Raw genomic sequence first — 115343 nt, 5'->3', positions numbered from 1 at the left:
TGCTGTTGCAAGTACCTGCGCTGATGCCGCATAAGACTGCTGAAAACGAAGCAGGTTTGCCGCTTCTTCATCAAGGTTTACACCAGATAATGACTCGTACCAAGCTTCAGATTGATCAGCCAATGCGGTAAAGGCCGCACCATTGGTTTGCGCCTGACTCGTAACAACACCAATATCAGTGACAATGCCAGAGTATGCTTGGTTGAATGTTTTATGATTATCAGCGGTGCTGCTTGCTTCAACATTTTGACGCACTAAGTCGCCAGTTTGTAAGCCTGCCAGTAATAAACCATTACGATTATCATCAAAACCACCTGTGTTAAATTCAAGCGTAAAGGTATCGCCGGTAGCAGGTGTGCCTTCTATGTTAAAATCAAAACCGTAGCTGTCATATGGCGCCCCTGCTTGCGCAAGAATATTCTCTGCCGGAGGTGTGATTGTAAAGGTGCTAGTACCGTTACCATCTGTGATTTGATACTCGTTAGCATTCGCCGTTTTTACTAATGTTATATCGCTATTGGCCAAACTAGGTGGAGGCCCCACTGTAATACCCGTCGAGTTTGCTATGTCAGTAACCGTACCCGGCGAAATATTGGCGTCACCGGTATTGTTTATATCATTTTGAGTACGTATGGGCGAAGCAAGCGCTAAGTCTTCAGGGCGCTCAGTTGCAAGCTCTAACGTTGTTGCTGCTTGTGAGTTAAGCTTCACCATAAATTGGTCACCGGCATTTGCTGTGCCTGATACATTAAGCTGTAAACCAAACGCTTCACCGCCTGTGATGGTTGATGAATCAATCACCCCTGCCGTCACATTCGCTGTTGACGCAGTGCCAATTGGCTCACCTTTATTATCAATAGCTTGAATTTCGACAGTGGTAGCACTGGTATAGGTGACAATAAAATCACTTGCTGGCAATTCGCTGCCTTTACCTGGTTCAACCGTTGCCGTCATGGTTGATGAACCGGTATTGGCTTGGTAGCTAAATGCATCAACGGTTGGAATAGCGAATATATCACCACCAATTTCACCATTGGCGTCCATACCTAGGCGGTTTTGCTGATTAAATGCATCTGCCAGCGCTAACCCCATTTGACCAAGTTGATTCTGGGCAGGGACTAAAATGTCATCACGAAAAGCAAGCAGCCCACCAATTTTGCCTTTTAATTTACTTACATCAACTTCAAGCGGCACTGCTTTGCCACCATTGACGTCGAGCTTTAACTCTTTAAAGTTTGGATCGGGGTCACCACTAAATGAAAACAGGTTAAATGTACCGCTTTGCATAACAAGTGCTTGACCTGAGCCTAAATACACTTGTTTTTCGCCGTTATTACCATCAAGTGTTTCAATATCTATCAACTCTGATAAATCACGAATTGCTTTATCACGCTCATTGTATAAACCACTAGAGACTGACTCACGATCAGTACCATGTACCGCCGCAATTTTAGTATTCAAATCACTAATATTTTGGATAAGGTTATTCGCCTCATCTGAGAAGATTTCTAATTGTTCATTCACAACCGCTTTTTGATCAACCACGATGCTCGATAACCTATCCATCTGATCAATCAAGTTCTGTGCATCAGTCATTACTAGTGAACGAGCGACTCTTGACGAAGGCTGATTTAAGCTTTCTTGTACGTTGTTAAAAAACGAGTTGATACTGGTCGATAAACTGTTTGATTCTTCTGAAAACAGGCTATCTACTCGGCTTGCTTCAGTTACAAACTGATCAAAAAATGCCTTATTTGAGGTATCACGATTTAATTGCTTTTGGGCAAACTCATTTAACAAGCGATACGTTTCGCCACGACCCACTTGGTTGTCGATCATGGTTGTGAACTCAGTGCGTTCACGCACATAGCCTTCAGTATTCACATTCGCTATGTTTTTACTGGTGGTTTGTAAAAGCTCAGAATTCGCTCTTACACCGGCATTAGCAATGTCATATAAGCTAAATGACATGAGGGTTTACTCCTTAACGTACCAATGAAGCAGCGACACTTTGAAGCTCAACACGCTTCAGCACCTGCTTTATTTTATCGGCATAATTTGGATCAGTTGCATAGCCTGCTTTTTGTAACGAATCTAAAAAGGCAGCAGGTTCTGCAGTGTTTTTTAGTGCTTCTTCGTAACGCGGGTTTTCATTTAAGAAGTCAACGAAGTCATTCACACTGTCTTTAATTGATTGATATGCGCGGAAACTTGCTTGTTTTTTAACAGGCACGCCTTGTTCAAACTCAAGGGTAAGCTTACTTGCTTTATCACCTTGCCAACGCTGATCTGATTTAATATTGAATAAGTTGTTACTGCTTGTACCATCCGCTTTGCTGATGATGTGTTTACCCCAACCCGTTTCAAGTGCGGCTTGAGCAACCATAACCGCCGGATTCAGGCCAATCTTTTGTGCAGCATTTTTGGCATGTTCCCAGATAGAACTAATAAACGATTCAGCATCGTCAAAACGATTATTAGCCTGCTCATTTAGCTCAGTATCTGTAACCGATTTAGTTTGAGCATTAGCATCATCTTGCCCTCTTGCTCGTTTATCACTATCAAACTCAGTCGTCGTTCTTAGTACTGAGCCTGGGGTAAACTGTTTACCGTCTGGTGATAACTGCTGAACGATTAAATCAGCTAAGCCTAGCGAGCCATTCGACGACAACTCGACTGAAAGCTGTTGGTCATGCATTTCTTCAAAGAACTTCACGCCACTTGAATTAAATGGGCTATCTTTATCTTCGAATGCCTCATTGGCTTTACGCATACTTTTAAGCAGCATTTGGGTAAAGATAGATTCGAATTGTGCCGCCGCTTTTTTCAGCGCCTCTTTTGACGCATCGCTAGAGGCATCACTTTTCAGGGCACTTTGACGTAGTGAGTCTAAGTTACCTAAATCAAAAAAGTTTTGCTTGTCGAGATGATTAGTATCCATCAGCTTTTTGACACAATAGTTAATAATGCAAATTAAAATGCAAAAATTGCGCCAATAAAAATCTTTAGAAATGAATAGCTAATAAGTGATATTGGTTTTGACTAACTTTAAAACAATAGTTTTAGCTAATGCTTGAAGAGTGAAAGATATAAAAAGTGCTAAAAGATATGAAAACAAAAAACGCGCCCTAGAGCGCGTTTTAATTTAAATGATAACCAGTTGCCCGTTTATCGCCCCCGCTTCTTTTAAAGCTTCAAGTATTGCCATTAAGTCACCCGGTGCAGCCCCAACCTCATTGATTGCGCGTACGAGATCATCAAGATTAACACCTGGATTAAATACAAAAGCACGTGAGTCATCTTCATTCACATCAATAATGCTTTGATTGGTAACTGTGGTTTCACCCTCACTTAACGCATTTGGCTGCGATACATTTTGCTGCTCAGCGATCGTCACCGTTAATCCACCATGCGTAATAGCCGCAGGCTGTAGCTTCACGTTTTTGCCAATCACAATGGTACCGGTACGAGAGTTAACAATAATTTTCGCTGCTGTGTCTGCAGGTTTAAACTCTAAGTTTTCAAGAGTAGACAAATAAGCAACACGTTGAGACGCATCTCGCGGTGCTAACACGCGTACTGAGGCTGCATCGATTGCCTGTGCACTATCAGGGCCCACTAAATCGTTAATGGTTTGCTCTAAGCGCTTTGCTGTTGTGAAATCTGGACGATTTAAATTAAAAGTAATGTAATCGCCTTGCATAAACGGGCTTTTAATAGCACGTTCTACAATTGCACCATTTGGAATACGACCTACTGTTGGTGTGTTAATAATAACTCGGCTACCATCAGCACCTTCAGCACCTAGACCGCCCACAACTAAGCTGCCTTGTGCAATCGCATAAGTATTGCCATCAACCCCTTTTAAGAAGGTTTGTAATAAAGTACCGCCACGTAAACTGCCCGCACTACCTATAGACGAAACCGTAATATCAATAGTTTGCCCAGGCTTTCTAAACGCTGGAAGCTCGGCGTGCACAGCCACCGCTGCGACATTCTTTATTTTGGGTTTTAAGCTATCAGGTAAAGTGATACCAAAGCCATTTAGCATGGCTTTAAAACTTTGTTGTGTGAACCGGCTTTGCTCACCTGTGCCTGGCAAACCAACAACAAGGCCATAGCCTACCAACTGGTTAGAGCGTACACCCTCAACCATAGACACATCTTTAACTCGCTCAGCTTGAGCAGAAAACTGCAGGCTGATTAAGCAAAGAGCAATAATGTATTTAAACCCATTCATGACTTTGTTCCTCTAAAATGGGAAAAGCGAACTGCTAAAGAATCGAGAAAGCCAGCCAGCACTTTGTGTTTCTTGCATTTGCCCTTTACCAGAATATTGTATACGTGCATTCGCTATACGGTTTGACGTGACTGTATTACTTGCTGAGACATCTTCTGGACGAACTAACCCTTCCAAACGAATAAACTCTTCACCGGTATTTAACGTGAGCCACTTTTCACCACGGATCACTAAGTTTCCATTAGGTAAAACGCGCATCACATTGACAGAGATATCACCAAATAGACTATTCGATTGATTCGACTTTGAGTCACCTTTAAATGATGACCCTGAACCAATGCCAAATTGAATGCTGTCACCACCAATGTTAACCGGGTTTCCACCTAACCCAATTACAGGGTCTAAGTTAGCATCTGTTTCTTTATCGGTTTCGGTTTTTGCTGCTTTGGTTGCTTGCGTTGACTCTTGCAATTTAACAGTGATGATATCGCCAGCACGCAGTGCCTTTTTATCAGAGTACAAATCGTTTGATGTATAGCTATCAAACAAAGACCCTGTTGGCACCATTTGTTCTGTTGTAGGCTCTGGGTACATAGGCGCATAGTAAGGGTCATCCTGAACCACATGATGATTTTGCGTTGTTATACAACCACCCAGCATAAAAGCTGCTGATGTGACTAAGATAAGATTACGCATGCTGCCTCCTACGACTTATAACTGTTGATTGATGTAACTAAGCATTTCATCCACTGCTGAAATCACTTTTGAATTCATTTCATAAATTCGCTGCGTTTCAATCAGATTAACCAGCTCTTCTGTTACATTTACATTTGACGTTTCAAGCGAACCTTGTACCACAGTACCTAAACCATCAATCCCCGGATTACCTTGCACTGGTGCGCCACTTACAGCTGTTTCTGTGTATAAGTTTTGCCCCATTGGCTCAAGACCCGATGGATTGATGAAGTCTGTTATAGTGAGCTGACCAATTACCACATTTTCTGCCTGACCTGCTACACGAACAGATACTTCGCCATCTTGTGACACCGTAATTGATTGCGCATCATTTGGCACATTCATTTCAGGTTGCAACGGGAAACCCGCACCTGAAGTTACGATACGACCGTCTTCATCTGTCGTAAATTGACCATTACGTGAGTAAGCAATATTGCCGTCAGGTAACTGTACTTCAAAAAAACCTGGGCCTGAAATCATCCAGTCCAGTGAGTTTTCGGTCGTTAACATATTACCTTGCGAAAAGTTCTTTTGGTTTGCTACAACCTTAGCGCCAGCACCAAGCATTAAACCTGATGGCATTTCAGTATCTTGAGACGAACGACCACCTGGTTGATTAATGTTTTGATATAGTAAATCTTCAAATACGGCGCGGCTTTTTTTGTAACCGACCGTGCTGGCATTCGCGAGATTATTTGAGATCACCGAAATATCGGTTTGCTGGGCGTCAAGCCCGGTTTTACTGATCCACAATGCTGGATTCATAACTCTACCCTCTCAGTCATCTTAAACAATGCGTAACAGCTGATCTTGACGCTCATCAAGCTCTTCGGCTGTTTTCATCAATTTAACTTGTAATTCAAATTGGCGTTGGTTGCTGATCATGTCGACCATTTCATGGACTGGATTAACGTTCGACATTTCAAGCGTACCTGACAGTACTTTTACATTGGGTGAAATATCACAGAACCCACAAAGATCATTGACCAACATATCTTCTTTTGGTCTAAATAAACCGTCATTACCTTTTTCAAGCTGAGTGTTATCAGCTTCGATCACTTTTAAGCGGTCAACCACTTCTAAAAAGTTGGCAGGCGCACCTTGCGGGCGCACTTGGATCGCGCCATCTTCGCTAAACTCAACTTTCTCAATTGGCAAAGGCAAGATAATAGGCCCGCCCTCGCCAATAACTTGACGGCCATGGCTGGTGATCAATGCGCCGTCAGGTGTGATGTTTAGTGTGCCTGTTTTGGTATAAGCTTCGTTACCTGATGCATCTTGCACACTGAGCCAACCACGGTCGCTCATGGCAATATCAAGCTCTCGGCCTGTCTCAACGAATCCACCCGATTCCATATTTGAACCAGGACGCTCTTGCATCGCAAACACACGTGATGGCAAGCCTTCACCAAAAGCCTGCATGGAACGCGCTTGTGCAAAATCAGCTTTAAAGCCAGTGGTGTTAGCATTAGCAAGGTTGTTAGCCTTTAACTCAAGACCACGCAAGCTTTGCTTAGCACCAGACATGGCAATGTAGACCATTTTGTCCATAACATTGACTCACTAAAAATACGATAACTAAAGAAATGCAATAAAAGTGCCAAAGTAAAATTGACGCATAAATAGGATGGTAAAAATGAAAAAAGGCTGCCAATTGAGGGAGCAGCCTTCGTGTCGGATTAAGCTCAGAGCCGTTTAGATTAACGGATCTGTAGGATGTTTTGTTGTAGTGTTGAGTTAACTTCTAATGCACGTGAATTTGCTTGGAAATTACGTTGTGCACTGATCAAATCAACAAGTTCACTTGTTAAGTTGACGTTTGACTGCTCAAGGGCTGATGAGTTAATTGAACCTAATGTACCTGAACCTGGTTCACCGGCAATTGGCTCACCAGAGGTTAAGCTTTTCTTCCATGCCGTGTTACCCACTTGCTGTAAACCTTGTGAGTTAGAAAAGCGCACCATTGCCACTTGGCCTAAGAATGAAGTATCACCATTACTGTAAGAAGCAACGATTTTACCATCTGTACCAATATCAATACCTGATAGACGACCTACAGTCGCACCATCTTGCTCTAGCGCTTTCACTTCAAAGTTACTTGCATATTGAGTCGGTATTTTATTCGTTGTACCAGCTTCATCGCGCCAATTGATGTTTACATCATCAGGGAAACTCGCACCGTTAGATAATAAACCAGATATACCGCCTGAAGGTATTGTTAATGGATTAAACGTAGCATCTGTATTTGCAGTTCCATCAGTGCTTTGAGGTAAACCACTTGAGTCAAACTGAAAAGTTGAAATAGGCGTATATGGCGACGTAGTTTGCTCAGTACCATTAGCAGCAAACGGCTTTTCATCAAGTGTTGCAAACACTTGCCATTCATTGTCATTACCAGTCACTGCTGCGTCAGTTTTAACAAAGAAGAACTGTAAAATGTGTGGCTCACCTAAAGAATCATACACTGTTGTTGATGTTGAACTGTTATACGATGCACTTGTCTCTGGATCAAATGGTGTAACTGCTGGCGTTAATGCACGCGAATCTAAGTTAAACGACGAATAAACATTGGTCGTAGCGCGTGGAGAACCTGATGCATCAGGAATTTGTAGCGCAGAAGATGTACTTAAACTAACAGAAGTTGTATCACCCGTTGCTTCATCAACAGGGAAACCTTGTAAGTAGTTTCCGCTAGCATCCACAATAAAGTTGTCTTTATTCAGTTTGAACGCACCAGCACGAGTATATGTAAAATCTTGTGCACCTAGGTCATTTGCCATGGCAAAGTAGCCTTCACCAGTAATTGCTAAGTCCAGTGAGTTATTAGTGAAAGATAATGAACCTTGGTGGAATTGCTGTGCCACCATTGTAGTTCTTACGCCGTCACCATTTTTAGTTTTACCTGAGCTAAATACTGATGATGCGTACACATCAGCAAACTCAGCACGAGACTCTTTAAAGCCTGTGGTGTTAACGTTAGCAATATTGTTTGCTGTTACATCTAAGTCTTTTTGCGCGGCAGCAAGGCCGGTTAATGCAATATTGAAGCTCATAAGTCACCTCTAAAGTGTCAATCTGTAGCACTAGGCTAACTAGTTAATCTGTGTAATTAAGCGATTTCTGCAACATCAGTTAGCCTAACCGCGCCTTCTTTAGTATTAATAATAATGCCGCTAGATCCATTGATATTAACGCTTTCAATATTTTTGAAAGTCGCTAAAGGTAGACTGCTATAGTCACCATTTTGGAATCCTTCAGCTTTAACTTCGTATTCGCCTGGAGGCAAAAGCTCTCCATCGTCATTTTTACCATCCCACTCAAAACGAACTGCGCCAGCCGATTGAGCGCCCATGCTGATGGTACGTACAAGTTGACCTGACTCATCAGTAATGCGAAGCGTAAGATCTTCAACAGGCGTTTCTGCTATTGCCGAACCTTTAGCAACGTTACTACCATCAAAATCAATCGTATTTGATTCTAATAGTGCTTGTTTACCAACTAAGGTCGAAGCTTGTAATGCCGAGTTCGATGTCATTGACGCAGTAAGTGCATCAAATTTTGAGTTTAAATTCGAGATCCCTTCAGCCATGGTAAAGTTGGTCATCTGAGCAATCATTTGATCATTATCAGCCGGCTTGCTTGGGTCTTGAAACGACAACTGTTGTGTTAAAAGCGAGAAGAAGTCTTCTTGCGTTAAAGTGTCATCTTTCTCTTCTGGTTTGTTTTGATTGTCCTGCCAACGTAAATTATCTAAATACGTGGATGACGCACTGCTGATGTCGTTACTCATAACTTATCCTCGGTTACCGCTGCCCAAGCAACAGTGTTTTACTTAACATTTGCTTAGCTGCATCAGCAACTTGCACATTTGTTTGGTAAGAGCGAGAGGCAGAAATCATATTAGCCATTTCTTCTACGACATTAACGTTAGGTTTGTAGATATAACCGTTTTCATCCGCACTGGGGTGATTAGGGTTGTACTCTATTTGCAGAGGCTTATCGCTCTCAACAATACCCAACACTTTTACGCCAACAGAAGAGCCCTGAGGATTGCTTTGTGTTGCTGACGCTTTAGTCAACTCCGCAGCAAAAACAGGATGGCGCGCTCGGTATGTTTTGTCTTGACTAGAGCTAATCGTATTCGCATTCGAGATATTACTTGCTGTTGTATTAAGACGCACATTTTGCGCGCTCATACCAGTGCCTGAAATATCAAAAACATTATATAAACTCATGATTAAGCTCCTTGACTACCGAGGGCTTTTTTAAGGCCTTTAATTTTACTACTCATAAATTGCAGGCTTGCCTGATACTCTAATGAGTTCTGTACATACAAGTTTCGTTCCACTTGTATATCAACTGAGTTACCATCACCTGTATCTGCTTGATTTGGCGTACGAAACATTTCTGCGTTACCAACAAATCGACTGCCACCGGCAAGGTGTTTTGCGTCAGTTCGTACCATGTTATTGCCGCCTTGCTGGTTGCTTTTTGCCGCTTTTAGAGCCGCCGCAAAATCGATATCTTTTGCTTTGTAGCCCGGCGTATCAGCATTAGCGATGTTTGTCGCTAATAACTCAGCGCGTTGTGAACGGATCAACATTGCATGCGGGTGCACACCAAATGCTTTATCAAAACTGATAGCCATAACCATCTCCAAAAAATTGACTCTGCTAGTGCAGATGCAAAAGGCAAGCCAAAATTAACTAGATAGATAAAGCACGGTAAGCTTTTGAATAATAAATAATTTAGCAACCTAAGAGCTAGGTTGCTAAGAAGAGATTACTTTTTCTGGTAGATAATACCTGGGTTACAACGAACCATCTCGAAGCTATCACTTAAGCCAGCCATAGATTCAGATGCCCCTAAAAATAAATACCCTTTTGGATTAAGGGCCTGAGCAAATTGAGAGATAATCTTTGCTTTTACCTCTGGAGAGAAGTAGATCAGTACATTGCGGCAAAAAATGATATCAAACTTGCCCATTAAGGCGTAAGAATCTAATAAATTCAAATGCCTAAAGCTCACCATTTTTTTGATTGGATCAATCACCTGCGCCATGCCATTGCCGCTGTCTTTAAAAAACTTTTGCCGTCTTTCAATTGATAAACCACGGGCTAGTGCCAACGAGTCATATTCAGCATTTTTACACATATCAAGCATGGTATTAGATATATCAGTGCCGATAATCTGCGCGCCCATTTTAAGTACGCCAGGGTTTTTCGCCTGAAACTCAGCAACCGACATAGCAATTGAATACGGCTCTTGGCCTGATGAACTTGCCGCTGACCAGATTTTTAGTGGCCTACGCACATCTTTCAACTCAGGAAACAGCTTTGTTTTGAGCAATTCAAATGGGTATTGATCACGAAACCATAAGGTTTCATTCGTCGTCATCGCATCCACAACAGCAGCACGAAGCTGTCTTTCATGTGGACTGAGCGTTTTACTAACTAACTGCGATAAAGACTCAACATTAAAGCGCACCATTAATGGCGCAAGACGACTTTTCACTAGGTAAAGCTTATTGTCGCCTAACACAATGCCACACTGTTGCTCTAGAAAAGAGCGAAATTGATCGTATTCGCTTTGTTGTAAGTGCTTATTTTCCAAAGTAATACCACCTATAAATAATTAATCACAATGAACCCACTTTTTAACAGCCGTTGCTAATTCGTCAGGGTTAAATTTTGCAATAAAATCATCTGCACCTACTTTTTGGATCATTGCTTGGTTAAATACACCGCTTAAAGAAGTGTGTAAGATCACATGCAAAGGTGATAATTTTGGATCCGCTTTTATCTCTGCCGTAAGGGTATAACCATCCATTTCAGGCATTTCAACATCTGAAATTAATAACCCTACGCGTTCAGTAATATCGTTTTGGCAATCGAGTTTTGCAATCTCACGTAACCGTAATAAAGCCTCTTTACCATTTTTAGCGAGCTCAGTTTGCACACCTAATGGCTCAAGCGCTCGCTTAACTTGGTTTCGCGCAACAGCAGAGTCGTCTGCTATAAAGACAATGCGTTCGCCTAAGTCTCGCTGGATTTCACCATCACCCACTACTTCTGCACTTACTTCTGTATTCACAGGGCAAATTTCATTCAAGATTTTTTCTACGTCTAGAATTTCAACCAGCTCGTTTTCGATTTCGGTGACCGCAGTTAGGTAAGAATAACGACCCGCACCTGATGGTGGAGGCATTATTTTTTCCCAATTCATATTAACGATACGTTCAACACCGCCAACTAAAAACCCCTGCACAGAGCGGTTGTATTCGGCAATGATAATAAAGCTGTCTTTGATATTTTCGATAGCAGGACCGCCAACGGCCATTGATAAATCAATGACTGAAATAGTCTGACCGCGAATGTGAGCTACGCCTCGTATATAAGCATTAGATTTGGGCATGTTTGTGAGTGGTGGGCATTGCAAAACCTCTCTCACTTTAAACACATTGATACCAAAGCGTTGTCGCCCTCTGAGTTTGAATAATAGTAATTCAAGGCGGTTTTGCCCAACCAACTGCGTGCGCTGGTTCACTGAGTCTAAAATGCCTGCCATTTCAATCTCCTAAAGATAAACAATCAGAGCCGGAACAATAATTGCTTTCTTTGTGTTAAAGCTACATAAGGTTACAAAGCGTCTGTTTTTTGACGCAAAATATTTATACCTTGTTTTCAACCATAAGCATAGTCGAAACAATATGAGTTTGTTAAAAAAAAGCCGAAGATACAGTGTTTTTTATTTCCTTGCTAGCTTGTTGTCCATTACACAAGTGCATGCAGAAGTATATAAAAACGAGCAGCTTCAACAGATCGCTATCGATTTTGTTAGTGAGCAGCTTACTGATCTAGAAAGTACACCACAAGTGAGTGCATTGCCGCTTGATAGCCGCATACCCGACAGAGTGTGCGAATCACCTTTAAGTAAAGAAGTACCAACAACACCTCCTTTTAATCGGCAGGTAACTGTACAACTTAAGTGCGAAGATATAAATAGTTGGACCCAATACGTACACGTGCGCATCATTGAGCTTGAGCCTGTGGTTGTTGTGACAACTCATTTAAGTCGTGGTGAAGTGATCAGGGCTGAACATTTACGCCTTGAAATGAAACCAAAACAGTTTGTTAGAACGCAATATGTGCAAGATGAGTCTATACTTATTGGCAGTCGAATTAAGCGCAATTTGCGTGACGGTACACCAATTGTAATGAGTCAGGTTTGCATGGTTTGTAAAGGCGACAACGTGACTATTTACGCTTCACTACGAGGCCTTAGAATTAAAACGACAGGCATTGCCCTTGAAGATGGTACGTTAGACGAATTAGTGCGTGTAAAAAACAAAAAATCAGGTAAAGTATTAAATGCACGTGTGGATGGTGTCGAGTCTGTTCAGGTAAATATTTAATTTTTTATATTTATGCTAAAGTATCCGCTGTGCCTGCCGATATAAAGGCATATGTTGGGTAATGTATAGGTCAAATATTATGGTAAGCAATGTCAATAATGGTCAACAACAAACCTCTGTGTTGACAAATACCAAGCAAAAAAAGCTTGATTTACAAAAAGATAATGCTAACGCTGCTGAAGCTAAATCAGCTGCGCCAAAAGCAAGTGCAGATTCTGTAAGCTTAACACCTCAAGCTAAGCAGCTTAAATCTTTGCAAGAAAAAGCTGAGCAATCGTCTGGTTTTGACAGTAACAAAGTTGCCGAGCTAAAAAAAGCAATTAGTGAAGGTAAATACCAAATTGATGCTGAAAAACTAGCGAAGAACATCGCCGCATTTGAGTTTGATGTCTATGGCTAATCATAATCATTTAATTGCCAGTAAACTAACACAACAAGTTTCTTGCTTGGAGTCTATTGCTGCGCTTTTAGATGATGAACTCAATGCAATCGCATCGAAACGTGGCGAAGGGTTAAAAAGCATTGCCCAACAGAAAATCTCTTTGCTGCAACAAATTCAAACTATCGACAAAGAAGTGCAGAAACTATCAGTCAATAATGATTCTAAAGATGACGACGTTACTGCTCTTATTAAGCAAGTGAACAGCCTACTTGCTGAATGTAAAAAGAAAAACGATGTTAACGCTCATGCTGCGCATCAAGCTCAACTAAGTGTTAAACAACTTAAAGATATCTTAATCGGTTCGCCTTCATCGATGACCTACGATCAAGGCGGCAGTGTGGTTCAAGGCGACAAAACAATTGTACATAACCTAAAAGCCTAGCAACTGATATTAAATTGAATACAAAAATAAAGCGCGATAATGCCAAATTATCGCGCTTTATTTTTTAGAGCAGATTATACATTTCTGATGTTGTAACCTAGTAATAGGTTACTTTTTTCACTTCGCGTGGTTTTATTTCGCCAATATAAAGGTCATGTACGCGTTTCATATCAAGTTGTAATTCAGTTGCGTAGGTATCGCCTACTGCATAAGTTTTTATAACCTGCGCACCTTTTATGACACCTAATACTTGGCTTTGTAATTGATCGTTTTGAGCAATACTGTTTTGCACTGTTGTGCCTGCGGAAATTTTTTGCCCATACACTTGCTCAGCAAGTTCACGGTAAGCTTCAAGCTTTGACGCTTTAATTGCAAGTAAGGTGCGTTGCGACTCATTGCTACTTGGTTGAGCGCTAATTGGCGCGTAACCTATTGCTTTTAGTACTGGATAATTATCAGGCTCTACATAGCGATACTCGACATGCTTGTCGAAAATACTGCTGCAGCCTGTTAATGCTGTGCAGGCAACTAGCCCGCTTAATAAAAGTGCTCGCATAATTTGCTTCCGCTTAGAACTCATTTCTCGTAAATATGCACGTTTAATGCCACATCTGGTACAGTCCTTGCTCATTTACCTGTAATCTATGAGTATCAATGCTAGGTGTCAGCATGAAAGTTAAAATTATGGCAAATATAAAATGGCTTGGTTTAGTCAGTGCAATTGTTTTTTCAAACAATAGTTTAGCTCAATGGTTTGAGTCTACAGGACATGCTACGGTCAAAAATGGTGATACTAGTCAAGCAAAGTCAGCCGCGATAAAAGATGCGATAACGCAAGCTTTAGTATTCTCTGGCGCTCGAGTTTCCTCTGTACAAACCTTAGTTGACGGGGTTTTGACACAAGATCAACTAAAGATCAGTAGCCATGGTGAAATACAAAAAATTGAATTGATCAGCGAAAACCGCCATAACGACACCTATGCCATTACCCTGCGTTTAGATATTTTTCCACAAGCTGAAGAGTGCCCAGCAAATCAATACACTAAATTTATTGCAGTTACACAAAGCCAGTTGGCTAATCGTGAACAAGCTCGTATGGGCCAAATTTTTGACGTAAACAAAGCGATTAGTGAGCATCTGTATACCAGCTTAGAGAACACTCAAATGGCTGCTAAACCCACGGCTTATTATAATTTGCCACTAAGGGTCGATCATTTTTTTACACAGCAATATGACTACAGTAATGCATTACTTGAAGAGATCACCAGCCGCAGCAATTCGCAATATGTATTGTTAAGTCGTATTCGTGACTTATCGGTCAATCATAAAATCAATAACGACTATGCTTTTTGGCAAGACGATAGTTTTAAGCGCGCATACAAAGTTGACTATGTGTTATTTGATGGCACGACATACGAAAAACTTTGGCAAAAAAGCTATCAAACAGAAGGGATTTGGCCATACAAAAAAACCGAAATTATCGATGTTTACAGCGACCGATTTTGGGCAACCGATTATGGCAAAGCCATTACCGACATAAACCAAACATTGACCTATGACTTGCAAGCAGTTATGGCTTGCTTGCCTACTCAAGGTAAAATTCTACATATTGAAAACGATAGGCTAATCATTAATCTTGGTAAAGCGCATGGTCTTGAACAAGGGCAAATACTAAATATTGCACATCATAATTACTTAACCGATGCGCAAGGTAACAAGTTGCCCCATAAGATAACCACGTTAAACCAGTTAAAAGTTACACAGCTTTATCAGCAGTCTGCGGTTGCAATAAGCATTGACCAACAGCCACTGCCAAATATTCAGATTAACGATATTGTTGAACTAGCTGGAAAAGAGCAAATGAGCTTTTAAACCTTCATGGTGGCTTAGCCATTGCGCTAACAACTCTACTCCAGCAATGTGTGGGTAATGCTTACGCGTTGCAATAACCACATGACGTTGCTGGTTTGGTTTCATCGTAAGGTAATTTATTCCTGCACGTGCTGTACATGCTAGTTTTGGTACAAAGGTAATGCCGTCATTCATCGCCACCAGCGCAAGTAAAGTTTCGATGCTATTACCTTTGTACTGATTAGACACTTCAACTCCTGCCGAAAAACAGAACTGTTCAGCTTGCTCTTTAAAGCAATGCCCCTCGTTTAGCATTAAAATATCGCATTCGTTTAACTCACGCAGTACCACCTCTGTTCGGCTTGCAAGTGGGTGTTGTTCAGACACTGCCACTAAAAAATCTTCTTTATACAAAGACGAAATATGATAGCTCGCTAAATCTGGCACATCAGCGACAATCGCAATATCAATATCGCCGGCATCGAGTGCTGTCAGTATTTGTGCGGTTTGCATTTCAATGAATGAAAATTGTGTTTCGTTGAAGGCCTGCTTCATTGAAGTTAACAAGGTCGGCAATAAATAAGGCGCGATGGTAGGAATAATACCAACATTAACCTTCCCCTTGAGTGGATCGTGAGAGCTTGCCGCCAACTCTTTAAGCACCTTGGTTTGTTCAAGGATAAGAGAAATTTGACTAAGTAAACGCGTTCCTTGCGCTGTTAAAGTGACTTGTTTAGTAGAGCGATCAAATATTGTCACTCCAAGCTCTTGTTCAAGCTTTTTAATTTGTCCACTGAGAGTTGGCTGACTGACATAACAAGCATCTGCGGCTTTACGAAAGTGTTTAAACTGCGCCACCGCTTTTACATATTCAAAATCTTTTAAATTCATCGCAAACTCATCAATAGTTTTTAACTATCATAACGATAAAAACAAACGATTGGAACTATTAAGCTATGGGCGACATAATAGCACTCAACAAATCAAGAGGAATTAAAACAATGCTAAACAATATTGAAGGTCAAAAAGTACCAAACGTTACATTCGCAACCCGTGTAGACGAGCAATGGAAGTCAGTAACTACTGATGAAATTTTTAAAGGTAAAACGGTTGTGCTATTTGCATTACCCGGCGCATTTACACCAACTTGCTCATCAACTCACTTGCCACGTTACAATGAACTTTCAGGTGTGTTTAAGCAAAATGGTGTTGATGACATTGTGTGTATATCAGTAAATGATACCTTTGTAATGAATGCTTGGGCACAAAATCAAGAAGCGCAAAACATCACCCTATTACCAGATGGCAACGGCGAATTTACTGATGGCATGGGTATGCTAGTCGACAAAAACGACTTAGGATTTGGCAAGCGTAGCTGGCGCTACTCGATGCTAGTGAAAGATGGCGTTATTGAAAAAATGTTCATTGAGCCACAAAAGCCAGGCGACCCATTTGAGGTATCTGACGCTGATACAATGCTTGAATATATTAACCCAGCTCAAGTAAAGCCTGAGCCAGTGAGCATTATTACTAAACCTAACTGCCCATTTTGCACAAAAGCTAAGGCATTGTTAGACAGCAAAGGTTATGTTTACGAAGAAATTATTTTAGGTAAACATGCTTCATTAACGAGTTTAAAAGCCATTTCAGGCCGTGAAACGGTACCACAAGTATTTATAGGTGGTGAGCATATAGGTGGTTCTGACGATTTAGAGAAACACTTTGCATAATTTTCAAGTTAGGGCTGCACTATGCAGCCCTTTTAAATTAAAATCCCCACAACTTATTGATTAATTTATAGATTAAGCAACTGGTCTGCTCTCGCCATCATCCATATTTATATTCAAAATACTAACTTCTTAGTTACCAATTTGTTACATAACCAAAAGAATGAATCTAAAATGTCTGCAGCTACATGCACACAACCCGTAACGAAATTAAAATGAATTAATTGGAACATACAATGAAAAAACTACTACAAGGATTGATCCTGTCCTTGCTAAGTTTCGCTGGCCAAGCTCATGCTGCGTCAACCGGTACTATCGATCTACTCACCCACCCTGTTGGTATTATCTGCCTTGTCATTTTTATCTTCGCTTATGTACTGGTTATCCTTGAAGAAAAAATCCATCTACGTAAGTCAAAACCCGTTCTTGTTGCTGCTGGTATCATTTGGACATTAATTGCTTGGCAATACAGTGCTTACAATATGTCAGACTTGAGCACAGATGCATTTCGCCATGCATTGCTTGAGTTCTCTGAACTGATGCTATTTCTATTGGTCGCCATGACCTATATTAATGCCTTAGAAGAGCGCAGACTGTTTGATGGCCTACGTTGTTGGCTGGTCGCCAGAGGCTTTAGTTATAAACAATTATTTTGGATCAGTGGCGTACTGGCTTTTTGTATTTCACCCATCGCCGATAACCTCACAACAGCGCTACTATTGTGTGCAGTCGTAATGAAAGTTGCCGCAAATGATAACCGCTTTATCGCCATGTCATGCATTAATATTGTGATAGCAGCCAATGCCGGCGGTGCATTCAGCCCGTTTGGAGACATTACCACGCTAATGGTTTGGCAAGCTGACGTTGTTGAATTTACAGAGTTTTTTGTATTGTTTTTACCTGCTCTTGTGAGCTATATCATTCCAGCGGCGGTAATGTCTTTATTCATCAATAATAAACACCCTGATACTGTCGACGAAGATATTGAATTAAAACGCGGTGCGCTACGAATCTTATGCCTGTTTTTATTAACAATTTTAACCGCCGTAGTACTAAAAACAGCCTTTGGCTTACCTCCTGTTGTAGGCATGATGATGGGTTTAGGTTACTTACAATTTTTTGGTTACTTTTTACGAGTCACCCTGCCCGGCTCGCTTGCCAGAAAACGCGCGATGGCAGAGCGTGAAGGAGATAAAGAGCGCTTGTCTCGCCTAGGTAACGTTGTTCCTTTTGATGTATTTAGCCGGGTATCACGTGCTGAGTGGGATACATTATTGTTCTTCTACGGTATTGTTATTTGCGTCGGTGGTTTAGGGTTTATAGGCTATTTAGCACTGCTTTCTGATTTACTTTATACGAATTGGTCAGCAACTGGCGCAAATATTATATTAGGCTTGATGTCAGCGGTAGTAGATAACATTCCTGTGATGTTTGCTGTTCTTCAAATGATGCCAGAGATGTCTCATGGTCAATGGCTATTGATCACCCTAACAGCTGGGATTGGCGGTAGTTTACTATCGATAGGTTCAGCCGCGGGTGTTGCACTAATGGGCCAAGCAAGAGGTATTTACACATTTAATAGCCACTTAAAATGGTCGCCTGTCATTTTACTGGGTTACTTTGCTGGTGTATTTACTCATTTATACCTCAATACTGCCTATTTCGGCTAAGCCTTAAAAATGTCAAAGTTAAAACCCTGATGGTTAGTTTAGGGTTTTAACTTCAATTCTATCGACAATTAAAGGCTTACTCGTTTCAAATTCGTACCAAGAAACCAATAAATACTCATGATCTTTTTGTTTTAAAAAATCATAAATGAAGAATTTATAAACAGCATTGTCGCAATTTGTTGTATTTTTGGCGTAAAAAGTCAAGATATCACCAGTCACTTTACTTTAGTCTAGAGATCGAAACGAAGAAACTTCTTCGTGATTGATCGAGGACACACAAATGACTCAAATGAACTCTGTAGCCATGCAAAATGGTAAACTGCATGTAAAACAAATTGATATTCCAACACCAGGACCAGGCCAAGTACTCGTAAAAAGCCTTGCTTGCGGTATTTGCGGTTCAGATATTCATATCACCCGCCATACCAGTGATGTATTTGATATCTATAAAAACTTGGGCATCATGGCAAACGATGCAGGTGATGACCAAGAAGTATTACTAGGTCACGAGTATGCGGCAGAAATCGTCAGCTACGGCCCAAATACCAAAGGCGAACTTGCTAAAGGCACCCGTGTAACCTCAGTGCCAATCTTACTCTCTGCCGGCGGTGCTGGCGTAGGTGTAACCCCAGGGCTATATGGTGCCTATTCTGAATACTTTATCGTTGATGAAGCTTTGTTATTACCTATTCCTGATGCAGTCCCATCGGAAGCCGCAGCCATTACAGAACCCCTTGCTGTTGGCTTGCATGCGGTAAACCGCGCACAAATGAGTAATGACGACATAGCAATCGTGGTTGGTTGTGGCCCAATTGGCCTTGCCGCAATTGCAGCACTTAGATTGCAAGGTGTTAAACATATTATTGCCTCAGACCCACAAGAGAGCAAAAAACACGTCGCTCTTGAGTTTGGTGCGACTGAATATGTTAACCCGACCCTAGATGATGAAGCAGCCAAAGCAGCAGCCCTTGCAGACAATAATAAAGTGGTTATTTTTGAATGTGCTGGTGTAAGCCGCTTATTAAACGACTACATTTTACGTGCGCCAGCAAAAGCAAAAATCGTTGTAACAGGTGTACATACCGCGCCACTAAACGTTAACTTTGCCTATGCCACAGTGAAAGAGTTAGACCTTATTTTCTCTTATTACTACCAGCCAGAAGAGTTTGCACAATCACTTGAGAACATCGCGTCAGGCAAGATCGCATGGCAAAAAATGCGTACTGGTAAAGTCGGCATAGACGGCGTACAAGGTGCGTTTGACACCTTATTTAAACCAAATGACCATATCAAAATCATCATTGAACCATGGCGCACAGGTGAGCTTGAAAAAGTAACGGGTTAATTTAGTTTAAAAACGAGCAATAACCCGCAATTTAGAAATTAACAATCAAACGTTAATTTCTAAGCTATAAACTATAGTTCGATATCAGGGATTACAGTTGCCTGTTCAAGAAAGTGCTCACAACGTGCATTAACTATATCAAAGTAATGCTTTAAATATGACACTTGTGATTTTGAAGGGCTATCAACAAGCGATATCGCCTGTTGTAAATTATTTTTAATACTTGTCGCTATTTTAGTTAGATGGCTTTGTAGTAACTTTTTTGAAATTCCATTTTCATCTGCAAAGTCAACTAACTGATAGGCATTAATTGCATCTGGGTCAAACTCATCTCCTATACTCATAGCTAGATCCTGTTCAAACTCTGGATACATTTTAACGTTTACTAAATCATAAAATGGCGCAGGGATTAGACCTGATTTTTGCACAAAAAAGCTAAAGTTTTTACCGTGTGCATCTGAGTTGTAGATACAAAGATTAAATAACGCCCACTTTAAAATTTCAATTTTTGCCGCTATTGGGTTTTCGCAGAGTTTAGATAGCGCAAACAATTTTTCAAAGCTTGCACCATCACGAATGTGACGAACATCTCGCTGCTTACCTAAATTTCTTTCGTACTTTTTATCAACCCCTAAATTACAAGCTTGGCATGCATCAATCATATGCCTGCGCTTTACATTTTCAGGGCTAAACAATTTTCTATCGAATCTTTCTACAAGTAATGCAGGGTGGTGATCAAAATATTTAAGCTCAACCTCTGCAACACTTAGCCCAGCTAGTTTTGCAAGTTTCATTGTTACAAATTCATTTATAACAAGATGTTGCTGATTATTCTTTTCAAACTTAATAATATGGGTAGAACAAAGGTCTCCTTCACCAAAACCTAACTTGCCATCAACTGACAATACATTTAATTTTGATTGAACACCTGCTACTGACAATCTTGGTTTGCCGTCCCAGACTTCCAAATGCCAAAATTGAGGATCAGATAACTTTTTGATCAGTTCAGCATCACTAATAGCGATAAAGTTACTTTTTACTTTATCGTTTAAAGCACCTTCAGGTAAAAACATCATAGCCCCAGAGGTATCTTTACCAATTCCACCGATCTGAGCAAATACATTCGTCCGTGATACCCCTAAGTAATCTATTAAATAATCTAGCCCCTTATTTTCGGGTAGTAAGTTTTGTAAAAAACGTCTGATATTGACAGAAGGTATGTCATGTCCAAAAGGTAAATGAGGAGATATTGGAAAGCCCTCATCCACCCACTCTTGTTGATAACTCAATGATAAATTATCGCTTTCTCTAGAAAGATGTAATTTACCAACCAGCTTTTGGCTATAAATTATATCGAGCGTATATCTATCAGACCCAGACGTCATTCTCATCCTCCAGCGGTGAGTTAGCTGTGCTATCACTTTGCCATGGCTCAATTGATATCTTTACGCCTAATGCCGAGACAACTTTCATTAACGAGGCCACTTTTACATCAGCACTACCTTGTTCAATATTTATGTATGTCTGCTTTGATATACCCGAAAGTAATGCAGCGTCAGTTTGCGTGATATTGCTTTGTGTTCTCTTCGCTTTAATAACGTCACCTAGCAAAGAAGGTGTGAACGCCCTACTTAAATCTGGGGATTTACTCGCTTTAACTTTCTTTGCCATCACAATCTCAATTTGAACAATGTTTCTATTAAAGTCTAATCTATCAGACTTTAATTTCAACCTACACCATAAAATCAAATAAAGTCTACTTAAAAAGACTTTTACAGTTATAAGACTTAAAAGCCACAATAAAGTCCAATACAATAGACTTTATATGCAAATAATCACAATACCTCTATTAAAGTCTACCTTAATAGACTTTAATAATTTTCAGTATTACTTTGGTCATTAATAATTACATTTATGGTGAAATTATTGGGGGTGATATTCAAAAGGTGAGGTTTGGTAGCCCCTACAGGAATCGAACCTGTAACTGCCCCTTAGGAGGGGGCCGTTATATCCATTTAACTAAGAGGCCACTCAAAAGCTGAGGTAAAGCTTGTAGCTTGTAGCTTGTAGCTTGTAGCTTGTAGCTTGTAGCTTGTAGCTAAAATTATAACGGGCTAAGGCTTTTTGAATCAAGCATTTGTACCAATCGGTAAGGTACTTTACCGATTGGTATTAACAAGCTGCTAATTTAGTTTGGCTGTTGCGAATTGAATCGACTCATTTTTGAGTACAAAGTACGGGATCACTTTTTGCGCGCTAGCAACAACGAGTTTGGAATTTAAATTCACTACTCGGGCATTTACTTCTACACCATTGGTTCGATAAATTAGTGTGCCTGCTAACACATGGCTAGCGATACGGCGCTCAGCAAGCTCTTCTACGTCACGCGACATAACAAAATCACCGCGGGCGGTTACGTTAATCACATCCATCGCTTTAAAATCAACAACCCCATAACCAAACTTTTGTAGTTGGTACATCATAGACTCGGCGATTTGATTGCCAAGTTGCGAGCTGCTTTTTAAGCTTGTATCAAGATCGACAAACGTCGTTATTGCAATACCTAACTCACTTTCTTGCTGCATGGTATCAACTAATTCAAGTGCCATTTGCTCAACATAATTAACCAGCGTTTTGTGATGCTGATAAGGCACAAATAAGCGGTGATTTTCGTTCGTTTGTTGCGACTCTTTTTGCTCGAGCTCTTGCAACATAGCAACGTAATCAGCTTGTGATGATGTGGTGTTAGCCGTGCTTTGATTTGCCTCGCCTTGCTCAGCAAGTAATTGGCAACCTGACAGCGCTAATAATATGAATGCTAAGAAAATACCTTTCATACCTTACTCACTTGCTTGTTTTAGCATTATTCCGTCGCTACGATTGGTGCTATCTAAGGCATCGACCACAGATTGCGGAATAAACCCTTGTGCAGATCCCACCACGGCTTTACTTGCCAAACCAACGATACGAGCATTCACCAGTACCCCGCTTTGATGGTTAACTAGGGTGCCGGCTAGCACATAATTAAAGTTTTGGTCTTGGTTAAGCTCTAAATAATCTCGGCTAAATACATAATCACCACTAGGCGTTACACGCATATAATCGGTCGTTTTGAAATCGACAACAGGTACACCAAAGGTATGCAGTTCGTGAATAAAACTTTCAGCGAGCTGGTTGCCTAGCAACGTGGTTGAGTTGTAGTCAGCATCTAGATACACAAAGCTTGAAACAGCAATAGGGGTTTTATCGTTCACATATTGCAAGTTTTCAACTAAGTCTTGCATGATGCCACGTACATAATGATTGATATTTTTACGAGTTGGCGCTGCGGTAAAACTACTGTTGTTTAACACGGCTTGATTAGTTTGAAATACGCTGTCGTTACTATGCGGTGCAGCCACTTCTCGTTGAGCCATTAGCTGTGGTTCATCGTGCTGTTCAGGTGTATCACTAGCAAGCATCGAAGAGCAACCAAATCCCATAGGCAAACACATACTTAAAATTAAACGTTTCATTAATTGAATTCCTCTTAATATTCGCTTCGATACAACTGACCATTACGCTGCTGTACTTTTTCAGCTCCCCACATAACGTTTATCGGGATCTCTGTACTTGCCGCAGATACAACACGCTGATCTTTTGTATTGACGAGTCGAGCATTCACTATATAGGCATGTTGTTGCCGGGTAAGTGTGCCGGTAATAACAAAGTCAATATTCTGACGTTGGCGTAAGGTTTTTATATCGCGACTAAGTACACTATCGGCCGTTGGCTGCAAATTTAAAGTATTTTCTAATCGATATTCGATAGTATGAAAGCCTAGCTGGGTAAATTGCGTAAGTAAGCTCTCTTGAATTTGCTGACTCAAGCCACTGCCTTGGTCTTGCGCCAACTTAGTCCCCAGGCCATCTGCCATGTAAAAGCTCGTAACAGCAATGCGCGCATTACCTTTGTAAGGGCCTTGAATACGACTTAACTGACTACTTAAATCAGTAACATATTGATGCACTGTATAAGGAGCCATCGGTGATTTTGGCGTTTCTCTAGGGGGCGTTTTTTGTTGCTCTTCGATTAAGCTACAACCCACTAACACTAAAAAAACGAAATAAACTAACAGACGCATATTTGCCATCCTCTTTCAACATGACAAATACAAAGCAATAATTATGCCTAACTATTATTATTGGCGAGATTTACCTTGATAGTCTAGAAACGAGAAACTCTGATACCAATTTGGTTATTTAGCTGTTCCTGGCAGTTGCTCCTGCATTGCTCTACCCTCTGCATCCATACAATCGTCAATAAGTAATTTTTAACGCTGTTAGTTTCAGGCTTATCCCCATGGGTGGTTTCTGTATTTCGAGTTGGTATTTATCTAAGCGAATAAGCCTTTTAATGATAAGTCTGCTTGCTGGTTATAATCGCTACTCAGGCCGAGTATGCGAGGCTGTTAATTATGAAGAGCAAAGTAGCTGCGATTATTATTTTATACAAAAAGTAATAATTAAAGCATCTCGCCAACAAATGTTGCAGTTACACATGACTGACCCATTTTTTTAGCAATCTCACAAAAAGCGCTGGCCTGGCTGTAGTTTTTAAAAGGTCCTGCACGCAGCGCATACAAAGTGACTCCCTTTTGATCACGCTGTTTAAAGCGAAAACTAAGCCCTTGTAAAGCATTAGGATAATCATGTTTTAGCTTCAATACTTGATGACTCACTTTATTCACTGACAAATATAGCCCCAGCTGCACACCTGCAGCTTGATTATTGTCAGTAGCGAGCTCAGGTTGCACTTGCTGCTTAGTGTAAACAGGCTCATCTTGCTCTTGCGTCATCATACACGCTGCCAAAGTTGATAAACTTAAGATAATGAACAAATGCCTAAGAAGAGTAAAAAAAATCATGTAAACGTCAACTCTAAAAAACAGGCATAAATTCTAGCAAACAAAATGCCAACCCAGTTAAAAAGAATTACATTAAAAGTAAACGCGATTATCCGTGTACTTGCTTACGAAGCAATCGATCCCTTGACGTTTTATGGCTTCGCAGTCTGCTTGTGCGTTTTTAAAATACTTGTAACCACCATATTTAAGACGATAAAACGTGTGTTGCTCAACAGTAGCGGTTTCAATATTTAAAATAGGCTCACCTTGAAAAATATTGGGGGCACGCTTGGTCATTTTTTTAACAGAATAAGCGAGTAATGGCTTTGATTGAACCGATGCAAGCTGCACAGCAAAGGCATATTCATGTTTAAACGGTTGCTCAATTAACGTGCTATTCAATGAACCAGCAGGAACTGTTTCAAGCGCTGCGTGTTGGTTAACGAAAGAGGGAGAGCTATCTACTTTTATAATATTTTGACTCAACAATTGCACAAGGTGCAATAAGGGCCATTGTTTAGGGGAAAGAAAAGAGGTTGTCGTATTATTGCAACCTGACACAGTCAAACACGCCACTAGGCATATACTGTAACGTAAAGGCTTCACACAACATTTCATAATCAGAGTTCTTAAACATACCATAAAAAATTTCTTCTCATTCAAGAAGACTCGCTGTTAGCACTTACCTGTACACCAAGGCGAATAAGATCATTTTAGGTATCAAATAAAAATACTAACACATTGTTTTTTATTTAGCGTTTCAAAAAGCGGCCATGAAAAAACATCCACTTCAAGTCTACGTCCTAAAATGGCAAATAATGCAATGAGCTAGGTTTCAACACTTGAGTAGAATAAATTATCAACCAATATGCAATGAAACATTTTAATTACATTCAATCATAACAATGTGTTAGGACAAAGGTATATCAGAAAAGTCATTATTTGCATAATGAACAAAAAATTAGGAAGGTAAATAAACATAAAAAAAGTGCCGTATAGGCACTTTTTATATTATTTTTAATTAGATAGCTTAACTATTTAACAAGCGATTTAATAAAGTCGCTTAATTCATCTTTAAATTCTTCTCTGCGAAGCGCAAATTCAACAATTGCTTTTAAGTAGCCAATCTTGCTACCACAATCATGGCTTTTGCCTTTCATTGAATAAGCATCAACAATTTCTTTTTCCATCAACATAGCAATAGCGTCAGTTAATTGAATTTCATCGCCGGCACCTGCTGGAGTTTTTGCAAGTAGTGGCCAAATATTTTTGCTTAATACGTAACGGCCAACAACCGCAAGGTTTGAAGGAGCCTGATCAACTGGCGGTTTCTCAACCATGTTTAAAATAGCTGCACTTTCGCCTTGCTGAATTTTTGCATCGCCTAGGTCAACAACACCAAATTTGTCTACTTCGTTTTTTGGCACAGGCTCGACCATAATTTGGCTCTCACCTGTTTTTTCAAAGCGTTGGATCATCTCTGCTAAGTTGTCTTTTTTAAGATCGCTTGCTACATCATCAATGATCACATCAGGTAAAATAACCACAAATGGTTCATTACCAATAATCGGAGCTGCACAGTTGATAGCATGACCTAGCCCTTTCGCTTCACCCTGACGAACATGAATGATGGTTACATCTTTAGGGCAAATTGATTGTACCTCAGCAAGTAATTGGCGTTTAACACGCTTCTCAAGAGTCGCTTCTAACTCGAAGCTCGTGTCAAAATGGTTTTCAATTGAGTTTTTACTTGAATGGGTAACTAAAACAATTTCTTTAATACCAGCCGAAATCGCTTCATTCACTACGTATTGGATCAAAGGACGGTCGACAATAGGCAACATTTCTTTTGGAATCGCTTTCGTTGCAGGTAACATTCGCGTGCCAAGGCCAGCAACTGGGATCACAGCTTTCATTGATTTCTCCTTAAATTTTATTGTTCTTACACTGAAAACGGATACTTAATTGCATCGTGACACTGATAACCTACTACTTCAAAATCGTCTTTTGTAACCCAGGTTTCAATGTCTTCTAGTGATTTAATATTTGGGTTTATTTTTAATTCTGGCGACGCGAAAGGCTCACGCTTAAGCTGCACATCACGCATCAACTCCAGTTGATTTTCGTAAATATGCGCATTAGCAATTTTATGGTATGCCTTGCCCGGTTTGTGCCCAGTGATTTGTGCAACTAAAGCAAGTAACACAAAGCATTGTATTTGATTAAAGTTTAAGCCTAGCGGCACATCACAGCTGCGTTGATATGATGTTAAGTATAGAGTATCACCCAACAAAGAAAAGGTATGAGTGTGCATGCAAGGGCGTAAACAGCCCAGCTCAAACTCACCAGGGTTATAAAAAGTGATGATCTCACCGCGATCATCAATACCTTTTGATAAGTTATCAATAACCTTTTTTAGCTGATCAAGGTGGCTGCCATCAGGGCGTTGCCAACTGCGGCCTTGCACACCATATACACGACCCATGTCGTCTTCGCCGCGACGATGCGGGTTTTCGAGCCAAGCCTTATTCTCGTTAGCGTTTGCATTCCAAGTCATGCAGCCAATTTCACGAAACTGTGCAGCGCTATCGTAACCACGCAAGTAACCAAGTAACTCTGCGATTGCAGCCTTATAAAAGCTCTTGCGTGTAGTGATCAGTGGAAACTTATTGTTTGCCACATCATACTCAAGATCGGCATTAATAACGGTTAAACATTTGGTGCCAGTGCGCTTATTTTCAACCCACACACCTTCATCAACGATGCGTTGACATAAATCTAAATACTGTTTCATTGATTAGCTCTTGTTATGCTTTGCTTGCCACGCTGTGTTGCGGCTTTTTATAGGCCCATATTAACAAACCAAGGCCACCGATGACCATTGGCAATGATAAGATTTGTCCCATTGAAATAACGCCTGCGAATAAACCTAAATGAGCATCTGGCTCACGGAAGTATTCAACAATAAATCTAAACACACCATAACCAAGTAAGAACACCCCAGCAACACTGCCCGCTGGACGTGGCTTTTTAATAAACCATTGTAAGATTAAAAACAGCACTAAACCTTCTAAAAAGGCTTCGTATAATTGTGATGGATGACGAGGCTCTGGACCACCTGTAGGGAAGATAAACGCCCATGGCACATCAGTTACTCGGCCCCATAATTCACCATTGATAAAGTTACCTATACGCCCTGCAAGTAGGCCAAGCGGCACTAAAGGTACAACAAAGTCGCCTACTTCAAACAATGACTTTTTACGTGTCCACGCAAATATAGCTATTGCTGTAATAACACCTAGCGTACCACCATGGAAAGACATGCCGCCTTGGTCAATTCTGAATAAATAAAGTGGGTTTTCAATAAAATAACTAAACTGATAAAACAATACATAACCAATACGACCACCGAGTATTACCCCGAGCATGCCGTAAAATAGCAGGTCACTTACTTGTTCTTTTGTCCAACCTGAGTTTGGTTTTTCTGCTTGGCGATTAGCAAGCCACATAGCCAAAGCAAAACCAATTAAATACATTAAACCGTACCAACGTACGCTGAGCGGACCTACCGAAAAAATAACCGGATCGATATCTGGAAATTGAAGAGCCATATAAATAAAAACCTTTAACTGAACACCATTTTAAGCGCAATTATGACAAGTAAGAGCGCAAATACTTTTTTTATTGTTGCCACTGGCAAGTAATGCGTTGCTTTAGCACCTATTGGTGCAATCAGCGACGAGGTAACCACAATCCCCACTAAAGCAGGTAAATATACAAACCCAGCAAATCCATCACTGAATGATGTTAATTGCCATCCAGCAGAGACGTAACCCACTGAACCAAACAGCGCAATGACAATACCACATGCAGCAGCACAACCAATGGCCTTTTTTATATCAACAGAAAAATAATGCAGTAACGGCACAATTAAAGCACCACCACCAATACCAATAAGTCCTGATAAAGCCCCCATTATGGCACATAAAAAGCCTAAAATGGGGCCTGAAGGTAATGGTTTTTCACTAGCCGCTTTAGCTCGGGTTGATAACACCATTCTGAGCGCAATAAACACCACGCTGCCAGCAAATACAAAACGTAATAATTGTTCAGGAATAAAGCTTGCTGCAAAGCCACTGATCAATGCGCCAAGCCCAACCCCAGTCATCACCCAAGGGGCAATTTGCCAAGGCACATTAGCATTGCGATGATGAGCAAGGGCTGAAGAAGTTGAAGTAAAAATAATGGAAGCTAACGATGTTGCAATAGCAATGACTAAAACATGACTTGGATCAGCAACGTTAAATGACACCAGCAGCGCACTAAGAACAGGAACAATAATTAGTCCACCGCCAATCCCAAGCAACCCGGCTAAAAACCCCACTACGCTTCCTAAAATTGCGCAGTACACCATTAAAAGTATTACGTCATGCATAGCACACTCAAATATTCAGTTTGTTATATACATATACTAAACTAATATATATACCCAAACCACCTCAAGATGCGAGTTTCAGTTGGAATTAAAAGCGATTTAGGCAAGGCATTGATTGCAAGTAATAGTGGTTCTATTGTTAAAATCAATAACGCAGTATAAATCGCTTTTAAACCAACCCTTTGGGAGCTTCACAGCACAATTTGACCTCATGATTGCCCTTGGCTTGGGGTGTAAAATAATTCACCCAGTTGATGCTCTATCATGAAGTTGCGCGTTAATCTAAGTACGTGTTTTGCCGTTGGCTGCATTAAACACTCTGCAAGTAACTTTTCCATATCACTGACATTTAAACGTCTGAGCACAAACTTAATTTTACTAATTGATGAATAGTTCATACTCAAGCTTCGATAACCCATAGCAATGAGCAGTAGTGCGCCTTCTGGGTCGCCGCCTAACTCACCACATAAACTAAATGGCAGTTCATGTTGATGACACTCCTGGGCAATTTTTAACAACACCCGCAGCACACTAGGGTGATATGGGTTAAACAACTCGGCAACGCGAGCATTAGAACGGTCAACTGCGAGCATATATTGGGTTAAATCATTACTACCCACTGAGCAAAAATCGACTTTTTGTGACCACTCTTCGAGCATAAATACACTTGAAGGAACCTCAAGCATCACCCCGACTTCTGGGCGTTCAATAGCTTGCTCTGGATATTGCTCACTTAATTCAAAGTATGCTTGTTCAAGCAGCTTTAATGATTCATCAACTTCTTCTGAACCACTGATCATCGGCAGCATTATTTTTAAATTACCTAAACCAATATTCGCTTTTAACATGGCTCTAAGTTGATCTAAAAAAAGTTCAGGGTGATCAAGAGTAACGCGTATACCGCGCCAACCTAAAAACGGGTTTTCTTCTGTTATATTGAAGTAGTCTAATACTTTATCGCCACCAATATCTAAAGTACGCATCACCACAGGGTTCGGGTGATAGCTGGTTAGTACTTCGCGGTACCAAGTTTCTTGATCAGACTGGGAAGGAAACTGGCCTTTTTGCATAAACCAAGCTTCTGTACGATAAAGCCCAACACCGTCGCAGAAAGGTTTATTATCATGCTCGGTGTTTAACTCAAGGCCTGCATTAAGTAGTAAGCTAATGTGCTCACCATCACGCGTTACAGCTTCTAAACTTTGCTCTGCAAAAAAGCGATCATTTAATAGCGTTTCTTGGTATTTAAGTTGGCTATATTCTTCGTGTAACACTTGCGAAGGAGAAATATATAAACGCCCCGCATAGGCGTCTAAAATCATTGGTTTGCCTTCAAACTGCAATAACGGCACATCTTCAATACCCCAAATAGCTGGGATCCCCATCGCGCGGGTTAAAATTGAAGCATGGCTGTTCGCAGCCCCGTTCACACTCACCACCCCTGCTAAATGCCCTTTTGGCACTTCTGCAAGCATTGCTGGTGTCAGCGTACTGGCAATTAAAATAGTATCTTTAGGGTAAGGCTTTGCTGCATGTTCGGTATTCACTAAGTGATGTAAAACCCGCAAGCCGATATCCTTAACATCAACGGCACGTTCTTTGATGTATGGGTCTTGCATGGCATTAAACTGTGAAACAAGCTTTTCGATTACAATTTTAAGTGCACTTTTAGCACTCCACCCCTGTTGAAGCTGGGCTTCAACATTTTGTCCTAGACTTTTGGCATCAAGTAATTGTTGGTACACATCAAATACAGCAAGCGCTTCTTGAGGTATTGAATCGCTAAGTGTCATCGATAAAGTATTAAACTCGTTACGCGTCGCAGCAACAGCTTGAGTGAATAACTTACGCTGAGCGCTGATGTCATCATCTTTTTGTAATTCAATAGACGTAAAATCTAGCTTTGGGATCACCACGAAGGCTTCACCTATGGCAATACCTGGTGCACTTGATACCCCTTTTAGTACTGAGGTTTGGTGTGAAAACTCATCGACGCGTAATATTTCTTTTATTTCTGCATGAGCTAACTGAGAAGCTAGCTGGGCCGAGAGCGTAATTAAGAATGATTCCTCGTCAGGGCTAAAAACACGGGCTAGTTTTTGTTGAACAACAATAACGCCTAAAACCTTTTTCTGGTGCACGACTGGCACTGACAAAAATGCGTTATAGCCTTCTTCATTAACTTCAGGTGAGAGTTTAAAACGAGGGTGAGACTTAGCAAAAGCAATATTGATAGGCTCTTCACGCTGAGCAACAAGACCCACGAGGCCTTCGGTAAAACCTATACGAAACTTACCCACTGCATCTGGGTTGAGGCCTTGGGTGGCCATCAATACAAAGTTATCTTGGCTATAATCTGCAAAATAAATCGAGCAGCACTGTGTTTGCATGGCATCTTTTACCATTTGCACAAAACACCCCAGCGCACTATTCAAGTCCGCCTGTTGCGACACTGCCTCAGCAATTGATCTGAGCGTGGCTAACATGATGCTGCTCCTTTGATTTAAATAAGGTTGCCCTTATCGTTTATGTCGCCAATGATCTTTGTGTTGCTCTCGTTTATTAAACGGCATTGCAAACGGAGCAAACTCTTTCATTACTCGACGATATACATCGCGCTTAAACGAAACAACTTGCCTAACCGGATACCAATAACTCACCCATCGCCAATCATCAAACTCGGGGTGATGAGTTTTAAGTAAATCTACATCTTCATCTTTACAACGAAGTTTCAGTAAAAACCATTTTTGTTTTTGCCCAATACACACAGGACTTGAGTCTCTGCGAATTAAACGTTTGGGTAATTTATAGCGTAACCAATGTTTAGAACTTGCGACGATCTCAACGTCTTCAGGAAGCAAGCCCACTTCTTCGTGTAATTCTCTGTACATGGTTTGCTCTGCTGTTTCGCCGTCATCAACACCACCTTGGGGAAATTGCCAAGAGTGCTGACCATAGCGACGAGCCCAAAATACTTGTCCCTGATTATTGCAAATTACAATTCCGACATTGGCACGAAAACCTTCGGCATCAATCACCTTAGTGCCTCATTTGTAAGTCGATTTTTATTGATTGTTCCACATAACCTGCGATACAGCAAACACTTTACACCTAAGCCTAAATTAGATTGAAAAATTATTTTTTAACAAACATGTTTAATCAAGGTGTTACGAAGTAATTATTATAAAAATGTGCTGTTTGATTAAAATAACTATTTACAACCGTATTTTTATCACCTTACCCACAGCTTGTGCATAACTTTTATAAATCATGCCTAAATTGCAAACAAATCCACAATCCACAGTTGAAATATCCACTTTCTCCACAGAAACTGTGGATAAACATGTTTATATATCTGTATTTATACAAACAACTGTTTAATTAATGAAATAGAAACAACATAAAAAAACAGTAAAACAATTAAATATCAGTTAGTTAGACTAAAACATCGAAAAGTAAAACTGATTATTTTTAGCCCACCCTTAACGTGCGCAAAAAACACCCAAACACAAAGATATCCACTAAGGCACGCATTTGCTATCATGAACCGGATAAATAGACAATCAAATAAACGCCTTATGCGACCAATAAAACCCGCTTCTATAAACGAATTAATGCAACGTGTTGATGCTATTGCTGGCCTCACCCTAGGGCAGCTAGCCGAGCAATATCAGTTCAAAACCCCTGACGATTTACTTCGTGAAAAAGGCTGGACCGGGCAACTTATCGAATATGTGCTTGGCGCAACAGCGGGTTCAAAACCAACACCTGATTTTGAAGAGTTAGGAATTGAATTAAAAACACTGCCTATTTCGTTTAAAGGGAAACCTCTCGAAACAACCTTTGTTTCGGTAACGCCGCTATTAAATGTTACAGGAATGACTTGGCAGCAAAGCACGGTTCGTAAAAAGTTGAATCATGTTTTATGGCTACCGATTTTAGGCGAACGTGAGATACTGCCTTTTCACCGTACCATAGGCAGTGGCTTTTTATGGCAGCCAAGTGCAGAGCAAGATGCCCTTTTACAGCGTGATTGGGAAGAACAAATGGAGCTAATTGCCCTTGGTCGCGTAGATGAAATTTCGGGTCATTTAGGTGATGTAATGCAAATAAGGCCAAAAGCTGCCAATAGCAAAGTGCTGACTGATGCAATTGGCCCGAATGGCCAGATAGTACAAACTTTACCTCGCGGCTTTTATCTAAAAACCAGCTTCACTGGCGAGATCCTAAAACAACAATTTCAGCTATAAAAAAACCTCCCGAAGGAGGTTTTTTAAAGTCTTGATGAGCTAAGCCAGATTACTGACCTTTAACCTCTTTAAGACCGTTGTAAGGTGCTTTTTCACCTAATACTTCTTCAATGCGAAGTAGTTGGTTGTACTTAGCAATACGGTCAGAACGGCTTAATGAACCCGTTTTGATTTGACCAGCTGCAGTACCTACTGCTAAATCAGCAATTGTCGCATCTTCAGTTTCACCTGAACGGTGTGAGATAACAGCAGTGAAGCCAGCGTCTTTAGCCATTTTGATAGCAGCAAGCGTTTCAGTTAATGAACCGATTTGGTTGAATTTGATTAGGATTGAGTTAGCAATACCGTTATCAATACCACGCTTTAAGATCTTCGTGTTAGTTACGAACAGATCATCACCTACTAATTGTACTTTGTCGCCAATTAGTTGTGTTTGGTGTGCGAAACCATCCCAATCCGACTCATCTAAGCCGTCTTCAATTGAAACAATTGGGTATTGCTCAGTAAGGCCTTTAAGGAAGTGGTTGAATTCTTCAGAAGTGAATTTTTTACCTTCGCCTTTAAGGTCGTAGATATTAGCTTCTTTGTCGTAGAACTCAGATGCCGCACAGTCTAGAGCTAGAGTGATATCTTTACCAAGCTCATAACCTGCATTTGCAACAGCTACCTTGATTGCAGCAAGTGCCGCTTCGTTTGATTCAAGGTTAGGAGCAAAACCACCTTCATCACCTACTGATGTAGAGTGACCTTCAGCTTTAAGTACTTTTGCTAGGCTGTGGAAAACTTCAGCGCCCATACGTAATGCTTCACGGAAGTTTGTAGCACCAACTGGCTGGATCATGAACTCTTGAATATCAACAGAGTTATCAGCGTGCTCACCACCATTGATGATGTTCATCATAGGTAATGGCATTGAGTAAACACCTGGTGTGCCGTTTAGGTCTGCAATGTGCTCATAAAGCTCAACGCCTTTAGAGTTAGCAGCCGCTTTAGCCGTTGCTAAAGATACAGCTAAGATAGCGTTAGCACCTAGTTTTTCTTTGTTTTCTGTACCATCTAAGTCAAGCATTACTTGGTCAACCGCTTTTTGGTCAACTGCGTTTTGGCCTTTAAGCGCTTCAGCGATTTCGTTATTGATATAGCCTACTGCTTTTAAAACACCTTTACCTAGGTAACGTGCTTTATCACCATCACGTAATTCAAGCGCTTCGCGAGTACCTGTTGATGCACCAGATGGTGCTGCAGCACGGCCCCATGAACCATCAGCTAAATGTACATCAGCTTCAACAGTTGGGTTACCACGCGAGTCCATGATTTCGCGACCAATCACTTTTACGATTTCTGACATCTTGATTCCTCTTTTCCCGAAAATGGTGAGTTAGTGCCAATTTTATTAATTATCCTTAATGCCATTGGCTTATTAAAACAAATAAGCCGTGCATAAAGCACGGCCTATTTAAATTACGATGACGCTTTTTGGTGAGTATGTGCAGCTGCAACAAACCCTTCAAACAGCGGGTGACCATCACGTGGTGTTGACGTGAATTCCGGGTGGAATTGCGCGGCAATAAACCAAGGGTGATCTTTATTCTCAATAATTTCGACTAGTTTCTTATCTTCAGATAAACCAGTGAAACTTAAGCCTGCTTTTTCAAGCTGCTCTACGTAGTGATTATTCACTTCGTAACGGTGACGGTGACGCTCAACAATCTCGTCACTACCGTACACTTCGCTTACTTTAGAACCAGGTGTTAAATGACACTTTTGTGCACCTAAACGCATAGTACCACCTAGGTCAGATTGCTCATCACGGATTTCAACGTTACCGTCAGCATCTTGCCATTCAGTGATTAAACCAACAACTGGGTGTGCTGATTTAGCGTTAAACTCTGTTGAGTTTGCATCTTCAAGGCCTGCAACGTTACGCGCATATTCAATAAGCGCTACTTGCATACCTAAACAAATGCCTAAGTAAGGAACTTTATTTTCACGTGCATATTTAGCCGCTAAGATCTTACCTTCAACACCACGGCCGCCGAAGCCACCTGGAACTAAGATAGCATCAAGATGAGAGAGTAACTCAGTACCTTTGCTTTCTAAGTCTTGTGAATCAACGTATTCGATGTTCACAGTTAAACGGTTTTTCAAACCTGCATGCTTTAATGCTTCGTTTACTGATTTATATGCATCTGGTAGCTCGATGTACTTACCAACCATACCAATTGTCACTTCACCTGTTGGGTTAGACTCTTGATATAACACTTGCTCCCACTCAGATAAATCTGCTTCTGGGCACTCAAGATAGAAACGACGACATACGAAGTTATCTAATTCTTGTGACTTAAGTAACGCAGGGATCTTATAGATGCTTTCTACGTCTGGTAATGAAATAACAGCTTTTTCTTCAACGTTAGTGAAAAGTGCAATCTTCGCGCGCTCGTTATTTGGTAATTTACGATCAGAACGACAGATTAAGATATCTGGTTGGATACCAATCGAACGTAATTCTTTTACAGAATGTTGTGTTGGCTTAGTTTTAACTTCACCTGCAGGGCCTAAGAATGGCACTAGCGTAAGGTGGATAAACAATGCGCGCTCACGGCCAATTTCAGTGCCAAGCTGACGAATTGCTTCTAAGAAAGGTTGTGACTCGATGTCACCAACTGTACCGCCAATTTCAACGATTGCTACATCGCGACCTTCAGCACCGTCGTATACACGTTGCTTAATGTCGTTTGTGATGTGTGGAATAACCTGAATTGTTGCACCAAGGTACTCACCACGACGCTCACGTCGTAATACATCTTCATAAACACGACCTTGTGTGAAGTTGTTGCGGCTAGTCATCTTGGTACGGATGAAACGCTCATAGTGACCTAAGTCAAGGTCAGTCTCTGCACCGTCTTCAGTTACAAATACTTCACCGTGCTGAATTGGGCTCATAGTGCCTGGGTCAACGTTAATGTAAGGATCCAGCTTTAAAATAGTCACGTTAAGACCACGTGCTTCTAAAATAGCGGCTAATGACGCTGCTGCAATACCCTTACCCAACGAAGAAACAACCCCGCCAGTTACGAAGATAAATTTTGTACTCATGCGAACCCTAGAATATCAGGAATTAAAAGGAATAATATAGAATCAAGACGGGGCGATATTATAGCAAAGGGGCTGCTATCAATCCAGATAAAATTAGCAAATAAGTGCACAAAAAACGAGCTTGGTTACACTGTACCCAAGCTGTATCATGAGTGACTTAGTTTGCTTGCTTTTTAATGGCTTCCCATGCGTTGTCCATTTCTTCAAGGCTAGCCGTTTCTAAACTCTGGCCACGTTCACCTAAGTAAGCAGCCACTTTTTCAAAGCGTGACGCGAACTTAGCATTGGCACTTCGTAATAATTGCTCTGGATCGCGCTTAATATGACGGGCAACATTCACTGTTGCAAACAGTAAATCGCCAAGCTCTTCTGCACTGTGCTCTGAATAAGGGTCGTGAGCCAGCGCTTCTTTTACTTCGTCTACTTCTTCAGCAACTTTATCGAGCGCACCATGATAACTTGGCCAATCAAACCCTAAGCTTGCTACACGCTGTTGAATCTTCTTCGCTTTTGATAACCCCGGCATAGCATCAGGAATGTCTTGCCACAGGCTCATTTGTGGTGAAGCTGCTTTTTCTGCTCGCTCTTGTGCTTTAATAGCCTGCCACTGCTCAGAAAGCTCAGCGTCAGTCAGCTCACTTTGTTCTGCAAAGACATGGGGATGACGACGAACTAATTTATCATTAAGCGTATTAGCCACATCGGCAAAATCAAATAATCCCTGCTCTTTGGCAAGTTGAGCATAAAAGATGACTTGAAACAGTAAATCGCCAAGTTCACTTTTAAGCTCAGTAAGCTCACCTTTTTCAATGCAATCTGCTACTTCGTATGCCTCTTCAAGGGTATGCGGCACAATCGATTTAAAATCTTGTTTTAAATCCCACGGGCACCCAGATTCTGGGTCCCGTAGTTTGGCCATAATCGCTAGCGACTGCTCAATGGCATGTTTATCACTCATTACGAATGACCACGCTTTGCTTCATGGACACCTTCAATTTGGTGTAACTTCGACAATAAGCGGTTGGTGCTTGATAAGTCATGAACTTCAACCTGCATTGAAAACAGTGCAAGTTGCTTATCTTCAACCGTGTTAACGTTCATGTTCAGCACATTTACTTTTTCGTTTGCAAGTACTGAGCTGATATCTCGAATTAGCCCAGAACGATCGGTGGCTTCAACTTTAATGGTTAATGAGTACGAGCCGTTTACATCGTCTGACCAGCTTACTGATATCACTCGCTCTGGGTGTTTATCACGTAGTTTTTCGAACGAATCACAATCTTCACGGTGAACCGCAATCCCTCGGCCTTGGGTGATATAACCAATAATTTCATCGCCTGGCACAGGTCGGCAGCATTTTGCTACGTGGCTCATTAAACTACCTACCCCATCAACAACGATACCGTTTTTATCGCCGGTGACACTTTTCGGCTTTTTAAACTTAATTTGTGGCTCGTCATCATCACGGTCACTAATAAAGTTTAATAACTGATTTAAACGAACATCCCCAGCACCAACAGCCACCATTAAATCTTCAAGGCCACGCAAATTAAAGCGCTCAATTGCTGGCGCCAGATCTTTAGTTGTTAGGTCTAACTTTTGTAGCTCAGTCTCTAGAATTTCTTTACCCGCGCTTAAATTTTTATCTCGGTCTAGTTGCTTAAACCAATGATGTATTTTAGAGCGTGCACGCGACGACTTGATATAACCTAGTGATGGGTTTAACCAATCACGACTTGGGTTGGCCTGCTTTTGAGTTAAAATTTCAACCTGATCCCCGGTACTTAACTGGTAAGTGAAAGGCACAATTTTGCCAAACACTTTTGCACCAATACAGCGGTGACCTACATTTGAGTGAATGTAATAGGCAAAATCAAGCGGTGTCGCACCCAGTGGTAAATCATAAATATCGCCTTTTGGTGTGAACACATAAACGCGGTCTTCTACTACTTGGTTTTTAAGCTCTTCGGCTAAGTCACTGCCATCAACAACTTCTTCTTGCCATTGCAGTAGTTTGCGCAACCAGCTAATTTTTTGTTCATAGCCCGAACCTCGCCCTGGTAACGCTCCCTCTTTATACATCCAGTGCGCAGCTACACCTAACTCTGCATCTTGATGCATTTCGCTAGTACGAATTTGAATTTCGACGGTTTTACCTTCAGGGCCAAAAACCACGGTATGAATTGACTGATAGCCGTTTTGCTTCGGTGTTGCGATGTAATCATCAAATTCTTTATTCAAATGACGCCAGTTGGTATGCACAATACCTAATGCGGCATAACAATCTTGCAAGCGTTCCACCACAATGCGCATAGCACGAATATCAAAAAGCTGATCAAACTCGTAGTTTTTCTGCGCCATTTTTTTATAAATGCTGTAGATATGCTTAGGACGGCCATAGACTTCACCTTCAATGCCTGCTTCAGCTAGTTTTGACTTTACTAAAGCAACCATATTTTCCATGTAAGCTTCACGAGCAAGGCGCTTATCATCAAGCTGTTTTGCAATGTTTTTATAGGTATCTGGGTGCAAATAACGGAACGATAAGTCTTCAAGCTCCCACTTAAGTTGACCAATCCCTAAACGATTAGCCAGCGGAGCAAAAATATCACGTGTTTCTTTGGCGGCAATAACGCGCTCTTCTTCACTTGCGTCTTTAACATCACGCAAGTGACATACTTGTTCTGCGAGTTTAATCACCACGGCGCGCACATCTTCAACCATGGCTAATAGCATACGGCGGATATTATCGATTTGTACTGTACCTTTACCTTGATGGGCTAAGGTACTAATAGTGGCCATTTGGCTGACGCCGGTTAGTAATAACGCAACGTGATTACCTAACTTTTCGGTGACTGTCTCAATTGAGATTTTTTCGGCTAAAAAGTAAGGGGTCAAAAATGCGGTTGCCAGCGAATCAGCGTCTAAGTTCAGCTCGGCTAAAATTTCCACCATTTCGATTGCGGTATTTTCACGTTTTGCATCGTCACAATGCTGGCACAAATCATGAGCCTGCTTTAATAGGATTTGTTTATCTTCTGTTAGCGCTAACAGCTCGATACGGCTGGCAAAATCACTCGGCTTTGTAAGCTGATGTGACTGTCTAGTGGCTACCATAGTGCGCTTTACCTCCTGTGAAATAACGCCATCGTTTCAATATGCCCGGTATGCGGGAACATATTCATTAGCCCTATTTTCTTAATGCTAAAGCCTGCTTGTAAAATAATCGCACTGTCACGGGCTAAAGTAACAGGATCACAAGAGACGTATAAAATCGTTTTAAACTGGGTTAGTGGTAACTGCTCTAAAATGGCCATCGCCCCAGTGCGTGACGGGTCAAGGACTAACACATCAAAATCATCACTAAACCAAGCTGCTGATTTCATTGGCTGTGTTAAATCAAAACAGTAAAAATCGGTATTCGACAAAGAGTTAGTTTGCGCATTTTGTTTGGCTAATGCAACCGCAGAATCAACACCTTCAACACCAATAACATATTTAGCATACTTTGCCATTAATAATGAAAAGTTACCAATACCACAAAACAAATCCAATACCTGCTCATGACCTTGTAAATCAAGCCACTGTTTTGCTTGATGCAGCATAGCTTGGTTCACTTGCGGGTTAACTTGAATAAAGTTCTCAAGGCCAAACTCAAAACGTAAATCATAAGCTGGTATCTGGTAGTACGGCATTGGATGGTCACTGTGATCAATTTCACCACTTTGTGATTGCCACACAACACGCCAGCTATATTCATCACACGCCGCTACAACAATGGCTTTTAACTCTGCATTAATAGCTTTGGTATGCCTAATAACCACAAAGGACGCATTATCAGCTTCACATAATTGTAAGTGACTAATACTGCTCAGACCTGAATGGCTGTTGATAAGAACATCAAAAACTGAAAAAACGTCTTTAAAAGTGCCGCTTAGCACATCACAGTTTTCAATACTCACCAATTGCTTAGAACCCTGAGCTCGATACCCTACTCGCATTTTTTTGGCGGCTTTGTCATGCATTACAGCAATACGCGCAGAGCGACGATAATGGTGCTCTTCACTAAGCAGAGGTGCTTGCCAATTTAAGTCATCAGCTTTGGCAAACTTGTTAAACAGCTGGCTAACCGCAGCTTGCTTCTCAACCAATTGTTGCTCTGCATTAAGGTGTTGTAACTGACAACCACCGCATACCTGATAATGTTGGCAAAAAGGAGTAACCCTATGCTCTGAGGCTGATAGCACTTTTTTACAATCAGCACTGGCAAAACGTGCCTTATCTTCTATCAACAGTGCTTTTACTTCTTCGCCCGGCAAAGCACCATTAACAAAACAAACTTTACTCCCTTGTTTAGCTACGCCTCGACCTTGATGATCCATAGCGGTGACAGACAGGGTTAGCATTTTTTGTGAAACGGATTTCTTTTTGGCTTTGAAAATCTGTGCCATTGGGCAACACCTTAATTATTGATAAAGCGGAAGTAAGTATATACTCTTAAACAACGATAATAATGATAACAACATTCTTTATGACTAAATTTGGCTTACGTGACTCAGTCTTAACTCTCACTTTAATACCGACTGTGATCATAGGCTTGTTGCTGGGCGGTTATTTTACAATAAATCGTTACATTGAGCTCGATGAAATTTTATATCAACAAGGTGTGACAATAATTGAGCCGCTGGCTATAGCGGTTGAACAACCCTTGCTCAAACGTGATAAACCGCTATTAACACGCCTAGTTAGTCATACCCATAACAAGCACTCCCCTGCTATTCAATCAATTGCTATTTTTGATGAGAACAATGAGCTTGTCATTTTTAGTAAATATCAAAGTGAGTTCAAAGAGTTTATAACCGATAACTCAGCGTCACTAGACGGTATTATTGTCAAAAATTCAGAGCACTACTTAACGTTTAAAACTGCCATTGTTAATCATAGTCGCCAAGATTCGATTTGGAACCACCATAGTTATCAAGCTTCATTGGGGACTGTGGTTATCATGCTCAACAAACAACAGGCTATCATTGGTCAGCAACGCGCACTGCTCATAAGTGGCATTGTCATTATTTTAGCGTTAGTGCTGGCGACTATTTTGGCATTTAGACTTACCCGTATGTTTGTTCAACCACTTAATAAGTTAGTACTTGCTACCGACAGATTAATAGAAGGTAAAGTAGATACCGGTCTTGATAAAAAAATGTTTGGAGAGTTTGAGTTACTCAGAGAAGGCCTTAATACGATTTCGCAAACCATGGTCATGCAACGTGACGAAATGCAAAAACACATTGACCAAGCAACCTCTGATTACCGCGAAACACTCGAACAGTACGAAACCCAAAATATCCAGTTAAGTATCGCCAAAAAAGACGCGCAAGATGCTAACCGAGTAAAATCAGACTTCTTAGCCAAGATGAGTCATGAATTACGTACGCCTTTAAATGGTGTAATTGGTTTTACACGCCAGCTTTATAAAACCCCGCTAAATAAGCATCAAAAAGATTATCTTGATACCATTGAGCTGTCGGCTAACAGTTTATTGACCATTATTAGTGATATTTTGGACTTTTCTAAATTAGAAGCCGGTGCCATGGAGCTAGAATCAATGCAATTCCAGCTGCGTGACAATATCAATGAAGTTTTAACTTTATTGGCACCGAGCGCTCATGAAAAGCAACTTGAGCTATCAATTTTTATTCATCCACAAGTGCCTGATAACCTGACCGGTGACCCGACTCGCTTTAAACAAATCTTAATTAACCTGTTGAGTAACGCGATTAAATTCACTGAAAAAGGGTCGATTAAAGTGGATGTTGGCTACCGCTTGCTCGATGAAGAGCGCGCCTCAATTTTGGTCTCAGTGACTGATACAGGTGTAGGTATTCCTATGGATAAACAAGATGCGTTATTCACACCATTTGGCCAAGCAGACTCAAGTATTACCCGAAAATTTGGTGGTACTGGGCTTGGTTTAATCATCACTAAACATATTGTTGAAGCGATGAACGGTCGCATAACGCTTAACTCAGCTCCTGGCAATGGCACCTGCTTTACATTCAATGCGGTATTTAGAACGCCAAGTAATATAATTACCAGCGACTTACCTACTCAATCCTTAATAAATAAACGCGTGCTTTATTTAGAGCCACATGAGCACTCTCATCAAGCAACATTGTCGTTATTGAATGAATGGCAAATGCGAGTGACTGCGTGCACAGATGAAGAAAGTTTCTTAAACGAGATCAATAAAGATTTCAGCTATGACATCTGTATTATTGGCCATACTGCCACAATAGATGATATGCAGCAGCTGAAAAGCTACGTGAAAGCAGTTCGCCCTGCGACTGATTATTTATATATTATGCTCAATACTGTGTCACATAATATGCGTGAGGCATTTATTGGTAGTGGTGCTGATGCATGCCTTAGCAAGCCGCTTAACCACCGTAAACTGTGTGAAATATTGGCTGCACCTTATCGCCTTGATCACCCAGTACATAATATTGAACAGGGTGACGAAAAGCTTTTACCACTTAAAGTGTTGGTCGTTGATGACAATGACGCTAACTTAAAGCTTATTTGTACCCTTCTGGAAGAACAAATTGAGTTAATTGATACCGCCCATAATGGTTCTCAAGCCTATAGCTTAAGCAAAAGCCATAAATACGATTTAATATTTATGGATATTCAAATGCCAATCATGGATGGTATTACCGCTTGTAAGCTTATTCGCGAATCATCACTCAATGAAGATACACCTATCATTGCAGTTACAGCGCACGCTTTGGCGGGTGAAAAAGAGCAACTGCTTAAAGATGGCTTTAAAGGTTACTTAACCAAGCCTATCGATGAAGATATGCTAAAACAAATCATCAGCGATCATAGCCCGCAATCACCTATTAATCGTGAGCGAAGTAAAGCAGCTGCCGTTCATTCGGAGCCACCATTTGAAAGCGCTCGTCTTGATTGGCAATTAGCACTACAACGCGCAGGCGGTAAAGAAGAACTAGCACTTGAAATGCTTAACATGCTATTACTGAGCGTGCCGGAGACCTTGCGCCTGCTCAATGAAGCTATAGAAAAAGAAGATTGCGAACATGTACTTAGCATAGTACACAAGTTCCATGGCGCATGTTGTTATACCGGCGTACCAAAACTAAAATCACTTGCCGAAACTCTCGAAACAGCATTAAAAGGCGATTGCGATTTAAATTACATTGAGCCTGAACTGTTTGAGTTAATTGATGAGCTTAATAATTTGTTAAGCGATGCAGGTATGGAAGAGCAATAAAAGTTAGAAAGAATCTCAAGGAAGATAAATGTTTTTTATTTCATTTTTTGTTTTTGTATCGCTATCGTTCGTATGGTGCATAGTTTGTCATAAAAGGCTTAGTGGGATGGCAAACGATTACGTAAAGAACAATTACGCAGAACAATGGCAAGAATACGAGAGTAAAGCCCAATTAATGAAGGCAAAACCTAACTCGATGGTTTTTCATTCAATTAAAAAAGGTGAATTGTCGGCCGTAGATGATGATGTTTTAAAAAGCTTTAAGAAAAAACATCAATATTTAGTGGCCCTACTCTGTCTTTCGCCTTGGCTTTCTTCATTACTTGCACAATTTATTGTTTATCTGAGTAAATAAAAACGCGGTGGATATCACATCCACCGCGCTCAGTATTCAAACTTGCCAGCGCCTATAAAAGGGCGGCAGTTCAAAGCTTATACCAATTCGCTTAATTGAGTAGCCTATTTTGAGGCAATAAAACCTCGTAGATAGCGACAGGTTTAATCCCTCAAAATGATTAATATTATTGCGGATTAGTATTAAAGCCTTGCTTCAATCATTAGGCGTTTCATATCGCTAACGGCTTTTTCTAAACCATCAATCGCTGCACGGGCAATTATTGCATGACCAATGTTTAACTCATAAATTTCTGGCATTGCCGCAATTGGTTTTACATTGTGATAATGAAGACCATGGCCGGCATTAACGATTAAACCTAGGCTATCAGCATATTGTACGCCGCTACGAATACGTTCAAGCTCCGTGTGAAGCTCTTCGTCATTCTCAGCATCGGCATAAGCACCTGTGTGAATTTCAACGTAAGGAGCATTACACGCTTTTGCAGCGTCAAGCTGCGCGTTGTCGGCATCAATAAATAACGAAACCTTAATTCCTGCTGCTGTCAGCTTTTCTGTTGCAGCTTTTACTTTTTCAAAGTTACCTACAACATCAAGGCCACCTTCTGTGGTGAGTTCTTCACGTTTTTCAGGCACTAAACACACATAAGCAGGTTTCACTTCAAGGGCGATGTCGATCATTTCATCAGTGACTGCAATCTCAAGATTCATACGTGTTTGAATCGTTTTTGCCATCACATATACGTCACGATCTTGAATATGACGACGGTCTTCACGCAAATGAATGGTGATACCATCTGCACCAGCATGCTCTGCAACAGCAGCGGCATGCGCAGGATCTGGGTAACTCGTGCCACGCGCTTGGCGTAAAGTGGCAATGTGATCAACGTTTACACCAAGAAGAATATCTTTCATTTTTTTACCTGTTTAAAACAACGATTCAAGGCTGAGTATCAGCCTATTTAATAAATAACTCACGGCTTTTTAATGGCTTTTTACCAAGTAAAGGCTTGAGTAGGTATCGACTTAATTGCTTAGCCATATATAACACATCAGGGGCGCTAAAGTCATGAGCCGCTATGGCATTTAATTGCTTTCCTGAAAAGCCACTATGGGGGTCGTCATGCAACAAAAAACCGTATTCAGCAAAGTACTGATAATTTGCTGCATCGTTTATTTCATCCCCTTGCGCATCAACGCTAAAATCAACACCGTAACCTAGCATCTCTAGCAGTTGAAACTCATATGAGCGCAGCACCGCTTGCAGGCTTTTAGTGGTCGATAACTCGTGTAAATGCTGTTTATAGAGATGATAAACACTTTCCATCGGCTCGTTGATTGGTACGATACGATTGGTTAATTCGTTCAAATAAAAACCACAATATAACTGGGTGCCAGTTAACATACTTTGCCCGCCATGGGGCTCAAAACGAGTGATGTATTTTAAATCAGACTTACCGCTGTATTGTACAAGCAGAGATTGGAAAGGTTGCAGTTGAGCTTTATGTTTAGTGGCCTGGCGACCACTAATACGAGCCAACATTCTCAGTTGACCAACGCCTTCTACCAGCATATCAAGCATAACTTGCGAGTCACTAAAAGGACGTCGATGCAGCAAGTATGCTGTGTAGAATTCGCTATCCATGGCGTGTAAGCTTTACTTAGTCTTCACCATAGCCAAGGCTACGTAGCGCACGTTCATCGTCAGCCCAACCAGATTTGACTTTTACCCAAAGTTCTAAAAACACTTTGTTATCAAGCATTTCTTCAAGGTCTTTACGCGCTTCACGACCGATAACTTTTAGCTTTTCGCCCTTGTTACCGATCACCATACGTTTTTGTGTTTCGCGCTCAACCAAGATAAGGCCATTGATTTGCCAAACACCATTATCGAGCCATTTAAACTGTTCTATTTCTACCGTGACAGAATAAGGTAACTCATCACCCATAAAACGCATCAGCTTTTCACGGATAACTTCTGCCGACATGAATCGCATAGAGCGATCTGTCACGTAGTCCTCAGGGAAATAAAACTCGCAAAGAGGAAGACGCTTAGTTACTTCAGCTTTGATTAGTTCAATATTTTTACCCTGCTTAGCAGAAACAGGAATAATACCAACAAAATCAAACTTTTCGCCCAAGAACTGCATGTGTGGCAGCACAAGATCGCGATCTTTTACTTGGTCGATTTTATTCATTACCAATAACACCGGACGACCACTTTGGCGCACTTTGTTAAGTACCATCTCATCGTCTTCGTTCCAGTGTGTTCCTTCAACCACAAAAATGATCAGTTCTACATCACCAATTGAACTTGATGCTGCTCTGTTCATTAAACGGTTAATGGCACGCTTTTCTTCTACGTGTAAACCCGGAGTATCGACGTACACAGCTTGGTATTTACCTTCGGTATGAATACCCATAATACGGTGACGTGTAGTTTGCGGTTTACGCGAAGTAATCGACACCTTTTGCTCAACAATGTAGTTAAGTAAGGTTGATTTGCCCACATTTGGACGGCCTACAATGGCAATCATCCCGCAGTGTGTATCTAACTCTGCAGGTGATTTAGAGATTAAATCATCAAGATTCATTTTTAAGTATCTTTAAGGCTTTTTCAGCGGCTTTTTGCTCTGCTTTACGACGCGAGCTACCCACTGAGATAATGCTATCCATCCCTTCAACAATACATTCAACCGTGAATGTTTGATTGTGCGCTTGGCCCTTTGTATCAATAACAGTGTAGCCTGGTAACGATAGTTTGCGCGCTTGTAAGTATTCTTGAAGTAATGTTTTCGGGTCTTTTTGGTTCAAACCTGGCGAAATTGCATCAAGGCGAGACTCATACCAGCTTAAAATAAGCTCTCCACATTGTTCAATGTTTGAGTCTAAGAACACCGCGCCAATAATCGCTTCAACAGCATCGGCAAGGGTTGATTCGCGGCGAAAACCGCCACTTTTCAATTCACCTGGGCCTAAGCGTAAGTAATCGCCCAAGCCAAATTCTAGGCCAAATTCAGCCAAGGTTTGTCCACGCACTAAGGTAGAGCGCATACGGCTTAAATCACCTTCACGTGCTTTTGGAAATTTATTATAAAGCGCATTAGCAATCACAAAACTCAAAATTGAATCGCCCAAAAACTCTAAGCGTTCATTATGTTGACCTTTATGACTGCGATGCGTCATTGCCTGCTCAAGCAACGCTTGATCAGTAAATGTATAACCTATTTTATTGTATAACTCTGTTACGTTTTTTTTCATCGTTACTGAATATTACCTAGGCGTTCAAAACGAACACCAGTTGGAACCCAGCTTGGTAAAAAGTCATCTGGGCCATTTTCAAATTCAAAACTCATCCATATAAAGACGGCTTTACCAACCAAGTTTTCTTTTGGTACAAAGCCCCAAAAGCGACTGTCTTGGCTATTATCACGGTTATCACCCATCATAAAATAATGATCGGCAGGAACCACCCACTCATCTGAGCGAGTACCCGGCTGCTGATAATAGCGGCCTTTCATTTCAGGCGCTTGCGGGTTAATCAAGATATTATGATTGACTGTGCTTAGACCTTCTTCTAAACGCACCAAATTCATTGAACCTTGTTTGAACTCATCGCTATTGAGGATTTCCATATCAATTTTATTGTATTCATTACACAGCAACTCACCCTGTTGCGTAGCACCTTCTTCACATTTTGGCTGAATATAAAGGTGCTTGTTGCGATAAACAATCTTATCGCCAGGTAGACCTATTGCTCGTTTAATGTAATCAACACGCTCATCAAGTGGGTATTTAAATACAACAATATCACCACGCTCAGGCTCGTTTACATCAACTAGCTGACTGCGCCAAACTGGGTCTTTAATGCCATATGAGTACTTTTGAACAAGAATAAAGTCACCCACAAGTAAAGTTGGCATCATCGAACCAGATGGAATTTGAAACGGTTCAAAAATAAATGAGCGGAAGATGGTGATTGCCGCAATCATCGGAAAAATTGATTTAGCCGTTTCAGTAATACTTGGCTCAGGCGCAATTAATGCAGCGGTTTCTTCATCTAAATCACCACCTGCGGCATTTTGAGCAAGGGCAATTCGCTGTTGACGCTTCGGCGCAAACATAAAGTGGTCAATTAACCAAATTAAACCTGAGCCAAGTGTTAACAACACTAAGAAAATTGAAAAATAACCCGCCATGCATTAATTCCTATATCTACTTCTTATTATTTACCAACTTTAAGGATAGCTAAGAATGCATCTTGAGGAACTTCAACGTTACCTAATTGCTTCATTCGCTTTTTACCTTCTTTTTGCTTCTGTAGTAGCTTTTTCTTACGGCTCACGTCACCACCGTAACATTTTGCGATTACGTTTTTGCGTAATTGCTTAACTGTTGTACGTGCTATCACATGCTGACCAATCGCTGCTTGAATCGCAATATCAAACTGCTGACGTGGGATCAGATCTTTTAGCGCTTCCGCTAACTGGCGACCACGTGACTGCGCAATATCACGGTGCACAATAATAGCAAGTGCATCAACACGCTCACCATTAATTAGTACATCAACACGCACCATGTCTGAAGCTTGGAAATGCTTAAAGTTATAATCAAGTGATGCAAAACCACGACTTGTTGATTTTAACTTATCAAAGAAGTCCATTACTACTTCAGCCATCGGTAATTCGTACGTCACCGCAACTTGCTTACCATGGTAGCTCATTTTAGTTTGCATACCACGCTTTTCAACACAAAGTGTAATTACGTTACCCAAAAACTCTTGCGGAACTAAGATGTTAGCTTCAACAATTGGCTCACGGATTTCAATAATATTGTTTACCGGTGGTAGGTCAGACGGGTTATCTATTTGTTTAGTTCCGTCTTTTGTTTCTACTTCGTAGATTACTGTTGGCGCAGTAGTAATAAGATCAATGTCGTACTCTCGCTCAAGACGTTCTTGAATGATTTCCATGTGTAGCATACCCAAGAAACCACAACGGAAACCAAAACCAAGTGCAGTTGAGTTTTCTGGTTCGAAGAATAACGACGCATCGTTCAAGCTTAGTTTATCAAGCGCATCACGGAATGATTCATAATCATCTGATGAGATTGGGAACATACCAGCATAAACCTGCGGTTTAATGCGTTGGAAGCCTGGTAAACGCTCAGGGGCAGAATTACGTTGAAGCGTAATAGTATCACCAACTGGTGCACCGTGGATTTCTTTAATACCCGCAATAACAAAACCTACTTCACCGGTTTTTAAGATACCCGTGTTGGTTTGTTTTGGAGTGAAAATACCCACTTTATCTGCGATATGAACTTGCTCATTCGACATGATCTTAATTTTATCGCCAGAGCGTAATTCACCGTGTTTGATACGTACCAATGATACAACGCCTTGATATGGGTCAAACCATGAGTCAATGATTAGCGCTTGTAGTGGCTTATCTTTGTCGCCTACCGGTGGCGGAATATCTTTAACAATAACTTCTAATACTTCTTCAATACCAATACCTGTTTTAGCACTACATTGCACTGCATCTAGAGCATCGATACCGATAATATCTTCAATTTCTTCAGCTACACGAAGAGGGTCGGCTTGCGGTAAGTCGATTTTATTTAGAACTGGAATAACTTCTAAGTCCATTTCGATTGCTGTGTAGCAGTTTGCTAATGTTTGTGCTTCAACACCTTGGCCCGCATCTACAACCAATAATGCACCTTCACAGGCTGCAAGTGAACGCGATACTTCGTATGTAAAGTCAACGTGTCCTGGAGTATCGATGAAGTTTAACTGGTATGTTTCGCCGTCTTTAGCTTTATAATTTAGTGTTACACTTTGCGCTTTGATGGTAATACCACGCTCACGCTCAATGTCCATTGAGTCTAACACCTGCTGCTGCATTTCACGGTCTGTTAAACCACCACAAACTTGGATAAGACGGTCTGAGAGAGTCGATTTACCATGGTCAATATGGGCGATGATCGAAAAATTACGGATATGCTTCATAAACTGGATTCTAAACTTCTATATAAATGGACTAAGTGTATAAAGCGACAATTTTACATTTAATTGGCTTTAATCACCATCTATTTGAGTGAAAGGAATAGTAATTGGGTGAATTTTTATTACTTTTATATCGTGCTTGAGGCTCTTAACCCTTGATTTTGCTATTGCATAGCCCGTTAAGCCACCAATCACGGCTGCTAAAATTTGCCAGCCCTCAGGTAATGAAAAAGCGGCAAAAGCGATTAAAGCAAATCCCAAACTGAGTAAAAGTGGCAACATATACACAGCCATCGCATGTTTAACTAAATGACTATCATCAAGTGCCAAGGTCACTTTTTGACCGACTTTTAACTCAGAATCAAAGGTATAGGGGAAAGTTTTTTTGGCTGTTCCAAACAGTTTAGCGAATACTTGCGAGCCACATCGACCATTACAGCCGGCACAGGCCTGTTTTTGCTCTGCTTCTAAGTTCGCTGTCGTGCCTTTAACCGACACGACAGTGAGTGTTTGTTCAATCATAATTTAAAGAGGTCGCGCTACCGACTCAGCTATAGCTTTGGCTGTCATAGCAGGAATATTACCAACAACCGATACATCAAAGCCACCGCCATTGTGAACATAAACCGTCGTTGCACCCGATGATAGTGCACCACTGGCTCGTTTGCCTGGTAAAGGTCTTTGAATAAACACAGATACTTCCACAAAACCATCAGAGTATAAGTAATAGTCTGTTAGTTCATTATTTAAGTCTAATTTGTGGCGATCTGACTTTAACAATTTGAATCCATCTGGCAACCAGCCAATATTCCAATTATTGCCAGCACCTTCAGATGCATTTTCAATCTCAGTGGTTGGCATAGCAGCAGGAAAACTACGGTTTTGCATTTCAAGTAGCATTGGCGCTGGCTGCTCGGTCACACTTATGTGAGTTAACTGTAATTGCTCCAACATTTCGCCTTTATGATCAACATAAGCAGACTTAAGTAGAAGCGATGATTCGGTATCAATCCAAATCCAGTAGTTAAATTTATGCTCATCTTTTGATTCAATACGCACTAACTGCGCTGAGCGACCTGCAATACGTCCTTTACCACCTAGCACAAAATCATAATGTGCACTTACGCGTTCAATATCTTTAAAAAGTACTTCAGGAATAGGCCCGGCAATAGTGTCGGTTTTGATAGTATAAGGCTGTGAGTGAGGCTCAAAATAAGTAACTTGTCCGTTGACTCTTGCCATCTCAAGCCCTGCACCATTAAGCAAGCTCAAATGTTCAAGCTCGATATCACCTTGTTTAGCATGCAACCAACGATAAGGTTCCATGGTTTGGCCTTTAACAACGACAAAAGATGCATCAAAGTTGCGGGTATGAACGGCATCAGCCATATTAAGTAATAATGCTTTGGCGGGGTTTTCATCACTGGCAAAAGCCGGAGCCATTAATGCCAGTGACAAAATAAAAGTAAACACTTTCATTTAATTAGTTTTTTTCCTCTTCTGCGTTTTCTGCAGTTTGTGAACTTTCCAGAGAATAGGCAACACGTGCTTGACGCTGATGCTCAAGAACTAATGCCCCTATACGCTGCTGTTGTAATTCACGTAAACCTTGCTCTGCGTTTTCAAGTGCAGGCTGTTCTGATGAATAGCTAACAGGTGACGCAACCCCCGTTAAAGGTGTTGTTTGTAAAAGTGGAATGTCACTTTCTGGTGATTCGGTGTTCTGCGGCAATGTTTGTACGCCCACAATCGCAAACATAGCAACACTTGCAGCAATTGCCACTTGGGCAAATGGACGACGCCAATTAAATGCTACAACGTTATCTGTGCCTGTTGCCGCCACGATTTCTTCGCTTTTTGGTGCTGTTGTTTTATTCGCGAAATCAGCGTAAACAGGTTCTTGCTCAAGTGATTCTGCCACTGCGTCTGCAATGTCGAAATTAAAAGCGTTATTATTTGCCTCAGCACGCATTACGTCACCGATCATCGCGTAACGACCAAATGTTGCTACATCGTCGTTAGTGATCGCTTGATCAGTTAACTGCTGCTCGCCGTCAAGTAACGCGGACAACTGCTCATTATCCAACTTGTTAACGTCTGCTTTTGTCATACTAAGACTCACCTATTAATGGATTCAATTTATTATCAATCGCCTCACGGGCACGAAATATACGCGAGCGTACCGTTCCCACAGGGCAATCCATAACCACGGCTATTTCTTCATAGCTCATCCCTTCAATTTCACGAAGGGTTATCGCGGTCTTCAGATCTTCAGGCAAACTATCAATCGTATTAAAAATTACAGCACGTACTTCGTCACTTAATAACAGGTTTTCAGGTGATGCGTTAGAACGCATAGCATCTGCACTGTCATAAAATTCGGCTTCTTCAGCATCAACATCGTTTGCGGGGGGCTTTCGGCCCTGCGCAACCAAGTAATTTTTAGCACAATTTACGGCGATACGGTATAACCAAGTATAAAAGGCGCTATCACCTCTAAAGTTAGGTAGAGCTCGATACGCTTTAATAAACGCCTCTTGCGCGACATCAGCGACATCACCTTGGTTCGACACATAACGTGAAATCAAACCCGCAATTTTGTTCTGATATTTTCTAACTAATAGGTTGAAGGCGTTTTTATCTCCTTGCTGGACCCTTTTAACTAACGCTAAATCCAAATCCTGCTCGCTCATTCGAGCCGGTACTCCTCTGTTTGATTCTTGCTTGCTATTCATATACTCGCCATTGTTTACACAAACTCTGACTGCAGCATGAATATAAAAGTTCAGTTTAAAATGATTTTTTTATAAAATAGCATGCAAATAAATTGAGTCATACCGATCTTATTACACAATAAGTTCAAATACTGCTGTTAAATCAACGGGTACATAAGTTCACTGTGAATTAAATAAATTTAAACAAACAGCCTAAAGTAGACTGTTTATGTGACCTAAAACCTAATAAGATTGGTATAACATATTAAAATGACTAATAGTGTTACTGCAAATATGGTACATATACGTATACCACATAAAAAAATATTTGCTCAAACTTTTGGCACTACTAGCCGAGCATTGTAACCGCAAAGACCACAGACATGAACCAAAATAAACATCACATTACTGATGTCGCTATCATTGGCAGCGGCGCCGCTGGCCTTTCTCTTGCTTTATCTCTTGCTAACCATTGCAAGGTCACTGTACTAAGTAAAGGTGCACTGACTGAAGGGTCAACCTTATATGCACAAGGTGGCATTGCCGCGGTATTTGATAAAAAGAATGACAGCATTGAATCTCATGTTGAAGATACACTCGATGCGGGTGGTGGTTTATGTGACCGAGATGCGGTGCATTACACTGCAAGCAATGCTAAGACGTGTTTGAAATGGCTAATCGAACAAGGTGTGCCTTTTGATATGGAGTTTGACTCAAAAGGTAAAGAGCGCTTTCATTTAACTCGTGAGGGTGGCCACAGTCATCGCCGTATTTTACACGCTGCAGATGCCACTGGTCGCGCAGTGCAAACAACTTTAATTAGCCAAGTACAAGCCCATCAAAACATTACCTTGCTAGAAAACTATAATGCGATTGATTTAATCAGTGATAAGAGCCTAGGTAAAAAGGGCAAACATATTCATGGTTTATATGTATGGAACTGTGAAGAGAAAAAAGTCGAAACAATTTCAGCCAAATTCGTTGCACTTGCCACTGGTGGAGCCAGCAAAGTTTATCTATATACTTCTAATCCTGATGTATCAAGTGGCGATGGTATTGCCATGGCATGGCGTGCGGGGTGTCGGGTTGCCAATATGGAATTTAACCAATTCCACCCAACTAGTTTATATCACCCAGAGCTACAAAACTTTTTGATTACCGAAGCAATGCGTGGTGAAGGTGCATATTTAAAACGCCCCGATGGCACCCGTTTTATGAAAGATTTTGATGAGCGTGAAGAGCTTGCTCCTCGCGATATCGTGGCTCGTGCTATCGATTTTGAAATGAAGCGCCTTGGTGCGAACTGTGTCTATCTTGATATTAGCCACAAAGACAAAGACTTTATCATTGAGCACTTCCCTACCATCTATGCAAAATGTTTAAGTGTGGGCTTAGATATTACTAAAGAAGCCATTCCAGTGGTTCCGGCTGCACACTATACCTGTGGTGGGGTGATGACTGACTTTAATGGCCGCACAGATTTAGACAACCTTTATGCTGTTGGCGAAGTCGCTTACACAGGCTTACATGGTGCTAATCGCATGGCGAGTAACTCGTTACTTGAGTGTATTGTGTTTGCCCATGCCGCAGCGAAAGACATCTTAAGTAAAATCGATGCAAGCCCAGCCCTTGAAGCCCTCCCACTATGGGATGAAAGCCGCGTCACTAATTCAGATGAAGAAATCGTCATCACTCATAACTGGCATGAACTAAGATTATTTATGTGGGATTACGTGGGGATTGTACGCTCAACTAAACGCTTAGAGCGTGCCCTTCACCGTGTGGAGTTACTACAACAAGAAATTCACGATTACTACGCTAACTTCAGAGTGTCTAATAACTTATTAGAGCTTAGAAATCTCGTGCAAGTAGCTGAGCTGATAATTCGCAGTGCCCTTGAGCGTAAAGAAAGCCGTGGTTTACACTACACTATTGATTACCCAGAACAAAACGACAATCCAACACCAACAATACTGACCCCTAAGTCGGTTGCTGCACTGCAATAACAGCACGTTTCAAACGCGAAAAATAAACGTCTTCTACACTGGCTGCTGAAATAATCAGCCAGTGTGACTGATAAAACCCCTCAAGCCTGAGCACTACGTAGTTTGCAAAGATATAACTTTTCGGACTTATCTCGCCTTGCAATTGAATGTTATCACTCACAAATCTTAACTGTGAGTATTCTAAAATAACTGTGCCGTTTTCAGGATGTGCTTGTTTTGCTTTTTTAAAACTAATAATGCCTGCAATCAGGCTAGATGAAATAGCAAATATTTGTGTAATCAAGGAGTGGGCGGTAAGAAAGAACGTGATAGCAAGAAAACAAAAAAAGACCACAAATGGTTTGTGGTCTAGTTTATTATTTTTAACGACAAACCTATACACGAACTCGGTCTAAAATTAACGAGACCATAGTGTTTAGTTCTGGATCTTTACACTCTTCATGCCCCATGAACCATGCGAACAAATCAGGATCATCACTTTCAAGTAAGCGTTGAAATACAGCTTGCTGCTCTTTGCTAAGTGAGTCAAACGCTTCTTCAACGAATGGCATGAATAAAACATCAAGTTCCAACATACCGCGACGGCATGCCCAACGAATACGTTCTTTACTGTGAATTTCAGTCATTTTAAACCTCGTACTTATTTGTCTGCAGTTTAACAAATTGCCATCGAATAAACAGCTATTTAAATTGCTACCCTAACTAAGTTATCATTACCTCTCATTCATATCGTAAAGAAGGTTTTTATGTCGACTGTTTACGCATGTCCTTTATCTTATTCGCTTATCAGCCTAACTGGCAAAGATAAGCTGTCTTACCTTCACGGACAAATTACTCAAGATATCAATAAGCTCAACAAAGATAACTTTTTATGGGCTGGACACTGTAATGCCAAAGGCAAACTTTGGGGTGTGTTTAGACTTTTTGAGCATCAAGATAGCTACTACCTTGTGGGCACAAAACCTGAAGTTGAGCAGTCACTGGTAGAGTTAAAAAAATATGCGGTATTTTCCCAAGTAGACATTCAGCAAAGTGAAAAAGCGCTTATTGGCCTAATTGGTGATGACCTTAATAATACACTTAAATCACTCAACATTGAGTTTGATGAGGAACACAGTGCCGTTGACTTTGCTGGCGGTAAAGCATTAAAACTTGCTGATAACCGTGTTCTACTGATGGTCAATAACGACTTTTGTTTACCAGACGAAGTCACGGCCCTTGATGATGATGCACGTTGGCAACAAGCTGCAATTGCAGCTGGTGAGCCATCTTTAAATAGCGACGCCATTGGCGAGTACGTACCACAAATGGTGAACCTACAAGCACTAGGTGGTATCAGCTTTAGAAAAGGTTGTTATACAGGCCAAGAAACAGTCGCTCGCATGAAATATCTGGGCAAAAATAAACGCGCTATGTATATCGTTGCAGGCACAGCCGAAGGTCAACTTGATGAGCTTGAGCTCGAAACCAAGATGGGCGAGAATTGGCGTCGTGCAGGCAAGCTAATTAGCCAAAGTTATAATCAAGATACGCAAACATTAATGGGCCTTGTTGTGCTGCCAAACGACAATGAGGCAGGCCAAGTGTTGCGTGCTAAACACCTCCCTCAGGTTGAGCTATCAATTCAAGCTCTGCCTTACTCTCTCGAAGATGAATAAATAGGAAAGACTATGATCGTAGCAGCAAACAAAGTGGTAAAAATGCATTATTCAGTATTGGATAATAACAAAAACACTATCGACAACTCTTTCGATGGTGAACCACTGGTGTTTATCGTGGGCACTGGCTACCTAATTCCAGGCCTAGAGGATGCGCTACTAGGTAAAGAAGCCGGTGACACATTTAGCGTAACTGTAGAACCAGAGCAAGGCTATGGTGAACGTCATGATGACTTGATGCAAGCTGTGCCTAAGTCGATGTTCGAAGGAATGGAAATCGAAGTTGGTATGCAGTTTCGTGCGACAACTGATGCCGGTGATCAATCAGTAATGATCATCGAAATCCAAGATGAAGATGTGATTGTAGATGGTAACCACCCTCTTTCAGGCATCACTCTACATTTTGATGTTGAAGTACTTGAAGTACGCGATGCAACAGAAGAAGAGTTGGCACATGGTCATGTGCACGGTGAAGGCGGTTGTGGTCACAGCCACTAAACCATGACTATAAAAAAAGCGCCATTGGCGCTTTTTTTATATCTGCTGTGTGCTTATTCGACTACTTCTTCTGTATCCACAGAAGCGTCTGTCACAGGTTCTGCAACATGTTCTTTAAGCGCAGCAAGTAAGCCTTCTTGGTCATTGGTTCCTAAGCGATACTTTGTACCGTCTTTCATAGCAAGCTCTACTGCACTGAACCCAGAGACACTGTAAACCCACCCATCATGTGTAATACGCAGGCCTATGCCATGTCGAAATGAGTTACTTACTGCCCGAACAGATTCAATCTCATCAAAGGTAACTGTTTTACCAAATACACCCGGACCGAATGCCCAGCTTACGTTTTTATCACTCACCTTGATGGTTAAACCATGAAACAAAAAGGCCACCAGCACTAAGATAGCACTAAACACCATGAGTGGAATATCTGCACCAATTAAATTCCATGCTAAGGCAATAAAACCGCCAATCCAGCCTAAAATAACAAAAATAAAAATAGCGTACTGCTTATGTTGATACATACTGAGATATTCTCTTAAAAGCTATAAACAAAGGTCGCACTCAGCTCAGAATCGTACTTGAGCTTTTCTTCTTCCGGTTTTGAGTTATAGCGATACATATAAGTAAATTTGAGTGATACATCACCCATAATTTTGCTGATCAATGAGGTTTCTGATTTTAAACGCGAGTTTAATCCCGACAACGATTGTTCATAACTGACGTCTTGATTAAAGCGAGTGCGAGCAGAGACCGTACGCTCCCACTGCAATGCCATTCGAAGTAAGTAACCTGTTTTTGTTTCATCTTCTTCTGTGGCTGTCTCTTGATCTGCCACTGAGCGATACAAACCGGGTCCTACGTCAATATCCACCTTATTTTTACTACCTTGATAAATACGATTTCCGTATCCTGTCGCAACGGTGCTTTTAAATTCTAGACCACTAAATTTGTCTCGTTCGTAATCACTATAAATAAAGAATGATTCGTTTTTGACATTCAGCTTGTAGTTGCCTTGCCCAGATACAAAGATACGATCCGCAGACACTTCTTCAGTTCCGGTTTCATCGTTACGATCACGCTTATACAGGGTGTCGAGCTTAAATTGATTACGCCACTTTTCAAAGTCTTGATAAAGGTTACCTTTAAGTTTGAAGCTGGTTGAATCTGTATTACCACGACTTACCATAAAGCCAAACTCAATATCACCATAAAGCAACTCACCTTTATGAATTTTATGGATCTCTTCTTCTGATAATTGCCCGTATTCATGAAAGTCTTCAAACGGATCAACAGCAAAAGCCTGCCAACTACTAACGAGCATGGCGGCTAAGGTAATTCGTTTTAGGGTATTAAAACAATTAAAAGTAGAGTCAAACATCAGCTGGCGCGTTATTCGCTATCTTTCCAAAGTATGTGGCAAAACGGAGCATCTTTATCTCGGCTAATTAAAATCTTGGCGAATAAAATATCTTGGTTTTCAAATTCAAGTCCAACTAAGACTTGTACAAACAGCTCAGGTTCAATTTCTAGTGCAACAAATTCTTGCCACTGCTCATCAGGCTCACCTTCTTCAATAAAACCCAACTCTTCTCTGTGTTCATTAAAGTCAGCAATATCCTGCTCGTTCAAATTATCAGGTGCTAACTCTAAAAAGATATCATATGCCTGATGTGTTACTTCTTCTTCACTATATAAACGTGGACCTGCCATTGTTCAAACCCTCTGCGCATTCGGATTGCGTTAATCGGAATATGATAACAAACCTATTTTCTTTTTTGCCAAAAAAAAAGCCAGGTTACCCTGACTTTTTTGTTATTTTTTATCAATTATTAATCGCGAGCTGACTCACCCTTGATTTTTTCGCGCATAGATTGCACTAAAGTATAAAATAGCGGCACTAATAAAGTACCAAAAATTGTGGCGGCAAGCATACCAAACAACACTGTGATACCAAGTGAAATTCGGCTTCCTGCCCCTGCCCCACTGGCAAATACCAGCGGTAGTACACCAAGCACAAACGATAATGCCGTCATCAGTACAGCTCTAAAACGTAACTTGGCTGCATTTAATGCCGCTTCAAATATAGTTTTTCCTGCAGCCCGCTCTTCCATAGCAAATTCAACAATCAAGATGGCAGTTTTGGTTGAAAGACCAATTAGCAGCACTAACCCCACCTGTGCATAAATGTTGTTTTCCATACCAATTACGTACAGCGCAAGCATGGCACCAAATAGCGCCAGCGGTACCGCAGCAATAACCGAGAAAGGAATTGTCCAACTTTCGTATTGCGCTACTAAGAATAAGTAAACAAATACCACTGCTAAGCCGAACAAAATCGGAGCCATGTTACCGGCTTCAATTTCTTGCTTCGATTGGCCTGCCCATTCGTATACATAGCCCGTTGGCAATTGATCAGCCAACTCTTGCATTACTTTAATAGCATCACCACTTGCATAACCCGCCGCTGGTTGTCCGCTAATGCTGGCACTACGATATAAGTTAAAGTGCGTTAAACTTGTAGGGCCAAGAATTGGCTCAAGTTTAGCGAGTGTTGTGAGCGGCACCATGGCACCTTCATCATTTCGTACATAGTAATACTGCAAGTCTGTTGGGTTCTGTCTAAATTGGCTTTCTGCCTGCATGATCACTCGGTAAGTACGGCTAAATTGATTAAAGTCATTAATATATAATGAGCCTAATTGCGCTTGTAGCGTCAAGAAAATATCACTCAATGCGACCCCTTGTGCTTTCGCCTTATTACGGTCTACCTCTAATAAGTACTGTGGCACATTAGCCCTAAAGGTACTGTATACATTAGAAAGTTCTGGTCGCTGGTTTGCTTCATAAACAAGGCCATTTAACACTTGAGCAAGCTCTGCTGGCTCACGCCCTTCACTGTCTTGTAATCTAAACTCAAAGCCTGCACTAGTGCCAAGCCCGGGTATTGAAGGGGGGTTAAATGCCATGATTTGCGCATCTGGCATTGCCCAGAACTGCCCCATCAAGCGGGTTAAAACCGAACGTAAGCCAAGCTCAGGACTCGTTCTCTCTTCCCAATCTTTGAGTACCACGATACCCAAAGCGTTGTTTGAGCCTGCACCACCAAGTAATGAAAAACCAGACACCGCAATAAAATCGGTTGCAGCTGGTTCATTTTTCACAATATCGCCCAACTTGTGCATCACATCTTGGGTACGGCCACTTGCTGCAGCATCTGGAAGTTGCACATCTACAAACAAGAAGCCTTGATCTTCTGCTGGTACAAAGCCCGTAGGAACGGTTTTCACCAACCACCCAGCAGCTGCAAAAATAACCACGGCAAACAGTGCCATTCTTGCTGTACGTTTTAGGATAAAGTTAATAACTTTACTGTAACCATTGGTTGAGCGCGTAATGATGTTTTCAAATGGTGCTAACCATTTAATAGGCTTCATGGCTTTTTCATTAAGCAGTAATGCACATAATGCAGGACTCAAGGTTAATGCATTAACGGAGGAAATAAGCACTGCAAACGAAATCGTGACAGAAAATTGCTTATAAAGCTCACCCGTTATCCCTGGCATAAAACCAACAGGCACAAACACCGCAAGCAGCACTAAGGTCGTTGCTACTATTGGCCCTGATACTTGCTCCATCGCCTTTGTGACCGCTTCTTTTATTGGTAGCTTTTCTTCTTTTAGTATCCGCTCAACGTTTTCTATAACAATGATGGCATCATCAACAACAATACCTATTGCGAGTACCAAGCCAAATAAAGTGATCAGGTTAATGGAATAACCCATCATCATCATAAAAGCAAAAGTGCCCACTAAAGATACTGGAATAGCGACCGTTGGAATAAGCGTTGCGCGCCAGTTTTGTAAGAATAAAAAAACCACTAAAATAACCAAGCCAACAGCTTGAACCAGAGTAACCACCACTTCTTCGATTGAACGGTTAATAAATTCTGTGGTGTCATAAGGAATCGAATACTTCACACCATCGGGCAATTGTTTTGCAAGCTCTTCCATTCGTGCTTTAACATCGTTAGCTACTTGCGTCGCATTCGCTTCAGTCAATTGGTAAATTACAATAAACGCGGTGTCTTGCTGGTTTAACTTTGCGGTGGTGCTATAACTTGCCGCCCCCAGTTCAATGCGCGCAATATCGTTCAAGCGCACAAAGTTACCGTCTTTATTTGAGCGAATTATGGTTTGACCAAACTCTTCTGGGGTTTTTAAGCGCCCTCTTGCTTGAATCGAGTATTCAAACTGCTGACTAGGAGCCGATGGCGCAGCACCTAATTTACCTGCGGCTACAATAGTATTTTGTTCTTGCAATGCAGCCCGCACTTCAGCCACAGTTAAACCAAGCGAAGCCATACGATCTGGGCGTAACCACAAGCGCATTGAATAGGTTTGCTCCCCCATAACTTCAGCAGAAGCAACCCCGTTAATACGCCCTAACGGTTCAGTTAAGTAGTTAGTTGCGTAATTGCTCAAGAAGATTGCGTCAATATTTTCCTTATCAGAGTAAAGGTTAATACCGAGCAACATTGAACTAGACTTTTTCTTAACCGATACACCTTGGCGCTTCACTTCCTCAGGTAAACCTGACTCCGCCAGTGCAACTCGGTTTTGAACATTAACTTGAGCAATATCAGTATCTGTACCGACCTTAAAGTACACCGTAATATTCGCGGTGCCATTGTTCGATGAAGTGGATTCTATGTACATCATATCTTCAACCCCATTGACTTGCTCTTCAATGGGTCGCACAACAGACTCTTCAACGATCTGCGCACTTGCGCCTGGGTAGCTGGCAGATATCTGCACTTGTGGTGGTGTTATTTGCGGGTACATATTCACTGGCAATAATGACATTGAAATTAACCCCGCGATGGTAATAACAATCGATATTACCAAGGCAAACTTAGGACGAGATATAAATGTTTTACTGATCATATCTCACTCCTAAGAGTTAGCTTTGCTAGTGATAGTGCCCGTTGTCGGATCGACTTGCTTTTCTACCGGTTTAACCTCAGCGCCTTGACGCACTTTTTGTAAACCTTCAATAATGACTTTTTCACCAGCCTCTAAGCCTGACTCAACAACCCACATAGCATTAATGCGTCGACCTAATTGAACAATTCGCATAGCAACTTTGTTTTGATCATCAACAACAAGTACAAATTTCCCTTGTTGATTTTCCTGCACAGCGACTTGTGGGATCAGCGCTAATTCTTTTTTATTTGTGCTTTCAACAATTAAGGTTACAAATAAGCCTGGCATCACGATCCCCTCAGGATTATCGAACGCAGCTCTTAGCTCTACAGTGCCGGTGTTTTGGTTAATTTTTGTATCTGCAAAATCAAGCACACCTTTATTTGGGAATGTTGAATTGTTAGGAAGTTTAAGAGTTAAATCGATAGGTACATCTTGCGGGTTGCTCTCACTAGTTTGATGCTCTTGACGATAACTAATGTAGTCCCCCTCTTCCACCTGAAAACTAACATAGATAGGGTCAACATCTGTCAATTCAGCAAGCTCATTTGATGATGGGCCAACAATATTCCCTACATCGTAATTCACTTTACCAATGCGCCCTGTAAATGGAGCATGTATTTCGGTGTAGCTTAAATTTAATTCTGCTTTTTCAAGTTCAGCTTCAGTTGCCTTTACAGCTGCTGTTGCTTGTTCGAAATTAGTGGTTAATTTATCTAGATCAGACTGAGAGATAAATCCTTCAGAGGCGACTTCTCGGCCACGCTTTAAATCGCGTTCAGCTGAACTCGCTGCTGCAATTTTACTTTTTAGATCGGCTTTTACTTTAGCCACTGTCGAGCGGTATTCAGACGGGTCAATACGCAGCAGCAACTGGTCTTTTTCAACAGTAGAGCCTTCATCGAAGTGACGTTCTATTAACTCACCTTCTACACGAGCTCTAATTTTGACTTCTTGAAACGCTTCGGTTCGTGCTACAAATTCACGATAGTTGCCGATTTCTTTTGTAGAGACATTAAACACAGAAACAGCCGGAGGCGGCGTAGCTTGTTGTTTTGCTTTATCATCTGAACAGCCAACCAATGTGGTTGTTAATGCTACAGAAATTGCAGCAAAAGCCAAAGAACGAGATGATTGTTTAGTTATGCGAGCTGTTTTGCGCATCAGCATATATATACTCCTTGTAGCGCGACTTAAAGCTAAGTCTAGTCGTGTCATGGGATTTTGCGAAAGTATCTAACTAATCACAAAATCAAACTAGCTATGAACTAGCATCTTTGTTTTAAAAATATACACCAATTTGTAACTAAATATATGACAAGGTTACCCATTTTTGGAAAATATAATGATTCCTTGCGACACATCAGCAATTCTTTACTTAGTTGTAATTAGCTCGTAAGCTCTAACAAACAGGTCAGAGGAGTTACCATGATAAAACTAGAAATAAAACAACAGGTCGCATGGGTAAGCCTTGCTCGTCCCGAGAAACAAAATGCACTCAGTTTTGCCATGTTTGTCGAACTTGCAAACGTAATCAAAAAAATTAAACGCGATCGCAGTTTACGCGCTGTGGTTATCTCTGGCGAAGGCGACCATTTTTGCTCTGGTCTTGATGTTGCTGCGGTGATGAAAAAGCCGAGTAATATCATCAAGCTGTTATTCAAGTGGTTACCAGGAAACCAAAACTTAGCGCAAAAAGCGGTGTTAGGGTGGCAAGACTTAAGTATTCCGGTGATTGCAAAAGTGACCGGACATTGCTTTGGTGGCGGTATGCAAATCGCACTCGGTGCTGATTACCGCATCGTCGATAAAAACGCTAAATTAGCGATTATGGAGGCGCGTTGGGGCCTGTGTCCTGATATGGGGGCAAACGTAGTACTTGCAGGCTTAATGAAGCGCGACCAAGCACTTTGGTTAGCAAGTCATGCAGAGCCTATATCAGCTGAAGACGCTAAAGAATATGGCTTGATTACGCAACTGACTGATGATGTCGATAAACAAACCGATGCTGTCCTTGAAACCTTAATGGCCCGCTCACCAGATACGCTTGCTGCAATTAAGCGAATTACCCAGCAAAGCTACCGCTCACAGCAGCGTAAAATCCTCGCTAAAGAAACCTGGAGTCAAATTCGTTTACTGATGAACCCTAATACCAAAAAGGCGATTGCGAAGGCAAAAGGTGCAGAGGATATCCAGTATAATAATGCTAAATCATGGTAAGCTAAAGTCGCATAGTACAACTTACAAGGGTATGATGTAGTTGTACTTTATTCGCAATTATTCACAATCATGAAATACCTTATCAGTAGTGCCATCATCCTTGCTTGTTTAGCCATTGCTAAATATTTAACGGCTTTGTTTGCAAGCACATTCCCTGCACCATTACTTGGCATGGTTTTATTACTCATTCTTCTTTTAACAGGCTTAGTTAAAGAGCAAGATTTAAAACCCTCAGCGACCCCATTACTGAACTTTATGCCGCTGTTTTTTATTCCTGCAGGCGTCGGTATTATTGAGCATTTAGGAGTTATTAACGAACACTGGTTACTCCTTCTTACCGTGTTTATTATTGTTCCCCTGACGAGCATTATTCTCATTGGCTCACTATTCGCCTACTTTAAGGGGCGCGAAAATGACAGTTAGTTTATGGTGGTTGAGCATTCCTTTAACTGTTTGCCTTTTCTTGGTTTTACGTTTTTTAAACGCTAAAACGCAACATGCAATCAGCAAAGCTTTAACTAACCCAGTGTGCTGGGCAATCGTGTTAGTTTCTGCACTGTTAGTGGCACTAAAACTCCCATATGAGCCTTTTGCCAAGCACAGTAAAGTTTTAAGTTGGTTTTTAGAGCCTGCTATCGTAGCTTTAGCATTACCGCTTTATCAGCAATTTATACATGTCAAAAAAAACCTGTTATTGATTCTAATTAGTTGTAGCTTAGGTGTGATCAATGCAACAGTGGTTGCTTCATTTATTTGTTATTTATTCGATGCGCCTGCACAGCTAAGCGCCTCACTCGCTAGTCTATCGGTCACTACGCCAATAACGTTACTTGTTACAGATGCTCTTGGTGGTATTCCCTCTTTGGCAGCAGCTATGGTGATATTCATTGGTGTGCTGGGAGCCATATTTGGTAATTTGATTTTCTCGCTGATAAATATCCGCAATGCGCAAGCAAAAGGTGTTGCAATCGGCACGGCTTGTCATGCAATAGGCACTGCATCATTAATTGTAGAGCAACCTAAAGCGGGGGCATTTGCCTCAGTGGCAATGGCATTAAGTGCACTACTGAGCGCTATAATAGTGCCGCTACTCTATCCTGTTATGCAATATGTTCTGGTATAGTCAGCATTAGCAGTAACCTTGTTAGGAAAACATATGATTGAGTCTGAAATACAACAAGTCGAGAAATACTACAATCTGATCATGGAATATTTGGTCACCTACAGCATGCAAATTTTAGGTGCCATATTAATTCTCTTCATTGGCTTATGGATAGCGCAAAAAGTGTCGAATATGGTTGCAGGTCTAATGCAACGTCACAATATCGATATCACGCTGACTAACTTTGTCAGTAATGTCATCAAAGTATTACTGATCATCATGTTCTTGGTTATTGCCCTTGGCAAAATTGGCATCAGCGTAACCCCTTTTGTCGCAGCGATTGGTGCCGCATCACTAGGTGCTGGTTTGGCGCTACAAGGCATGCTGTCAAACTATGGTGCAGGCCTTGCGATTATTGCAACAAGGCCTTTTGTTGTGGGTGATACTATCGAAGTAAAAGGTGTCAGTGGGCAAGTTAAAACCATTGAGCTTGGTCACACAATTCTAATAAACGAAGAAAAAGTCGAAATCACCATTCCTAACAAACATATTGTTGGTGAGATTTTACATAACTCGTTTAGCTATTCATTAGTTAAAGGTGAAATAGACATCGCCTATGATGCCAATGCTGATCTCGCTATTGAGCTTATTGAAAAAGTGTTAGACGAGCATGAACTAGTTAGTGATGCTCCTCATGCACAAGTCGGTATTGAGCGCTTTGCCGACAGCGGTGTTACCTTGAGTTATCGTTATTGGGTGCCAACCACCAAAATTATTGAGACTAAATTAGCGGTCAACCGCAATGTATTTAAAGCAATTCAAGGGGCGGATATCGAAATACCATTCCCGCAACGAATTGTTACCCTCAATCAAAATAATGAAGAAGGCGCTTAATAGCGCCTTTTTTGCAGCTCGTCGACAGACATTGTGTTTACTTAAAAGACTGTAGTACAATTTGAATGATAACAATTACTATCATCAATTAACGTCGAGCTATTTTTACCATGAGTAAACGTCTTTGGTTCCAACTGCATGGTTGGTTTTCGCTTCCTGTATGGGTGCTATTTTGCTTTATTTGTGTCACAGGCACTGTGTCTGTGATAAGCCATGAGCTCACTTGGCTCACCAATAGTGAGGCACGTGCAAACAATCCTAACGACTTACCAGCATTGGGGGTTGATGAAGTTATTAATAGCGTTGAAAAAGCCTATCCGACTGCCGATGTAATGAGTGTACTCACTTACGAGCCTTACCTGGTTAATGCGGTTATTTTCACTGATACCGATAAGCCATACGCGGTAGCCTACGTCAATCAATACACAGGTGAAGTACAAGCAGTTAATACAACAATATCGTTTATCGAGTTTATGCGTACCCTGCACGGCTGGCTGTTCTTCCCTTGGCAAGAAGGTTACAGCGTTGGGTACTACCTCGTCAGCGCCATGGCTTTTGTAATTTTAGGCGCACTAGTAACTGGTTTAGTGATTTATAAAAACTTTTGGCGTGCCTTTAGCCAGCCAAAACTGCGTTTTAACCAAGGCAAAAAAACCTTTCTAAAAGATTTACATACCCTAAGTGGCGTTTGGTCAATTTGGTTTATGGCAGTAATGGCACTCACTGGCTTGTGGTATTTAGTTCAAGCCATCATGTGGCATAACGAAATTGACATTGAAGAGCATGCGCCGCTGGTGGCTGTGTCAACTTTACCTGCGGATAAACAAACACCGCCTACCGATTTAAAAGCGGCATTGGCTATTACCAAAGAAAAATACCCAGATTTCAAACCTAGCTATGTGATGCTGCCAGAGCATAACCGTGGCATGTTTAACATAATGGGCAGTGGCGATACTATTTTCTACGATAACTACGCCTACTCAACGTCAATCAATCCTTGGACTGGCGAAATTGCAGCAAGTAAAAGCCCAGAAACCATGTCGGGAATTCTTACCCTCTCGCATATCGCTGATCCACTGCATTACGGTAATATTGGCGGTCTGTGGACAAAAGTTATTTGGTTTATCTTTGGTTTGATTTTAACTGGTATGTCTATCACTGGCTTTATGATGTATGCCGCAAAATTAGTAAATAACAAACCTGTAAAAGTGCGCCAAGCTGCGCCAGTAAATAACGTTCAGGAGGCAAATTAATGGCTCGTTTACAAGCAACTTGGTGGCAACGTAAAAAGTATATTTTGCATGCTGTGGTACTGGCTTTGCCTGTTTGGTTTATTTATCAATCATTGAACCCTCAGTTTCCTGCTCTTTGGCAAGAGCAGCAAGCAGGCGAATTTAAAATCGCTCCAATGCCGCTAAATGAAGATGCTCCTTACTCACACCACAACGAATACGTTAAAGACTTCTTTATTGCTTTTAATCAAGGTGACATAAGCAATATTCGTCAGGCGTATTTAAATATTGGTCAGTCACCTTTGCCACTGGCAGAGTTTGCAAAAGATGAAGAAGGCATAATGCATGGCACCAATCACGGTCAGCATGCCCACGCGATAGCCCCTAAAACTATCTCAGCAGATGATAAACTGTGGATCACCATACAAACTTGGCAAGGCCAACTGCATACCCTCAAATGGGATATTCCCACTCAGTTTATTACTCAATAACATCCGAAAAGCCACTCAGTGAGTGGCTTTTTTGTATCTCAGCTAAATACTCAAGTCCCTTCCTAAATAGTTAAAGGTAAAATTTTTGTTAATTTTATTACCGAAAAACTTTACAAAAATAATAATATAATAAAGTATTATAAATAGTTTACATTTACACCAATGCTCTTAATTGGGTTACTCGCTGTAGATCAAACCTAATCCAAGGAACAGAACACACAAGGAAAGCTCAATAACAATGATTTGGAGACACTATGATACTTTCAAAAAAAGCGCTCGCTACGCTTAGCTTTGCAACAATACTGATACTTCCCAGTGCTTATGCGCTTGATAATGGCGTATATACAATTAAATCAAAGTACAGTGCTAAGTTTGTTGAAGTAGAAAGCGCGCAAACCAATGATGGTGCAAATGTTAGTCAGTGGGCTGACACTAATCACGACACCCAGCGCTGGTTAATTACCAATGTTGGTGGTAATAATTATTCAGTTATTAACCTGAACAGCGGTAAGGCCCTTGAAGTGTATGAGTGGTCAACAGCCGATGGTGGCAATGTTGTACAGTACGAATATGCTGATCTCGCCAGCCAACACTGGCAAATAAATGATGAAGGAAGCGGCTATTACAGCTTCATCAATGATCACAGTGGTAAAGCGCTCGACTTATATGAATTTAATGGCAACGATGGCGCAAATATTAGCCAGTGGAGCTACAACGGCAGCGATGCGCAGCAATGGCAGCTAACCAAACTTGCCAATGTTGAATCAACCCCTTTTGATCCATCAACAACCAATGGCGCAGCAGATCACTGGCCACTGACTGGTAGTTTAGTCACCCATGATCCGACTATTGGCTATGAAAATGGCACCTGGTGGATTTTTCAAACTGGCCCAGGAATTTATGGTAAATACTCAAGTGATGGTGTGGCCTGGAATGATGCTTTACCTGTTTTTCCTAATGGACTTGCTTGGTGGGAGAACTATGTGCCTGATCATGATGGAATTGATGTCTGGGCGCCTGAATTAAAACGCTACAATAATCGTAGCTGGCTCTATTATGCCATTTCGACCTTTGGTTCCCGAGTCAGTGCTATCGGTTTAGCATCAGCCAGCAGTGTTGCTGCAGGCGATTGGCGTGATGATGGTTTAGTGATCAACACCACCAATAGCAATAATTACAACGCTATTGACCCCGATCTTGTGGTGGCAAAAGATGGTGCACCTTGGCTAACATTTGGCTCATGGAACTCGGGTATTAAACTAACACGTATCAACCCAATAACGATGAAACCATTTGGTCAAATTTACTCATTGGCAAGTCGTTCAGGTGGTATTGAAGCGCCCACGATTATCTATCGCCAAGGTTACTACTACTTATTTGTATCAATGGGTAAGTGTTGTGAAGGCACTAACAGCACCTACCGCATTGCATACGGTCGCTCTACCGATATTCGCGGCCCTTATCTAGATAAAAATGGCAATAATATGTTATCTGGTGGCGGTAGCATTCTTGATACAGGTAATAATCAATGGGTAGGCCCAGGTGGGCAAGATATTCTAAATACCGATGTGATTGTTCGTCATGCCTATGATGCCGGTGATAATGGCAGACCAAAGCTTCTCATTAGTACTCTTAACTGGGATGCTAATGGTTGGCCTAAATACTAGTTCTCCCCACTAAGCGCGTGCAAACGCGCTTTATTAAAACCTTTCAAAAATACTACGAATAAAGTCAGAATTAAGAATCTGAGTCACAGCCCCACTACACCATAAATAAGCGCGTTGTAGCGGATATCCTTTAAAGATCCAACGCTTACGAACATGATTAAAGTCGTGTAAATAATCCGCCTTTGTTTGCGGTAACGAATCATTGGCTAGCTTCTGCCATGCTTTATAAACCCCACTCATATCGGCACCACGCATAAAACGCTGTAACCAGCGCGGAAACCGTGCAAAGCGAATCGCTGACTGAAAATCAATAATGTAAGGCTTGCCATCTGTTGAACAAATCACATTTCCCAAATTACGTAAATCGAGGTGCACCACGCCGCGGCGGTGCATTTTTGCTACTAAGCGCTCAAACTCTTTAAAGAACTGACCCGATAAATGCTGCTGTTGCATGGCAAGCTGGCGAAGTGGCGTGCCTTCAATAAAATCATAAGCAATAGCAATTGATGACAAACGACAAAAGTTATCGACCACTCCATCTACGTCTTGCAGGCGTGCCAGCCCCTTGTACTCTTGATTGATAAAAAGCGGCGCGATGGTTTTTCTTACCCACCATGGGCTGTGCTGAAAGTCTTTAATAATTAAGTCAAATTGCGCGTCTTTATAACGATAAACAATGGCATTGGCAAAACGGCCTGTGTGAACAACCGACAAACCTTCTGGGTTAAATTGATGAGCTGGAAATTGAGCGTGAAGCTGTGCAAGCAAAGATGATTCGAACATAACAACCCGGACTTGTTAAAATTAAATGCCTAGGCAACTATATTATCAAAATGCGCTAACAGCGACAACGTACCGCTTATAGAAATTTATGCTTTTAAATTATGAATTGCTCTAAACAACAAGCTAGCAAGTTGCTTTTGCTCGTCATCAGAGAAGCCTGTGAGTGCTTTGCGATAGATATCATTTACAGTGGGTAAAATTTCTGGGTAAAGCTGTTGGCCTTTTTCAGTCAGGTATAAAAGAGTTGAACGGCGATCTTCAACTGACTGCTTTTTAGCAACTAAGTCCTTATCTTCTAAACGAGAAAGTAATCGACTCATGGCACCACGGTCATACACCATGTGCTCACAAAGCTCGGCCAAGGTATTTACTTTGCCACGCGCAAGTAGCACAACCACTATGTATTGGGCCGACGTTAGCTCTTTATCCTCTAAAGCATCATCAAGATGAGCCACCAGGTTTGAACGTAAGTAAGAGACTAAGCGACCTAAGTCTTGCACGGGATCTAAATCTTCAATACAGCACTGGCCAATTGATGCAGGTTCTTTCATATTTCCTCTAAAGCGATGAATAGCAATTCATAGACAGTTAATCGGCAAAATAATTCAATCCTATTAGATTGCTTCAACGGCTATGAATAGTGTAGCGTGAAGAAGCTTACTAACTGTCGGGGGCGTTATGCTAACTAAACAACATATTATCAAGTATTTATCTCTTACAATACTGCTACTTCTTTGTTGGCTAGAACATTATAACCATTTCATCATGCGCTTTATCGACAGCGCCCTTGTGCAATCAACCCTAGTGTACGCATCATCTCGTACAGTTAATGCTGCTATATCGCTGTTGCAATCAGCCGAAGTGGGCATTGGTATTGCGAGTATTCAACCTGCACAATTACTCGACCCGGTGAATGACTTAGCAGAATACATGTCAGATGCCATGCGCCTCGCTATCGGCTCATTATTTTTACAACGCATTTTATACACTATTTCTTCGGGGGTTATTTTTAGCGGTGTATTTACTGTTTCGGTCGTCGCTTACTTTATTTGTGAATGGCGTAACTATTTACCTAACTTGCGCCATAAAATTATGGCGAGCCTTATTTTAATTCGTTTTTTAGTGCCAGCAGTGGTGCTTACAACAGGCCTTGTTAGCCAGATATTCTTAGATGAGCAAATAAACCAGCAAAGTGAACTGGTGAGCGAAAAAGTCGAGACGGTGAATAGCAGTGCAAATAATACCTCTGCCCTATCTGCCAAGCTAAAGGCCGAGGTCGATAGTGAAAAACAAACCATCTTCGACAAGCTCTCACTATTAAATGAGCAGCAGATTAAAAACCACCAGCAAGCGACAGAACTCAAAGTTAAGCTGGCAGAGGTTGATAGCCAAATAGAGGCGATTCAAGCAACTCGCAGCTTGTCTGAGCGACTGACCTTTACTGAGCTTGAACAAGCAAAGCCATTACTTGATAAAAAACAGCAATTAACAGCGCAGTTTAATGCAGTACTAAACCAGCAAAGACAGCTGAATCTTGACAAAGACGCCTTAAACGAACAACTAGAAAACCTAAATGCTTCACTCAACCAAGACCAATCGTCACAAGTGAGTAAAATTATAGACACCGTCACCTCTGGCATAAGCAACATGGTGGCTGTCGTCGAAGACTTATTTATCGACTTTTTGAATATCTTGTCACTGCTGATTTTAAAGCTGCTAATAATGCCGTTAATATTTTTATACCTATTCAACAAAGCCTTTAAGGCCATTTGGCAGCGCCGCTTTGTGGATGTGGTAATACAAACAAAGCAACTGGCTGTTAATCGCTGATATTTCAGCTAAAGTTATAAACCTAACTCGTTTTTAAAGGATATAAGTATGACTGAGCAACGCCATAACCACATTCCCCAAGAAGCTTTCGATTGGTACGATGAATACGCCCATGGCTTAATGGACCGTCGCACCTTTATGAAAAAACTGGGGGGTTTAGCTGCCCTTGGCTACTCAATAGCAATGCTAAGTAGCGCTTTATTGCCAAACTATGCATTAGCTGAGCAAGTATCCTTTAATGACCCTGATATTAAAGCCAGCTATAAAACCTTTGATTCGTTAAAAGGTCACGGCGAAGGTAAAGGTTATTTAGTCGAACCTGCTAACTTAACGGATAAGCACCCATTAGTGTTAGTGATCCACGAAAACAGAGGCTTAAACCCTTATATTAAAGATGTTGCTCGCCGCCTTGCTAAAGCCGGTTTTATTGCCTTTGCGCCAGATGCATTACACCCTCTTGGTGGCTACCCCGGTAATGATGATGAAGGCCGCGCCATGCAGCGCTCTATGGATAAAGAAAAAATTCAACAAGACTTTATTGCCGCAGCTGAATACATAAAAAAACACCCAAATAGTAACGGCAAACTCGGTGCGGTAGGCTTTTGCTTTGGTGGATATATGGTTAACTACTTAGCAGCAGTTGATAGCAAATTAATTAATGCGGGCGTGCCCTATTACGGCACTCCGGCCGTTAAAGAGCTCAGACAAAATATCAAAGCCCCACTACTTGTGCACTTAGCCGAGCTTGATAACCGCGTTAATGCAACTTGGCCTGAATACGAGAGCGATTTAAAAGCGCATCAAGTGCCTTACACTATGCACATGTATGAAAAAGCAAACCATGGCTTTCATAACGACTCTACCTCTCGTTATGATGAAAAACAGGCAGAGCTTTCATGGCAGCGCACATTGGCGTTTTTCAATGAGCAATTGATTTAAACAGAGCAATTTCATACACTCTCGAAAAAATTTTAGGCTAAAAAAAAGATGGAATCGCAAGTCAGTTATCGCTTTGACTCACAGCAAACCGCCAATCGGTTTTTAAACAAGCTTAAGCACTGGTCAGTGGCTAAAGTTACTGCGAGTCTTTGCCAAGGGGGTTATGGCGTAAAAATACGCTACGAAGTCGATACCAGTGGCTTTGATTACACTCTTGCAGAGCTTGATGATTTAGCGATGCAACACGAAGGCGAAGAGATTTAACTTTCAGATTCTAGGCATAAAAAAACGGCTAACCAAGGTTAGCCGTTTTTTATTAAAGCAGTACTTACAAATCAAAGCTACGCGAAATAGACGCGACAATTCGCTCGTCTGCATACTCAGAATCAATACTGGTATTCTCACCTGCAATTTCAATATCAAACCCTGCATAGCTCGTTTGATACGCTAGACGATAATGCTTATATGACTTATCGCTGCCATCCCAACTAAACTTATCGCCATCTAATGAATTAGATACATCAAAGCTGGCACGAATTGCATGGTTTGGCGCTACTTCAAATGTGTGCGCTAGCATGTAAATTAAATGGCCTGCACCAGTACCAAAATAGTCCCAAGTATACCAAAAATTAAGCTCTACTTGCCCAATGCTGCTGGCATAACCAAATTTCGAATACACCTCTGGGTAGTTGCCATCGCTTGAGTAATCTTCACCGTGGTAAGAGTAGTAAGCAATACCATAATCAACACTAAGGGCATCCGTTAACTCAGCATAGTTACCAAAATACGCATCCCATTCAATGTCAGTGCCATCGCCAAAATCTACATTTGAAGCCCACGTACCTACATACATACCTGAATCTGCAAAGGCATAATCTAAGCTGCCTTGAATCGCTGGGTCATTCATGGTTTGGCTGACACCATTGAAGGTGTAATCTGATGCCAATGTAACCGTAGTAGATAAGTCAGCCATGGCTGATGTCGATAGTAATGCCAATGGCAACGCTGCTGCTAATACTGTTTGTCTTGTTGTCATGTTGGTTTCCCTTAGCTAACTGTTTCTATTTTTGTGTAATCTAATTTATTGTCTTTTGGTGAACCTTCGATATTTTTCACTGTTTTTAACTTGCTGTAGCCAATAAAGGCAGCACAGCCGAAAAATAACGCAATAACTAGCGCGCCAACCCATTGGATCTGTAAAAAGTCGAACTTAAACAGCAGGGTTAATAACGAAAGCGCCACCACATTTAAGACAATATAATTAACCTTACCAAAACGTTTCACCGTTAAGTTTAGGTTATCTGTGTATAAACGGATCAAAGAATCAAGTGAGTTGATCACAAACACCACACCAACAAACACCATAGCGATGTTTTTCAAGCCTGCTGTTGCAATACCCGCTTCATGGTATTGATACAAAACACTAAACCAGATAGCGATTGGAATAGACGGGAAAATCAACATAGCCGCCAGCACTTGGTAAGTTTTTAAGCCACCCACAAAGCGCGAGGTAAATTGACCAATCATAATACTCCAAGCAAACCACCAAAACAGGTAGAAGGCATGGTAATCATTCAGTGGTAATACAAACTCATTGATGTTGCCAAAGTAACCACCGATCAACGTAAGGTTATCAACAAATGCTGATGTTTGTGCATCAGACCCAACAAAGGCACCGAACCACATAAATGTGATTAAAGCGATAAACAACCAAGTAGTCGAAATACTTAAAAAGCGTACATACTTAATGTCTGTGCTTGAATACACAGCAAAACAAATCGCTGCAAACACCATTAAGTAGAATGTCGGAATAATTGACTCGCCATCACCGAGCGACGGTAAATACCAAGGCAAATTCGACAGCAGTAAAAATGCAGTAAATGCGCATGTCCCAATAATAACAACGTTATTAATTAGTTTTACCAAAGCAATTTCAAAGAACTTTACTTTGGGTTCTATTACACAGAAATAAAAGCACGTAAGGAAATAAAATCCCCAGATCAAGAAGCCCCAAAAACCAAACTCGATGGCTAATGGATTGGCAAACGCATACTCTGGGCTTGCTTTTATGTCTGCATAACCTGCAAACTCTGTCAGTGGAAACATAATCAAGCCAACATCTAGGCCCGATGTAAATAAAATTGCAATGAACGTAAACGTTCTAACCGGTGTGACGCCAACACACCTAACCGTACCCCATTTAAATAAAATAACCGCAATTGCTAACAGGGTAAAAATGATGCCAGCACTAAGCCAAAAGGTCATAGTTACCCCCCCAAAATAAGTAATAATACTTCATTGTTTCTCCAGTTTTATTCCTCGCATTAACGCACCACAAACAACTCGTGATGCGCGCCACTGCAAGCCCCACAGCCGAAACTGCGGGTGGCCTTATTAGATCTCCGAACTACGCTGCGTTGATTGCCATTGTTTTTCCATGGCAACATCTGCAGTTGATGCCGATAATAAAGGCTTACCTAAAATGTGGTCAGCCGCTTTTTCTGCCACCATAATGGTTGGCGCATTTAAATTACCGTTTGGAACGGTTGGGAAGATAGATGAATCCACAACCCGTAAACCTTCGATACCGTGTACTTGAGTTTTCGAGTTAACCACGGCCATCTCATCTTCACCCATCTTGCACGAACATGACGGATGGTAAGCACTCTCAACCGCTTGACGAACAAAAGCATCGATTTCTTCATCGCTTTGAACATCTTTACCGGGTTGAATTTCACCATCGCGATATTCATCAAACGCACTTTGCTCAATAATCTCGCGAGTTAGACGTACGCAAGCTCTAAAGCCTTCAATGTCATCTTTATGCTGTAAGTAGTTAAATTGGATCTTAGGCGCAACCTGAGGATCCGCTGACTTAATCGTTACTGCACCACGGCTTTTTGGTTTGTTATGCCCAACATGAACTTGGAAACCATGACCATCAAAGGCACTTTTACCGTCGTAACGAATTGCAGCTGGTAAAAAGTGATACTGAATATCTGGCCATTCAACGCCCGGTTTTGAACGAATAAATGCACATGATTCAAAGTGATTCGTTGCCCCTAAACCTGAGCGGTTTAGTAACCAACGAGCACCAATTAGTCCTTTTGAAACAAGACCTAACTTGCCGTTTAAAGTAATTGGTTGCTTACACTTATATTGGAAATAAAACTCCAAGTGATCTTGTAAGTTTTGGCCAACACCTGGTAAGTGATGTTTAACCTCAACACCCGCTTCGCTCAGGATGTCTTTATCACCAATACCTGATAGTTGCAGAATATGCGGTGACCCAATTGGACCCGCACTTAAAATAACGTCTTTAGCTGCAAATGCTTGCTGCTTAGAGCCAGATACTGAATACTCAACACCAACGGCTTTTTTGCCTTCTAGCAATACTTTTTCAGCTAAGGCACCGGTGACTAGCGTTAGGTTTTTACGTGACTTAACTGGGTCTAAATACTCACGGCTAGCAGAGCTTCTTACACCGTCTTTAACTGTCATATGCATTGGCCCAAAACCTTCTTGCTGGGCTGCATTGTAGTCATCAGTATGCGCATAACCTGCTTGTTGGCCCGCTTTGATAAAGGCTTTATAAAGCGGGTTAGCCATTTCATTACCGTTATTAACCCCTAATGGGCCGTTATCGCCACGGTAGTTGTTACCACCTAAATAGAATGATTCAGCACGTTTAAAATACGGTAAACAAGCTTGGTAATCCCAGCCATTAGCACCATGTTGCTGCCACTCATCAAAATCTTTGGCATGACCACGTACATACACCATGCCGTTAATCGATGATGAGCCACCTAACACTTTACCGCGTGGGCAGTGCATTTGACGGTTATCTAAATACGGCTCTGGCTCGGTATGAAATTGCCATGCATATTTGTCAGTATTCATTGGGATTGATAGCGCGGTAGGCATCTTTATAAAAATGCTTTTATCGCTACCACCCGTTTCAAGTAATAACACCTTATTAGAAGGGTCTGCTGATAGTCGGTTTGCCAACACGCAGCCTGCTGAGCCAGCACCGACTATGATGTAATCATAGTTCTGTGTACTCATTAAAATGGACTCTCTATATTGCTCATACCCACATAAATCGATTTAGTTTGGGTATAGTGATCTAAAGTTTCGATACCGTTTTCACGGCCAATACCTGATTGCTTGTAACCACCTACAGGCATTTCAGCAGGTGAATTACCATAGCTGTTTATCCAACAAATACCGGCTTGTAATTGATGGATCACGCGGTGTGCGCGCTGAATATCTTTTGTGAACACGCCTGCGGCTAAGCCTAGGTGGGTATCGTTTGCACGCTGAATAACGTCATCTTCATCATCAAACACCAACACACTCATTACTGGGCCAAAGATCTCTTCTTTAACTATGGTCATGTCGTCTTTACAGTCGACAAAAACGGTCGGCTCCACAAAGTAACCGTTTGGCGCAGATGCTGGTGATAGTGCCTTACCGCCGGTTAATAAGGTTGCGCCTTCTTGAATACCTTTATCGATATAGCCAAGTACAAGCTCTTGATGCTTTTTAGAGATAAGCGCCCCTAAATTCACCTCAGGATCCATTGGGTCGCCAGCAATAATATTTTGCTCAGTGCGTGTTTTCAGCTCATCAATAAACTGCTGATAAACATTTTTGTGCACATAAATGCGCGTACAGTTAGTGCAGATTTCACCTTGCGTATAAAAATTACCTAGCATTGCCGCACTAACAGCTTGCGATACATCGGCATCATCAAATACTAGTAACGGCGACTTACCGCCAAGCTCCATGGTCACATCTTTCAGTGAACCGGCAGCGCTTGCCATCACTTTTTTGCCTGTGCCTACTTCACCAGTGAACGACACTTTTTCAATATTTGGGTTTGCTGTTAACCATTGCCCTACTTCAGCAGCGCCTTGCACAACGTTAAATACGCCAGCAGGTACACCCGCTTCGATGAAAATCTCTGCAAGTTTAATTGCGCCAAGTGGTGTTTCTTCTGAAGGTTTGAAAATAACCGCATTACCCGCAGCCAGTGCTGGGCCTGATTTCCAACACGCAATTTGTAGTGGGTAGTTCCATGCACCAATACCGGCACAGATACCTAAAGGCTCTTTACGTGTGTAGTAAAAGTCATTGCCAACCATTTGTTGCTGACCCACTTGCGCAGGCGCAAGACCAGCAAAATATTCGATAACATCGGCGCCAGTTTCAACATCAACACACTCAGCTTCTTGCCAAGGCTTACCCGTATCAAGTACTTCTACTTTTGCCAGCTCATCGTTACGTTCGCGTAAGATTGCCACGGCTTTTAATAAAATACGGCTACGCTCAATTGGCGTCATTGCAGACCATGCTGCAAACCCTTGTTTTGCGCTTTCGATTGCCGCGTTTTGAATAAACTCATCAGCGATTTCAACATGATAAATCACTTCATCCGTTGCAGGATTCTTAACTGCAAAGGTATCGCCAGTTTGATTCTTTAAAAAATGGCCATTAATAAAATTTTCGTAAACAGGTGTGGTCATTTTAGGCTCCATACTGTTTTATCAGTGAGCGAATATAGTCTTTGGCTAATCGCTCACAATGTTCGAATTGATCTTGGTCTGACTTACTTAATACGGCTCTTAGCCATAAACCATCGATCATGGCTGCACTTAGCTCAGCAGATAAATTGGCATCGTTATCGCTCATTAACTGTTTGAATGAGCTTAATAAGTTACTAAATAAACGTTTACTATTTACGTTTTGTAAGCGATGCAACTGGGCGTCGTGCATTGAATGCGCCCAAAAGCTCAACCAAGTTTTGGTGTTGTTGCTTTGCTGCTGAATGCGCGAAAAGTTTGCTTCAACGATAAACATTAATCGTTGCTCTGGGCTAGTATGCGGCGTTACTTGATTCATCAGAGCTTGCTTTAAACTCGTCAATAAATAACGCACAGTGGCTTCAATTAAGCCCTGCTTACCACCAAAATAATGACTGATAATGCCAGACGATAAGCCTGCCTTTTTACTAATGCTATTTATGGTGGTGCCTTGCAAACCAAGCTCTGCAACCGACTCTATTGTGGCGTCAATTAACTGCTGACGACGAACAGGTTCCATTCCAACTTTCGGCATAATTTTTTATTGATTGAACGTTCAATTAAAATAAAGGTTAAGGTAATGAGCATGGCAATTCAAGGTTGACAAATTGTAAACAACCGCAAAGCTACACTCGTAAGTTAAGCTAACCCACTGTTCTTACGTTTATTATCTGAAATATAAAAAAGTTTTAAATTTATTCAAAATAAAGCCTAAAAAGTATGAATTTAAGCTGAAATGTGGAAAAAAGAGAAAATTTATTGCAGGCGTATTTTTAATAAAAAAGCGCTTATAAAAGCGCTCATGTTAGGCTAAAAGTTAAGCTAAGTTCATTCGTGGTATTTACGAATCACCGCTATCTTGCCATCTTCGATTTCGAGCACATCCATAATGGTTTGCGTGTATTCAATTTCTTGCTGGTTTTGCGGGTGTATACCTTTAGCATGATGGGTATAACGTAAAGCAATGGCAGAATCATTAAAAATAAAGGTATCGAGTAAGTTTGCTTGGTATTCAGTGTGCGCACCAAGGTAAAAAGTCATGCCTTTACGCATCATGGCTTTACCATCTGGTTCTCTTGAATCATCGGTTTGATAAGGTAAGTGTTGATTTGCTACATCGTCAGTTAATAAAGCTAAAAAAGCTTCTAACTCTTTTTTAGTCGCATTAGGTGCTTGTGTTGCAACCATGGTATTAAAGTACTGCTGTGCTAATGCTGTGAGCTCTGGGTTAGCTTGCTTTGCTTGGCTGCTAAATGTGCTTAGCAAGCAAATAGCTAGAAAATAAAGGGGCTTCATCGTTATTCCTTGTGGTTTTAGTTAATGACTAATAATCAAACTACAAACCTAAAATAACGACAAAGCACCGAACTATCAACAATTTAGTTTTAAGCTGTTTGTGGCTTTATGATCTCACGTTTATCTAAATAACCGCTGTAACGAGTTGCAATTAACGCAGCTAAACTGATGATAGCGCCAATCCAAGCAGTGTCTTGCAATGAGTAGTTTTCCACGACAATGCCACCTAACACTGAGCCCAGCGCAATACCGATATTAAACGCAGCAATGTTTAACCCAGAGGCCACATCGACGGCATTGGGTGTAAACTTTTCGGCAAGTTTAACCACATAAACTTGCAGCCCAGGCACATTACCAAACGCAAATGCCCCCCATACAAGTATGGTCAGTACCGCAGCGACTTTAGTTTGCATGGTAAAGGTCAGCACCAACAGCACAATACTCAAAGCACTAAAGATAATAGTCAGCGCACTAATGGTGCCTTTTTTATCGGCTAACTTACCACCGTAAATATTACCAACAGCAACCGATACCCCATATACCAGCATGATTAAGCTAATAGTGGCTGATGCAAATCCAGTTTGCTGCTCTAAAATGGGCGCTAAATAGGTAAAAGCAGTAAATGTGCCGCCATAACCAAGTATGGTCATCAAATACACCAGTAAAAGCCTAGGTTGCACCATTACTTTTAATTGCTCACTCAAAGTAGCCGGTTTACTTTGCTTTAAGTTGCTCGGAATTAAAAATGCGCTACCAACAAGTGCAATTATGCCCAGTAAAGACACCACTAAAAAGGTCGCTCGCCAACCAAAGTGCTGACCAATCCAAGTCCCTAATGGCACACCGGTTACCAATGCAACCGTTAAACCAGTAAACATAATCGCAATAGCACTGGCTTCTTTATCTTTACTGACAAGCCCTGTTGCGATGGTTGAACCAATTGAGAAAAACACCCCATGGGCAAGACCAGTTAGAATCCTTGCTGTGATCAAACTGCCATAACTAGGTGCTTGCCAAGCCAGTAAATTACCGATTACAAATAGGCTCATTAAGCTAAGTAATACATGTTTTCGATTCCATCGCCCTGTTAGCGCAGTTAATACTGGCGCCCCCACCGCAACACCCAAAGCATACAAGCTTACAAGTAGCCCGGCACTCGGTAACGAAACCGCTAAATCATCAGCAATAGTTGGCACTAAGCCGACAATCACAAACTCAGTGGTGCCTATGGCAAACGCACTGAGAGTCAACGCTAGTAATGCTATTGGCATCACAAATCCTCTATTTAATTTTGAAAGTGCGGCTATTGTGGCTAAAATTAAATTTGCAAAAAATAGCAGTAGTGACAAAATACTTTTGTCAAAAATGAAAAGGTAAAGCCATGAGCGTGATCTCCAACACCCAAGATTTAGAAGCATTTATTAGCGTGGTTGATACCGGTGGTTTCTCAAGTGCAGCCAATGCCTTGGATGAACAAGTAGCAAAAATATCACGGGCGGTAACTCGGCTCGAAAAATCCTTAGACGTCACTTTATTCAATCGCACCACAAGGCGCATTGAGCTAACCGAAGAAGGTCAGTTATTTTTAGGCTATGCTAGAGAAGCACTGAGTCAGCTCGCACAAGGCGAAGAGGCCTTAAAGCTATTGCACTGTGCGCCATCAGGAAAATTAAGAGTCGATGCCGCAAGTCCATTTGTGTTTCACCAATTAGCACCACATTTAAAAGCCTTTAACCAAGCTTATCCTGACATAAAACTTGAGATCACCAGCCACGACAACATTATCGATTTACTTGAGCATAAAACCGATATTGCTATTCGTATTGGCGAACTTGCTGACTCAAACTTGCATGCACGCACTTTGGGAATCAGTAAGTTACAGCTCGTTGCAAGCCCTGACTATTTAAAAGCGGCACCGCCATTAGATGAGCTAACTGACTTAGCCTTGCACCAGCTTATTGGTTTTACCGATGCGCCGCATTTAAATCACTGGCCGCTAACCACGCCTTTAGACCTTAAATTTTCAATCAGTGCATCAAGTGGTGAAACTGTACGCCAGCTTTGTATTAAAGGTCATGGTATTACCTTGTTGTCGGAATTTATGATCAACGAAGATTTAAAAGCAGGCCGTTTAGTAAAAGTGCTTGAAGGCGAGGTACTGAGCCCTAATCGCCGCGAAAAAGTGCATGCGGTGTATTACCAAAACAGCGGTGTGTCATCACGAGTATTAGCGTTTTTAGACTTTATTGCACCAAGGTTAACGCTCTAGTTATTGCATTTTTAACAAAAGTGTTTTGTGATGACTGGCATTAATTTCATAAATAATTTTCGTTATGCTGAAAGCATATTCGCTTTCAAGGAGCCGTAATGAACAAATTATTCGATACCGTACAACTTGCCGGTCATACTTTAAAAAACCGCATTGTTATGCCACCGATGACTCGCTCTCGCTCATCACAACCGGGTGATATTGCCAATGAGTTAATGGCCGACTACTATGCCCAGCGTGCCAGCGCCGGCTTAATTATTAGCGAAGGCACACAAATATCAGCCCTAGGTAAGGGCTATGCTTGGACACCAGGTATTTACACTGCCGAGCAAATTGCCGGTTGGAAGAAAGTAACCGACAAAGTTCATCAAGCTGGTGGCATTATGTTCGCTCAGCTTTGGCATGTTGGCCGAGTATCTCACCCAAGTAACACAGGTGGCGAGCAACCAATCGCGCCATCTGCGATTGCAGCTAAAGACGTTAAAGTTTTTATTGATGAAGATGACAAACCCGACTTTGTTGCCACAGCACAGCCACGTGCAATGAGTCATGACGACATCAAACAGGTTATAAACGAATACCGCCAAGCTGCCCGTAATGCAGTTGATGCAGGGTTTGATGGTGTTGAACTTCACGCTGCTAATGGTTACTTAATTAATCAATTTATTGATTCAGAGTCGAACCAACGTACTGATGAATACGGCGGCAGTTTAGAAAACCGCTTACGCTTTTTACAACAAGTGACACAAGCGGTATGTGATGAAATTGGCGCTGAGCGTGTTGGCGTGCGCCTTGCACCACTCACAACACTCAATGGTACGGTTGATGATAACCCGTTTGAAACCTATATTGGCGCAGCAAAAGTACTCAATAACCTTAATGTTGCTTACCTACACATTGCCGAAGCTGATTGGGATGATGCGCCTTTAATGGAGCAAAGTTTTAAGCAAGCTCTGCGTGAAAACTATGCCGGATTAATGATTTATGCAGGCAAATACACTGGCGAGAAAGCAGAGCAAGCATTGGCCGCAGGCTGGGCTGATTTAATTGGTTTTGGTCGCCCGTTTGTTGCAAACCCAGATCTGCCAGCGCGCATTGAACAAGGTATTGAGCTTGCTCAGCATGATCCAGATACCCTATTTGGAGGCGGTGCTAAAGGCTACACTGACTACCCTTTAGCAACGCAGTAACGCACTAAAAAAGGTGGCTCGTCAACCAATAGCTCAATACAATAAAGCTGATGTTGGCGAGCGCTCTTAACCACCAAGGAGCAGAACTAAACTGTATTTGGCTGTACTTGCTTACTAATACCAAAGCGCCCATCACAGTAAACCAAGGAGTAAAAAAGAATAGTGGCTTTAACTTCACTAAACTGACTGCTAAATCGTGCAGCGCACCGCTTACAGCAAAGGTCACAACAACCGCACACCAAACCGGCATAATGTCATTGCAAGGCTTCATTACATACCGAGATAAATAATAGCTCCAGACCGGATTCCAATATCGCCAAAACAGATAAAACGAGCTAGCACCTAGAGAACGTGTCAGCATATTGCGCAGCGAGTCTTTATGCCCCAGAGGCACACCTGTTCGTTTTTTAACATATTGAGCAAGGGTAATAGCTGCAGACACCGGCTTTCTCTTTTTATTAATGACTCAATTAGACTACTAAACAGCCAGCAAAAGAGAAACCAAAACAAGGCTAGAAATTGTAACGGTTTATTTTATTCGTATTGGTTTTGCTCAGATAGATAGCTGGTAATCACCCATTACTTCTGCTATCAACATTAGAGGGACACCAATGAAAACTCCATTATCATTGATTTGCTACTGAGTGGAACATTGAAAGTATACCCTAATGGAGTATACTATGATTTATAAAACAAAGGATTTTGTTTCGCGCACGAAAAAAGAAAGTTTGTCTGATATTGATTTAATAAACGCTTGCAAAGAGATGTCAGCAGGCCTTTACGATGCAGACCTAGGTGGTAATGTTTATAAAAAGCGCGTAGCCATGGGCAGTAAAGGAAAAAGAGCGGGTTATAGAACTATCGTCGGGGCTGTAATTGGTGATAAATATTTCTTTCTTTACGCGTTTGCTAAAAACGTTAGGGCTAATATAAATGCTAGAGAAAAGTTAGCATTAAAAGAGTTAGCAAAAGAGTTTATTCGTTTTTCCCAAAGTGAACTTGAGCAACTAGTCGATGATGGCGAACTTTTAATTGTAGGTGATGATCATGAGTGACATATTAAAGTCAGTTCACAAAACAGCGAGTGGATTAAAAAAGTCTGGAGTTATAGACAAAACGACTATGCGTAAATTTGACGCATTGTGCCTTACAAATGTTCATGAATTTACCCCCGAACAAGTTCGTAATTTAAGACTGAAGTACAACCTCTCTCAACCGGTCTTTGCTCAATACTTAAATGTCAGTGACAAGTTAGTTAAAAAATGGGAGCAAGGTGATAGCTCACCAAGAGGAGCAGCATTGAAAATGCTCACTCTGGCAGAGCAAAAAGGGTTGGAAGCAATCGCTTAAGACCAACCCAAAGTACTGCAAACTTAATCACTTACTTCATTAAAGTCACATCTTACTTTTTACTTTATTAGTCGCTTGGCTGGTGGCGGGGTTATCTGGCCAAAAATGTTTTGGATAACGCCCTTTCATTTCTTTTTGCACATCGCGGTAACTCGTTTGCCAAAAGTTAGCTAAGTCTTGGGTTAGCTGTAGCGGTCGCCGCGCTGGTGATAATAGCTCCATTAATAATGGCAGTTTACCTTGGGCCAGCAAAGGCGTGCTGGTCATGCCATACACTTCTTGCATGCGCACACTGAGCTTTGCTGGGCCATCGAGCTGATAGGTCACTTTTACATTTGAACCACTTGGCACAGTTAATCGCAAGGGCAGGTGTTCATTCAATAGGCTTTGCTGCTGCCAATCAAAACAGCTTTTGATCGCTTCGCTGTAATTAAACTTTTTTAATTGCTCAAGGTTCTTAATATCATCCAAATAAGGTGCAAGCCATTGGTTATCGGCAATTAATTCATCATGATTTAAAAGTGGGAATGATTCTGGTAACAGCTTACTTGCCAAACTCATTCGAATAAGTAACTGCTCACTGTCAGGCTGATCATTAAATAACGAAAAGCCCTGCTTACTAAATAAGTTTAACCACGCTTTAGTACGCTCGCTCTTATCTAGGGGCTGTTTACTTGGCTGACTCGCTATGGTGATAGCACCCAGCTTTAGCTCATCTTGATGAATAAAACGCCCTGCTTTTTCATCGTATTCGCAGCGAGTTTGCTCAGTAAATAAATGCGAAAGCTCATCTTCAAGCTCACTTGGCATAAAGGCAACAGCAGCAAAAACACGGTTTCCCTTATGGCCGCCCATGTGAGCAATGGCAATATAATCATCGTTATGCCAAAACTCCTCACTTAAATCGGCGCCCGCACCGTTGGCAAGTAAATAACCATTCCCGCGCTTTTTGGCTAAACGGTCAGGAAAGGCAAGTGCCACCAGCAGCGACAAGTACTCTGTTTTAAGCTCATTAACCGGCTTGAGTTGCAAGCGCGATAGCCAATAATTTAATTGCTGCTTAAATACTGGGTGCGGTTTGCTGTGCTGACTATGTAATGCCAAATTAAGATCAGCTGGCATACTGATGCGGCTTTCAAGCAGTGCCGTTAAATACCCCGCTAATACATAAATACCAGGCATGCGCTGCTCTAGTTGCTTTGCCTTAATGAGCATATGCGAGAGGCGAATATCGGCTCCATAGCTCAGCATTTGGCTACCGAGGGTTGTTAGCTTTTCATTTTCATCAATGGCTTCGAGCATTTTCAAAAGTGCCGTTGCCTGTTTAATCTGCTGGCTACTAGGTGGGTCGAGTAAGCTAAGCTCGGCAAGTGATGCCCCCCACTGCTTTGCCTCTAATAACAATTGACTAATATCACTGGTCAAAATTTCTGGCGCATCATGGCTGTTACGGCGCTCAAAGGTTTGCTTAGAACCTAATCGATACACAACCCCCGGCTCAATTCGCCCAGCACGACCAGCGCGCTGTATGGCAGAAGAACGAGAAATACTTTGCGTAACAAGCTCTGTAACACCGGTTTTTAAATTGAAATTGGCAGCACGGCGTTTGCCGCTATCAACCACAATGCGTATTCCTTCAATGGTCAAACTGGTTTCAGCGACATTGGTGGTTAATACCACTTTGCGTTTACCATTTTTAGCAGGCGCGATAGCAGCTTGTTGCTCGTTTTTATTTTGCTCACCATACAAGCTAAATACTTCGACGCTATCACCTAAATCATTTAAAGACTGCTGAACGCGCATGATTTCACGCTGCCCTGGCAAAAATACTAAAGCACTGCCCGTTTGCTCACTAAGCGCCTGTTTTATTACTGCAGGTATGTCATCCAGCCAGCGGCTTTCGTCTTTAAGTGGAATATACACTTCATCAATTGGGTAGCTTCGTCCTTGTGATGAGATGATAGGGCAGCTGAAAAACTCACTGTAACGTTCGCCGTCTAAGGTTGCCGACATCAGTAAGATTTTTAAATCATCGCGAAGTGCAGCTTGTGTTTCAAGGGCAAATGCCAAAGCCGTATCTGCGGCAATTGAGCGCTCATGAAATTCATCAAATATAAGTAAATCAACATCACTAAGCTCTGGATCATTTTGCAACATACGCGTCAGCATGCCTTCGGTGACAATTTCAAGCTTAGTTGCAGAACTAGCTTTTGATTCGCCACGAATGCGTAAGCCGACACTGTCGCCAACTTTTTCATTTTGCTGACTTGCCAAGTACTGAGCAATATTGCGTGCGGCGAGTCGTCTTGGCTCTAACATAACAATGCGTTTAAAGTGCCCTTCGCGCATTAAGGTAAGAGGTAGCCATGTTGATTTACCCGCTCCCGGTGGCGCTTGCAATAAGGCCATAGGGTTACTCTGTAATGTTGTTAACAGGGATTGATAAATATCTTCAACTGGCAGCACGTTAGGTATCTCTTACTTTCTTTTCGCGCATTGTATCAAAAAATTACAGGCAGGGATGAGTAGCCTTAAATTGCATGAAATAATTACACGCTTCAACCTTTAAACAGGTACAAATTGCAATTAGATAACTCCACCAACTAACACAAAAAATTAAAAATCAATAATATCAATTGTTTACTTACAAGGCTGGAGTGGCATAACGATTGCTCTTACTAACACGAATGTTTAACAAAGTAAGGAGATTATGATGAACAGCGATCGTTTAGAAGGTAATTGGAAAGAACTTAAAGGTAAAGCGCAACGTAAATGGGGCGAACTTACTGATGGTGATTTAGATGTGATTGAGGGTAGCCGTAAAGAGCTTGTTGGTAAAATCCAGCAAAAATACGGTAAATCGAAAGAAGAAGCTGAGCGTGAAGTCAGCGACTTTGAAAAAAGCCATTAATTTGAGCAATAAATAAAGCCGCTAATTGCGGCTTTATTTATCAAGCAGGCTCATGCTTTGCTAAATCAACTTCAGCAACCGTTTGATTTTTACCTTGCGATTTAGCACGGTAAAGTCGCTTATCAGCAATGTTTAAGCAATGATCCATGCTCTCATCAGCGACGCGCACGTATAAGCCAATACTTAAGGTGACATGAAAACGATGCTGGCCGCTCGTAAATGGCTTTTCAGCGAGCTTTTTATGAATGTTGTCTGCAACTTGGTAGGCCCGTTGTTCATTCCCCGCAGGAATAACAATTAAAAACTCTTCGCCGCCCCAACGGGAAATAACATCTTCTTCTGTGCACACTTCTTTAAAGACATCAGAGAAAAATATTAGCACCTCATCGCCCACTTGATGACCATAGGTGTCGTTGATTTGTTTAAAGTTATCAACATCCATCAGCAAGAACACAGCCCCTTCGCCAAAGCGTTTATCTTGTAAGCACTCAGTTGCAAAGCGACGATTTACCAGTTCAGTCATTGCATCATAGCGAGCAAGCTTTTGATTAATTTTAAGTTGCTTCATTAACTCTAAACTGTATTTGTTGCGGTAATATTCGTAGAAGCCACCCAAAATACATAAAATAGAGAAGCACAGCATGACCCGCGTTGGAAAGTAATGACTCGAATAACTGTAATAACCAAATTGATCGGTAAAATAGAAAAGCACTGAGATAATAATGGCAAGCAGGATAAGATCGAACGCTCCGCGCTTTAAGCCACGAATAAAAAATGTTACTGGGGATACAATAAATAGCCATAACGGCCCTGTGCCATTACTGCCACCCGAGACAGTTAAGAAGCACATCATTGCATAAAGTGCGTACAGCATGAGTACTGAAATAAATTGATCACGCCCCTTTATTAAAAAAGGCAAAGCAAAAATAACAACGCCAACAATTAATAAATAACTTAATGCGATGTAGCCATCTTGATAACTTGTGACCGACATCAACAAAGAGGTCACTGCACCAATAAATGCAAATACGCGTAAGAATCGCGCTTTATCTCTCTCGCTTGCATTCACAGTATCAATCACAATTTCACCTTAGATTCCTTGCTCAACCTCAATAACTTTAACACAAATATTTAAATTAGAAGGAATTTGCCAGTACTAAAGCAATTAAAAAGAAAAAAGTATGAAAAAAATGGGCATAAAAAAACGAGCCATTTGAGGCTCGTTTTTAATTCAAACTAAAGGTTATTATTCTGGCTCATAGCCCAAATTAGGCGACAACCAACGCTCAGCTTCAGCAAGTGTCATGTTGGTACGCTTAGCGTAATCTTCAACCTGATCTTTTTGAATTTGCGCCACTGCGTAGTATTTCGCTTCAGGGTGAGAGAAATACCAACCAGAAACTGCAGCACCCGGCCACATTGCGTATGAACTGGTTAGCTTCATGCCAATACGCTGTTCGGTATCAAGTAACTGCCAGATTTTCTTCTTCTCGGTATGCTCAGGACAAGCAGGATAACCTGGCGCTGGGCGAATACCTTGGTAGTTTTCACGAATAAGTTCATCATTCGATAGATTTTCATCTACCGCATAGCCCCAATATTCTTTACGCACTTGTTCATGCAAATATTCAGCAAACGCTTCTGCTAAACGGTCAGCAACGGCTTTAACCATGATCTTATTGTAATCATCTTGCTTGGCATCGAAGGCATAGGCAAGGTCATCCTCTTCAAGACCACCAGTTACCGCAAAAGCACCAAAGTAATCAGGGATGCCTTTTGGCGCGATATAATCGGCTAAGCAGTAGTTAGCAAAGTCGGTTTTTTCAGTTTGCTGACGTAAATGACACGATGTAGTTAAAAGCGTTGTACGCGACTCATCGGTGTAAATCTCAATGTCATCCCCTACTCGGTTTGCTGGGAATAAACCAATTACACCAAGAGGTTGTAGCGCACCTGATTGCTCAAGTTCATCAAGCATTGCATTGGCATCAGCAAATAAGCTTTTAGCTTGTTCGCCAACAATTTCATCTTCAAGAATACGTGGGTACTTACCTGCAATTGACCACGTCATGAAATAAGGTGTCCAGTCGATGTACTGTCTTAACGTCGCAATCGAAACATCTTTAAACTCTGTGACACCTAGCTTTTTCGGCACAGGTGGTGTGTAGTTGTCCCAATCAAGTTTTACAGCGTTGTCGCGAGCACGCTGTAAAGTAACGGGTTTTGAGCGCGGCTTTTTACGTGCTTGTTGTTCACGTACTTTTTCATACTCAGTCTTGGTTTTCTCTAAAAATGCTGGCTTTAACTCTTTAGACAGTAAATTAGAAACCACACCCACAGCACGGCTGGCGTTATTTACGTAAACCACACCTTTATCATACTGAGGTTCAATTTTAACCGCGGTATGCGCTTTAGAGGTTGTTGCACCACCAATCAGTAGCGGTAATTCAAAACCACGACGGGTCATTTCTTTGGCAACATGCACCATTTCATCAAGGGATGGGGTAATAAGCCCTGATAAACCAATAATGTCGGCTTTTTCGTCAATGGCGGTTTGCAAAATTTTCTCTGCAGGCACCATCACACCAAGGTCGATAACCTCGTAGTTATTACATTGCAGTACCACGCCTACGATATTTTTACCAATGTCGTGTACGTCGCCCTTAACGGTTGCCATAACCACTTTACCATTGGTTGCGCCCTCTTCTTTTTCTGCTTCAATGAAAGGGTCAAGATAGGCAACGGCGCGTTTCATTACACGAGCAGATTTAACAACCTGAGGTAAGAACATTTTACCCGCGCCAAATAAGTCACCTACAACGTTCATGCCGTCCATAAGCGGGCCTTCGATCACTTCGATAGGCTTAGCTTTGCTCTTGCGGCACTCTTCGGTATCTTCATCGATGTATTCGGTAATGCCTTTTACTAGCGCATGTTCAAGGCGCTTTTCAACAGGCCATGTACGCCATTCTAAGTCTTCAACTTTTTCTGCTTGCGCCATACCTGAGTATTTGGGTGCAAGTTCAACAAGTCGCTCACCAGCACCTGAGTCGGTATTGAGGATCACATCTTCTACAGCTTTACGCAGCTCTTCAGGGATATCATCGTAAACCGCTAATTGGCCCGCATTTACAATGCCCATGTCCATACCCGCTTTAATCGCGTGGTATAAAAACACTGAGTGAATAGCTTCACGTACTGGGTTATTACCTCGGAACGAGAACGACACATTCGATACACCCCCCGACACTTTACAGTGCGGTAAGCCTTGCTTAATTCGGCGCGTACCTTCGATAAACTCAACAGCGTAGTTATCGTGCTCTTCAATGCCCGTTGCGACGGCAAAAATGTTCGGGTCAAAAATAATGTCTTCTGGCGGAAAGCCAATATCATCAACGAGTATTTTGTAACTACGCTGACAAATCTCGAACTTACGATCAGCAGTTTCTGCTTGCCCGGTTTCATCAAACGCCATTACAACCGCAGCAGCACCAAAGCGTTTAATTAACTTAGCTTGGCGGATGAACGGCTCTTCACCTTCTTTAAGTGAAATTGAGTTAACAATGGCCTTACCTTGAATACACTTTAAGCCTGCTTCAATCACATCCCATTTCGATGAGTCGACCATGATAGGTACTTTTGAGATATCAGGCTCTGAGGCAATTAAGTTTAAAAACTTTACCATCGCCGCTTTCGAGTCCAACATGGCTTCATCCATATTGATATCAATCACTTGCGCGCCATTTTCAACTTGTTCACGGGCAACATCGAGAGCGGTCTCGTAATCTTCTTCCATGATCAAGCGCTTAAACTTAGCCGAGCCTGTTACATTTGTACGCTCACCGACGTTAGTAAATACAGCAATTTGGTCAGTCATGTCGGTTTCCTAGTTTAAGTTACACGCTTCAAGGCCCGATAAGCGCATACGCACTTCAAGCTCAGGTAATTGGCGAGGTTTAACACCCTCAAGGCCTTTCGCAAACGCCTTAATATGAGCCGGTGTGGTGCCGCAACAACCACCTACAATATTGATAAAGCCAGACTTGCCCCAATCAATAATTTCTTGGGCCATTTCAGGAGCTTCTAAATCATATTCGCCAAACTCGTTCGGTAAACCCGCATTTGGATGCACCGAGGTAAAGGTTTCACAAACGCGCGATAACTCTTCAACATACTGACGCAGTAAGTCAGGGCCAAGGGCGCAGTTAAGGCCAATTGATAGCGGTTTAATATGACGGATTGAGTTATAAAATGCTTCGGTGGTTTGTCCTGATAAAGTACGACCAGAGGCATCGGTAATGGTGCCTGAGATCATCACAGGCAAACTACGACCAGCTTGCTCGAATGCTTCTTCTACAGCGAACGAAGCCGCTTTAGCATTAAGGGTATCAAAGATGGTTTCTATTAAAATAAGATCAGCACCACCTTCCATTAATGCCAGTGTCGACTCAACATACGCCGCCACCAGCTTATCAAAGTTGATATTACGATAACCTGGGTCATTTACATCTGGTGAAATAGAACAGGTCTTTGACGTTGGCCCAAGTACACCGGCTACATAACGCGGTTTGCTAGGATCTTTTGCTTCAAGTTCATCACACACGCTGCGTGCAAGCTTCGCTGACTCGAGGTTGATTTCGCGACTAAGACTCGCCATATCATAATCTTCCATCGAAATAGTCGTGGCATTAAAAGTATTGGTTTCGATGATATCGGCACCGGCTTCTAAGTAAGCACGGTGAATATCAGCAATGATCTTTGGCTGAGTCAGGCTTAATAAGTCATTATTGCCTTTAATAAGTACATGCCAGTCTTTAAAGCGCTCACCGCGATAGTCTTGCTCTTCTAATTTATGTTCTTGGATCATGGTGCCCATCGCGCCATCGAGGATTAAAATTCGCTGTTTCAGCGCCTCGGTCAATTGTTCGCGTTTATTCACTGCATTACTCGGCATAGTTGTTAGTCCTTACGTCTTGGCTAACTAAGTTAATATCATACGGTGTAGTTTGGTACACATAATAGTTTAACCAATTCGAAAACAATAAAAAGGCATGACTTTGCCATGTTTTCGATGGTTCGTTATCAGGGTTATCATCTGGGAAATAATTTTCTGGTTTAGGTGCGTCTGCAGACTTCTCGCTATCACGCAGGTACTCTTCTTTTAAGGTATGCGCATCGTACTCTGGATGACCTGTAATATACACTTGGCTGCCAGACTTATTCTTAATTAAATAGGCACCAACTCGCTCAGAACCAGCTAACACCACCAAATCATCACAGGCAGTGATCTTATCAATATCAATATGACCATAGCGAGAGTGTGGCACTAAAAAGGTATCATCAAAGCCACGGGTGAGTGCTGCGTGGTCAAAATAGCTTTTGTGGGTAAATACACCACTTAACTTATTTGGTTTAAGTTCACGCTTAAGACCATAGTGGTGATAAAGCCCCGCATGGGCCGCCCAACACGAAAACAGCGTAGAGGTAACATGCTGCTCAGCCCAGTCTAAAATCACTTTAAGTTCATCCCAATAGACAACATCGTCATACTCTAAATGTGCAAGCGGCGCACCCGTGATGATCATGGCATCGTAGTTATTGTCTTTTACCTCAGAAAAATAACGATAAAACGTATCTAAGTGCTGCTCAGAGTTACTACTGCTGCGGTGGGTATCTAAGCGCAACAGCTCAACATTAACTTGTAGCGGTGAGTTAGCTAGTAAGCGAATAAACTGCACCTCGGTTTCTACTTTGTTTGGCATTAAGTTTAAGATGGCCAAACGCATTGGGCGAATCTCTTGCGTTTTCGCACGGCTTTTTGGCATTACAAACACGTTTTCCTGACGTAACTTTGCAATAGCTGGCAATTCATCTTTTACTGTAATGGGCATAGCGGGCTCCGAGCATACATATTAGAGTGCTAATTATGAACGGATAGTTAGAAATTTCAACCTCTAGATGTTTAGATGTCCAAATGAAGTGATATTTCTGAGTGGTCATTAATTAAAATGTATGACTCTTTGAGTAAATAACACCTTGATATTAAGCCTATCATAAACGCTGAATTCTGTATTTTGAGGTAGTTTGGGTATACAATACTTGCTGTTAATTTTTATTATAAATTGAAGGCTTCTTTCATGGTGTTACCAGACAAGTTTATATTCTCGATGAGTCGAGTATCTAAGGTTGTGCCACCTAAGCGCACTATCTTAAAAGATATTTCTTTACACTTTTTCCCAGGCGCAAAAATTGGTGTGCTAGGTCTAAACGGTGCAGGTAAATCGACGTTACTGCGCATTATGGCCGGTGTTGACCAAGACTTTGAAGGTGAAGCTCGCCCTCAACCAGGCACTAAAATCGGTTACTTACCGCAAGAACCGCAGCTAGACGAGAACAAAACAGTTCGCGAAACAGTAGAAGAAGCGGTAAGCGAAGTTAAAAATGCATTAAATCGCCTAGATGAAGTATACAACGAGTATGCAATGGACGGTGCAGACTTCGATGCGCTTGCTAAAGAGCAAGGTGAGCTTGAAGCTATCATCCAAGCACACGATGGTCACAATATTGATAACGTGTTAGAGCGTGCAGCTGATGCATTACGCCTACCACCTTGGGATGCAAAAATTGAACACCTTTCGGGTGGTGAGCGTCGCCGAGTTGCGATCTGCCGTTTACTACTTGAAAAACCAGATATGCTTATTCTTGACGAACCGACTAACCACTTAGACGCTGAGTCAGTTGCTTGGTTAGAACGCTTCTTACACGACTACGAAGGTACTGTGGTTGCTGTAACCCACGACCGTTACTTCTTAGATAACGTAGCAGGTTGGATTTTAGAGCTTGACCGTGGTGAAGGTATTCCTTGGGAAGGTAACTATTCATCGTGGCTTGAGCAAAAAGATTTACGTTTACAACAAGAACAGAAATCTGAAAAAGCACGTCAAAAATCAATCGCACAAGAACTTGAATGGGTTCGTTCAAACCCGAAAGGCCGTCAAGCTAAGTCTAAAGCACGTATGGCACAGTTCTCAGAGCTTCAACAAAATGATTACCAAAAGCGTAACGAAACGAATGAGCTATTCATTCCACCGGGTCCACGCTTAGGTGACCAAGTTATCGAAGTGAAAGGCCTGAAGAAGAGCTTTGGCGACCGCGTATTAATTGATGACTTAAACTTTGCAATGCCTAAAGGCGCTATCGTAGGTATTATCGGTGCCAATGGTGCAGGTAAATCAACGCTATTCAAAATGCTAAGCGGTGAAGAAAAGCCTGATAGCGGTGAGATCATTGTTGGTGAAACAGTAGAGCTTGCAACTGTTGATCAGTTCCGTGGCAACATGGACGAGAGCAACACTGTTTTCCAAGAAATCTCAAACGGACAAGACGTTTTGAAAATTGGTAACTTTGAATTCCCAAGCCGTGCCTATGTTGGCCGCTTTAACTTCAAAGGTAACGACCAACAAAAATTCGTTAAAGACCTATCTGGTGGTGAGCGCAACCGTTTACACCTAGCTAAGCTGTTAAAAGCTGGTGGTAACGTATTACTTCTGGATGAGCCAACCAATGACCTAGACGTTGAAACACTACGTGCACTTGAGAACGCTATTTTAGAGTTCCCTGGCTGTGTAATGTGTATCTCGCATGACCGTTGGTTCCTTGACCGTATTGCTACACATATTCTTGATTACCGTGACGAAGGCCAAATTAACTTCTTCGATGGTAACTACACAGAATACGAAGAGTGGTTGAAGAAAACCTTAGGCGCCGAAGCAGCACAACCTAAGCGTATCAAATACAAAAAAATTGGCTAATTAGCTGATATTAAAAAGCCCCTATTAAGGGGCTTTTCTATAACTATTAACTTTCATCAGTAATTATCAGCTGTTTTCTCTCATTCATTTCATATTGAACTATACTGTTTAGGCTAAAAAGTATGGAGAATAGAGACATGAATGAACGCAGAGAGTTTTCTAGGGTGCTATTTTCTTGCCCAGCTGTCCTTCATATAGAAGGTAACGACTATCACTGTCAGTTACTTGATTTATCATTACAAGGTGCACTTATCACTAAAAGTGATTCATTTTTAATACCTATCCATTCTAAAGCCGATTTAATTTTCACCCTACCCGAATCAAGTATTGAGATAAAAATGCAAGTTGAACTGTGTCATGTTGAACATCAGCATGCTGGGCTTCGCTGCGAACATATTGATATAGATAGTATTAGCCACCTTAAGCGACTCATTGAGCTAAACCTAGGTGATGAAGCTCTATTGCATCGAGAACTAGCGCATTTAATTCACGCTCCAGAGTAAACATCTGCTCAGAAATTCGCTATGCTGTAGCAAATTCAGCTATTCAATGAGCTATGCAGTTAAATCCCCATTTACCTTTGGTTTATCATCCTAATTATTCGTTTAGCTTCGATCCAAACCACCGCTTTGTAATGAGTAAGTTTGCTTATTTATATGAGCATGTGCAAAACCTTGGATTAATAAATGACAACCTAACTCAGCCGATGCTTGGCACGCCTGAACCCCTTGAGTTAGTACATTGTGAAAACTACATCCACGACCTTTGGCATAATCGTTTAGATGAAAAAGCGATGCGCCGCATAGGCTTACCTTGGTCAAAAGAGTTAATGGCACGTACCTTTACCGCCCCACTTGGCACCTTACAAACAGCACGCTTAGCGCTGAATCATGGCATCGCTTGTCACTTAGCCGGTGGCACTCATCATGCTCATACTGATTTTGGCTCAGGTTATTGCATGGTAAACGACCTCGCGTTCACCAGTGAAACCCTAATAAAAAGTGGTGATGTGACCAATATACTTATTTTTGACTTAGACGTTCATCAAGGTGATGGCACAGCGGCAATGCTCGCACATCAACCTTATGCTTATACCTGTTCGATTCACTGTGAAAAGAATTTTCCGTTTCGAAAATCGGCCAGCGATTTAGATATTGGTTTAGCACCGAATGTCGCTGATAGTGAATACCTAGGCGTTGTTGACGATACTCTGAGTTATTTATTGAACACCCTAAACCCAGATTTAGTGCTTTATGATGCAGGTGTTGATGTATGGCAGCAAGACGGTTTAGGTAAACTTGATATAAGCTGGCAAGGGATAGCGCAACGCGACCATTTAGTCCTCAAGCGTTGCCTTGAGAGCAATGTACCTGTCGCAACCGTAATTGGTGGTGGCTATGATAAAGACCATCGTCGCTTAGCGGCTCGTCATGGCATAGTAGTTGAGCAAGCTGCTCGTTTTTAATATCAGCAATGAAAAAAGGCCCGGGGAGAAAAAACCGAGCCTTTGCTACTGTAACATTGGGATATGTTAGCAACTTTTTTCTAAGTTAAAACAAGTAGCTGTGGAGCTACCGAATGGTAATCTAAAGCCATAGCAATGCTCAAAACCGTGATATTTACAATTGAAAAAGCAAACACTTGGCGCGCCCAGCCGCTAACATCAATATTGCGACGATAGCCACGAAGCGCCATTAGCAACCACCAAAAACTCGTTGTACAAGCTACAGCCATAAAGGCTAAACCTGTATAACCACTAATGGTTAATAACATCACAACCAACGCATACACGGCGATATATAAAACAATGTGATGCTTTGCCTTCTCGATCCCCTGCGCTACTGGTAACACAGGAATTCTGGCCGCTTGGTAGTCGTTATAACGAAAGATTGCAATTGCATATGAATGAGGCATTTGCCATAAACTAAACATGACCAATAAAATCACAGCACCAGCATCAAACTGCCCAGTTACGGCACAATACCCCACTACAGGTGGTACTGCGCCAGATAAACTTCCGACAAAGGTGCCGTACACAGAACGACGTTTCATATATAAGCTGTACACACCGACGTAAATGACGTAACCAAAAGTAGCAAATAAGAGTGCCACTACGTTGGTATACACAGCTAATAAACCGAAACCAATAACACCAAGCACGATGCCATGTGCCATAGCCGCCTTTGCTGACATTTCGCCAGTTACTGTGACGCGTTTGCGAGTGCGCGCCATAGCAACATCAATATCACGATCAATCACGTTATTGATCGCGCATCCTGATGCCACTACTAAAGATAACCCTAGCAAGGTTGCGATCATTAACCATGGGTCAATATCACCGCGAGAGGCTAGCAAGAATCCCCCCGCGACAGAGATCAAATTGCCCATGATAATGCCAGGTTTAGTGACATTTAAATAACGTCGAAACACTTCCTCGACTCCTCTAATTTTCAGCACAAACGCAATATTACGAAAGAAACTAGCTAGTAACAGACTGTAAGAACTGGAGACACAACCTCAAACTAACCAGCTCCTTTCGTAAATCTTTTTACCAATTACAAAGTAATTGTTATTAGTACATCATCATGGCGTTCGATTCGTAGATGATCCACACCGACAAACCAACCACCATCACGATAATTAAAGCACTAAAGATAAACGACAATGAACTTGCCTTGCCGTCTTCTGTTTTGAAGTTTAGGTGTAAGAAATATTTCAAATGCACCCAAATTTGCACAATCGCCATGCTCACGATGCACCATGCAGTGGTCGTTTTAGAAAACGAACCACTCATCACAGCCCAAAATGGAATAGCCGTTAAAACCACTGACAATACAAAACCAATTAAATAGTCTTTAACGCTGCCATGTGATTGCTCATTATGTGCATGAACTTCTAAGTTATTAATTACATGTGACTCACTGTGACTCATTACATTGCTCCCATTAAATAAACAACGGTAAATACACAGATCCACACCACATCTAAGAAGTGCCAGAATAGGCTTAAACAACTTAGGCGTGTCACTGTTTGTGGGTTTAAACCACGGCGCACAACTTCAATCATCAGGACAGTCATCCAAATAAGACCTGCTGTAACGTGAAGACCGTGTAAGCCCACCAAAGAGAAAAACGATGTTAAAAAGGCACTTTGCTGAGGGCCATTACCGTGCGCAATTAGGTGATGGAATTCATATACTTCCATACCAATAAACACAGCACCAAAGGCAAAGGTAACCAGCAACCAAGTTAACGTAGCCGCCTTTTTCTGCCCGTGAGCAGAGATCATCGCAAAACCAAAAGTGATACTACTGAGTAGTAGTGCTGCGGTTTCAACCGCAACAAAATCAAGTTCAAAAATGTCTTTACCCGACACACCGCCAGCGGTATTCATGAACAATACTGCATAAGTTGCAAAGAATGATGCAAACAACAGGCAGTCAGTCATAAGGTAAAGCCAGAAACCAAATACGGTGTTACCACCTGTATCGTGGTGCTCATGGTCATGTGCATCGACATGACCGTGTGCGCCGTTTAAGGTGTCGAGTCCTGCAGAAATGGTACTCATGCATTCACCTCCTTCGTAGCGGCTGTATTGTGAGCCGTTTCTAGTTCAAAAATTTCATCTGGTTGCACGTAGTAATCAACATCGCTGGTGTAACAACGTTTAATAAACACCACGATAGCACCCAGTAAACCAAATGCGGCAAGCCACCAAATGTGCCAGATCATGGCAAAACAGAAGGTTGTTAAAGCCGCGCTCATTAATACACCTGCCGATGTATTTTTTGGCATATGAATTGGGCTATAAGAGGCTTCTTGCTTGTAAGCTAAGCCTTTCTCTTTCATGTCTGTCCACGCATCGATGTCATCAACATGAGGGATTTTCGCAAAGTTGTAGTACTGCGGAGGTGAAGCAGATGCCCACTCAAGAGTATGACCATTCCACGGATCGCCCGTTGTATCATCAAGTTGCTCGCGGTTTTTGAAGCTCACTACAAGTTGCACAACTTGGAACAAGATACCGAACATAATGATTACCGCACCGCCAGCTGCAATGTATAACCAAATGTTCCAATCAGGGTTGTTCGTGTGGTTTAAGCGACGTGTCATACCTAAGAAACCAAGTACGTATAACGGCATAAATGCCACGAAGAAACCAATTAACCAGCACCAGAAAGATCTTCTGCCCCAGCTCTCGTCAAGTTTGAAGCCCATTGCTTTAGGGAACCAAAACGCAAAACCAGCTAAATAACCAAATACCGCACCACCAATGATGGTGTTATGGAAGTGAGCGATTAAGAATAAGCTGTTATGTAATACGTAGTCAGCACCAGGAATAGCAAGCAACACACCGGTCATACCACCGATAGTGAAAGTCACCATAAAGCCTAAAGTCCAAAGGACAGGCACAGTAATACGTAAACGACCACGATACATAGTGAATAACCAGTTAAACAACTTAACCCCGGTCGGCACCGCAATAACCATGGTCATAACACCAAAGAAGGCATTAACGTTAGCGCTTGAGCCCATCGTAAAGAAGTGGTGAAGCCAAACGATGAAACCTAAAATTGAAATTGCACCACTTGCGTAAACCATCGACTTATAACCAAACAGGCGTTTACCAGCAAACGTTGAGATAACTTCTGAGAAAATACCAAACGCAGGTAAGATCAGAATGTAAACTTCAGGGTGACCCCATGCCCAGAATAAGTTGATGTACATCATCGCGTTACCACCTAATTCATTCGTGAAGAAGTGGAAATCGAGATAACGATCAAGCGTCAGCATTGCCAGTACAGCAGTTAAAATTGGGAACGATGCTGCAATTAAGATATTTGCCCACGTACATGCCCAAGTAAAAATAGGCATTTTCATTAATGTCATGCCTGGTGCACGCATTTTAAATACAGTCGCTAAGAAGTTTACCGATGTTAATAAGGTACCCAAGCCGGATATCTGCAAGGCCCATATATAATAGTCGACCCCAACACCCGGACTGAATGACAACTCTGACAACGGTGGATACGCAACCCAACCTGTTTTAGCAAACTCACCGAAGAATAATGAGATATTGATTAGGATTGCACCGCCAGCAGTTAACCAAAAGCTAAGGTTATTTAAGAATGGGAATGCAACATCACGGGCACCAATTTGCAGCGGTAAAATGATGTTCATCAAACCAATCATAAACGGCATCGCCATAAAGATGATCATGATCACCCCGTGCGCCGTAAAGATTTGGTCATAGTGTTCTGGTGGTAAGTAACCACTTGCACCGCCGGTAGCCATTGCTAATTGCAGTCGCATCATAATGGCATCCGCGAAACCACGGAAAAGCATGATAAGCGCAAGAATGATGTACATCACACCTAAACGCTTATGGTCAATTGAGGTGATCCAGTCGTGCCAAATCACGCCCCACTTTTTATATTTTGTTACTAAGCCTGCTACTAACAGACCTAAGACAGCAACAACCGTCATGGTAACCATGATAATTGGTTCATGAAACGGGATTGCGTCTAATGTTAATTTACCTAACAACGACATGATTATTCCTCGTCCTCGCTGTGCTTTTTATGAGCTGAGTGCTCTGGCATAGCGTGTTGCATTGCACCGTGAGAGCCATGCGCTTGCATATATTTCATTACGATTGAATGGAACATATCTTTATCTACGCTGGCAAAGTATTTAACTGGGTCGTATTCACTTGGTTTTGCAAGTTCAACATAGCTTTGCTTAGTCAGTGCAGAACCGGTATTTTTTACTTTGTTTACCCAAGCATCGAAATCAGCTTCTGTGGCTGTTGCAATGGCATCGAACTTCATACCTGTGAAACCTGCACCACTGTAGTTAGCAGAGAAACCTTTAAAAGTACCCGGCTCATCAGCGATTAAGTGAAGCTTTGTTTCCATGCCTGCCATTGAATAAATTTGGCTACCAAGCTGTGGGATGAAAAACGAGTTCATGGTGCTTTCTGAGGTGATCTTGTACTGCACTGGCACATTGGCAGGAAAAACAAGCTCATTCACTGTGGCGATGCCTTGCTCTGGATAAATGAATAACCATTTCCAGTTCAAAGATACAACCTCAACAGTAAGGTGCTTACCTTTACCCTCAAGTGGTTTATATGGGTCAAGCTGTTGCGTTGACTGCCATGTGATCACACCTAAAATTGCAACGATAATGATAGGTATGGTCCAAACTACAGCTTCAATCTTATTAGAATGCGCCCACTTTGGAGCGTAAATTTCTTGATCTCGTCCATCACGGTATTTCCATGCAAAATAAATTGTCATGGCAATAACTGGAATTACAACGATCAGCATTAACACCGTAGCTACGATAATTAAATACTTCTCGTCGACACCAATTTGACCTTTTGGATCGAGTACCCCGCCTTTACAGCCAGACAAGGCCAGCACTAAAGACGCTAGAGCAATATTACAAAGGTTTCGAATTGACAAAGGAATATCCTACAACCTAAAAGTTAACACTTGTCGAAATAAGAACACGACGCTTTTCTGCAACAGATGCTACAGATATCCCTCGGCTGACTAGCGAGCACGACAAATCGGCACGCTAAAAAGTGAGGGAGTTTAGGTTGGCTGACTGAAATTTGGGCGTAAAAAACCCACTAGGTGCTTAGTAAAGACAACTTAGAAAACGACTAAAATGGCTGAACTTAAGCAACAAAGCTTATTTACAGACAACCACTTACACGAGGAGGAGCACGACAGCCATGAGCGCTGTGTACTACTAAAGACTTTATCGTTTCACGCGCAGCGAAGGCCGCTTTACGTAAAATGACACCTGCACGACGCGCAGGGAAGAAATGGAAGACCAACCAGCATAAACCAATAAGTAATTGGCAAGATACCACAGGGTAAGCTAAAAAACTCAACACATTAAGCAACGGTGTTTCGTATAAAGCACCTTCGCTTAATAAGCTTCTTAGCCCTTGAGCATCTTCTACTGTGCCGTTGATTAGCATGGCTGAATTAATCAGCAACAAGGCTAAAACTGACATTAGCTCTTTACCAGCAAAAAACGCACGCGCAGCCAACTGCAATCTAGCTAAGCTAGACTGTTTGACACCTTGTGACTGACTAATTGCTCGCAAAACTCACGCCTTTTTATCGCTTTTACTGCATTTTGGGTAAGCGGCTTACCCTATTTTTAAATGCGGTAACATGATCTTCATCAATAAAGTTTCAGTAATTACTGAAATTTCGATGTGGAGTATAACAAAGTCAACAGACGGTACAAGTAGAAATTAACAGCACAAGGTTAAGTGTTGTTTAGCTAATTGCTAATGAGCTGTAAAAAAAGCAATTTATCAAAGCTAAGTAGTTAAAATTAAAAGTGTATTTTATATAGCAAAAAGCAATGAATAAAAAGAAAATGACATATAAACAAGGATTAAACACACACTTACTCAGTAGCAATCAAAGCTTTAATACTGAACAAGGATTAGCCAAACCAGTTTAAATATAATATTCTACAAATCATCAAAACAAAGAATAAAAGAGATAATTATGCGTCAACATGCACTCGCAGCAGTCCTTTTAACATTAAGTACCAGTACACTCGCAAATACGATTGAAGACACCGTAGCGAGCGGCTTGAACAAACCTGCTATTTACTACGCCGATATAGAACCTTACTTAAAAAGCGCAGCAAAGCACTCAAGCGTTACACTAAAACAAATCGGCACCTCATTCCAAGGACAGGCACTTAATTCTCTTAAAATCGGCAACGGCCCAATCAAAGTGATGATGTGGAGCCAAATGCACGGCGACGAAAACACAGCAACTGCCGCGCTAATGGACTTTTTAAGCTTTATAACTGCCGATGAAAATGCAAAGTGGCTTACTAGCTGGCAGCAGAAAATAACCCTTCTCATCATCCCTATGGTTAATCCAGATGGCGCTGCAATGCAAACTCGTCATAATGCTCAAGGCATTGATTTAAATCGTGACGCTAAAGCTCTTCGCACAAAAGAAGGGCAAATACTCATGACTGTTGCAAATGAATTTAAACCTGACTTTGGCTTTAATTTACATGATCAAAATGCATATTACGGTGCAGGTAAAATGGGAAAACAAGCCACCATTTCAGTGCTAGCACCCGCCTATAATGAAGCAAGAGAAGTAAATAAAAGTCGTGGTGAGGCTATGCAGTTTATTGCCCATTTAGCCAAATCGGTTGAAACAATGATCCCAGGGCACTTAGGAAAGTACAACGACAGTTACTCTTTCCGCAGTTTTGGCGATACCTTTTCAGAAAAAGGGATCCGAACTATATTAATTGAATCAGGCGCTTACCCAAACGATCCAAACCGACAAATAGCCCGCAAGGTTAACCGTGTTTTATATAAGAATGCAATCGATTCGTTAACTACGGGAGCATGGAAAAACGCGAAAATAGCCCAGTACCACTCCATTCCATTTAACGCTAAAGACAATTGGGTCGACTTATTAATAGACGATGTAACAGTAAATAGTGAGCTAGGTGATTACCAGATAGATATTGCAGTCAATAACAAAGGACAGTCACCCATAATTAAAGAATTGGGTGATATAAGCAGTATCCGCCAAGGTTACACGAGTTTAGATGCAAGCAGCCTGAACTTTAAAGTAGGTAACAGCTTTGTTTTAAATGAGTCGTTAACGCTTACAGAAAGCAAATATAAAGAGCTTTTAATACAAGGGTATAGTTGCTTTTCTGGCGATATTAATATGCTAGAAAACGCCACAAATTGGCCAGTTTACGCATGCAAAAGTGTATTTACATCAATACCTTCACTTCATGCACCTGCCGCCTTTTTCTTACAAGCAAATGGCAAAAATAAGTACGCAGTCTTAGGGGCTGAGCTAATTAATTTAGATTAAACACGATTTAAAAAGACAGGCACTGTTAAAAGTGCCTGTTAAATCTCCAAATACCTTAAATTTGTAACCTAAAATAATAGCTGTGCAGGCAAAGCGCCCTATTAGCTTAATCTAATAATAAAAACCAATATAAAAGATTTAGCTTTATGAGAATTAAAAGCACAAATTAGCTGCAAGAGTTTGCAAAAAATAAAAGTCGAGAGAAATTTAAGATTAACTAGCAAGTAATAACTTACAGCTTGTTAGGTTACTTCGTCGCTTACGAGCAGTTTTACTGCAATAATTTTCAATAGCAGCTACTCGACCTGCAGCTCCATGAAATAAGTTTTCAAACTGAGTTGTTAACGTTAACCAGTTTTCCGGTTCGAAATTCAGCCTTTTAAGGATAGAAGGTAAATGATGTTTTATATATCCGGGCTTATCCGTACCAATACAACGCCCAGTTTGCTCCACAAGCAACAGGTATGACTCTAACTCAAAAGGTATTCCCTTTGATTTATACTTGTTCATTCCACCAACAAAACGAGCAAGTAGCTTAGGCTGCTTTGATTCCTTCACGCTTTGGCATCGTTTTTTAATACTAGTATAATCAGATTGCTCTGGGGTACTCGCAGCTTTTGCACGAACGGGGTTTAAATCAACATATGCCATGCACGCTAAAAGCGCTGATTCATCAAGTAATGCTTGGCTCTTAAAACGCCCTTCCCAAAAGTGCCCTGTACACTCATCTTCTTTATTTGCACATCTGGCAATATACTCATTAAGCATTCGCATGAACCAACTAATGCTCGAAAGGCGGGCTCTGTATTCTGCAACCTCTTTATTTAAGAAGGCTTGTTGGCCGTCACTTAACGGCTCACCATGAAGAAATTTTTGACCTAAAGGCGTCATTTTACTGAGCTTATACCAGCGTAAAAGAATAGCCTTATCAGATAACCTATTTGCTTTTTTATCATCAACATAAAGCACTACATGAGTATGATTACTCATTACGGCATAAGCACACACATCAATACAAAATACCTTTGCGAGAACAAACAGGCGCACTTCAACCCATCCTCGGCGGTGTTCATATGATTTACCTGTGAGGGCATCTTCTCCGCATAGAAAGGCGCGTCTAACACAACGGGATACACAGTGATAATACTTAGTATTCGACAAACAGATTTGCCGCTTCCTTGCTAAAGCCATCGTCCACTCCTTGAACTGATAATTTGAAATGCATTAGCTGTAACTAAAGTGTAGACAAAATCTTTTTTGCCGCAAGAATAAGTTAATAGATAAAAGTGACTGTCCGTGAGATAAAAGTGACTGTCCGTGTAAATGAGTTTTACTTTTAACGTCGTAATCCTATGCTTTTGCATATATAAAACCTTCGAATATGCATAATTGCTTTACTTTTCGCTAAATGATTTCCTGCTACCTTTAAGTAAAGAACCTAGTTTATGAGGTATACAGTGAATAAATTAAATTGCTTGCTGATATTAGTACTGCTTGTATTTTCAAGTGTAGGGCATGCTGGGACAGGCGTCGCAATTGAACCTAGTAAAGCCCAAGCGTACACTCCCGCCCCTGAAAACTTAAAAGCTCGAGAACGTTTTCAAGATAATAAGTTTGGCATCTTTTTGCACTGGGGACTGTACAGTCAGCTTGGTGGTGTAGGAAGCCCCTATGGAGCCGAGTGGATCATGGAAGATTTACGTATTTCAGGCCCTAAGTATCAGCGTTTGGCTGAGTTTTTTAACCCAACTGGTTTCGATGCAGAACAGTGGGTTAAGGCGTTTAAAGATGCTGGAGCAAAGTATATCGTTATTACTTCAAAGCATCATGATGGGTTTGCTATGTACGATAGTAAAGTATCTAATTTTGATATAGTCGATAGTACACCTTATAAAAAAGACCCTATAAAAGAGCTAGCTAATTCAGCTCATAAACATGGTTTACAACTTTTCTTTTACTACTCTCAGCTTGATTGGCATCACCCAGATTACTACCCATGGGGCCGAACAGGCCATTACACTAAGCGAGAAAAAAGTGGTGACTGGGAAAAATACCTGCAATTTCAAGATGCACAACTAAAAGAGCTTTTAACTCAATATGGGCCAATTGGTGGTATTTGGTTTGATGGTTGGTGGGACCAAGAAGACTCTCAAAATTGGGATAACTGGCAACTACAACGCACTTATAAAATGATCCATGAACTACAACCAGCAACCTTAATCGTAAATAACCATCACAGATTTACTGTTCCGGGAGAGGATTATCAGGGCTTTGAACAACAGCTGCCTACTAATCAAGAACGATTAGGTGAATTACCTTTAGAAATGGCACAAACAATGAACGGTAGCTGGGGGTTCAGTTTAACTGATGATAATTACAAGACGACTAAAGAGCTCGTACAAACCTTAGTAAGTGCCGCAGGAAGAAACTCTAATTATTTACTAAATACTGGGCCTATGCCTAACGGCAAGATCCAACCAGAAAACCTAAAAACTTTTGCAGAAATCGGCCAGTGGCTCAAGGTGTTCGGTAAGAGTATATACGGTACTCGAGGCGGCCCTATTTCCCCGCAAAACTGGGGAGTTAGTACCCATAATGATGAGAGTATTTTTATTCATATTCTTAACTGGCAAGCAGATACATTGAGCATTGAGCTTGCAACTCCCATCAAGTATGCAACTAATTTAAGAACCTCAAAACCAGTTAACTTTAAACAATTTGAGGGCGCAATTACTTTAGAAGGTTTGCAGTTTAATAATGAAGAATACGTTCAAGTCATCGAGTTAAAGTTAAATGATTAACTTCTTAAGAGCTAAGGCTTAAAATCAAATATGATTGTCTAAGTAAAATATATTTAACAGTGACTGTCCTTGTAAAATTTAGGCATTAAAAAAGCGCCTCAAGGCGCTTTTTCGTGATTAAAGAATTTGATTCTCTTTCCAAGCTTGTTCTTTAGCCATGCGCTTTTTACGCTTGTCACATGGGTCGTCGCAGTCGCAAGCTTTGTCGATACCAACAGCGCCTAGACCACCACAACTACTGGCCATAGATTTCTTTTGCACAATCATGCCGACAGCCATCGCTGCCACAATTAAAATAAGTAGACCAAATGTAAGAAGAAAAAGTGACATTGCTTTGCCCCTATCGTCAGCAATTAAATCAAGCCCAACCTGTTGGGCTGTATGCATTATAAACTGCTTCTTGCCCTGCTACAAATAAGGTTTAAATGCAGGGCTTGAATAAGTTACTAAGCCATTGTCTGACTTACCAATTAAATACACTGGCAAATCATGTTCTTCAGCATATTTTTGCGCGCGCTCCATGCCCATTACTGTAAGCGCTGTGGCTAGGCCATCTGCAGTCATTGCTGATGGGTGCAACACTGTAACTGATACTAGGTCATGACGACTAGGCATACCTGTTACAGGATCAATTAGGTGGCTATATGTGACACCATCCATTTCGTAAAAAATTCGGTAATCACCTGATGTCGCAATACCATTGGTACCAGGCTCAATCACTTTATGCACTTTACGAACGCCTGGCTCAGCATCAGGCTGTTCAATTGCAATTTTCCACGTGATGTTATCAGGCTTAATACCCGATACACGAAGCTCACCACCAATTTCAACCATATAATTTGTCAGACCATGGCTTTCTATCACTTCAGCGACTTTATCAATACCATAGCCTTTGGCTGTAGCGGAAAACGATAGCTCTAAACCATCTATTGTTTTCATCAAACCTGCATCAGTAAGTTCGAGCTTATCAACACCAATCTTAGCAACCATTGCAGCCAATGCTTCATCACTTGGGCGTTTAGTTGGCTTTTTATCTGGGCCAAAACCCCACAAGTCAATAAGTGGCCCCATAGTGACATCTAACGTTTTTGTTGATTCGCCAAGGCGGATTGATTCAGCTACCACGTTTCTAAAATCAGCGCTAATTGGCATCACCTGCCCTGCTGGTAACTGGTTAAACTGATTAATTTCTGAATCTGGAATGTAAGTCGACATAGATTGATTTACATCTTTAAGCACTTGCTTAATTTCAGGGTGTAAATCAATACCTGCAATTTTTGAAGACTCAGCGTACACCTTTATGTGATAGGTGGTACCCATTGTCTTACCTTCAAAATAAAGCTCTTCGACCTTATCTGCTTGGCTGCAACCAGCCATGAGTAAAGTAATAGTTAGTAGAAAAAAGGCCATCAAACCTTGGCGATAAAACACTCTATTCATAGCATTCACCTTTTGGATACCACGCAATGTAGGTATAGAAATAAAAAAGCCTCGTAACACTGTGTGCTACGAGGCCTGTATTCTAACCAAAACTTATTGTTTTGTGTATGGTGTTAGCCACCGAAGTCATCTAATAAGATGTTTTCGTCTTCTACACCAAGATCTTTTAGCATGTTGATAACAGCCGCGTTCATCATTGGAGGACCACACATGTAGAACTCACAATCTTCAGGCGCTTCATGATCTTTCAAGTAGTTTTCATAAAGTACGTTATGGATGAAGCCTGTGTAACCTTCCCAGTTATCTTCTGGTTGTGGATCAGACAGTGCTGTGTGCCATACGAAGTTATCGTTTTCTGCAGCTAAGCCATCAAAATCTTCTACGTAGAACATTTCACGCTTAGAACGTGCACCATACCAGAAACTCATCTTACGCTTAGATTTTAAACGCTTAAGTTGGTCAAAGATATGTGAACGCATTGGTGCCATACCTGCACCACCACCTACGAATACCATTTCTGCATCAGTGTCTTTCGCGAAGAACTCACCGAATGGACCAGAAATAGTCACTTTATCACCTGCTTTAAGTGACCAAATGTACGAAGACATTTTACCACATGGAAGGCTTAGGTCTCTTGGTGGCGGCGTAGCGATACGCACGTTAAGCATGATGATGCCTTCTTCTTCTGGGTAGTTAGCCATTGAGTATGCACGAATTGTTTCTTCGTCTACTTTAGACTCCAGATCGAAGAAACCGAAGTGGTTCCAGTCGCCACGATACTCTTCAGGAATATCGAAGTCAGCATATTTAACGTGGTGCGCTGGTGCTTCAATTTGAATATAACCACCTGCACGGAATGGTACAGACTCACCATCAGGAATTTGTAGTTTAAGTTCCTTGATGAATGTCGCTTTGTTATCGTTAGAGATAACCGTACAATCCCACTTTTTAACACCGAAAATTGACTCTTCAAGTTCAATTTCCATGTCGTTTTTAACATTTACCTGACACGCTAAACGGCAGCCTTCACGAGCTTCACCTTTAGAGATGTGATCAAGTTCTGTTGGTAAGATATCACCGCCACCTTCTTTGATGTGTACACGACACTGACCACAAGAGCCACCGCCACCACACGCAGATGAAACGAAGATACCTGAATCAGCTAGCGCGCCTAATAGCTTGCTACCTGCTGATGTTGTAATAGCTTTTTCTGGGTCGCCATTAATACCGATGGTGATATCGCCGCTTGCTACTAATTTAGATTTAGCACCAATGATAACTAAAACTAAAATAACAACGATAGCGATGAAAACACCAACGCCTAAGAAAATCTCATTCATGATTTATCCTCGCTACCTATTAAAGTGAAATACCAGAGAATGACATAAAGCCAAGACCCATAAGACCAACAGTGATGAAAGTAATACCTAAACCACGTAAGCCATCAGGAACGTCTGAGTACTTCATTTTTTCACGGATACCAGCAAGTAAAGTAATTGCTAGTGCCCAGCCCACACCTGAACCGATACCATAAACAACAGACTCGCCGAAGTTATAGTTACGCTCAACCATGAAAGATACCGCACCGAAGATTGCACAGTTAACTGTGATCAGTGGTAAGAAGATACCTAACGCGTTGTAAAGTGCAGGGAAGAACTTATCTAATGCCATTTCAAGAATTTGTACAAGTGCTGCAATAACACCGATGAAAGTCAAGAAACGTAAGAAGCTAAGGTCTGCTTCTGGGTAGCCAAGCCACTCTAATGCACCTGGTGCAAGAACAGCGTGATAAACCAAGTTATTTACTGGTACTGAGATACCTAGTACCACGATAACTGCCACACCTAGGCCGATTGACGTTGTTACTTTCTTTGATACAGCAAGGAAAGTACACATACCTAGGAAGAAGGCTAAAGCTAAGTTTTCAATGAAAACTGCTTTTACAAATAAACTAATATAATGTTCCACTGCTCGCCCCTTACGCTTTTGCTTCTACTTGGTCTTTCTTGAAGGTACGAAGTACCCAAATAAATAAACCAATAATGAAGAATGCACTCGGTGGTAAAATCAATAGACCCATTGGTTGATACCAGCCACCGTTTTGTACTAGTGGGATAATATCAACACCGAATAGTGAACCTTTACCGAATAACTCACGGATGAAACCAACAGTTAATAGCACTACTGAGTAGCCTAAACCGTTACCGATACCGTCTAGGAAAGACATTAGCGGTGGTGACTTCATTGCGTATGCTTCAGCACGACCCATTACGATACAGTTTGTAATGATTAGACCAACGAATACAGAAAGCTCTTTTGCTGTTGCATAAGAGAAAGCTTGTAGTACTTGGTCAACAACGATTACAAGTGATGCAATGATCGTCATTTGCACGATGATACGTACAGATGATGGGATATGGTTACGAATTGACGAAATAAACAAGCTAGAGAATGCAGTTACTAGCGTCAATGCGATTGACATGATAAGTGCATTTTTTAAGCTTGAAGTAACCGCTAGTGCAGAACAAATACCAAGTACTTGTAGTGCGATCGGGTTATTTGCGAATACCGGGCCAAATAGGACCGACTTCATTTCTTTAGTATCAGCCATTATTTCAACGCTCCTTCACGTACTTTCGCAAGGAAAGGACCAAAACCGTTTTCGCCAGTCCAAAAGTCAACTGTGTGATCAACACCGTTTGAAGTTAATGTTGCACCAGAAAGACCATCAATTTGATGTTCGTTCTTTGCACCGCTCTTCATGATATTGATTGGTAACTCTTTACCTTGCCATTTAGCAGTCCATTGTGGATTTTGAATTTCACCACCCAGACCTGGCGTTTCGTTGTGCTTGAAGAAATTGATGTTCTTAACAGTTTCACCATCGCTTTCAAGCGCTAAGAAGCCATACATAACACCCCAAAGGCCGTAACCTTGGATAGGTAGAATGATTGCATCAACTGAGTCGTCTGGTTTTTTCGAGATATAAACAGGTGAATTTTTTGTCATACGCTGAATACCAGCGATGTCTTTAATTCCTTCTGCTTTTAACGCAAAGCTACGTGCTTGGTCAAACTTAGTTTTCTCGAAATCGAATGAGTTAGGATCAACACCTTCAACAAATTCACCAGTGTTCATATCTACTACACGTGCTTCGATTCTAGAATTGAACGTATCAGATACAGAACCTGACACTTCAATATCAGCCGCAGCTAAGATATTACGTTGGATATCTTGTGTTTTGTTAGCTTGCTGTAAAGGACGAAGCTGAACTGAAGCAAACGATACGATGATTGCACACACTAAACATAGTGCAACAACAACGGTTAGCGTTTTGCCGATTGATTCGTTATTACTAGACATTACGTGCCAACCTCCGCTTGATATTAGCTTGCACTACAAAGTGATCGAATAATGGTGCAAATAAGTTAGCAAATAAGATTGCTAGCATCATACCTTCTGGGAATGCCGGGTTAACAACACGGATCATTACAACCATAAAGCCGATTAACGCACCGTAAGCGAACTTACCTTTGTCAGTGAATGATGCAGATACTGGGTCTGTTGCCATGAAGAACATACCAAATGCAAAACCACCAAGAACTAAGTGCCAGTGCCAAGGCATAGCAAATACTGCGTTAGTTTCTGAACCAATTGTATTCAGTAAGAATGACGTTGCAACCATACCTAGGAATACACCTAGTACGATACGCCATGAAGCGATACGCACGTAAATTAGGAATAAACCACCGATTAATAGTGCTAGTGTTGACGTTTCACCTACAGAACCTTGAATGAAACCGTAGAACGCATTCCACCATAGTTCCATGTTGCTGTAATCAAGTGAACCAACCACTGCTTGACCAAGCATAGTTGCACCAGAGAATGAATCTACTGCAGTCCATACTGTGTCACCTGAAATTTGCGCTGGGTATGCGAAGAATAAGAACGCACGACCGGCAAGAGCAGGGTTAAGGAAGTTACGACCTGTACCACCAAAGATTTCTTTAGCGATTACAACACCAAACGTAATACCTAGTGCAACTTGCCATAAGGGAATCGTTGCAGGTAGGATTAGTGCGAATAGTACAGATGTTACGAAGAAACCTTCATTTACTTCGTGCTTACGCACTGAAGCAAATAACACTTCCCAGAAACCACCCACAGCAAATGTTACTGCGTATATTGGTAGGAAGAAGCAGGCACCGTAAAACATTTTCGCGCCCCAACCAGATTCAGCAGTTAACTCACCACCGAATAATTGGAACAGACCAACTTGCCATGTATTTGCTAGTTCAAAACCTTGTGCTAAAGCACCTGCGGCCTGATGACCGATGTTGAACATACCAAAGAACATTGCAGGGAACGTTGCCATCCACACTAAAATCATCATACGTTTTAGGTCGATGTTATCGCGAACGTGTGTTTTGCCTTTATTTACGTAACCAGGCGTATAAAAAATAGTCGCTGCAGCTTCGTAAAGCGCATACCATTTCTCGTGTTTACCACCCGGTTCAAAATGCGGCTCAATATCTTCTAGAAATTTCTTTAAACCCATCTCTCTAGCCTTCCTTCTCGATCGTAGTCAAGCAATCGCGTAGGATTGAACCATACTCGTATTTACCTGGACAAACGAAGGTACATAATGCTAAATCTTCTTCATCAAGCTCTAGCGCACCTAACGAAATTGCACCATCAAGATCACGTGCGATTAAATCACGTAATAATAGTGTAGGTAGGATGTCTAAAGGCATAACACGCTCATAGCTACCAATTGGAACCATGGCACGCTTCGAACCACCTGTTGAAGTCGTCATGTTAAATAGACGGCTTGGTGTTAGGTGAGATAAGAAGGTACGTGTTACTGAGAACTTATTAGCACCTGGTGCAATCCAACCGAATAGCTCTTTTTCGCGACCTTCAAGTAATACAGATACTTGAACATGGTAACGACCTAAGAACGCATGTGGACCTTGAGAAATAGCACCTGACAGCACTGAACCAGAAATCACACGGTTATCACCGTCTTCTAATTCGCCAGCAACTAAATCATCTAAAGATGCGCCAAGCTGAGTTCTAACTAAGCGTGGGTTTTTAACACGAGGACCAGCAAGAGAAACAACACGGTCTGTGAATATTTCACCTGTCAGGAACAAATTACCAAACGCGATTACGTCTTGGTAACCTAAGTGCCAAACCTGCTTGCTAGCAGAAACTGGGTCTAAGTGATGAATGTGTGTACCAACAAGGCCAGCCGGATGTTTGCCACCAAACTCATGTACTTCTACTTGAGGGATTGATGAACTAGGCACTTGGCTACCAGCTTGTTTACAAACAAATACTTTGCCGTCAGTTAAACGAGATACCACAGCTAAACCAGCTTCAAATGCTTGAGTGTTTTCAGCAATGATCACTGCAGGATCTGCAGCTAGCGGGTTAGTGTCGATAGCCGTTACAAAGATAGAGCTAGGATTTGCATCCAAAGCAGCTACTTTGCTGAATGGGCGAGCACGTAGTGCTGTCCATTGACCTGACTGAACCAGTACTTCTTTCACTTTTTCACGGTCTAAGCTCGAAAGCTCATCGGCCTTGAAAGAGTCAAAGGTGATTTGCTCACTGCCATTAACTTCAATAACAACAGATTGCAGCACACGTTTAGCACCACGATTAATTTCTTTTACTACCCCAGAAGCTGGTGCAGTAAATAAGACGCCTGGGTTCTTTTTGTCTTCAAAAAGTACCTGGCCTTTTTTGACTTGGTCATCCACGCGAACATGCATGGTTGGACGCATACCAATATATTCTTCACCTAGCACAGCTACACGTTTGACGGCAGAACCATCATGAATAACTTGCTGAGGTGCGCCCTCTATCGGTAAATCCAGACCTTTTTTTATGTTGATCATACGCACTTGCATTACATTAACGGAAAGAAACTGAAAAATCGTACCAACCACGTCGCCTTTTGATATGCTCAGGTTAAATTCTAAATATCAAAGAATAGCCTGTTTAACACCCCAAACAAGCAACGCAGTAAACTCCTCACATATATTACCCGAATTTTAACATCAATCAGGGTGACTATGCGAGAGCAAATATGAAATTTATACGACAGATGTGATTATTTAGACTACAAAAACCATTTGAATAAAATTCAATATAGACCAAAGTGCTATTGATGCAGATTTATTTTCATCCACAAACATAAAAAGTCGCTTAAAAAAGCGACTTTTCAAAATAAAGTTTGTTTATCGATTAATCGATAAGCTGCGAAATCGCAACATCAGGATTCACATCTTGCTCGTAATCTACACTGTCGATACCAAAACCGAATAAACGTAAAAATTCGTTGTGGTAACCCACGTAATCCGTTAATTCGTCAATGGTATCTGTATCTACAGTATCCCAAACATGTTGTACACGAGCTTGAACATCATCTTCTAACTCTTTGTAATTTTGGAATAAGTGACCACCGTCATCAAAACGTGGCGTCTCACCGTAAAGGTTTTCAGTAAATAACGCGTGAATTTGCTCTATTGTGCCTTCATATGTACCGTCTGCTTTCATTACTTTGAATAAAGCAGAAATATATAAAGGCATAATTGGAATTGCCGAGCTTGCTTGTGTTACAACCGCATTTAATGA

Annotated in this window: 113 protein-coding genes and 1 tRNA gene (2 of these 114 running past the window's edge); 33 read left to right on the top strand and 81 right to left on the bottom strand. The window is 41.5% G+C overall.

Annotated elements, in window-relative coordinates:
• The 12 genes from flgK to E5N72_RS07070 form a co-directional block, all read right to left on the bottom strand.
• Nucleotides 1-1971, bottom strand: the 5' portion of a protein-coding gene (flgK, locus tag E5N72_RS07125; protein ID WP_135923827.1) for a flagellar hook-associated protein FlgK. Its footprint begins 39 nt before the window's first position; 1971 of the gene's 2010 nt are visible here — the first part of the coding sequence; its start codon is at nt 1969-1971; the stop codon falls past the left edge of the window.
• A gap of 13 nt (nt 1972-1984) precedes the next feature.
• On the bottom strand, nt 1985-2941 hold the full coding sequence (gene flgJ, locus E5N72_RS07120) for a flagellar assembly peptidoglycan hydrolase FlgJ (protein WP_135923826.1): 957 nt from the start codon (nt 2939-2941) through the stop codon (nt 1985-1987).
• A gap of 204 nt (nt 2942-3145) precedes the next feature.
• A complete protein-coding gene (locus tag E5N72_RS07115) occupies nt 3146-4240 on the bottom strand; it encodes a flagellar basal body P-ring protein FlgI (protein WP_135923825.1) in 1095 nt (364 codons plus the stop codon).
• Nucleotides 4241-4252: 12 nt separating this feature from the next.
• Nucleotides 4253-4936 (bottom strand): flagellar basal body L-ring protein FlgH, encoded by a 684-nt coding sequence (gene flgH / locus E5N72_RS07110; RefSeq protein WP_135923824.1) that lies wholly within the window; start codon nt 4934-4936, stop codon nt 4253-4255.
• Between the two features lie 15 nt (nt 4937-4951).
• Entirely contained in the window at nt 4952-5740 is a 789-nt protein-coding gene (gene flgG, locus E5N72_RS07105) for a flagellar basal-body rod protein FlgG (protein ID WP_135923823.1), read from the bottom strand.
• Between the two features lie 21 nt (nt 5741-5761).
• Entirely contained in the window at nt 5762-6526 is a 765-nt protein-coding gene (locus tag E5N72_RS07100) for a flagellar basal body rod protein FlgF (protein WP_054553307.1), read from the bottom strand.
• Nucleotides 6527-6675: 149 nt separating this feature from the next.
• Nucleotides 6676-8028 (bottom strand): flagellar hook protein FlgE, encoded by a 1353-nt coding sequence (flgE, locus tag E5N72_RS07095; RefSeq protein WP_135923822.1) that lies wholly within the window; start codon nt 8026-8028, stop codon nt 6676-6678.
• Nucleotides 8029-8084: 56 nt separating this feature from the next.
• A complete protein-coding gene (locus tag E5N72_RS07090) occupies nt 8085-8765 on the bottom strand; it encodes a flagellar hook assembly protein FlgD (RefSeq protein WP_135923821.1) in 681 nt (226 codons plus the stop codon).
• A 13-nt stretch (nt 8766-8778) separates the two neighbouring features.
• Nucleotides 8779-9210 carry a flagellar basal body rod protein FlgC gene (gene flgC / locus E5N72_RS07085; RefSeq protein ID WP_135923820.1) on the bottom strand — a complete coding sequence of 144 codons (432 nt, stop codon included), beginning with the start codon at nt 9208-9210 and terminating at the stop codon, nt 8779-8781.
• Nucleotides 9211-9212: 2 nt separating this feature from the next.
• Nucleotides 9213-9623, bottom strand: a complete 411-nt coding sequence (gene flgB, locus E5N72_RS07080; RefSeq protein ID WP_135923819.1) for a flagellar basal body rod protein FlgB — start codon at nt 9621-9623, stop codon at nt 9213-9215.
• Nucleotides 9624-9757: 134 nt separating this feature from the next.
• Nucleotides 9758-10588 carry a protein-glutamate O-methyltransferase CheR gene (locus tag E5N72_RS07075; RefSeq protein WP_135923818.1) on the bottom strand — a complete coding sequence of 277 codons (831 nt, stop codon included), beginning with the start codon at nt 10586-10588 and terminating at the stop codon, nt 9758-9760.
• Between the two features lie 21 nt (nt 10589-10609).
• On the bottom strand, nt 10610-11542 hold the full coding sequence (locus E5N72_RS07070; RefSeq protein ID WP_135923817.1) for a chemotaxis protein: 933 nt from the start codon (nt 11540-11542) through the stop codon (nt 10610-10612).
• Nucleotides 11543-11684: 142 nt separating this feature from the next.
• Between E5N72_RS07070 and flgA the strand changes: the two genes are divergently transcribed.
• The 3 genes from flgA to E5N72_RS07055 all read left to right on the top strand — a co-directional run bounded on the left by flgA (nt 11685) and on the right by E5N72_RS07055 (nt 13213).
• Complete coding sequence (gene flgA, locus E5N72_RS07065) at nt 11685-12389, top strand: flagellar basal body P-ring formation chaperone FlgA (RefSeq protein ID WP_135923816.1); 705 nt, start codon at nt 11685-11687, stop codon at nt 12387-12389.
• A 79-nt stretch (nt 12390-12468) separates the two neighbouring features.
• Nucleotides 12469-12789, top strand: a complete 321-nt coding sequence (gene flgM / locus E5N72_RS07060) for a flagellar biosynthesis anti-sigma factor FlgM (protein ID WP_135926250.1) — start codon at nt 12469-12471, stop codon at nt 12787-12789.
• Nucleotides 12782-13213 carry a flagellar protein FlgN gene (locus E5N72_RS07055; RefSeq protein WP_135923815.1) on the top strand — a complete coding sequence of 144 codons (432 nt, stop codon included), beginning with the start codon at nt 12782-12784 and terminating at the stop codon, nt 13211-13213. The genes flgM and E5N72_RS07055 overlap by 8 nt, the downstream gene beginning before the upstream one ends.
• 97 nt (nt 13214-13310) lie before the next feature.
• Here E5N72_RS07055 and E5N72_RS07050 read toward each other — a convergent pair whose 3' ends face one another.
• A complete protein-coding gene (locus E5N72_RS07050; protein WP_135923814.1) occupies nt 13311-13769 on the bottom strand; it encodes an LPP20 family lipoprotein in 459 nt (152 codons plus the stop codon).
• A gap of 128 nt (nt 13770-13897) precedes the next feature.
• On the opposite strand from E5N72_RS07050, the gene E5N72_RS07045 reads away from it, so the two are divergent.
• Nucleotides 13898-15085: a flagellar assembly protein FlgT gene (locus tag E5N72_RS07045; RefSeq protein ID WP_168246754.1), complete on the top strand. Its 1188-nt coding sequence runs from the start codon at nt 13898-13900 to the stop codon at nt 15083-15085.
• On the opposite strand, the gene E5N72_RS07040 is transcribed toward E5N72_RS07045, so the two are convergent.
• On the bottom strand, nt 15056-15955 hold the full coding sequence (locus tag E5N72_RS07040) for a LysR substrate-binding domain-containing protein (protein ID WP_135923812.1): 900 nt from the start codon (nt 15953-15955) through the stop codon (nt 15056-15058). The two genes, E5N72_RS07045 and E5N72_RS07040, sit on opposite strands and share 30 nt — an antisense overlap.
• Before the next feature lie 110 nt (nt 15956-16065).
• On the opposite strand from E5N72_RS07040, the gene E5N72_RS07035 reads away from it, so the two are divergent.
• From E5N72_RS07035 to E5N72_RS07025, 3 genes are all read left to right on the top strand, one after another.
• Nucleotides 16066-16794: a glutathione peroxidase gene (locus tag E5N72_RS07035; protein ID WP_135923811.1), complete on the top strand. Its 729-nt coding sequence runs from the start codon at nt 16066-16068 to the stop codon at nt 16792-16794.
• A 233-nt stretch (nt 16795-17027) separates the two neighbouring features.
• Entirely contained in the window at nt 17028-18461 is a 1434-nt protein-coding gene (nhaD, locus tag E5N72_RS07030) for a sodium:proton antiporter NhaD (RefSeq protein ID WP_135923810.1), read from the top strand.
• Nucleotides 18462-18741: 280 nt separating this feature from the next.
• Nucleotides 18742-19806: a zinc-binding dehydrogenase gene (locus E5N72_RS07025; RefSeq protein WP_135923809.1), complete on the top strand. Its 1065-nt coding sequence runs from the start codon at nt 18742-18744 to the stop codon at nt 19804-19806.
• Nucleotides 19807-19877: 71 nt separating this feature from the next.
• Here the strand turns inward: E5N72_RS07025 and E5N72_RS07020 are convergent, their stop codons facing one another.
• The 14 genes from E5N72_RS07020 to rppH form a co-directional block, all read right to left on the bottom strand.
• Nucleotides 19878-21227 carry a HipA domain-containing protein gene (locus E5N72_RS07020; protein WP_276605828.1) on the bottom strand — a complete coding sequence of 450 codons (1350 nt, stop codon included), beginning with the start codon at nt 21225-21227 and terminating at the stop codon, nt 19878-19880.
• Nucleotides 21175-21537 (bottom strand): helix-turn-helix transcriptional regulator, encoded by a 363-nt coding sequence (locus E5N72_RS07015; protein ID WP_205994302.1) that lies wholly within the window; start codon nt 21535-21537, stop codon nt 21175-21177. The genes E5N72_RS07020 and E5N72_RS07015 overlap by 53 nt, the downstream gene beginning before the upstream one ends.
• A gap of 223 nt (nt 21538-21760) precedes the next feature.
• Nucleotides 21761-21835, bottom strand: a tRNA-Arg gene (locus E5N72_RS07010).
• A gap of 154 nt (nt 21836-21989) precedes the next feature.
• On the bottom strand, nt 21990-22643 hold the full coding sequence (locus E5N72_RS07005; RefSeq protein ID WP_135923807.1) for a FlgO family outer membrane protein: 654 nt from the start codon (nt 22641-22643) through the stop codon (nt 21990-21992).
• A gap of 3 nt (nt 22644-22646) precedes the next feature.
• Nucleotides 22647-23321 (bottom strand): FlgO family outer membrane protein, encoded by a 675-nt coding sequence (locus E5N72_RS07000; protein ID WP_135923806.1) that lies wholly within the window; start codon nt 23319-23321, stop codon nt 22647-22649.
• A 14-nt stretch (nt 23322-23335) separates the two neighbouring features.
• Nucleotides 23336-23929 carry a FlgO family outer membrane protein gene (locus E5N72_RS06995; RefSeq protein WP_135923805.1) on the bottom strand — a complete coding sequence of 198 codons (594 nt, stop codon included), beginning with the start codon at nt 23927-23929 and terminating at the stop codon, nt 23336-23338.
• 381 nt (nt 23930-24310) lie between these two features.
• Nucleotides 24311-24646 carry an SPOR domain-containing protein gene (locus tag E5N72_RS06990; RefSeq protein ID WP_168246717.1) on the bottom strand — a complete coding sequence of 112 codons (336 nt, stop codon included), beginning with the start codon at nt 24644-24646 and terminating at the stop codon, nt 24311-24313.
• A 138-nt stretch (nt 24647-24784) separates the two neighbouring features.
• Complete coding sequence (locus tag E5N72_RS06985; RefSeq protein ID WP_168246716.1) at nt 24785-25177, bottom strand: SPOR domain-containing protein; 393 nt, start codon at nt 25175-25177, stop codon at nt 24785-24787.
• A 548-nt stretch (nt 25178-25725) separates the two neighbouring features.
• Entirely contained in the window at nt 25726-26607 is an 882-nt protein-coding gene (gene galU / locus E5N72_RS06980; RefSeq protein WP_135923802.1) for a UTP--glucose-1-phosphate uridylyltransferase GalU, read from the bottom strand.
• 26 nt (nt 26608-26633) lie between these two features.
• Nucleotides 26634-27485, bottom strand: coding sequence for a thymidylate synthase (locus tag E5N72_RS06975; protein ID WP_135923801.1), 852 nt, complete (start codon nt 27483-27485; stop codon nt 26634-26636).
• Between the two features lie 13 nt (nt 27486-27498).
• The gene (lgt, locus tag E5N72_RS06970; RefSeq protein ID WP_130052128.1) at nt 27499-28302 is read right to left on the bottom strand and encodes a prolipoprotein diacylglyceryl transferase; all 804 of its coding nucleotides are present in this window, start codon (nt 28300-28302) and stop codon (nt 27499-27501) included.
• 14 nt (nt 28303-28316) lie between these two features.
• Entirely contained in the window at nt 28317-29126 is an 810-nt protein-coding gene (locus tag E5N72_RS06965) for a sulfite exporter TauE/SafE family protein (protein WP_135923800.1), read from the bottom strand.
• A gap of 209 nt (nt 29127-29335) precedes the next feature.
• Complete coding sequence (gene ptsP, locus E5N72_RS06960; RefSeq protein WP_135923799.1) at nt 29336-31612, bottom strand: phosphoenolpyruvate--protein phosphotransferase; 2277 nt, start codon at nt 31610-31612, stop codon at nt 29336-29338.
• A 33-nt stretch (nt 31613-31645) separates the two neighbouring features.
• Entirely contained in the window at nt 31646-32164 is a 519-nt protein-coding gene (rppH, locus tag E5N72_RS06955) for an RNA pyrophosphohydrolase (protein WP_054562240.1), read from the bottom strand.
• Between the two features lie 540 nt (nt 32165-32704).
• On the opposite strand from rppH, the gene mutH reads away from it, so the two are divergent.
• The gene (gene mutH / locus E5N72_RS06950; protein ID WP_135923798.1) at nt 32705-33376 is read left to right on the top strand and encodes a DNA mismatch repair endonuclease MutH; all 672 of its coding nucleotides are present in this window, start codon (nt 32705-32707) and stop codon (nt 33374-33376) included.
• A gap of 49 nt (nt 33377-33425) precedes the next feature.
• Here the strand turns inward: mutH and eno are convergent, their stop codons facing one another.
• From eno to rlmD, 5 genes are all read right to left on the bottom strand, one after another.
• The gene (gene eno, locus E5N72_RS06945; RefSeq protein ID WP_062566760.1) at nt 33426-34724 is read right to left on the bottom strand and encodes a phosphopyruvate hydratase; all 1299 of its coding nucleotides are present in this window, start codon (nt 34722-34724) and stop codon (nt 33426-33428) included.
• 113 nt (nt 34725-34837) lie between these two features.
• On the bottom strand, nt 34838-36472 hold the full coding sequence (locus E5N72_RS06940) for a CTP synthase (RefSeq protein ID WP_062566759.1): 1635 nt from the start codon (nt 36470-36472) through the stop codon (nt 34838-34840).
• A 157-nt stretch (nt 36473-36629) separates the two neighbouring features.
• The gene (gene mazG, locus E5N72_RS06935; RefSeq protein ID WP_135923797.1) at nt 36630-37430 is read right to left on the bottom strand and encodes a nucleoside triphosphate pyrophosphohydrolase; all 801 of its coding nucleotides are present in this window, start codon (nt 37428-37430) and stop codon (nt 36630-36632) included.
• On the bottom strand, nt 37430-39589 hold the full coding sequence (gene relA / locus E5N72_RS06930) for a GTP diphosphokinase (RefSeq protein ID WP_135923796.1): 2160 nt from the start codon (nt 39587-39589) through the stop codon (nt 37430-37432). Before relA ends, mazG begins: the two co-directional genes overlap by 1 nt.
• A gap of 8 nt (nt 39590-39597) precedes the next feature.
• Nucleotides 39598-40923, bottom strand: coding sequence for a 23S rRNA (uracil(1939)-C(5))-methyltransferase RlmD (gene rlmD, locus E5N72_RS06925; protein WP_135923795.1), 1326 nt, complete (start codon nt 40921-40923; stop codon nt 39598-39600).
• Nucleotides 40924-41003: 80 nt separating this feature from the next.
• On the opposite strand from rlmD, the gene barA reads away from it, so the two are divergent.
• Entirely contained in the window at nt 41004-43766 is a 2763-nt protein-coding gene (barA, locus tag E5N72_RS06920; protein ID WP_135926248.1) for a two-component sensor histidine kinase BarA, read from the top strand.
• Nucleotides 43767-43872: 106 nt separating this feature from the next.
• The gene (locus tag E5N72_RS06915; RefSeq protein ID WP_135923794.1) at nt 43873-44121 is read left to right on the top strand and encodes a hypothetical protein; all 249 of its coding nucleotides are present in this window, start codon (nt 43873-43875) and stop codon (nt 44119-44121) included.
• Nucleotides 44122-44303: 182 nt separating this feature from the next.
• Here the strand turns inward: E5N72_RS06915 and pdxJ are convergent, their stop codons facing one another.
• The 10 genes from pdxJ to rpoE form a co-directional block, all read right to left on the bottom strand.
• On the bottom strand, nt 44304-45035 hold the full coding sequence (gene pdxJ / locus E5N72_RS06910) for a pyridoxine 5'-phosphate synthase (protein ID WP_054554340.1): 732 nt from the start codon (nt 45033-45035) through the stop codon (nt 44304-44306).
• A gap of 43 nt (nt 45036-45078) precedes the next feature.
• Nucleotides 45079-45765, bottom strand: coding sequence for a DNA repair protein RecO (gene recO / locus E5N72_RS06905; RefSeq protein ID WP_135923793.1), 687 nt, complete (start codon nt 45763-45765; stop codon nt 45079-45081).
• Nucleotides 45766-45781: 16 nt separating this feature from the next.
• The gene (gene era / locus E5N72_RS06900; RefSeq protein ID WP_135923792.1) at nt 45782-46714 is read right to left on the bottom strand and encodes a GTPase Era; all 933 of its coding nucleotides are present in this window, start codon (nt 46712-46714) and stop codon (nt 45782-45784) included.
• Nucleotides 46704-47381, bottom strand: a complete 678-nt coding sequence (rnc, locus tag E5N72_RS06895; RefSeq protein WP_135923791.1) for a ribonuclease III — start codon at nt 47379-47381, stop codon at nt 46704-46706. Before rnc ends, era begins: the two co-directional genes overlap by 11 nt.
• A gap of 2 nt (nt 47382-47383) precedes the next feature.
• Nucleotides 47384-48319: a signal peptidase I gene (lepB, locus tag E5N72_RS06890; protein WP_135923790.1), complete on the bottom strand. Its 936-nt coding sequence runs from the start codon at nt 48317-48319 to the stop codon at nt 47384-47386.
• A 26-nt stretch (nt 48320-48345) separates the two neighbouring features.
• The gene (gene lepA, locus E5N72_RS06885; protein ID WP_135923789.1) at nt 48346-50133 is read right to left on the bottom strand and encodes a translation elongation factor 4; all 1788 of its coding nucleotides are present in this window, start codon (nt 50131-50133) and stop codon (nt 48346-48348) included.
• A gap of 69 nt (nt 50134-50202) precedes the next feature.
• Nucleotides 50203-50652, bottom strand: coding sequence for a SoxR reducing system RseC family protein (locus E5N72_RS06880; protein WP_135923788.1), 450 nt, complete (start codon nt 50650-50652; stop codon nt 50203-50205).
• 3 nt (nt 50653-50655) lie between these two features.
• Nucleotides 50656-51609 (bottom strand): MucB/RseB C-terminal domain-containing protein, encoded by a 954-nt coding sequence (locus E5N72_RS06875; RefSeq protein ID WP_135923787.1) that lies wholly within the window; start codon nt 51607-51609, stop codon nt 50656-50658.
• A 4-nt stretch (nt 51610-51613) separates the two neighbouring features.
• Complete coding sequence (locus E5N72_RS06870; RefSeq protein ID WP_135923786.1) at nt 51614-52240, bottom strand: RseA family anti-sigma factor; 627 nt, start codon at nt 52238-52240, stop codon at nt 51614-51616.
• Nucleotide 52241: 1 nt separating this feature from the next.
• On the bottom strand, nt 52242-52823 hold the full coding sequence (gene rpoE / locus E5N72_RS06865; RefSeq protein ID WP_036969086.1) for an RNA polymerase sigma factor RpoE: 582 nt from the start codon (nt 52821-52823) through the stop codon (nt 52242-52244).
• A 404-nt stretch (nt 52824-53227) separates the two neighbouring features.
• Between rpoE and nadB the strand changes: the two genes are divergently transcribed.
• Complete coding sequence (nadB, locus tag E5N72_RS06860) at nt 53228-54850, top strand: L-aspartate oxidase (protein WP_135923785.1); 1623 nt, start codon at nt 53228-53230, stop codon at nt 54848-54850.
• On the opposite strand, the gene E5N72_RS06855 is transcribed toward nadB, so the two are convergent.
• Both E5N72_RS06855 and E5N72_RS06850 read right to left on the bottom strand, forming a co-directional pair.
• Nucleotides 54825-55133 carry a hypothetical protein gene (locus E5N72_RS06855; RefSeq protein ID WP_135923784.1) on the bottom strand — a complete coding sequence of 103 codons (309 nt, stop codon included), beginning with the start codon at nt 55131-55133 and terminating at the stop codon, nt 54825-54827. The genes nadB and E5N72_RS06855 overlap by 26 nt on opposite strands.
• Before the next feature lie 91 nt (nt 55134-55224).
• Complete coding sequence (locus E5N72_RS06850; protein ID WP_135923783.1) at nt 55225-55476, bottom strand: succinate dehydrogenase assembly factor 2; 252 nt, start codon at nt 55474-55476, stop codon at nt 55225-55227.
• 120 nt (nt 55477-55596) lie between these two features.
• On the opposite strand from E5N72_RS06850, the gene ygfZ reads away from it, so the two are divergent.
• A complete protein-coding gene (ygfZ, locus tag E5N72_RS06845) occupies nt 55597-56508 on the top strand; it encodes a tRNA-modifying protein YgfZ (protein WP_135923782.1) in 912 nt (303 codons plus the stop codon).
• 12 nt (nt 56509-56520) lie between these two features.
• Nucleotides 56521-57006 carry a peptidylprolyl isomerase gene (locus E5N72_RS06840; protein WP_135923781.1) on the top strand — a complete coding sequence of 162 codons (486 nt, stop codon included), beginning with the start codon at nt 56521-56523 and terminating at the stop codon, nt 57004-57006.
• A gap of 53 nt (nt 57007-57059) precedes the next feature.
• Here the strand turns inward: E5N72_RS06840 and E5N72_RS06835 are convergent, their stop codons facing one another.
• The 5 genes from E5N72_RS06835 to E5N72_RS06815 all read right to left on the bottom strand — a co-directional run bounded on the left by E5N72_RS06835 (nt 57060) and on the right by E5N72_RS06815 (nt 63161).
• Nucleotides 57060-57530 (bottom strand): hypothetical protein, encoded by a 471-nt coding sequence (locus tag E5N72_RS06835; protein WP_135923780.1) that lies wholly within the window; start codon nt 57528-57530, stop codon nt 57060-57062.
• 14 nt (nt 57531-57544) lie between these two features.
• The gene (locus E5N72_RS06830; RefSeq protein ID WP_135926247.1) at nt 57545-58330 is read right to left on the bottom strand and encodes a DUF481 domain-containing protein; all 786 of its coding nucleotides are present in this window, start codon (nt 58328-58330) and stop codon (nt 57545-57547) included.
• 68 nt (nt 58331-58398) lie between these two features.
• Entirely contained in the window at nt 58399-58719 is a 321-nt protein-coding gene (locus tag E5N72_RS06825) for an HI1450 family dsDNA-mimic protein (protein WP_135923779.1), read from the bottom strand.
• 119 nt (nt 58720-58838) lie between these two features.
• Nucleotides 58839-61952 carry a multidrug efflux RND transporter permease subunit gene (locus tag E5N72_RS06820; protein WP_135923778.1) on the bottom strand — a complete coding sequence of 1038 codons (3114 nt, stop codon included), beginning with the start codon at nt 61950-61952 and terminating at the stop codon, nt 58839-58841.
• 9 nt (nt 61953-61961) lie between these two features.
• On the bottom strand, nt 61962-63161 hold the full coding sequence (locus E5N72_RS06815) for an efflux RND transporter periplasmic adaptor subunit (RefSeq protein ID WP_235403570.1): 1200 nt from the start codon (nt 63159-63161) through the stop codon (nt 61962-61964).
• Nucleotides 63162-63419: 258 nt separating this feature from the next.
• Here E5N72_RS06815 and E5N72_RS06810 point away from each other — a divergent pair, with 258 nt between their 5' ends.
• The 7 genes from E5N72_RS06810 (at nt 63420) to E5N72_RS06780 (ending at nt 69597) form a co-directional block, all read left to right on the top strand.
• A complete protein-coding gene (locus E5N72_RS06810) occupies nt 63420-64211 on the top strand; it encodes a crotonase/enoyl-CoA hydratase family protein (protein ID WP_135923777.1) in 792 nt (263 codons plus the stop codon).
• 69 nt (nt 64212-64280) lie between these two features.
• Complete coding sequence (locus E5N72_RS06805; RefSeq protein WP_135923776.1) at nt 64281-64634, top strand: CidA/LrgA family protein; 354 nt, start codon at nt 64281-64283, stop codon at nt 64632-64634.
• Complete coding sequence (locus E5N72_RS06800; protein ID WP_135923775.1) at nt 64624-65334, top strand: LrgB family protein; 711 nt, start codon at nt 64624-64626, stop codon at nt 65332-65334. The genes E5N72_RS06805 and E5N72_RS06800 overlap by 11 nt, the downstream gene beginning before the upstream one ends.
• Before the next feature lie 33 nt (nt 65335-65367).
• Nucleotides 65368-66207 carry a mechanosensitive ion channel family protein gene (locus tag E5N72_RS06795; protein WP_135923774.1) on the top strand — a complete coding sequence of 280 codons (840 nt, stop codon included), beginning with the start codon at nt 65368-65370 and terminating at the stop codon, nt 66205-66207.
• 101 nt (nt 66208-66308) lie between these two features.
• Nucleotides 66309-67460, top strand: a complete 1152-nt coding sequence (locus E5N72_RS06790; RefSeq protein ID WP_135923773.1) for a PepSY-associated TM helix domain-containing protein — start codon at nt 66309-66311, stop codon at nt 67458-67460.
• Nucleotides 67460-67930 carry a hypothetical protein gene (locus tag E5N72_RS06785; RefSeq protein WP_135923772.1) on the top strand — a complete coding sequence of 157 codons (471 nt, stop codon included), beginning with the start codon at nt 67460-67462 and terminating at the stop codon, nt 67928-67930. Before E5N72_RS06790 ends, E5N72_RS06785 begins: the two co-directional genes overlap by 1 nt.
• Before the next feature lie 254 nt (nt 67931-68184).
• On the top strand, nt 68185-69597 hold the full coding sequence (locus E5N72_RS06780; protein ID WP_135923771.1) for a family 43 glycosylhydrolase: 1413 nt from the start codon (nt 68185-68187) through the stop codon (nt 69595-69597).
• 33 nt (nt 69598-69630) lie between these two features.
• On the opposite strand, the gene E5N72_RS06775 is transcribed toward E5N72_RS06780, so the two are convergent.
• Together E5N72_RS06775 and E5N72_RS06770 are read right to left on the bottom strand one after the other, a co-directional pair.
• A complete protein-coding gene (locus E5N72_RS06775; RefSeq protein ID WP_135923770.1) occupies nt 69631-70380 on the bottom strand; it encodes an RIO1 family regulatory kinase/ATPase in 750 nt (249 codons plus the stop codon).
• An 86-nt stretch (nt 70381-70466) separates the two neighbouring features.
• Complete coding sequence (locus E5N72_RS06770) at nt 70467-70931, bottom strand: MarR family transcriptional regulator (protein WP_135923769.1); 465 nt, start codon at nt 70929-70931, stop codon at nt 70467-70469.
• 127 nt (nt 70932-71058) lie between these two features.
• Here E5N72_RS06770 and E5N72_RS06765 point away from each other — a divergent pair, with 127 nt between their 5' ends.
• Genes E5N72_RS06765 through E5N72_RS06755 form a run of 3 tightly spaced genes read left to right on the top strand, consistent with a single transcriptional unit; the run spans nt 71059 to nt 73413 of the window.
• On the top strand, nt 71059-72210 hold the full coding sequence (locus E5N72_RS06765) for a hypothetical protein (protein WP_135923768.1): 1152 nt from the start codon (nt 71059-71061) through the stop codon (nt 72208-72210).
• A gap of 48 nt (nt 72211-72258) precedes the next feature.
• On the top strand, nt 72259-73149 hold the full coding sequence (locus E5N72_RS06760; protein ID WP_135923767.1) for a dienelactone hydrolase family protein: 891 nt from the start codon (nt 72259-72261) through the stop codon (nt 73147-73149).
• A gap of 48 nt (nt 73150-73197) precedes the next feature.
• Complete coding sequence (locus E5N72_RS06755; protein WP_054562273.1) at nt 73198-73413, top strand: hypothetical protein; 216 nt, start codon at nt 73198-73200, stop codon at nt 73411-73413.
• A gap of 64 nt (nt 73414-73477) precedes the next feature.
• Here the strand turns inward: E5N72_RS06755 and E5N72_RS06750 are convergent, their stop codons facing one another.
• From E5N72_RS06750 to E5N72_RS06720, 7 genes are all read right to left on the bottom strand, one after another.
• Nucleotides 73478-74185, bottom strand: coding sequence for a TorF family putative porin (locus tag E5N72_RS06750; RefSeq protein WP_135923766.1), 708 nt, complete (start codon nt 74183-74185; stop codon nt 73478-73480).
• Between the two features lie 11 nt (nt 74186-74196).
• Complete coding sequence (locus tag E5N72_RS06745) at nt 74197-75414, bottom strand: BCCT family transporter (protein WP_135923765.1); 1218 nt, start codon at nt 75412-75414, stop codon at nt 74197-74199.
• 129 nt (nt 75415-75543) lie between these two features.
• Entirely contained in the window at nt 75544-77214 is a 1671-nt protein-coding gene (betA, locus tag E5N72_RS06740) for a choline dehydrogenase (protein ID WP_135923764.1), read from the bottom strand.
• Complete coding sequence (gene betB, locus E5N72_RS06735; protein WP_054554308.1) at nt 77214-78677, bottom strand: betaine-aldehyde dehydrogenase; 1464 nt, start codon at nt 78675-78677, stop codon at nt 77214-77216. The genes betA and betB overlap by 1 nt, the downstream gene beginning before the upstream one ends.
• Before the next feature lies 1 nt (nt 78678).
• Nucleotides 78679-79269, bottom strand: a complete 591-nt coding sequence (gene betI, locus E5N72_RS06730) for a transcriptional regulator BetI (protein WP_135923763.1) — start codon at nt 79267-79269, stop codon at nt 78679-78681.
• 293 nt (nt 79270-79562) lie between these two features.
• Nucleotides 79563-80030, bottom strand: a complete 468-nt coding sequence (locus E5N72_RS06725) for a nuclear transport factor 2 family protein (protein ID WP_105181405.1) — start codon at nt 80028-80030, stop codon at nt 79563-79565.
• Between the two features lie 89 nt (nt 80031-80119).
• On the bottom strand, nt 80120-81301 hold the full coding sequence (locus E5N72_RS06720; protein WP_135923762.1) for an MFS transporter: 1182 nt from the start codon (nt 81299-81301) through the stop codon (nt 80120-80122).
• A 110-nt stretch (nt 81302-81411) separates the two neighbouring features.
• Between E5N72_RS06720 and E5N72_RS06715 the strand changes: the two genes are divergently transcribed.
• Both E5N72_RS06715 and E5N72_RS06710 read left to right on the top strand, forming a co-directional pair.
• Nucleotides 81412-82299, top strand: a complete 888-nt coding sequence (locus E5N72_RS06715; protein ID WP_135923761.1) for a LysR substrate-binding domain-containing protein — start codon at nt 81412-81414, stop codon at nt 82297-82299.
• A 98-nt stretch (nt 82300-82397) separates the two neighbouring features.
• On the top strand, nt 82398-83489 hold the full coding sequence (locus tag E5N72_RS06710) for an alkene reductase (RefSeq protein WP_135923760.1): 1092 nt from the start codon (nt 82398-82400) through the stop codon (nt 83487-83489).
• Between the two features lie 4 nt (nt 83490-83493).
• On the opposite strand, the gene E5N72_RS06705 is transcribed toward E5N72_RS06710, so the two are convergent.
• Nucleotides 83494-83931 (bottom strand): acyltransferase, encoded by a 438-nt coding sequence (locus tag E5N72_RS06705; protein WP_135923759.1) that lies wholly within the window; start codon nt 83929-83931, stop codon nt 83494-83496.
• Nucleotides 83932-84169: 238 nt separating this feature from the next.
• Between E5N72_RS06705 and E5N72_RS06700 the strand changes: the two genes are divergently transcribed.
• Both E5N72_RS06700 and E5N72_RS06695 read left to right on the top strand, forming a co-directional pair.
• Entirely contained in the window at nt 84170-84544 is a 375-nt protein-coding gene (locus tag E5N72_RS06700) for a type II toxin-antitoxin system RelE/ParE family toxin (RefSeq protein WP_135923758.1), read from the top strand.
• Complete coding sequence (locus E5N72_RS06695) at nt 84537-84839, top strand: DNA-binding transcriptional regulator (protein ID WP_135923757.1); 303 nt, start codon at nt 84537-84539, stop codon at nt 84837-84839. Before E5N72_RS06700 ends, E5N72_RS06695 begins: the two co-directional genes overlap by 8 nt.
• A 45-nt stretch (nt 84840-84884) precedes the next feature.
• On the opposite strand, the gene hrpB is transcribed toward E5N72_RS06695, so the two are convergent.
• Nucleotides 84885-87305, bottom strand: a complete 2421-nt coding sequence (hrpB, locus tag E5N72_RS06690; RefSeq protein WP_135923756.1) for an ATP-dependent helicase HrpB — start codon at nt 87303-87305, stop codon at nt 84885-84887.
• Between the two features lie 247 nt (nt 87306-87552).
• On the opposite strand from hrpB, the gene E5N72_RS06685 reads away from it, so the two are divergent.
• A complete protein-coding gene (locus E5N72_RS06685) occupies nt 87553-87750 on the top strand; it encodes a CsbD family protein (RefSeq protein WP_135926245.1) in 198 nt (65 codons plus the stop codon).
• 40 nt (nt 87751-87790) lie between these two features.
• Here the strand turns inward: E5N72_RS06685 and E5N72_RS06680 are convergent, their stop codons facing one another.
• The 4 genes from E5N72_RS06680 to metA form a co-directional block, all read right to left on the bottom strand.
• Nucleotides 87791-88831, bottom strand: coding sequence for a GGDEF domain-containing protein (locus tag E5N72_RS06680; protein ID WP_135923755.1), 1041 nt, complete (start codon nt 88829-88831; stop codon nt 87791-87793).
• 165 nt (nt 88832-88996) lie between these two features.
• On the bottom strand, nt 88997-91627 hold the full coding sequence (metH, locus tag E5N72_RS06675; protein ID WP_135923754.1) for a methionine synthase: 2631 nt from the start codon (nt 91625-91627) through the stop codon (nt 88997-88999).
• Between the two features lie 9 nt (nt 91628-91636).
• On the bottom strand, nt 91637-92704 hold the full coding sequence (locus E5N72_RS06670; protein ID WP_135923753.1) for a homocysteine S-methyltransferase family protein: 1068 nt from the start codon (nt 92702-92704) through the stop codon (nt 91637-91639).
• Complete coding sequence (gene metA, locus E5N72_RS06665; protein ID WP_135923752.1) at nt 92694-93641, bottom strand: homoserine O-succinyltransferase; 948 nt, start codon at nt 93639-93641, stop codon at nt 92694-92696. The genes E5N72_RS06670 and metA overlap by 11 nt, the downstream gene beginning before the upstream one ends.
• 246 nt (nt 93642-93887) lie before the next feature.
• On the opposite strand from metA, the gene ettA reads away from it, so the two are divergent.
• The 3 genes from ettA (at nt 93888) to E5N72_RS06650 (ending at nt 97026) form a co-directional block, all read left to right on the top strand.
• Entirely contained in the window at nt 93888-95561 is a 1674-nt protein-coding gene (gene ettA / locus E5N72_RS06660; RefSeq protein WP_135923751.1) for an energy-dependent translational throttle protein EttA, read from the top strand.
• 137 nt (nt 95562-95698) lie between these two features.
• Nucleotides 95699-96064 carry a PilZ domain-containing protein gene (locus E5N72_RS06655; RefSeq protein WP_135923750.1) on the top strand — a complete coding sequence of 122 codons (366 nt, stop codon included), beginning with the start codon at nt 95699-95701 and terminating at the stop codon, nt 96062-96064.
• Nucleotides 96065-96117: 53 nt separating this feature from the next.
• Nucleotides 96118-97026 carry a histone deacetylase gene (locus E5N72_RS06650; RefSeq protein ID WP_135923749.1) on the top strand — a complete coding sequence of 303 codons (909 nt, stop codon included), beginning with the start codon at nt 96118-96120 and terminating at the stop codon, nt 97024-97026.
• A gap of 80 nt (nt 97027-97106) precedes the next feature.
• Here E5N72_RS06650 and cyoE read toward each other — a convergent pair whose 3' ends face one another.
• The 6 genes from cyoE to E5N72_RS06620 form a co-directional block, all read right to left on the bottom strand.
• Complete coding sequence (gene cyoE / locus E5N72_RS06645; protein ID WP_054554292.1) at nt 97107-97991, bottom strand: heme o synthase; 885 nt, start codon at nt 97989-97991, stop codon at nt 97107-97109.
• A 142-nt stretch (nt 97992-98133) separates the two neighbouring features.
• A complete protein-coding gene (gene cyoD / locus E5N72_RS06640) occupies nt 98134-98493 on the bottom strand; it encodes a cytochrome o ubiquinol oxidase subunit IV (RefSeq protein WP_135923748.1) in 360 nt (119 codons plus the stop codon).
• The gene (cyoC, locus tag E5N72_RS06635; protein ID WP_054562296.1) at nt 98493-99128 is read right to left on the bottom strand and encodes a cytochrome o ubiquinol oxidase subunit III; all 636 of its coding nucleotides are present in this window, start codon (nt 99126-99128) and stop codon (nt 98493-98495) included. Before cyoC ends, cyoD begins: the two co-directional genes overlap by 1 nt.
• The gene (gene cyoB, locus E5N72_RS06630) at nt 99125-101113 is read right to left on the bottom strand and encodes a cytochrome o ubiquinol oxidase subunit I (protein WP_135923747.1); all 1989 of its coding nucleotides are present in this window, start codon (nt 101111-101113) and stop codon (nt 99125-99127) included. Before cyoB ends, cyoC begins: the two co-directional genes overlap by 4 nt.
• Nucleotides 101114-101115: 2 nt before the next feature.
• On the bottom strand, nt 101116-102030 hold the full coding sequence (gene cyoA / locus E5N72_RS06625; RefSeq protein WP_135923746.1) for a ubiquinol oxidase subunit II: 915 nt from the start codon (nt 102028-102030) through the stop codon (nt 101116-101118).
• Between the two features lie 236 nt (nt 102031-102266).
• A complete protein-coding gene (locus E5N72_RS06620) occupies nt 102267-102686 on the bottom strand; it encodes a hypothetical protein (protein WP_135923745.1) in 420 nt (139 codons plus the stop codon).
• Nucleotides 102687-103101: 415 nt separating this feature from the next.
• Here E5N72_RS06620 and E5N72_RS06615 point away from each other — a divergent pair, with 415 nt between their 5' ends.
• On the top strand, nt 103102-104457 hold the full coding sequence (locus tag E5N72_RS06615; RefSeq protein WP_135923744.1) for a M14 family zinc carboxypeptidase: 1356 nt from the start codon (nt 103102-103104) through the stop codon (nt 104455-104457).
• Between the two features lie 213 nt (nt 104458-104670).
• On the opposite strand, the gene E5N72_RS06610 is transcribed toward E5N72_RS06615, so the two are convergent.
• Nucleotides 104671-105648 (bottom strand): transposase, encoded by a 978-nt coding sequence (locus tag E5N72_RS06610; RefSeq protein ID WP_135923743.1) that lies wholly within the window; start codon nt 105646-105648, stop codon nt 104671-104673.
• Between the two features lie 266 nt (nt 105649-105914).
• Here E5N72_RS06610 and E5N72_RS06605 point away from each other — a divergent pair, with 266 nt between their 5' ends.
• Complete coding sequence (locus E5N72_RS06605) at nt 105915-107258, top strand: alpha-L-fucosidase (protein WP_205994300.1); 1344 nt, start codon at nt 105915-105917, stop codon at nt 107256-107258.
• A gap of 117 nt (nt 107259-107375) precedes the next feature.
• Here E5N72_RS06605 and nqrM read toward each other — a convergent pair whose 3' ends face one another.
• The 9 genes from nqrM to fabV all read right to left on the bottom strand — a co-directional run.
• Nucleotides 107376-107588, bottom strand: a complete 213-nt coding sequence (gene nqrM / locus E5N72_RS06600) for a (Na+)-NQR maturation NqrM (protein WP_036966498.1) — start codon at nt 107586-107588, stop codon at nt 107376-107378.
• Nucleotides 107589-107666: 78 nt separating this feature from the next.
• Nucleotides 107667-108698, bottom strand: a complete 1032-nt coding sequence (locus tag E5N72_RS06595) for an FAD:protein FMN transferase (RefSeq protein ID WP_135923741.1) — start codon at nt 108696-108698, stop codon at nt 107667-107669.
• A 113-nt stretch (nt 108699-108811) separates the two neighbouring features.
• Nucleotides 108812-110038, bottom strand: coding sequence for an NADH:ubiquinone reductase (Na(+)-transporting) subunit F (nqrF, locus tag E5N72_RS06590; RefSeq protein WP_135923740.1), 1227 nt, complete (start codon nt 110036-110038; stop codon nt 108812-108814).
• Nucleotides 110039-110057: 19 nt separating this feature from the next.
• Nucleotides 110058-110666 carry an NADH:ubiquinone reductase (Na(+)-transporting) subunit E gene (gene nqrE, locus E5N72_RS06585; protein WP_016708692.1) on the bottom strand — a complete coding sequence of 203 codons (609 nt, stop codon included), beginning with the start codon at nt 110664-110666 and terminating at the stop codon, nt 110058-110060.
• Nucleotides 110667-110676: 10 nt separating this feature from the next.
• Nucleotides 110677-111309, bottom strand: a complete 633-nt coding sequence (locus E5N72_RS06580) for an NADH:ubiquinone reductase (Na(+)-transporting) subunit D (protein ID WP_054554281.1) — start codon at nt 111307-111309, stop codon at nt 110677-110679.
• Nucleotides 111309-112061, bottom strand: a complete 753-nt coding sequence (locus E5N72_RS06575; RefSeq protein WP_135923739.1) for a Na(+)-translocating NADH-quinone reductase subunit C — start codon at nt 112059-112061, stop codon at nt 111309-111311. Before E5N72_RS06575 ends, E5N72_RS06580 begins: the two co-directional genes overlap by 1 nt.
• A complete protein-coding gene (locus E5N72_RS06570; RefSeq protein ID WP_135923738.1) occupies nt 112054-113256 on the bottom strand; it encodes an NADH:ubiquinone reductase (Na(+)-transporting) subunit B in 1203 nt (400 codons plus the stop codon). Before E5N72_RS06570 ends, E5N72_RS06575 begins: the two co-directional genes overlap by 8 nt.
• 4 nt (nt 113257-113260) lie before the next feature.
• Nucleotides 113261-114604 carry a Na(+)-translocating NADH-quinone reductase subunit A gene (locus E5N72_RS06565; protein ID WP_135923737.1) on the bottom strand — a complete coding sequence of 448 codons (1344 nt, stop codon included), beginning with the start codon at nt 114602-114604 and terminating at the stop codon, nt 113261-113263.
• A gap of 349 nt (nt 114605-114953) precedes the next feature.
• Nucleotides 114954-115343: the 3' end of an enoyl-ACP reductase FabV gene (gene fabV / locus E5N72_RS06560; RefSeq protein ID WP_135923736.1), read on the bottom strand. The gene runs 804 nt beyond the window's last position; 390 of the gene's 1194 nt are visible here — the last part of the coding sequence; its start codon lies beyond the right edge, outside the window; it ends in the stop codon at nt 114954-114956.

The organism is Pseudoalteromonas sp. MEBiC 03607, from assembly GCF_004792295.1.
GTDB lineage: Bacteria > Pseudomonadota > Gammaproteobacteria > Enterobacterales > Alteromonadaceae > Pseudoalteromonas > Pseudoalteromonas lipolytica_C.
The sequence above is the reverse complement of the archived record's forward strand: the minus strand, read 5'-3'. Positions and strand labels throughout refer to the sequence as shown.

Bases quoted from the DNA above. Each gene is read 5' to 3' on its own strand.
- E5N72_RS06810 (WP_135923777.1), top strand. From the start codon at position 63,420: ATGATAAAACTAGAAATAAAACAACAGGTCGCATGGGTAAGCCTTGCT.
- E5N72_RS06655 (WP_135923750.1), top strand. From the start codon at position 95,699: ATGAATGAACGCAGAGAGTTTTCTAGGGTGCTATTTTCTTGCCCAGCT.
- E5N72_RS06975 (WP_135923801.1), bottom strand. From the start codon at position 27,485: ATGAAACAGTATTTAGATTTATGTCAACGCATCGTTGATGAAGGTGTG.
- E5N72_RS07070 (WP_135923817.1), bottom strand. From the start codon at position 11,542: ATGGCAGGCATTTTAGACTCAGTGAACCAGCGCACGCAGTTGGTTGGG.
- mutH (WP_135923798.1), top strand. From the start codon at position 32,705: ATGCGACCAATAAAACCCGCTTCTATAAACGAATTAATGCAACGTGTT.
- E5N72_RS07045 (WP_168246754.1), top strand. From the start codon at position 13,898: ATGGCAAATATAAAATGGCTTGGTTTAGTCAGTGCAATTGTTTTTTCA.
- E5N72_RS06755 (WP_054562273.1), top strand. From the start codon at position 73,198: ATGGAATCGCAAGTCAGTTATCGCTTTGACTCACAGCAAACCGCCAAT.
- E5N72_RS06685 (WP_135926245.1), top strand. From the start codon at position 87,553: ATGAACAGCGATCGTTTAGAAGGTAATTGGAAAGAACTTAAAGGTAAA.
- metA (WP_135923752.1), bottom strand. From the start codon at position 93,641: ATGCCCATTACAGTAAAAGATGAATTGCCAGCTATTGCAAAGTTACGT.
- recO (WP_135923793.1), bottom strand. From the start codon at position 45,765: ATGGATAGCGAATTCTACACAGCATACTTGCTGCATCGACGTCCTTTT.
- E5N72_RS06750 (WP_135923766.1), bottom strand. From the start codon at position 74,185: ATGACAACAAGACAAACAGTATTAGCAGCAGCGTTGCCATTGGCATTA.
- flgC (WP_135923820.1), bottom strand. From the start codon at position 9,210: ATGAGTTTATATAATGTTTTTGATATTTCAGGCACTGGTATGAGCGCG.
- E5N72_RS06775 (WP_135923770.1), bottom strand. From the start codon at position 70,380: ATGTTCGAATCATCTTTGCTTGCACAGCTTCACGCTCAATTTCCAGCT.
- lepB (WP_135923790.1), bottom strand. From the start codon at position 48,319: ATGGCGGGTTATTTTTCAATTTTCTTAGTGTTGTTAACACTTGGCTCA.
- E5N72_RS06820 (WP_135923778.1), bottom strand. From the start codon at position 61,952: ATGATCAGTAAAACATTTATATCTCGTCCTAAGTTTGCCTTGGTAATA.
- betI (WP_135923763.1), bottom strand. From the start codon at position 79,269: ATGCCGAAAGTTGGAATGGAACCTGTTCGTCGTCAGCAGTTAATTGAC.
- lepA (WP_135923789.1), bottom strand. From the start codon at position 50,133: ATGAAGCATATCCGTAATTTTTCGATCATCGCCCATATTGACCATGGT.
- relA (WP_135923796.1), bottom strand. From the start codon at position 39,589: ATGGTAGCCACTAGACAGTCACATCAGCTTACAAAGCCGAGTGATTTT.
- cyoC (WP_054562296.1), bottom strand. From the start codon at position 99,128: ATGAGTACCATTTCTGCAGGACTCGACACCTTAAACGGCGCACACGGT.
- E5N72_RS06710 (WP_135923760.1), top strand. From the start codon at position 82,398: ATGAACAAATTATTCGATACCGTACAACTTGCCGGTCATACTTTAAAA.
- E5N72_RS07035 (WP_135923811.1), top strand. From the start codon at position 16,066: ATGCTAAACAATATTGAAGGTCAAAAAGTACCAAACGTTACATTCGCA.
- ptsP (WP_135923799.1), bottom strand. From the start codon at position 31,612: ATGTTAGCCACGCTCAGATCAATTGCTGAGGCAGTGTCGCAACAGGCG.
- flgE (WP_135923822.1), bottom strand. From the start codon at position 8,028: ATGAGCTTCAATATTGCATTAACCGGCCTTGCTGCCGCGCAAAAAGAC.
- nadB (WP_135923785.1), top strand. From the start codon at position 53,228: ATGAACCAAAATAAACATCACATTACTGATGTCGCTATCATTGGCAGC.
- E5N72_RS07050 (WP_135923814.1), bottom strand. From the start codon at position 13,769: ATGCGAGCACTTTTATTAAGCGGGCTAGTTGCCTGCACAGCATTAACA.
- E5N72_RS06815 (WP_235403570.1), bottom strand. From the start codon at position 63,161: ATGCTGATGCGCAAAACAGCTCGCATAACTAAACAATCATCTCGTTCT.
- E5N72_RS06915 (WP_135923794.1), top strand. From the start codon at position 43,873: ATGGCAAACGATTACGTAAAGAACAATTACGCAGAACAATGGCAAGAA.
- E5N72_RS06830 (WP_135926247.1), bottom strand. From the start codon at position 58,330: ATGCTCGTTAGTAGTTGGCAGGCTTTTGCTGTTGATCCGTTTGAAGAC.
- betB (WP_054554308.1), bottom strand. From the start codon at position 78,677: ATGACCACACCTGTTTACGAAAATTTTATTAATGGCCATTTTTTAAAG.
- E5N72_RS06615 (WP_135923744.1), top strand. From the start codon at position 103,102: ATGCGTCAACATGCACTCGCAGCAGTCCTTTTAACATTAAGTACCAGT.
- rnc (WP_135923791.1), bottom strand. From the start codon at position 47,381: ATGAAAAAAAACGTAACAGAGTTATACAATAAAATAGGTTATACATTT.
- pdxJ (WP_054554340.1), bottom strand. From the start codon at position 45,035: ATGAAAGATATTCTTCTTGGTGTAAACGTTGATCACATTGCCACTTTA.
- E5N72_RS07055 (WP_135923815.1), top strand. From the start codon at position 12,782: ATGGCTAATCATAATCATTTAATTGCCAGTAAACTAACACAACAAGTT.
- E5N72_RS06870 (WP_135923786.1), bottom strand. From the start codon at position 52,240: ATGACAAAAGCAGACGTTAACAAGTTGGATAATGAGCAGTTGTCCGCG.
- E5N72_RS06990 (WP_168246717.1), bottom strand. From the start codon at position 24,646: ATGATGACGCAAGAGCAAGATGAGCCTGTTTACACTAAGCAGCAAGTG.
- E5N72_RS06595 (WP_135923741.1), bottom strand. From the start codon at position 108,698: ATGAATAGAGTGTTTTATCGCCAAGGTTTGATGGCCTTTTTTCTACTA.
- E5N72_RS07040 (WP_135923812.1), bottom strand. From the start codon at position 15,955: ATGAATTTAAAAGATTTTGAATATGTAAAAGCGGTGGCGCAGTTTAAA.
- E5N72_RS07025 (WP_135923809.1), top strand. From the start codon at position 18,742: ATGACTCAAATGAACTCTGTAGCCATGCAAAATGGTAAACTGCATGTA.
- flgH (WP_135923824.1), bottom strand. From the start codon at position 4,936: ATGCGTAATCTTATCTTAGTCACATCAGCAGCTTTTATGCTGGGTGGT.
- E5N72_RS06760 (WP_135923767.1), top strand. From the start codon at position 72,259: ATGACTGAGCAACGCCATAACCACATTCCCCAAGAAGCTTTCGATTGG.
- E5N72_RS07000 (WP_135923806.1), bottom strand. From the start codon at position 23,321: ATGAAACGTTTAATTTTAAGTATGTGTTTGCCTATGGGATTTGGTTGC.
- E5N72_RS06650 (WP_135923749.1), top strand. From the start codon at position 96,118: ATGCAGTTAAATCCCCATTTACCTTTGGTTTATCATCCTAATTATTCG.
- E5N72_RS06800 (WP_135923775.1), top strand. From the start codon at position 64,624: ATGACAGTTAGTTTATGGTGGTTGAGCATTCCTTTAACTGTTTGCCTT.
- E5N72_RS06835 (WP_135923780.1), bottom strand. From the start codon at position 57,530: ATGTATCAACATAAGCAGTACGCTATTTTTATTTTTGTTATTTTAGGC.
- E5N72_RS06780 (WP_135923771.1), top strand. From the start codon at position 68,185: ATGATACTTTCAAAAAAAGCGCTCGCTACGCTTAGCTTTGCAACAATA.
- flgG (WP_135923823.1), bottom strand. From the start codon at position 5,740: ATGAATCCAGCATTGTGGATCAGTAAAACCGGGCTTGACGCCCAGCAA.
- E5N72_RS07005 (WP_135923807.1), bottom strand. From the start codon at position 22,643: ATGAAAGGTATTTTCTTAGCATTCATATTATTAGCGCTGTCAGGTTGC.
- rlmD (WP_135923795.1), bottom strand. From the start codon at position 40,923: ATGGCACAGATTTTCAAAGCCAAAAAGAAATCCGTTTCACAAAAAATG.
- E5N72_RS06770 (WP_135923769.1), bottom strand. From the start codon at position 70,931: ATGAAAGAACCTGCATCAATTGGCCAGTGCTGTATTGAAGATTTAGAT.
- E5N72_RS06880 (WP_135923788.1), bottom strand. From the start codon at position 50,652: ATGATTGAACAAACACTCACTGTCGTGTCGGTTAAAGGCACGACAGCG.
- E5N72_RS06610 (WP_135923743.1), bottom strand. From the start codon at position 105,648: ATGGCTTTAGCAAGGAAGCGGCAAATCTGTTTGTCGAATACTAAGTAT.
- E5N72_RS06695 (WP_135923757.1), top strand. From the start codon at position 84,537: ATGAGTGACATATTAAAGTCAGTTCACAAAACAGCGAGTGGATTAAAA.
- E5N72_RS07100 (WP_054553307.1), bottom strand. From the start codon at position 6,526: ATGGACAAAATGGTCTACATTGCCATGTCTGGTGCTAAGCAAAGCTTG.
- E5N72_RS06720 (WP_135923762.1), bottom strand. From the start codon at position 81,301: ATGCCAATAGCATTACTAGCGTTGACTCTCAGTGCGTTTGCCATAGGC.
- E5N72_RS06565 (WP_135923737.1), bottom strand. From the start codon at position 114,604: ATGATCAACATAAAAAAAGGTCTGGATTTACCGATAGAGGGCGCACCT.
- lgt (WP_130052128.1), bottom strand. From the start codon at position 28,302: ATGGCTCTTCAATTTCCAGATATCGATCCGGTTATTTTTTCGGTAGGT.
- E5N72_RS06575 (WP_135923739.1), bottom strand. From the start codon at position 112,061: ATGTCTAGTAATAACGAATCAATCGGCAAAACGCTAACCGTTGTTGTT.
- E5N72_RS06805 (WP_135923776.1), top strand. From the start codon at position 64,281: ATGAAATACCTTATCAGTAGTGCCATCATCCTTGCTTGTTTAGCCATT.
- E5N72_RS06700 (WP_135923758.1), top strand. From the start codon at position 84,170: ATGATTTATAAAACAAAGGATTTTGTTTCGCGCACGAAAAAAGAAAGT.
- nqrF (WP_135923740.1), bottom strand. From the start codon at position 110,038: ATGAATGAGATTTTCTTAGGCGTTGGTGTTTTCATCGCTATCGTTGTT.
- betA (WP_135923764.1), bottom strand. From the start codon at position 77,214: ATGAGTACACAGAACTATGATTACATCATAGTCGGTGCTGGCTCAGCA.
- E5N72_RS06965 (WP_135923800.1), bottom strand. From the start codon at position 29,126: ATGCATGACGTAATACTTTTAATGGTGTACTGCGCAATTTTAGGAAGC.
- E5N72_RS07115 (WP_135923825.1), bottom strand. From the start codon at position 4,240: ATGAATGGGTTTAAATACATTATTGCTCTTTGCTTAATCAGCCTGCAG.
- E5N72_RS06850 (WP_135923783.1), bottom strand. From the start codon at position 55,476: ATGACTGAAATTCACAGTAAAGAACGTATTCGTTGGGCATGCCGTCGC.
- E5N72_RS06940 (WP_062566759.1), bottom strand. From the start codon at position 36,472: ATGAGTACAAAATTTATCTTCGTAACTGGCGGGGTTGTTTCTTCGTTG.
- E5N72_RS06670 (WP_135923753.1), bottom strand. From the start codon at position 92,704: ATGCCGAGTAATGCAGTGAATAAACGCGAACAATTGACCGAGGCGCTG.
- E5N72_RS06745 (WP_135923765.1), bottom strand. From the start codon at position 75,414: ATGACCTTTTGGCTTAGTGCTGGCATCATTTTTACCCTGTTAGCAATT.
- flgA (WP_135923816.1), top strand. From the start codon at position 11,685: ATGAGTTTGTTAAAAAAAAGCCGAAGATACAGTGTTTTTTATTTCCTT.
- E5N72_RS06580 (WP_054554281.1), bottom strand. From the start codon at position 111,309: ATGGCTGATACTAAAGAAATGAAGTCGGTCCTATTTGGCCCGGTATTC.
- metH (WP_135923754.1), bottom strand. From the start codon at position 91,627: ATGACTGACCAAATTGCTGTATTTACTAACGTCGGTGAGCGTACAAAT.
- nhaD (WP_135923810.1), top strand. From the start codon at position 17,028: ATGAAAAAACTACTACAAGGATTGATCCTGTCCTTGCTAAGTTTCGCT.
- mazG (WP_135923797.1), bottom strand. From the start codon at position 37,430: ATGAGTGATAAACATGCCATTGAGCAGTCGCTAGCGATTATGGCCAAA.
- nqrM (WP_036966498.1), bottom strand. From the start codon at position 107,588: ATGTCACTTTTTCTTCTTACATTTGGTCTACTTATTTTAATTGTGGCA.
- E5N72_RS06785 (WP_135923772.1), top strand. From the start codon at position 67,460: ATGGCTCGTTTACAAGCAACTTGGTGGCAACGTAAAAAGTATATTTTG.
- E5N72_RS06725 (WP_105181405.1), bottom strand. From the start codon at position 80,030: ATGAAGCCCCTTTATTTTCTAGCTATTTGCTTGCTAAGCACATTTAGC.
- E5N72_RS06715 (WP_135923761.1), top strand. From the start codon at position 81,412: ATGAGCGTGATCTCCAACACCCAAGATTTAGAAGCATTTATTAGCGTG.
- E5N72_RS06795 (WP_135923774.1), top strand. From the start codon at position 65,368: ATGATTGAGTCTGAAATACAACAAGTCGAGAAATACTACAATCTGATC.
- rpoE (WP_036969086.1), bottom strand. From the start codon at position 52,823: ATGAGCGAGCAGGATTTGGATTTAGCGTTAGTTAAAAGGGTCCAGCAA.
- E5N72_RS06995 (WP_135923805.1), bottom strand. From the start codon at position 23,929: ATGCGTCTGTTAGTTTATTTCGTTTTTTTAGTGTTAGTGGGTTGTAGC.
- E5N72_RS06570 (WP_135923738.1), bottom strand. From the start codon at position 113,256: ATGGGTTTAAAGAAATTTCTAGAAGATATTGAGCCGCATTTTGAACCG.
- cyoB (WP_135923747.1), bottom strand. From the start codon at position 101,113: ATGTCGTTGTTAGGTAAATTAACATTAGACGCAATCCCGTTTCATGAA.
- flgJ (WP_135923826.1), bottom strand. From the start codon at position 2,941: ATGGATACTAATCATCTCGACAAGCAAAACTTTTTTGATTTAGGTAAC.
- E5N72_RS06825 (WP_135923779.1), bottom strand. From the start codon at position 58,719: ATGGCAGGTCCACGTTTATATAGTGAAGAAGAAGTAACACATCAGGCA.
- flgM (WP_135926250.1), top strand. From the start codon at position 12,469: ATGGTAAGCAATGTCAATAATGGTCAACAACAAACCTCTGTGTTGACA.
- flgB (WP_135923819.1), bottom strand. From the start codon at position 9,623: ATGGCTATCAGTTTTGATAAAGCATTTGGTGTGCACCCGCATGCAATG.
- cyoD (WP_135923748.1), bottom strand. From the start codon at position 98,493: ATGAGTCACAGTGAGTCACATGTAATTAATAACTTAGAAGTTCATGCA.
- galU (WP_135923802.1), bottom strand. From the start codon at position 26,607: ATGAAAGCTGTGATCCCAGTTGCTGGCCTTGGCACGCGAATGTTACCT.
- ygfZ (WP_135923782.1), top strand. From the start codon at position 55,597: ATGTCGACTGTTTACGCATGTCCTTTATCTTATTCGCTTATCAGCCTA.
- E5N72_RS06875 (WP_135923787.1), bottom strand. From the start codon at position 51,609: ATGAAAGTGTTTACTTTTATTTTGTCACTGGCATTAATGGCTCCGGCT.
- E5N72_RS07090 (WP_135923821.1), bottom strand. From the start codon at position 8,765: ATGAGTAACGACATCAGCAGTGCGTCATCCACGTATTTAGATAATTTA.
- E5N72_RS06765 (WP_135923768.1), top strand. From the start codon at position 71,059: ATGCTAACTAAACAACATATTATCAAGTATTTATCTCTTACAATACTG.
- barA (WP_135926248.1), top strand. From the start codon at position 41,004: ATGACTAAATTTGGCTTACGTGACTCAGTCTTAACTCTCACTTTAATA.
- eno (WP_062566760.1), bottom strand. From the start codon at position 34,724: ATGTCAGAAATCGTAAAAGTGATTGGTCGCGAAATCATGGACTCGCGT.
- E5N72_RS06840 (WP_135923781.1), top strand. From the start codon at position 56,521: ATGATCGTAGCAGCAAACAAAGTGGTAAAAATGCATTATTCAGTATTG.
- ettA (WP_135923751.1), top strand. From the start codon at position 93,888: ATGGTGTTACCAGACAAGTTTATATTCTCGATGAGTCGAGTATCTAAG.
- era (WP_135923792.1), bottom strand. From the start codon at position 46,714: ATGAATCTTGATGATTTAATCTCTAAATCACCTGCAGAGTTAGATACA.